Origin of the sequence: Pseudomonas sp. DR 5-09, assembly GCF_001655595.1 — a bacterium.
Classification (GTDB): domain Bacteria; phylum Pseudomonadota; class Gammaproteobacteria; order Pseudomonadales; family Pseudomonadaceae; genus Aquipseudomonas; species Aquipseudomonas pharyngis.
Genome location: NZ_CP011566.1, coordinates 57,156 through 172,498 on the forward strand (window position 1 = coordinate 57,156; position 115,343 = coordinate 172,498).

Consider the following 115,343-nt stretch of genomic DNA (forward strand, 5'->3'; position numbering starts at 1 on the left):
AAGATCGGCTGATAAAGCACCTGCAACTCGCCACGGCGGATGGCGCCGTGCAGCTCGGCGTCGAGCGACTGGCGCTGGCGCACGACCCAGAACACCAGAACGCCCACCAGCGCACCGAGCACCAGACAGAAAGGCACCATCCACCACCAGAGCTCCGGAATGTGCATGCCCGTGCGCGGGCTGATCAGCACCAGTTGGTATTCCGGATTGTCAGTGGGCATGCGGTAGATCAGGTGTGACTGGGTGACTTGCAGCGCGTTCGGGGTTTTCGGCGGCCAGGGTTCGGTGGGTGGCCAAACCTGTGGAACGCCGAGCACCGGAATCGCCCGGGTCCCGTGATCCAGCACTACCAACAGGCTGCTGCCGGGCAACAGGTCGACCATGTCGGTGAGATGTCCGCGCGAGGTGGCTACGCGAAAGTTGCCGCGCCCGAGCATCAGCGCTGCGCGGTTTTCATCGGGTTCGGTGGTGGTGTTCAGCCAGTAGCTGTAGGTCGGGCCCTTGATGTCCGGAGGACGGATCACCGACAGGCCTTCCTGGCGCGGACGGTTGGAGCAAATCCGCGTGGCGTCCATGTAGGCGGCTTCATAGACGAAGCGGTAGTTGAACGTCACTTGCTGCAACGTGGCGATCATTTCGTCGTCGCAGCTGCGCAAGGGCTGGGCTTCGAGGTCGTCGAGGCTTTCGCGCAACTGGCCGAAGAGTTGCTCCAGACGTGCCAGGAACCGCTCCCCCTGGGCGTTCATTTCCTGGCTTTCGCTTTGCTCGACCTGCCGCACGGCCACGAACAGCCCGCCAGTGATCAGCAGGCTCGCACTGAGGACAGCCGCGATCATCGCCAGAAACCAGGGGCGATAAAACCAGCTACGCAGCGTCTCTCGGGTAGCAACCATCATGGATATCCGAAGAATTACCAATGAGTTATAGCTGCTGATTGCGATTTCGCCCTGACCGTCGGGCGGGCGTCATTATTTTGTCTGATTCAGCACCAGCAGCAACGCTGCCGTTTGCGCATCCGGCGTGCCGTCAAAGCGCGCAGGGCGGTAGTGCATCTGGAAGGCCGCGAGCACATGGCGGGTCGCTACATCCAGCTCACCGGTTTGCGGCGTCGAGTAGCCCAGGCGTGCCAGTTGGCTCTGGAACCAGGTGATGCTCGGCAGCTCGGCGTCGAACTGCGCTTGCTGGCGTGCCACGGCTTGCTCGTCGGGCCAGAGCCCCAGCCCCTCGGCCGCCAGCCGCTTCCAGGGGAACAGCGGCCCCGGGTCGAGCTTGCGCAACGGGGCGATGTCACTGTGGCCGATGATGTGGCGCGGGCTGATGCCCTGGCGTTTGCTGATGTCCTTGAGCAGGACGATCAACGATTGCACCTGGGCTTCGCTGTAGGGATACCAGAGGCGACCGGTCGGTGTGTCCTTGAAGCCCGGATTGACGATTTCAATGCCGATCGAACTGGAGTTGAGCCAGGTACGGCCTTGCCATTCGCTTTCGCCGGCGTGCCATGCGCGCAGGTTTTCGTCCATCAGCTTATAGATGGTGGCGTTCTTGTCATCGCCGATCAGGTAATGGCTGCTGACTTCGCCGTGGGTCAGCAATTGCAGTGAGCGTTCGAGCGAGGCGGAGGTGTAGTGCACGATCACGAACTGCACACGGCTGTCGTGATTGACCGAAGGATGGCTGGTGTCAAAACGCGGGCCGCTGGCACAACCGGCCAGTAGGAGGAGCGACGCGAGGAGGGTGAAAAATTTCATGGCAGAGGGCAGTACACGCAAGACGATAATGCAACAGTGTAACGTATCGCCTTGCGCTTCGACGCTTAAAGGGCTGATTTAAACAATATGGAACAATTGCCTCAGCCCAGCTCTACCCGGTTACGCCCTGCGTTTTTTGCCCGGTAAAGCGCCTGATCGGCTCTTTTGAGCACCAGATCGCTGTGTTCTCCCGGCCGGAACGCCGCCAGCCCCATGGAAACCGTGATCGTGACGCGCTCGCCCTTGAAGTGAAACGGGCAGGCTTCGATGGCGGCGCGCAGGGTTTCCAGGAGTTTGGCGCCGACCGCCGGCGGGGTGGCCGGGAGCAGAAGAACAAACTCTTCCCCGCCGAAACGGGCGATGAAATCACTGCCGCGCAGACGCTTGCGCAGCACCGTGGCGATGATTTTCAAGACCTTGTCGCCGGCCAGATGCCCGTAGTTGTCGTTGATTCGTTTGAAGTGATCGAGGTCGAGCATGGCCAGGCTCAAGGTATTGCCGTGCTGCTGCCATTGGGCGATTTCATATTCGAGCCGTTCGGTCCAGGCGGCGCGGTTGGGCAGGCCGGTGAGCGGATCGATCAGGGCTTTCTGGCGTTGCTCTTCAAGGTGTTCGCGATATCCCTGCGCTTCCTGCTCCATGTGTGCGACGCGTTCAGCGAGGCTTTTCAGGCGTCCAGCCACTTCCTGTTCCCGGGCGTCACGTTGCTTCTGGTGCTGATCCATGGTGCCGAGCAGGCCTTCGAGGTGGTTTTCCAGCACTTGCTTCAGATCATCCAGATCGGCCGCTTCCTGCACGCTGTTCTGCAGGCCGTCGACCTGTTCGCGGATCTGCGTGTCCATCGCTCGCGCCGCAGAACTGTTGTCGGCGTGGCCTTCGCTGGCGGCCTGCAAGTTGCTCTGGAACGCTTCGAGGCGCTCGTTGAGTTGCTGCAGGTAGGCTTCGAATTCGTGTTGGCCGCTGTCGGTAATGGCCAGCATCAAGGTCGCGAGATCGTCGAGGATCGGCAGCAATTCGTACCAGTTCAGGCCGTTTTTCAATCGATCGCGCATGGCCTCGGCTTGCGGGCGATGGCGCTCCGGCAAGGTCAGGTCATCCAGCAGCCCGATCAGCGTGTCTTCGATGTGTTTGGCGACCGAACTGTAGGACGGCTCCGGCGAGTCCGGCAGGGCGTAGAGGATGTCGTGCTCGGATTGTTCCGGATCGATGGCGGCCAATGCCTGGGCGATGGGCTCGGGCAGGGGCAGGCTGTCGAGGATCACGGGCGGCGGGGTATCGCCGGGGTGGATCAGTTCGTCGGGGTTGATGGCTGTTGGCACTGCCGGCGCGAAAACCGGAGGAGGTGTGAAGGTCTGCGGCTCCGGTTCTGGCTCGGCGGTTTCTGGTTCGCTGGGGGCGGAGGGGGATTCGGTGAGAATTCTGGCAGGCTCAAAGGCCGCCACCTCCGGTTCCGCAAGATATTCGGGGATTGGCTCTGGAGCTTTGAAGGGCTCGGCCACGGGGGCGGCGATCGCCGCTTGGCTGACGCTCGCAGTGGCGACCGGTTCGGCGCTTGTAACAGGCGCTTCCGCCGCTGGCGCAGCTTCATGTGTGACGGGCGCTTGCTGTGGCTGCACTGGTGGTGCGACCGCAGCGGCTTGAGCCACTGGAGCAGGCGTTTCCTCGCTGTCGCGGCTGCCGAACAGGCGCTGCAACAAGCCCGGGCGTCCCGGTTCCGCCGGCGTTGCCAGCTGGCTCAAGGCCTTGCCCTGCAGGCCGCTGAGTTCGCTGAGCAGCAGCGGCATCTCTCTGGCCTGACTCACCCGGCCATCCAGCTGCTTGGCGAATTTCTTCAGCGGCTGGGCCACATCGCGAGGCAGCGGGAGAGATTGCAACTGAGTGACCAGCGCAGTCAGTGCGGTGCTGACCTGTTCGATCCGGGTTTCCCGGCGCTGCTCGGAATCGAGCACGGCTTTTTCCAGTCGCGGCAGCAGGGCGGCGAGGCCGGCGTCCATGTCGTCGGTGCGCACTACGTCGCGCATTTCTTTCATGCACTGGTCGACCACGCGGTCGGTGCCTTCCGCTGCCAGAGTGCTGCGCACCAGGCCGCGGCGCAGCAGGTCGAGCCGGGCGTCCCATCGACGTTCGAGCTTTTCCTGTTGTTCGATGCTTTTGAGGTATTTCTCTTTCCAGCGCTGGGCTTCGTCGCTCATTCAGGGGTTCCGCGAAGGGCAGTGCTCAACGCGGGCAATGCATCGGCCGTGAGCGAACCCGGCAGACGAATCTCTACCGCGACCGGCAGGTGATCGGAAATCGGTTGTGCCAGCACTTCGACTTTTTCCAGGGTCAGGGTCGGGCTGAGCAGAATATGGTCCAGGCAGCGCTGCGGGCGCCAGCTGGGGAATGTCGCTTCGAGTTGCGGGGCCAGCAGGCCGAGGTCGCGCAAAGGCGAGTGTTGCAACAGATCGCTGGCGTGGGTGTTCATGTCGCCCATCAGCACCTGATGCTTGTAGCCGCCGATCAATTCGCGGATGTAGGCCAGTTGCATGCTGCGCACCCGGGCGCCGAGCGCCAGGTGCATCATCACCACCACCAGCGCTTCCGGGCCTTCGCCGAAGCGCACTAGAATCGCCCCGCGTCCCTTTGGACCCGGCAGCGGGTGGTCTTCAATCGCCCACGGACGCAGGCGACTGAGCACGCCATTGCTGTGCTGGGCCAGTCGGCCAAGGTTGCGATTGAGTTGTTGATACCAGTAGGGGAAGGCGCCGAGCTGGGCCAGGTGTTCGACCTGATTGACGTAGCCTGAACGCAGGCTGCCGCCATCGGCTTCCTGCAGGGCGACCAGATCGAAGTCGCCGAGCAGATTGCCGATCTTTTGCAGATTGCTGGAGCGCCCGGGGTGCGGCAGCAGATGCTGCCAGCTGCGGGTCAGGTAGTGCCGATAGCGCTCGGTGCTGATGCCGACCTGAATATTAAAGCTGAGCAAGCGCAGACGGCTGTCTGCGGGCAGGCCCGTCGATTCCAGGTGATGCTCGTTGACCTGCGGATCATGCAGGCCAACGACGCGTTCGGTTCCCCAGCGGCGCATGGCGATTGCCGCGCTTAGTTGGCGGCTGCCTTGGTGGTCGCTCGCTCTTTGGCTACCAGTTGGTCAGCCAGTTTCAGTGCCTGTTCGGCGCCGCCGGCGGAGCCGATGTCGAAGCGGTACTTACCGTTGACGATCATGGTTGGAACACCGGAGATTTCATACTTCTTGGCCAGTTCGCGGGCTTTCACGATCTGCCCCTTGATGGCGAACGAATCGAAGGTCGCCAGGAACTTGTCCTTGTCCACGCCTTGAGTGGCGAGGAAGTCGGCCATGTCGTTCTTGTCGGTCAGCTTCTTGTGTTCTTTCTGGATGGCGTTGAATACGGCAGCATGCACATTGTGCTCGACGCCCATGGCTTCCAGGGTCAGGAACATCTGGCCGTGAGCGTCCCACGGACCACCGAACATCGCAGGAATGCGTACGAAGTTGACGTCGGACGGCAGTTTTTCAACCCATGGATTGATCACCGGCTCGAACGCGTAGCAATGCGGGCAGCCATACCAGAACAGCTCGACCACTTCGATCTTGCCAGGCACGGCGACCGGCACCGGGTTGCTCAGTTCGACGTAAGGGGCAGCAGGGGCTTCGGCGGCCTGGGCGGTCACGCCGAACAGGCTGGCAGCGACGAGGGCGGCGCTGATGATCAGATTACGCATGCTTTACTCCTGGACAATTTTGGTCGCCTCGCGCGACCTGTTTTCAGACAGATCCTGGCGGGCATGAGTTCTGTAGTGTAACGGCAGCGGCCACAAAAAAGGGCGGCCAAAGCCACCCTTTTTATACTTGCTGCGACGGATTAATCGAGCGTTAACGTGGCAGGCGTTGGCCATCGCACGTAACGCTCGAATCGCGCGTCTTAGTGCAGGCCCTGAATGTAGCTGGAGACTGCCGCGATGTCTTCGTCACTCAGCTTCCGGGCGATGGTGCGCATGGTCATCGCGTCGCCGTCGTTGCTGCGGCCGGCTTCTTCCTTGCGGAAATCGGTCAGTTGCTTGGCGATGTACTGAGCGTGTTGGCCACCCAGGTGCGGGAAGCCGGCGGCTGCGTTGCCGGCGCCGTTCGGCGAGTGGCAACCGGTGCAGGCTGGCAGGCCTTTCTCGATATTGCCGCCACGGAACAGGGCTTCACCGCGAGCGACGATCTTCGGATCGGCGGCGCCGACGCTGCCTTTCTGGCTGGCGAAGTAGGCGGCGATATCGGCCAGGTCCTGATCGCTCAGGTTGGTCAGCAGGCCCGTCATTTCCAGAACGGTGCGCTTGCCCGACTTGATGTCGTGCAATTGCTTGGTCAGGTAGCGTTCACCCTGTCCGGCCAGCTTTGGAAAGTTTGGCGCCATGCTGTTGCCATCCGGGCCATGGCAGGCGCCGCATACGGCGGCTTTTGCCTGGCCTGCGGCTGCATCACCGGCAGCATGGGCGAAGCCTGAGATTCCCACGGTCAACAGCAGACTCACGATCAGTTTGTTCATCAGCTAATCCAACTACGGCTAAGGGTTAAGAGTTATGGACCGGGCTTACTCTCGCTCATCCAGAGGATGAGGGCCTGGTAATCCTCGGCACTGCAGTCCATGCACAAACCACGCGGCGGCATCGCCTTGAAACCCTGGGTCACGTGTTGCACCAGCGTCTCCATACCTTTCGCCAACCTCGGCGTCCAAGCTGCCTGATCGCCTCTTTTGGGCGCCATGGGTAGTTGGCCGGAATGACAGGCTCCACAAACACGGTTGTACACGGCTTCCGGATCCTGTGTAGCCTGTGCGCTGTAAAGCGGCATCAAGACTCCGGCAGCCAGCAGCCATTTCGTCATAAAACGACCTTTTCAGGGTTGAGAGCGTTCTGCGTTCTAATGCGCAATCAAGGTCTGTCGCTCTCGTGAACTTCATCCTTCGCTGGGACAAAGCACACACAAAATCTGCGGCATTATATACTGGCGTCACTGAAACGGAAGCGACACCGCGTTCCGCGCCTAATCCCGGCGCCGCCCACATCGGAAATCCCATGCAACTCAAGAATCCCATCCTCGGCCTGTGCCAACAGTCCACGTTCATGCTCAGTGCCGCCAAAGTCGATCAGTGCCCCGACGACGAAGGCTTCGAAGTGGCGTTTGCCGGTCGTTCCAACGCCGGTAAGTCCAGCGCACTGAACACTCTGACTCACGCCAGCCTGGCGCGCACCTCGAAAACCCCGGGTCGCACACAGCTGTTGAACTTCTTCAAGCTAGACGATGAACGGCGTCTGGTCGACCTCCCGGGCTACGGTTATGCAAAAGTACCGATCCCGCTCAAGCAGCACTGGCAGCGTCACCTCGAGGCCTACCTCGGTGGCCGCGAGAGTTTGAAGGGTTTGATTCTGATGATGGACATCCGTCATCCAATGACCGACTTCGACCTGCTGATGCTCGACTGGGCCGTTGCGGCCGGCATGCCGATGCACATCCTGCTGACCAAGGCCGACAAACTGACCTACGGCGCAGCGAAGAACACGCTGCTCAAGGTGCAGTCGGAAATCCGTAAGGGTTGGGGCGATCAAGTGACGATCCAGCTGTTCTCCGCCCCAAAACGCATGGGTCTGGAAGAGGCCTACACTGTGTTGGCAGGCTGGATGGAACTGGCCGATAAAGGCGCGGAAGCAGCGGCTGAATAATAAGGATATGGAAAATTGGCTGTAGTGCGGTCAGGCAAGGCAAAAGTGTTAGTAAAAAGCGGAGTTTAGGGGACCTAAATGAGCATTTTTACTAACGCTTTTAACGCAGCATGACCGCGCTACAGCCAATTTTGAGGCAAAAAAAAGCCCCGGACTTCGTATGGGGAGGGAGAAGTTCCGGGGTTTAAGTTCCGAACCGCTAGGGCGGGGTTCAGATATCTGCCAACACTTAACACAACATATAGGAGCATCGAAGGGCTTCACCAGCCATTCAGTATCTCTGAGTGCCCTGTCGCAAGATTAGTTCAGAATCTTTTCAAAAAACTTTGGAATAAACTCAAGAACGATCAGGCCTAAGCGGTTTCCGGTGCTTTTGCCGCGACGCTCGGTCGCAGCAAAGCTCCGTCCCAGAGGCCTCAGTGCGCCTCGTCCCAGTTGTTGCCAACTCCCACTTCCACCAGCAACGGCACGTCCAGTTTTGCCGCTTCGCTCATGTGCACGCGAATTTCTTCGCGAACCTGATCGACCAGATCCTCGCGAACCTCCAGCACCAGTTCGTCGTGCACCTGCAGGATGACTCTGGCGTCCAGCCCGGAAGCGCTCAGCCAGCTGTCCACCGCCACCATGGCTTTCTTGATGATGTCTGCTGCGGTGCCTTGCATCGGCGCGTTGATCGCCGTGCGTTCGGCGGCCGCGCGATCCTGCGGCTTGTTCGAGTTGATTTCCGGCAGATACAGACGACGACCGAAGATCGTTTCCACGAAGCCTTGGTCTGCTGCCTGGGCGCGGGTGCGATCCATGTACTCGCGAACGCCCGGGTAACGCGCGAAGTAGGTGTCGATGTAGGCCTTGGCGGTCTTGGTGTCGACGCCGATGTCCTTGCCCAGCTTCTGCGCGCCCATGCCGTAGATCAGGCCGAAGTTGATCGCCTTGGCGCTGCGGCGCTGGTCGGACGTCACTTCGTTGAGCTCGACCTTGAATACTTCGGCTGCGGTGGCGGTGTGCACGTCCAGGTTGTTGCGGAACGCATTCATCAGCCCTTCGTCGCGGGACAGGTGGGCCATGATTCGCAGTTCAATTTGCGAGTAGTCCGCCGCCAGCAGTTTATAGCCTTTCGGCGCGACAAAGGCCTGACGGATGCGTCGGCCTTCGGCGGTGCGCACCGGGATGTTCTGCAGGTTCGGATCGCTCGACGACAGGCGTCCGGTCGACGCGACGGCCTGATGGTACGAGGTGTGGATACGCCCGGTACGCGGGTTGATCTGCTCCGGCAGGCGATCGGTATAGGTGCTTTTCAGCTTGCTCATGGAACGGTGTTCCATGAGCACTTTCGGCAAGCGGTGATCGTCTTCGGCCAGTTTCGCCAACACTTCTTCGGCGGTGGACGGCTGGCCCTTGGCGGTTTTTTTCAGCACCGGCAGGCCGAGCTTTTCGTAGAGGATTACGCCCAGTTGCTTCGGCGAGCCGAGGTTGAACTCTTCACCGGCAATCTCGAAGGCTTCACGCTCCAGCGCGACCATCTTGTTGCCCAGCTCAATGCTCTGGATGCCGAGCAGGTCAGCATCGACGAACGCGCCCTGGCGCTCGATGCGAGCGAGCACCGGCACCAGCGGGATCTCGATGTCGGTCAGCACGCTGGCCAGGCTCGGGATGGCGCTCAGCTTCTCGAACAGGGTCTGGTGCAGGCGCAGGGTCACGTCGGCATCTTCGGCGGCATACGGCCCGGCCTGTTCCAGAGCGATCTGATCGAAGGTCAGCTGCTTGGCGCCTTTGCCGGCGATGTCCTGGAAGCTCACGGTAGTGTGGTCCAGGTATTTCTGCGCCAGGCTGTCCATGTCGTGACGGGTGGCGGTGGAGTTGAGCACGTAGGACTCAAGCATCGTGTCGAAGGCAATCCCGCGCACAGTGATGCCTTCATTCTGATCGCCGCCGATGGCGCAGTTGGCCAGGATGTTCATGTCGAACTTGGCGTGCTGGCCGACCTTGAGCTTGTTCGGGTCTTCGAGGATCGGCTTGAGTGCGCGCAGCACAGTGTCGCGATCCAGCTGCTCCGGCACGCCGATGTAGGAATGGGTCAGCGGGATGTACGCCGCTTCGTTGGCCTGTACCGCGAAGGAAAGCCCGACCAGTTGCGCCTGCTGCGCGTCGATGCCGGTGGTTTCGGTGTCGAAGGCGAACAGCTTGGCGTTCTTCAGTTTTTCCAGCCAGACGTCGAATCGCGCCTGGTCGAGGATGGTTTCGTAAGCGGCTTCAGCGGATGTTGCAGGCGGTTCGGCTTCTGGCGCGCTGAACAGATCGCCGGCCGGCGCAGGCTCGGCAGCAGCGCTCAGTTCCTGGCGCTTGGCATCGCGATCCAGGTCATTCAGCCAGCTCTTGAATTCCAGCAGGGTGTATAGCTCGTAAAGTTTGGCCGGGTCTTCCGGACCCATTTGCAGGTCGTCGAGGCCGATGTCCAGCGGCACGTCGACCTTGATGGTCGCCAGTTGATAGGAGAGGAAGGCCATCTCCTTGTGCTCTTCGAGCTTGGCCGGCAGGGTCTTGGCGCCACGGATCGGCAGGGTCGGCACGATGTCGAGTTGCGCGTACAGCTCGGTCAGGCCGCCGTTGACGCCCACCAGCAGGCCGGACGCGGTCTTCGGACCGATGCCCGGAACGCCGGGGATGTTGTCGGAAGAATCGCCCATCAGGGCCAGATAATCGATGATCTGCTCCGGAGCGACGCCGAATTTCTCCTTCACGCCCTCCACATCCATCGAACTACCGGACATGGTGTTGACCAAGGTAATGTGGCCGTCGACCAGTTGCGCCATGTCCTTGTCGCCGGTGGAGATGATCACCGGGCGATCGGCGGCCGCGCTGCTGCGGGCCAGGGTGCCGATCACGTCATCGGCCTCGACACCTTCGACGCACAGCAGCGGGAAACCGAGGGCGATCACGCTCTGGTGCAGCGGCTCGATCTGCACGCGCATGTCGTCAGGCATGCTCGGGCGGTTGGCCTTGTATTCGGCGTACATCTCATCGCGAAATGTCCCACCCTTGGCGTCGAACACCACGGCGAACGGGCTGTCCGGATACTGCTTGCGCAGGCTCTTGAGCATGTTCAGCACGCCTTTGACCGCGCCGGTCGGCAGGCCTTTGGAGGTGGTCAGCGGTGGCAGCGCGTGGAAGGCGCGGTACAGGTAAGACGAACCGTCCACCAGGACGAGGGGGGCTTGGCTCATGAGCAGAATCAACCTTTTCGGCGGGCCCGGCGCTAGAATAGCGGGACCGTTGACGACAAAGGGACAAGGTTATCATGCGTACGTTAAATCGCTTGCTGCTGGTCAGTCTGATTGCTGTCTCACCGCTGGCCGCGATCGCGGCGGATGATGCGCCATCATCGGAGCCGGAAGTTACCATCAGCACGCATACGGAAGGCGACAAGGTCATTCAGGAATACAGCCGAAGTGGATTCGTGTACGCGATCAAGGTCACACCGAAGGGCGGCAAACCCTATTTCCTGGTGCGCGCCGATGGTACGGACGCGAACTACATCCGATCCGACCAGCCGGATATGCTGATTCCGTCGTGGGAAATTTTTACCTGGAAGTAAATTTCCTGATTTTTAATCGGCGCCGCGCAAAAGCGGCGCCAGAACTGAGCAGTTTTTAACCATGTCTGTGTTCACCCCCCTGGCTCGGCCCGAGCTGGAAACCTTTCTCGCCCCTTACGGGCTCGGCCGTCTGCTCGATTTCCAGGGGATCGCCGCCGGCAGCGAAAACACCAACTTCTTCATCAGCATGGAAAAGGGCGAGTTCGTCCTGACCCTGGTCGAGCGCGGCCCGGTGCAGGAAATGCCGTTCTTCATCGACCTGCTCGACGTGCTGCACGAAGCCGATCTGCCGGTGCCTTACGCGCTGCGCACCACTGACGGCGTGGCCCTGCGCGAGCTGAAAGGCAAACCGGCGCTGCTGCAACCGCGCCTGGCCGGCAAGCACATCAAGCAGGCCAATGCCCAGCATTGCGCGCAGGTCGGTGACTTGCAGGCGCATCTGCACCTGGCGACTCAGGGCGACAACATGATCAAGCGCAAGACCGATCGTGGCCTGGACTGGATGCTGGAAGAGGGCACGCAGTTCCTTTCGCACCTGAACGAGCAGCCGCGCGCATTGCTGCAAAAGTCTCTGGATGAAATCACCCAACAGAAAGAGAAAATTCTCGCGCTGCCTCGGGCAAACATCCACGCCGACCTGTTTCGCGACAACGCGATGTTCGAAGGCACGCACCTGACCGGGCTGATCGACTTCTACAACGCCTGCTCCGGGCCGATGCTCTATGACGTGGCGATTGCCCTGAACGACTGGTGTTCCGATGACGAAGGCCTGATCGACGGCCCGCGTGCACGGGCCTTCCTCGGTGCCTACGCGGCATTGCGACCTTTCACGGCGGCCGAGGCAGAACTGTGGTCGACCATGCTGCGAGTGGCGTGTGTGCGGTTCTGGCTGTCGCGGTTGATCGCGGCGGAATCGTTCGCCGGGCAGGACGTGCTGATTCACGATCCGAAAGAGTTCGAGCAGCGGCTGGCGCAGCGTCAGCAGGTCAGTACACCGCTACCTTTCGCCCTGTAAAAAAACCGCAGCCTGTACAGGCTGCGGTTTTTTTGTATCAGAGCGATTCCAGGCAACCCGCCAGATCATTCCCCAGCTTCTCCAGCACTTGCTCATAACCCTGAGCCGTCGCTGGCGTGTATCCGCCCAGCGCATCCAACTCCGCCAGCTTCACCGGCAGGCCCGCCACCAAGGTCTCGGCCAGACGTGGACGCAGCGGCGGCTCACTGAACACGCACGTCTTGCCGACTTCCTGCAAACGCGTACGCATCGCCGCCACATGCTGGGCCCCCGGCTGCACTTCCGCCGCAACGCTGAACACGCCGGCGTGTTTCAAACCGTAGGCCTCTTCGAAGTAGTCGAAGGCTTCGTGGAAGACGAAGTAGGGTTTGCCTTCAACACTGGCCAGGCGTTTCTTCAAACGCTGATCCAGTGCATCCAGACGCTCATCGAACGCCTTGGCGTTGCTCTGATAGCGCTCGGCATTGGCCGGGTCGGCGGCACTCAGGTCAGCGGCCATTTTGTCGGCAATAACCCGCGCGTTCACCGGCGATAGCCACAAATGCGCATCGAGACTGCCCGGGCGATGGTCGTGGTCATGTTCGTCGGCTTCTTCAGCGTGGGAATGGTTGTCCGCAGCGAAGCGGCGCAGCTTCATGCCCGGCAAGTCCTGCACGGCGACGCTCGGCAGCGTACGACCATTCAGCACGCGTGGCAGGAAACCTTCCATGTCCGGGCCGATCCAGTACAGCAGGTCCACCGATTGCACCTTGCGCACGTCGGACGGTCGCAATGCGTAGTTATGCGGCGAAGCGCCCGGTGGCAGCAGCACTTCCGGAATCGCCACGCCGTCCTGCACTGCAGCGGCAATCAGTTGCAGGGGCTTGATGCTGGTGAGAACTCTGACCTCGGCCTGAGCCGGACCGATCAGCAGAAAACCGGTGATGAATACGACAAAAACAGAAAAAAGTCGGGACACGATGACCACTCAATGAGGCGAGAACGGGTAACATAATAACGTCTCTAACCAAACTCGTCGCCGCTCATGCCTATTACACCGATTGCCAGCCGTCCCCACGACCACTCGCACTGCGTTCACAGCGCGCTGTCCGAGGCCGATGCCCTGTGTGCACAGAAAGGCCTGCGCCTGACCGCGTTGCGCCGGCGGGTACTGGAACTGGTCTGGCAGAGCCACAAACCGCTGGGCGCCTACGACATTCTGGCCGTGCTCAGCGAGCAGGACGGCCGCCGCGCCGCGCCGCCGACCGTATACCGGGCGCTGGATTTCCTGCTGGAAAACGGTCTGGTGCACCGCATTTCCTCGCTCAACGCCTTCGTTGGCTGTGTTCACCCGAAACATTCGCACCAGGGCCAGTTCCTGATTTGCCGCGAATGCCATGCCGCCATCGAACTTGAGCAAAAAACCATCAGCGATGCGATTGTCCACAGCGCCAAGGACGTCGGCTTCATCGTCGAGGCCCAGACCGTCGAAGTGGTCGGCCTCTGCTCCGGCTGCCGGGGGGCTTGATGAGCGATGCGCTGATCCGTCTGGAGCAGGTGGCGGTCCGGTTTGCCGGGCAGAACGTGCTGGACAACATTCACCTGAGCGTCGAGCCGGGGCAGATCGTCACCCTGATCGGCCCCAACGGCGCCGGCAAGACCACGTTGGTCCGCGCCGTGCTCGGGCTGCTGAAACCCGACAGCGGCAGCGTCTGGCGCAAGCCGAAACTGCGCGTCGGCTACATGCCGCAAAAACTTCACGTCGATCCGACCTTGCCGCTGTCAGTGCTGCGCTTCCTGCGGCTGGTGCCGGGCGTCGATCGCCCGCGTGCGCTGGCGGCACTCAAGGAAGTCGGCGCCGAGCACGTCATCGACAGCCCGGTGCAAAGTGTTTCCGGCGGTGAAATGCAGCGCGTGCTGCTGGCCCGTGCCTTGTTGCGCGAGCCGGAGCTGCTGGTGCTCGACGAGCCGGTGCAAGGCGTCGATGTCGCCGGGCAAGCCGAGCTGTACAGCCTGATCACCCGTCTGCGCGACCGTCACGGCTGCGGCGTGCTGATGGTGTCCCACGATCTGCATCTGGTCATGAGCACCACCGATCAGGTGGTGTGCCTCAACCGTCACGTCTGCTGCTCCGGGCATCCCGAGCAAGTCAGTGGCGATCCGGCCTTCGTCGAGCTGTTCGGCAACAATGCGCCGAGCCTGGCGATCTATCACCACCATCATGACCACGCCCACGACTTGCACGGTTCGGTGGTCAAAGGGCCTTTGACGGGCCAACCTCACGTTCACGGAGATAGCTGCAAGCATGGCTGATTTTCTGTTCTACGCCCTGCTTGCAGGTCTGGCGCTGGCGGTGGTCGCGGGGCCGCTGGGCTCGTTCGTGGTCTGGCGGCGCATGGCCTATTTTGGCGACACGCTGTCCCACGCCGCGCTGCTCGGCGTGGCGCTGGGCTTTCTGCTGGATGTCAGCCCGACCGTCGCGGTGACTGTGGGCTGTCTGCTGCTGGCAGTGCTGCTGGTGACCTTGCAACAGCGCCAGCCGCTGGCGTCCGACACACTGTTGGGCATTCTTGCGCCGAGCACACTCTCTCTCGGGCTGGTGGTACTAAGCTTCATGCATGAAGTGCGGATCGACCTGATGGCCTATCTGTTCGGCGACCTGCTGGCGATCAGCCCGACCGATCTGGCGTGGATCCTCGGCGGCAGCGCGGCGGTGCTGGTGTTGCTGGTGACGCTGTGGCGCCCGCTGCTGGCGATCACCGTGCACGAAGAGCTGGCCAAAGTCGAAGGTCTGCCGGTGGCCGGTTTGCGCATGGCGCTGATGCTGTTGATCGCAGTCGTGATCGCAGTGGCGATGAAAATCGTCGGTGTGTTGCTGATCACGTCGCTGTTGATCATCCCGGCGGCTGCGGCACAACGTCACGCCCGTTCGCCGGAGCAGATGGCACTGGGCGCGAGTGTGCTGGGCATGCTCGCCGTGTGTGGCGGGCTGGCGTTGTCGTGGTTCAAGGACACCCCGGCCGGCCCGTCGATCGTTGTGACGGCGGCCGCACTGTTTCTGCTGAGTTTTGTTCTGCCCCGTCGAGGGGTGTAGACTTGCTCGTTTTTTGCGCAAATAGAGAGTCGCAGGAATGAAGCCGTTCGCCTCCCGTTATCTGCTCCTTGTGGCCTTTTCAGTGCTGCTGGGCGCCTGCCAAAGCACGCCGCCGGTGGCCGAAGTCCCCGATGCGCGGGCCACGGCCATCGCACAGCTGGAGCAAAGCCTGGCCAGCAGCGAACTGGCCACTGCCGAAGACCAATTGGCAGCCTTGCAGGCCGAAACACCCAACGATCAATCCCTTGAGCAATACCAGCGTCAGTTGGCCGAAGCCTATCTGCGTCGCAGCCAGATCGTCCTGCAGAAGGGCGATGTGAATGCGGCCGCAACCGCTTTGGCCCGTGCCCGTGTGCTGATGCCCAAGGCCCCGGCGCTGACCGGTGGCGTCAATGGCGCGATCACCGAAGCGCGCAAGGCCGAGCTGGAGAAAGCCGAAGCAGCGCTGCAGGCCGCTGAAGCCAAGCCTAAAGCCAAGGTGATCGATCCAACCGCCGAGAGCACTACGGTCGCATTGAACATCACCGATAGCCGCAAACTTCGCCGCCAACTGGATGCGATCGCCGCCGATGTGGTGAATTATGACTGTGCGGTGAGCATTCAGGCTCCGCGCACCAATGATTACCCGTGGCTGGCGACGTTGATCACCAAGCGCGTTAAGAAGCTCGATCCGGATTTCGATCTGCAAATCAAAAAGCAGATCCTGCGCAGCGTTCCCGCTCAAGTGGTTTTGAGTCCTCGTAAACCATAAAAAATCGCGAGCAGGCTCGCTCCCACAGGTACAACATGATTCCTGTGGGAGCGGGCTTGCTCGCGAAGGCGTCCTTTCAGTCAACCAGCAACCTTAAGCTGGAATGGCCTTGGCCTTAGGCTCCCGATCCCAGACCCGATGCTGCCCGATCGCCGCAAAGAACGGCTGGGTCAACGCCTTCACATCCTTGCCTTCGATCAACCCCGCATCCGCCTCCAGCTTCAACACGTCCAGCAACTGTTTGGCCTCGCCATGCAGCGCAATCGCCTTCAGGTGCTTGTACGCCTCCAGCAGGTAATGCAACGCCACGCCGTCACCGCTCAACGCTTTGACCGACGCCGCGCCACCCGGCACGAATACCGCATCGAACGCAATCGAAGGCAAACCTTCCATCGACGCATCCACCGCCAAGGTTTTGCCATCGGCGGTCTTCACTGGCGCCGAAGTCGGGCCAAGCAGCTTGGCGTGCGCACCCTCTGCCGCCAGCGCCTGCTTCATCGCATCAATTGCCGCACCATCGACGCCGTTGGCCGCAAGGATCGCAACTTTTCGTGTCTTGATGTTCTCCGGCAGCAGGTTGGCCTGACTCAGCGCCGGCGAGCGATCCAGTGATGTTTTGGGCACGTCCACGGTACCTTTGCCTGGCGCTGGCAGTCCCAGGTTGGCCGCCACGCGTTTGGCCAGCTCCAGATCGATGTTGGCGAGAATCTCGTTTACTTCTCGGGCCCGGATGAACTCACGCTCGACCTTGCCCAGTTCGAAACTGTAGGCGGCGATGATGTGCTCTTTCTCGTGCGGGCTCATGCTGTTGAAGAACAGCCGCGCCTGAGAGAAGTGGTCGCTGAACGACTCGCTGCGCTGACGGATCTTGTTGGCGTCGATACGCTCCGGGTAGCTCTCGAAGCCGCCGTCCTGCGCGGCCGGTGGCGTCTCTTTCGGCCAACCGCCATCGATGGAATTGGGTTCATACGAGGCACGGCCCTTGTCGATCACTGTACGGTGCTGGGCATCGCGCTGGCCATTGTGGAACGGTGCGACCGGGCGGTTGATCGGCAGCTCATGAAAGTTCGGCCCGCCGAGTCGGCTGATCTGCGTGTCGGTGTAAGAAAACAGCCGACCTTGCAGCAGCGGGTCATTCGAGAAGTCGATGCCCGGCACGATATGGCCTGGGCAGAACGCGACCTGCTCGGTCTCGGCGAAGAAGTTGTCCGGGTTGCGGTTGAGGGTCATCTTGCCCAGCGGCGTGATCGGAACGATTTCCTCGGGAATCAGCTTGGTCGGGTCGAGGATGTCGAAATCGAAGTCGTGCTCGTTTTCCTCTTCGATGACCTGAACGCCGAGTTCCCATTCCGGGTAGTCACCCATCTCGATGGCTTCCCACAGGTCGCGCCGATGGTAGTCGGTGTCTTTGCCCGCAAGTTTTTGTGCCTCGTCCCATACCAGCGAACAAGTGCCGGCAGTAGGGCGCCAGTGGAATTTGACGAAGCGCGATTTGCCCTCGGCATTGATCAGCCTGAAGGTGTGCACGCCGAAGCCCTGCATGCTGCGCAGGCTTTTCGGGATGGCCCGGTCGGACATGGCCCAGATGACCATGTGCGCCGATTCCGGCACCAAGGACACGAAGTCCCAGAAGGTGTCGTGTGCCGAGCCACCGGTGGGTATTTCGTTGTGCGGCTCGGGTTTTACCGCGTGGACGAAGTCGGGAAACTTGATCGCGTCCTGTATGAAAAATACCGGCATGTTGTTGCCGACCAGATCGAAGTTGCCTTCGTCGGTGAAGAACTTAACAGCAAAACCGCGCACGTCACGGACGGTGTCGCCGGAGCCGCGCGGCCCCTGGACCGTGGAAAAGCGCACGAACACCGGAGTTTTCTTCCCCGGATCCTGCAGGAAACCGGCCTTGGTCAGCGCCGCATGGTTCTCGTAGCTTTGAAAGAATCCATGGGCGCCGGTGCCGCGGGCGTGAACGATGCGCTCGGGAATCCGTTCATGGTCAAAGTGCGTGATCTTTTCACGCATGATGAAGTCTTCCAAAAGCGACGGCCCGCGAGCCCCGGCCTTGAGAGTGTTTTGGTTATCAGCAATTTTCACGCCCTGGTTGGTGCGCAGGGCCTGACCGGTAGCGTCGGAGCGAAACTTCTCCAGGCTGTCGAGTTTGGCGTTGGTGTTGGCGCGATCCGGGGTATCGGTGCCGGCCAGTTGGCTTTTGTCATTGGCAGGTTTCTTGGTACTCATCAGTCATGAACTCCTGTTTGTCCCGGGATTGCTCCGGGACGCTTGAGTGTTTCCCAGGCACGGCACCCAGGGTTTTCAAGTCGCTTAAGTAGTGACTGACGAGGGTTTCGGGCGTTCCTTTTTTATGACCTTTGATCCTGTTATTGCCAAATCGAAGGTTATTTGCGAAATAAATGCTAAGAACCTCTATACGGACAGGCTAAAATGCGCGCCCGGCTAACCGCTGATCCTTTTCCAACGCGCCCCACAAGGTTCGCTACGTGATCGAGTTTCAAAACGTCCATAAGACTTACCGCGTCGCCGGTAAGGACATCACCGCGCTGCACCCGACCAGCTTCTCCATCGAGAACGGTCAGGTGTTCGGCCTGATTGGCCATTCCGGCGCGGGAAAAAGTACCCTGCTGCGTCTGATCAATCGCCTGGAGCAATCCAGTGGCGGCAAGATCATCGTCGACGGCGAAGAAGTCACCGCGCTGGACGCCAACGGCCTGCGCCGTTTCCGTCAGCAGGTCGGGATGATCTTCCAGCACTTCAACCTGCTGGCATCCAAGACCGTGGCCGACAACGTCGCGCTGCCACTGACCCTGGCCGGTGAGCTGTCCCGCGCCGAGATCGACCAGCGTGTGGCCGAGTTGCTGGCGCGGGTCGGCTTGTCCGATCATGCCAAGAAGTACCCGGCGCAGTTGTCCGGCGGTCAGAAGCAGCGCGTCGGCATCGCCCGCGCCCTGGCGACCAAGCCGAAAATCCTGCTGTGCGACGAAGCCACCAGCGCTCTCGACCCGCAGACCACGGCGTCGGTCCTGCAACTGCTGGCCGAGATCAACCGCGAGCTGAAGCTGACCATCGTCCTGATCACCCACGAGATGGATGTGATCCGCCGCGTGTGCGATCAGGTCGGCGTGATGGACGCCGGTGTGATCGTCGAGCAAGGTTCGGTGGCCGATGTGTTCCTGCATCCGAAGCACCCGACCACCAAGCGCTTTGTTCAGGAAAGCGAGCAGATCGACGAAAGCGAGCAGCGCGATGACTTCGCTCACGTGCCGGGCCGCATCGTGCGTCTGACCTTCCAGGGCGAAGCGACCTACGCGCCGTTGCTCGGTACCGTCGCCCGGGAAACCGGTGTGGACTACAGCATCCTGGCCGGTCGCATCGACCGCATCAAAGACATTCCTTACGGGCAATTGACCCTCGCCGTCACCGGTGGCGACATGGAAGCGGCGTTCGCCCGCTTCACCGCCGCTGACGTTCACATGGAGGTGTTGCGCTAATGGAAGACCTGATGAGTTTCTTCACCAATATCGACTGGTACGAAATCTGGCTCGCCACCGGCGACACCATGATGATGCTCGGCGGTTCGCTGCTGTTCACCGTGCTGCTCGGCCTGCCGCTGGGCGTGTTGCTGTTCCTGTGCAGCCCACGCCAGTTGCTCGAAGCCAAAGGCGTGTACGCCTTGCTGTCGCTGGTGGTGAACATCCTGCGTTCGCTGCCGTTCATCATTCTGTTGATCGTGATGATCCCGTTCACCGTGCTGATCACCGGCACCTCACTGGGCGTGGCCGGTGCGATTCCGCCGCTGGTAGTGGGCGCGACACCGTTCTTTGCGCGGCTGGTGGAAACCGCCCTGCGTGAAGTCGATCGCGGCATCATCGAAGCGACCCAGTCGATGGGCGCGACCACTCGCCAGATCATCATGAACGCCCTGCTGCCGGAGGCCCGTCCGGGCATCTTCGCAGCAATTACGGTGACGGCGATTACACTGGTTTCCTACACGGCGATGGCCGGTGTGGTCGGTGCCGGTGGCCTGGGTGACCTGGCGATCCGTTTCGGCTATCAGCGTTTCCAGACCGACGTGATGATTGTCACCGTGGTGTTGCTGCTGATTCTGGTGCAAGTGCTGCAAATGGTCGGCGACCGACTGGTCGTGCACTTCTCGCGCAAATAACCGGTTTTGTAATGACATGAGCCGGCCATTCGCTGGCAGGCGCCAGACGGGCGCCGTAAAAAGGAGTTAGCTGAATGAAAAAACTGATCGTTGCCCTGGCTGCCGTTGCAGCGTTCTCGGCCCACGCCGACGAAACCCTGACCGTTGCTGCCACCCCGGTGCCGCACGCGGAAATCCTCGAATTCGTGAAGCCGGCTCTGGCCAAAGAAGGCGTGGATCTGAAGGTCAAGGTCTTCACCGACTACGTACAGCCGAACGTCCAGGTGGCCGAGAAGCGTCTGGACGCCAACTTCTTCCAGCACCAGCCGTACCTCGATGAGTTCAACAAGGCCAAGGGCACCAGCCTGGTGTCCGTGACCGGCGTGCACCTGGAACCGCTGGGCGCCTACTCCAGCAAGTTCAAGAAAATCGAAGAGCTGCCAAGCGGCGCCAACGTGGTGATCCCGAACGACGCCACCAACGGCGGTCGTGCGCTGTTGCTGCTGGCCAAGGCCGGCGTGATCACCCTGAAGGATCCGAGCAACATCCTGTCGACCGTCAAGGACATCGCCCAGAACCCGAAAGACCTGAAGATCCGTGAACTGGAAGCCGCGACCATCCCGCGCGTGCTGACCCAGGTCGACCTGGCGCTGATCAACACCAACTACGCGCTGGAAGCCAAGCTCGATCCATCCAAGGACGCGCTGGTCATCGAAGGCAGCGACTCGCCTTACGTGAACATCCTGGTGTCCCGCGCGGACAACAAGGACAGCGACGCGATGAAGAAACTGGCCGCTGCGCTGCACAGCCCGGAAGTGAAGAAATTCATCACCGAGAAGTACAAAGGCGCGGTGCTGCCGGCGTTCTGATTCAGATAGCTGTAACGAAAAAGGGGACGCCAGTGGCGTCCCCTTTTTTGTGGCCGGGTGTTCAGCTTTGGACCCACTGTGTATTCGTCCCTCACCCCAGCCCTCCCGAAACGTCGGACCGCCCGTAGGGAGAGGGGGCCGACCGAGGTGTCCTGCGTCCTGCATCGACCTGAAAGATCTTGGCGATTATGGATTCGAAGCAGTACGTTCAATTCGGTGTAGCTCGCCAATATTCCCCATTCAGTCCCCTCTCCCTCCGGGCGGTCCGACGTTTCGGGAGGGTTAGGGTGAGGGCTAGCTTTTGATCTTCTTACTTGCGGTTCAACATCACCGGCAACTGCGCCACCAGCTTGGCGTTGTTCATCGGCGCCCGAATAAACCCGCGCTGCGTCCCATCAGGCCCGATCACCGCCAGGTTGCCGCTGTGATCCACCGTGTAATTCGGCTTGCTGGTGTCGGCCGGAATGAACGGTATGCTCACCGCGTTCGCCACCTTCTGCAGCTCGTCGATGGACTTTGGTGTCAGGCCGATGAACTGTGGATCGAAGTAGCCCAGGTACTGTTTCAACTGCGCAGAGTTGTCGCGGTTCGGGTCGACGCTGACCAGCACGATCTGCAACTTGTCCACGGCATCCTTCGGCAATTCGCTCTTGATCTGCCGCAACTGGGCGAGGGTGGTCGGGCAGATGTCCGGGCAGAAGGTATAGCCGAAGAACAGCAGACTCCACTTGCCCTTGAGCTCGTTGATCGTGACCGGTTGGCCGTCCTGATTGGTCATCGTCACGTCCGGCAGGTTGCGGCTCTGCGGCAGCAGGATGATGCCGGCGTCGATCAGTGCGGTCGGGTCGCCCTGGCCCTTGCCGCTCAGCACTTTGTTGACGGTCAGGCCGAGGATCAGCGCGATCACGGCGACGAGGATGAAGACGGTTTTCTGGGTTCGAGTCATAGGTTCAACAGTAAGTAGTGGTCTACGAGCAGGGCGATGAACAGCAGAAACAGGTACCAGATAGAGTACTTGAAGGTGTTGATCGCCGCGTGCGGCCGAGTGCCACGGTACAGCACCACGGCCCATTGCAGAAACCTGGCGCCCAGACCGAGCGCGCAGATCAGGTACAGCAGGCCGCTCATGTGGATCACGTACGGCAACAGGCTGACCGCCAGCAGGGCGAAGGTGTACAGCAGAATGTGCACCTTGGTGTAGTGCTCGCCATGGGTGACCGGCAGCATCGGAATGTCGGCCTTGGCGTATTCCTCTTTGCGATGGATGGCCAGCGCCCAGAAGTGCGGTGGGGTCCAGGCGAAGATGATCAGCACCAGCAGCAACGGTTCGGCGCTGACGTGGCCGGTGGCGGCGGTCCAGCCGAGCAGCGGCGGGGCGGCGCCGGCGAGGCCACCGATGACGATGTTCTGCGGCGTCGCGCGTTTGAGAAAACCGGTGTAGATCACCGCGTAGCCAAGCAGCGAGGCCAGGGTCAGCCACGCGGTCAGCGGATTGGTGAAGGTCAGCAGCAGGGCCTGGCCGAGCAGTGCCAGCACCAGCGCAAAGGTCAGTGCGCCCGTGGGCGAAACCCGGCCCTCGGCCAGCGGCCGTTTATGGGTGCGGGCCATGACCGCATCGATGCGCCGGTCCACCACGTGATTGACCGCCGCCGCGCCACCGGCACACAACGCGATCCCCAGGTTGCCGAACACCAGCACCGTCCACGGCACCCCGGCGCGGGTCGCGAGGAACATGCCCACCAGCGAGGTGATCAGCATCAGCACCACGACTTTCGGTTTGGTCAGCTCCAGGTAATCACGCCACAGCGCCTGCGCCGGACGTTCGCCGATCAGAATCGCCATGGCGTCTCTCCTTTAATCGTGATGGGCGCCGCCGAGTGTTTGCGCGGGCTCAGGCGCCAGCGCGCGATCATCGGCTGCCTGACCCGAACCAGGCTGGTTCGCGCGTGATAGTTGACCAGCACCATCGTCAGCAGCAGCGCCGCACCGCCGGCGTTGTGCGCTACGGCCACCGGCAGCGGCAGATGGAACAGCACGTTGCTGATGCCGAGGGTGATCTGCGCGCCGAGGGCGATCAGCACCAGCCCGGCCAGTCGCGTCATGCCCACCACTTTCAGTTGCCAGGCCAGGCCGAGCAGGACGACCGTCACCAGTAACGCACCGATGCGGTGGGTCAGGTGAATCGCCGTGCGTGCATCGCTGTCGAGTTGCCCGCCCAGGTAATTGGGGCCGATGTGTTGGGTCAGGTGAAAGCCGTTGGCGAAATCCGCCGGCGGCAGCCACTGGCCGTGGCAGGTCGGGAAGTCGATGCAGGCCACCGCCGCGTAGTTGGAACTGACCCAGCCGCCGAGGGCGATCTGGCCGATCACCAACAGCAATCCGGCAGTCGCCCAATATTGCAGACGCTTGGGCACGGTCAGCGCCGGCAGCACGCCGGACAGTCGCAAGGTCAGCAGAAACAGCAGGCTCAGGGTCGCGAAGCCACCGAGCAAATGCCCGGTCACCACTTGCGGCCAGAGCTTGAGCGTCACCGTCCACATGCCGAACGCCGCCTGGGCGAACACCACCGCCAGCAGAAACAGCGGCAGCTTCAGCGGTTGCCCGGGATGACGACGGTTGACCCACGCGCGACCGGCCAACACCGAGATCAGCAGGCCGAGGGTGCCGGCGAAGTAACGGTGGATCATCTCGTTCCAGCCTTTGTGCGCCTCCACTGGCGAGTCGGGGTAATGCAGTTCGGCATGGGCCAGCTGGGCTTCGCTTTTCGGCACGCTGATGAACCCGTAGCAGCCCGGCCAGTCCGGGCAGCCGAGGCCGGCGTGGGTCAGGCGGGTGTAGGCGCCGAGCAGCACCACGATCAGTGCCAGCAGGGTGGCAAACAGCGCGAGGCGAAATCCAGGTTTGGCCATGACGATGCCCTTATCCGATGTTCGACAGTTTCAGCAGGTGGCGCAGGTCGTTGAGCAGATCCTTGCCCTTGACGCTCGGGTCGTAACGCAGCACGAGGTTGCCGTGGGGATCGATGATCCACAGTTGCGGCGTGGCCTTGTCGCCCGTGGTCTTGCTGAAGGTCGCCGGGTCCAGCGGGTAGCGTTGCAGCTGCGGGTATTCGCGGGTCAGCTTGGCTTCGTAGTCGGCAGCCAACGGTTGTGCAGCGGCCAGGGCGTGGCTGGCGCGCCCGGCTTCGCGGCCCAGGCCGATCTGGATCTGCCGCGCCAGGTACACCAGTTGCTGGCAGTCCACCGCGCAATCCTTCGGTGCGGTCACCAGCATCTGCCAGCGCGTTTCGTCAGCCTGGATGCCGAGGTCGGCGCGGGTCTGACCGTTGCCGATCAATTCGCCGTGATAGCTGCGACCTTCCGGCACCCAGAACTGCAACTTGTACATGCCGGTGGCGAGGATCATCGGACCGACCACGCCGAGCACGATCAGCAGCAGCTGGATGCGTCCGCGACGGCGACTGGCCGGGACTTTCGTTTCAGACATGCTGGGTGGATTCATGGCCGCTCCCATGGTGTTTCTCCTTTGCGTTGTGCCAGCCGAGATAGAGGTAGAGCCCGAGCAGGGCGGTGGCCATGGCGAACCACTGCACGGCGTAACCGAGGTGTTTTTCCGGGCCCATCGCGACTACCGGCCAGTCGGCCTGATAGCTGGCGGGGCCGGGTTCGGCGCGTAATTCGTAGGCGAACCCGTCGCGTTCGAGGGTTTTCCACAGCTTCGCGGGTTCGATGGCGGTGACGGTTTGCGGCCAGGTGCTGCTGACCGGATCGGCATGCAGCTGGAAGGTGGCACCGGGGGCGACGTACACCCAGGCATCGACATTCACGGCGTCGGTCGGTGTGTTGAATTGCGGGGCCGTGCGCCGATCCGGCCACGGCAGCCAGCCGCGATTGACCAGCAGCCACTGGCCGCTGCGTTGATCCTGAAACGGTTGCAGCAATTCGACGCCGACCTTGCCGTTGCGCTGGCGGTTGTCCAGCAACAGGCTGTGGGCAGCATCGAACTGGCCGTGCAGATGCACCCGGCGAAAGGCCGGATCGGCGCTGTGCAGCAACTCGGTGCTGGCCATCGGTTCGGCGGCGCGGCGTTCGGCGTAGCTGGCGAGCAGGGCGGTTTTCTCCGCACCCCGGCCCAGTTGCCAGAAGCCCAGCGAAATCAGCAACGGCAGCAGCAGGCCGACGACCAGGGTCGGCACCACGCCCGGCCGGAAGCGCTTCATGGTCGCGCCAGAAAATCAGTGAACGCGATCGCTATACTCAACTGCATCGCTTGTTCCCCCGGAGTTCTTCCCATGCTCAAAGCAGCCATCGTCCTGATGCTGATTGCCACGGTGGTCAGCCTGTTCAGCGGCCTGTTTTTCCTGGTCAAGGACGACAGCAGCTCGAATCGGCTGGTGATCGCCTTGAGTGTTCGGGTGACGTTGGCCGCTGTCACCGTCGGCCTGATCGCCTGGGGTTTCTACAGCGGCCAACTGGTGTCGCACGCGCCTTGGTAGCTCTGTTCCTCAGAGCACGTAAACGAAGATGAACAAGCCGATCCACACCACATCGACGAAGTGCCAATACCAGCTCGCCGCTTCAAAACCGAACTGATGTTCGTTGTCGAAGTGGCCCTTCATGATGCGCATCAGCATCACGAACAGAATGATCGTGCCGATGGTCACGTGGGCGCCGTGGAAACCGGTGAGCATGAAGAACGTCGCGCCGTAGATGCCCGAGCCGAGGGTCAGCCCCAGTTCGTGGTAGGCGTGGATATATTCTTCGGCCTGGAAACCGAGGAACGCGCAGCCCAGCAGCACGGTGATCGCCAGCCACAGTTTTAGCGCGCCGCGATGACCTTTCTTCAGCGCGTGGTGGGCGATGGTGATGGTCACGCTGGAACTCACCAGCAGGATGGTGTTGATCAGCGGCAGGCCCCAGGGGCTGATGACTTCTTTTGGAGGCGGGAACAGTTTCGGATCCGGCGTGTGCAGCAGCGGCCAGGTGAACTGGAAGTTCGGCCAGAGCATATGAGCGATGCCTTTGGTGCCTTCGCCGCCCAGTGCCGGGCCGGAGATGTGCCGCACGTAGAACAGCGCGCCGAAGAAGGCGATGAAGAACATCACCTCGGAGAAGATGAACCAGCTCATGCCCCAGCGGAACGAGCGGTCCAGTTGCGGGCTGTACAACCCCGCGCGGCTCTCCTTGATCACCGTACCGAACCAGCCGAACAGCATGTACGCCAGCAACAGACCGCCGACGAAAAAGATCAGCGGGCCGTGGGATTCCGGACGCGCTGCCTTCAGATCGTTGAACCAGGTCGCCAGGCCGTACACGGTGACGAACATCCCCACCGTGGCCACGATCGGCCACTTGCTCTGGGCCGGGACGTAATAGTGCTCATGAGTTGCCATTTATTGTTCTCCTTATCGGGCACGCTTAACCGCCAGTGTTTGCAGCCACCGGAGGATGTCGGGCGGTGATATCGAACAGCGTGTAGGACAGCGTCAGGTGCTTCACGTCCTTGGGCATGTCGCGGTCAACGATGAAACGCACCGGCATCTCGATCTGCTGACCGGGCTGCAGCACCTGCTGGGTAAAGCAAAAGCATTCGGTCTTGTGGAAATACGCCGCCGCATTGCTCGGCGCGATGCTCGGTACGGCTTGAGCGCTCATTGGTTTGTCGGTGGGGTTGCGGGCGATGAAGATCATCTCGTTCACCGCGCCGGGGTTGGCCGTCAGCTCGTCATGCTTGGGATAGAAATCCCATGGCATGTCGGCGGTGTTGGTCGACAGAAACTGCACCCGCACTTGCCGCGAGGCATCGACGGTCTGCTCGCCCTCGTACTGCCCGGCGGTCTTGCCGTTGATACCGAACGCCTTGCACATCACGTCGTAGATCGGCACCAGGGCAAAACCGAAGACGAACATCGCCACCACCACGCCGAGCAGTCGGGTGACCAGCTTCTTCATCGAAATCGAGTCAGCCATGATTAATGTCTCTACCGAGAGCCCTTGTGGGAGCGAGCCTGCTCGCGATGCAGGCGCTACGGTCTGGCAGACAGACCGCGTCATCGTTCATCGCGAGCAGGCTCGCTCCCACATAGGGTTGGATTTTCATTTCACTTCCGGCGGCGTGGTGAAGGTGTGATACGGCGCCGGTGACGGCACGCTCCATTCCAGACCTTCGGCGCCATCCCACGGTTTGGCGGGAGCCGGCTCGCCGCCACGGATGGTCTTGATCACGATGAACAGGAAGAAGATCTGCGTGGCGCCGAACATGAACGCGCCGATCGACGAGACCATGTTGAAGTCGGCGAACTGCAGGTTGTAGTCCGGAATCCGCCGGGGCATGCCCGCCAGGCCCACGAAGTGCATCGGGAAGAACGTCAGGTTCATGCCGACGAAGGACAGCCAGAAGTGCAGCTTGCCCAGGGTTTCGTCGTACATGTGGCCGGTCCATTTCGGCAGCCAGTAATAGGCCGACGCGAAAATCCCGAAGATCGCCCCCGGCACCAGCACGTAGTGGAAGTGCGCGACCACGAAGTAGGTGTCCTGGTACTGGAAGTCCGCCGGGGCGATGGCCAGCATCAGCCCGGAGAAACCGCCGATGGAGAACAGAATCACGAACGCCACGGCAAACAGCATCGGCGTCTCGAAGGTCATCGAGCCTTGCCACATGGTGCTGGCCCAGTTGAACACCTTCACCCCGGTCGGCACCGCGATCAGCATCGTCGCGTACATGAAGAACAACTCGCCCACCAGCGGGATGCCCACCACGAACATGTGGTGCGCCCAGACGATGAACGACAGGAACGCGATGCTCGCCGTGGCGTAGACCATCGAGGTGTAGCCGAACAGCGGCTTGCGCGAGAAGGTCGGGATGATCTGGCTGACGGCACCGAAGGCCGGCAGGATCATGATGTACACCTCGGGGTGGCCGAAGAACCAGAACACATGCTGGAACAGCACCGGGTCACCGCCACCGGCGGCACTGAAGAAACTGGTGCCGAAGTGGATGTCCATCAGCATCATCGTCACGCACCCGGCCAGCACCGGCATCACCGCGATCAGCAGGAACGCGGTGATCAGCCAGGTCCAGACGAACAGCGGCATTTTCATCAGGGTCATGCCGGGGGCGCGCAGGTTGAGGATGGTGGCGATCACGTTGATCGCGCCCATGATCGAGCTGATCCCCATCAAGTGAATGGCGAAGATGAAGAACGTCACGCTTTCCGGGGCATAGGTGGTGGACAGCGGCGCGTAGAACGTCCAGCCGAAGTTCGGCCCGCCACCGGGGGTGAAAAGAGTCGAGACCAGCAGCAGGAACGCCGCCGGCAGTAGCCAGAAGCTGAAGTTGTTCATCCGCGGCAGGGCCATGTCCGGCGCGCCGACCATCAACGGGATCATCCAGTTGGCGAGGCCGACGAACGCCGGCATCACCGCACCGAACACCATCACCAGACCATGCATGGTGGTCATCTGGTTGAAGAACGCAGGCTCCACGATCTGCAGGCCGGGCTGGAACAGCTCGGCGCGGATCACCATGGCGAACGAGCCGCCGAGCAGGAACATGCAGAACGCAAACCACAGGTACAGCGTGCCGATGTCCTTGTGGTTGGTGGTCAGCACCCAGCGCATCAGGCCTTTGGCGGGGCCGTGGGCGTGGTCGTGGTCGGCATGACCGTGGTCATCGATGACAGCGCTCATGGCCGGTCTCCTTCAAGTGAGTGGACTGGGCAGGCCGGGACGCAGGGACCCGACCGGTTCACGAAGTACGCAATAGACCGGCTCATTTGCTTTCCGCCTGTTTCAGCTCCAGCACTTCTTTTGGCGTGACCATGTCGCCCTTGTTGTTGCCCCAGGCGTTACGTTCGTAGGTCACGACCGCTGCGATATCGACTTCCGACAGCTGCTTGCCGAACGCCGCCATGGCGGTGCCGGGCTTGCCGTGGAAGACAATGCTCAAGTGGCCTTCTTTCGGGCCGGTGGCGATTTTCGAGCCCTTGAGGGCCGGGAACATCGGCGGCAGGCCCTGGCCTTCGGCCTGGTGACAGGCGACGCAGGTGGTGTGGTAGATCTTGTCGCCACGTTCCTTGAGTTCGTCGAGGGTCCATTCCTTGCTGGTCAGCTCCTTGAGCTGCAACGCTTCGGCCTTGCGCTCGGCAAGCCATTTTTCGTAGTCGGCCTTCTCTTTGACGTCGACCACGATCGGCATGAAGCCGTGGTCCTTGCCGCACAATTCGGCGCACTGGCCACGGTAGAGGCCGGGCTTGTCGATGCGGGTCCAGGCTTCGTTGACGAACCCGGGGATCGCATCGCGCTTGACCGCGAAGGCCGGCACCCACCAGGAGTGGATCACGTCGGCGGAGGTCACGAGGAAGCGCACCTTGGCCCCGGTCGGCAGTACCAGCGGCTTGTCGACTTCGAGCAGGTAGTGCTCGCCCTTGGCCTCCTTGTTGTGGATCTGCTCGGCGGGCGTGGCCAGGTTGCTGAAGAACTCCACGTCCTGGCCCAGGTATTTGTAGTGCCACTTCCACTGATAACCGGTGATCTGGATATCGATATCCGGCTCACTGGTGTCGTACATCTTGATCAGGGTCGCGGTCGCCGGAACGGCCATCGCCACCAGGATCAGCAGCGGGACGACGGTCCAGAGAATTTCGACGGTGGTGCTTTCGTGGAATTTTGCGGCGACCTGCCCGGTAGAACGGCGGTGCACCATCATCGACCAGAACATGGCGCCGAAGACGATGATCCCGATCACCACACAGATCCAGAAAATGGTCATGTGCAGGTCGAATACTGCGTGACTGATTTCAGTCGCTCCAGGCGCCATATTCACAGTCCAGGCAGCTTGCACCGGGCTGAAAATCGACCACAACAGGAGGCCCATCCAGACGTGTGGATGTCGCATCATTGCGGGTTCCCCTTATCGTTCTTGTTATCCCGCCGGCTTTCACCAGAGGCAAGGGAGCGGCTGCATCAGACTACGAACTTGAATCGCCGGGCCTTGCTGCGTGGGCAGTCGGGCGTCATCAGCTAACTCCATTCAATGGCGAGTATAGACAGCCACCGAGAAATGCAATGTGAGGACGTAAATCGAATGAAACAGCTGACACTTGCGTTCCAGGGCACGAATGGAGAAGGATGCAGACGAGTGGTGGCAAACCGATATAACGCCGGTGCATCAAGGATGAAATAATTATGACAAATGCGTCTTAGCATTTTTCGTAAGCCAGCTAAGTTATGTCTTCCCTATTTCATTGCCTTGTTTCCTGGAGTTTTCATGAACACCGCCGCATTGCGCGAGCAAATACACATAGCCCGACAACACGAGATTGAAACCGGAAAGCTGACCCGTCAGCTCGAAGCTCAAATGCAACACCTGCACCCGGCGATCCAGTTGCCGGAAACCGACGCCAACGGCGTGCTGACGCGTTTTGTCGCCGCCTACATCGACGAAGTGCCAGACCTGCTGGATGCAGCCAATGAAGTCGCCAGGGAAGCGGGAATCGAATCGCAGATCAAACCGGTGCTGAAAATCGCCGAGCAGTACTTCCTCCAGCCGCCCGTGGGCCTGGACAGTCTGCTGGACGAAGCCTATCTGGCGCACCGTTTTGTCGAAGAGGTCAACGACCTGTACATCAAGCATTTCGGCCAGCCACTGATCCCCTTGGACATGACGGTCGCCAATCTGATTGCTCACCAGTTGATCGGTGAGGAATTTGCCAACCAACTCGACGAAGTGGTGCATCACGCGGTGGACAGCATGCTCGACGACGACAGCTTTGCGCTGGAGTCGGTGGAAGCCTACCGCGAGAAACTCAGCAGCCCGGACACTGGTGCGGCATGGAAACGCTGGCCGTGCATGAGCCGGCGTCTGGGCGTGGGCCTGGAGCTGGATCAGCCTGCTGCATAAACCGGAGTTGCACGCGATTCAAATGTGGGAGCGGGCTTGCTCGCGAAAGCGCTGTGTCAGTCAAAATTAATGTCGACTGATCCACCGATTTCGCGAGCAAGCCCGCTCCCACAGGGGTATTTCCACGTCAGGTTTTTAGCCAGCAGCACCTATTCCGGTGGTGGTGCGGATCCGTCCCTCGAGCCGTCGCTTCAATCCACGCGACTCGATCAACAGTTTCGCCCCCTTGGCCGCATTCGCCCGGCCCCACTCTTCGAGCAGTTCCAGACACGAATGGTCGATGTAGCTCAGGTTATTGAGCGGCACGTGCACCGTCGTGCCCGGCGGAATGCTGCCCAGTACCTGAGTCAGCGCCGGCACCTTGAGGAACGTCGCGGCGCCCACCAGACGCAACTCCATTTCCCCTTCCTGCGGCAGATCGATCAGGCTGATTTTCAGGCGCGAGGCCTTGAACGCCAGTTTCAACAAAGTCAGGCCGAAACCGATCAATACGCCCGTCAACAGGTCGGTGAAGATGATCGCCAGCGCCGTGGCGGCGTAGGTGAACATCGGCATCCGACCATAACGCCCCAGACCACGGAACGCCTTCAGGTCCACCAGTTTGAAACCGGTGTAAACCAGAACGCCGGCCAGACTCGCCACCGGAATACTCTGCAACACGCTCGACAGCAACAGCACGAACGCCAGCAGCCACAGGCCATGGAAAATCGTCGAGTAACGTGTGGTGGCACCAGCCTGGACGTTTGCTGAACTGCGCACGATCACCCCGGTCATCGGCAGCGCGCCGACCAGACCACAGAGCATGTTGCCGACGCCTTGCGCCGACAGCTCACGGTCGAAGTCCGAACGCGCGCCACTGTGCATGCGATCCACCGCGGCGGCGGACAGCAGGGTTTCGGCGCTGGCGATGAAGGCGACAGCGAACGCGGCGATCAGCAGCGTCGGGTCGGCCAGGCTGAGCAGGTCCGCCGGTTTCAGCCAGTCGATGGCTTCGGCCAGATTCGCCGGCACTTCAACCCGCTTCACTTGCAGCGCCAGCAAAAGGCTGGCACCTGTCGCCAGCCCGACCCCGAGCAGCGCGCCGGGAATGAAACGCAGCGAATGCGGGCGGAATTTTTCCCACAGCCACATCACCGCGATGGTCGACAGCCCGAGCAGCCCGGCCTGCCAGCCAAAGGACGGCAAGGCCTGCGCCACTGCGCCGGGGAATGCCGTCAGATTGTCCAGACCAGAGGGTTTCGGTGACGCGTCAAGCATCACATGCACCTGTGACAGCACGATCAGCACACCGATACCGGCAAGCATGCCGTACACCACCGCTGGCGCCGTGACCCGGAACCAGCATCCGAGCTTCAGGCGTCCCGCTACCAGTTGCAGGAAACCGGCGAGCAGCAGGATCGGCCCGAGCATTTCGATGCCATGCTGGCGTACCAGCTCGAACACCAGCACCGCCAGACCCGCCGCCGGACCGCTGACCTGCAACGGCGACCCCGCCAGCCAGCCCACCACCAGCCCTCCGATGATCCCGGTGATCAGGCCTTTGGCCGGTGGCAGCCCTGAAGCAATCGCAATGCCCATGCACAGCGGCAACGCGACCAGAAACACAACCACTGAAGCGAGCAGCTCCCGTGGCAACACAGCTTTCAATTGAGCCGCACGCATGGCGATACTCCCGAAGTTTTCTTCAGGCGTGGCAAGGCCTGGCCGCTGAAACAGCGGCCGGCGTCAAACCACACGGATTTTTAGGAGGATTTAGAAGCGCGCTTTGGGCGTCGCCACCGGAATCGGATGGCTGCCGTCGAGCGGCAGGAAGCATCCCTGATCCGCGTCGTAAGCTTTGATTTCGCTGGTTTCGATGTTGTAGACCCAGCCATGGATGAACAGATGACCGTTCGCCATGCGCGAGGCTACCGAAGGATGGGTACGCAAGTGCTGCAGTTGGGCGATGACGTTTTCCTCGGTGAGGATCGGCATGCTTTCTTTTTCGTCGGCGCAGTTGCAGTTGTCATGCACCATGGTTTTCGCGACTTCGGCGTGGCGCAGCCAGGCTTTGACCGTCGGCATCTTTTCCAGGCTGTCCGGATTGAGTACCGCGCGCATGGCGCCGCAATCGGAGTGGCCGCAAATGATGATGTGCTGCACGCCAAGGGCCAGTACCGCGTATTCGATGGCGGTGGAAACGCCGCCGTTCATTTGGCCGTAGGGTGGCACGACGTTGCCGACGTTACGGGTCACGAACAGATCGCCGGGGGAACTCTGGGTGATCAGTTCAGGAACGATGCGCGAGTCGGCGCAGGTGATGAACATGGCCCGTGGCGATTGGGCCGTGGCGAGTTTCTTGAAGAGTTCTTCCTGCTGCGGAAAGACCTCATGATGAAAATGCAAAAAGCCGTCAACGATACGCTTCAACGCTGCATCGGCGGATTCCGCCACAGGGGCGGCTTGCGCCGACGCAGCCAACGGCTGTTTATCCTTGTCACTCATGATTCATCCTCATTGGCGGATTCGGGGAGTCGTTCCCGTGTATTCCGGTGTGAAGCCAGTGGCTGTTTAGAACATCCGGGTCATCCCGACCCGTCAGTCACTCGATGAGCAAGGTAACTGCCGAAACTTAACTCAAACTGAATCAAGCGCTCTAGAACGTGTGTTCCAGGTCACAAAATGTGTGACCGGCGTAAACCGGGTCAAGCATTCCTTCCTCTCAACCATGGGCCAATTGTCGCTAAATCAGCGCCATCTGACGACCCGGCGGACAGAAGGCCGTGCAGTCGAGGTTGTAGCCTTCGCGGTGATTGAGTCCCAAGCGCTTGATCGCTTTGGCGAAGCGCTGGGCGAGCAGGTCGGCAAACGGCCCCTCGCCGCGCATCCGGGCACCGAAACGGCTGTCGTACAGCTCGCCGCCACGGCTCTGGCGGATCAGGCTCAGCACATGCGCCGCACGCTGCGGGTAGTGCGCCTCAAGCCATTCCTCGAACAGCGGCGCCACCTCCAGCGGCAGGCGCAGCATCATGTAGGCCGCGCTCTGGGCGCCGGCCGCGTGGGCCTCGGTCAGCAGGCTTTCGATTTCGCTGTCGTTGATCATCGGAATCATCGGCGAACACAACACGCCCACCGGAATCCCCGCCTCGCGCATCACCCGGATCGCCCGTAACCGGGCCTTGGGTGCGGCGGCGCGGGGTTCGAGGATGCGTTTGAGTTCGTCGTCCAGGGTGGTCAGGCTGATCATCACCGCCACCAGCCGCTGTTGTGCCAGTTCGGTGAGCAGGTCGAGGTCGCGCAGGATCAGCGAGCCCTCGGTGACGATCGTCACCGGATGCCGGTAGCGGAGCAGTACTTCGAGGGTCTGGCGGGTGATCCGGTGTTCGCGTTCGATCGGCTGATAGGGATCGGTGTTGGATCCGAGGTTGATCGGCGCACATTGATAGCCTTTTTTCCCCAGCTGTTCTTCCAGTAGCTGTGCCGCGTTGGTTTTGGCGATCAGTTTGGTTTCGAAATCCAGCCCCGGCGACATGTCCCAATAAGCGTGGCTGGGCCGTGCATAGCAATAAATGCAGCCATGCTCGCAGCCGCGATAGGGGTTGATCGAACGGTCGAAGGGCAGGTCCGGCGAGGTGTTGCGGGTGATGATGGTCTTCGCGGTTTCGAAGCTGACTTCGGTGCCCTGAGTCAGTGGCACTTCCTGATACCAGCCGTCATCCTCGGCCACCGAACGACTCGGCGCGAAGCGGTTGTGCGGGTTGGTGGCGGTGCCGCGACCGCGCGGAGGAAGAGGGGTGGACATGGCAATGCCTCGGTACTGTGTGCATATACAGTATCGAGGCGTTGTCGGTCTGACTAGTGCCGTTGGGCGAACAGTCAGTTGTGCTGTGTCACCTGGCCGAGGTCATCGTTCGAGGTTTGCTTCATATCGTCCTTGCGCAACTGGGTCACGTCAGCGGCCTTGACCGGCGCGCCCTTGTTGCCCCAACTGCCACGGATGAAGCTCACCACATCGGCCACTTCCTGATCCGACAGACGCCAGGCGAAGCCAGGCATGGTGAAGGTCGATGGCGCGGCGTGCGTCGCAGGTAGAGTGCCGCCCTTGAGCACGATGTGAATCAGCGAGGTCGGGTCGTCCGATTGCAACACCGGATTACCTGCCAACGCCGGGAACACCCGGGTGTAGCCATGGCCGTCGGTGCGGTGGCAGGCGGCGCAGTTGTCGATGTACACCGACGCGCCACGCTGACTGTCATCACCGTTCCACAAGGCCTTGGCGGCTTTCTCGTCGTACTGGTGCGGCTGGTCGGCAGGATCATTGGCCGGCAGCGATTTCAGGTAACGGGCAATCGCGGTCAGGTCGGCGTCGGTCATGTACTGCATGCTGTGGGTGACCACGTCGCTCATGCCGCCGAACACTGCGCTGCGGTCGCTGCGCCCGGTCTTGAGAAACTGCACCAGTTGTTCTTCGCTCCAGCTGCCGAGACCGTCCTTGTGGTCACCGCGCAAACTTTTGGCGATCCAGCCTTCCAGCGGCGCACTGCCTGACAGAAAACTGCTGCCTTCGGCCGCGCTCAGGGATTTTTCCTGCATGGTCAGGGCCCGTGGCGTATGGCAGGCGCCGCAATGTCCGAGGCCTTCCACCAGATACGCCCCACGGCTGACGACGGCATCGTCCGACTCGGGTTTGTAGTCCTCGACCTTTGGCGCGAACAGCCAGCGCCAGCCCATCAGCGGCCAGCGCATGCTCAATGGCCACGGGATGTCACTGGCCTTGTTCTCTTGCGCCACCGGTGCAACGCCATGCATGAAGTAGGCGTAGAGCGCCCACATGTCGGTTTCGCTGACACGGGCGTAGGACGGGTACGGCATCGCCGGGTACAGGGTCGTGCCGTTTTTGGCCACGCCATGGCGCACGGCCTGGTCGAAGTCCTCGAAACTGTAGTCACCGACACCGGTTTTATCCGGGGTGATGTTGGTCGAGTAGATCGTGCCGATCGGGGTTTCCATCGGCAGGCCACCGGCGAACGGCTTGCCATCCTTGGCCGTGTGGCAGGCCACGCAGTCGCCGGCACGGGCGAGGTATTCGCCTTGTTTGATCAGGGATTGATCAATTTCGGCGCCGTGAGCGGCCGTGCTGCCGAGCAGCGCGAGGGTCGCGATAACGAGAGTCTTCATGGTCATCGCTCCTTAAGCCTGAACCAGCGGGCCGGGGTTTTTCAGGTACTGCTCGCGAATCGCTTTCGCCGACCAGTAGGTCAACGCGGCGACCAGCCCGGTCGGGTTGTAACCCAGGCCTTGCGGGAATGCCGAGGCACCCGGAACGAACACGTTGTGCACGTCCCAGCTCTGCAGGTAGCGGTTCAGCGCGCTGGTCTTCGGATCGGTGCCCATGATCGCGCCACCGTTGAGGTGGGTGGTCTGGTACGACGCGCTGTTGAAGTGGTCGCCGACTTTCTTGCCGATCACGGCAATGGCTTTCGGGCCCATGGCCTCGGCGATCTTGCCCATTTTCTCGACCATGAAGCGGTTCATCTTGATGTCGTTTTCCTGCCAGTCGAACGTCATCCGCAGCAGCGGCATGCCGTAGGCATCGCGGTACACCGGGTCCAGATCGAGGTAGTTGCCACGGTAGGACTGATGCGCGCCGTGGGCGTCCATCGACACCTGGTGGGTGTAGTAATCGGCGGTGGCGCGTTTCCACGCACTGCCCCAGGCCGGGGTGCCCGGCGGGTTGGAGGTGCCGGCGATCGGTCGGCTGCCGGCCTGGTTGACCCACATCGGCGAGCCACCGACGAAACCGTGAGGCCCGTGGTCGAAGTTGTCGGCGTTGAAGTCATCCACCGCCACACCGTTGCCGCCGGCGCCGATGAAGTTGTTGGTGTGGGTGTCCTTGTCGAAGAACGCCTTGATGGTGGCCATGTTCTGGTAGGCGAAGTTGCGCCCGACCACGCCTTCACCGCTGACCGGGTCGTAGGGTTTGCCGATGCCGGAGAGCAGCATCAGACGCACGTTGTGCAACTGGAATGCGCCGAGGATCACCAGGTCCGCCGGTTGTTCGATCTCGCGGCCCTGGCCGTCGACGTAGGTGACGCCGGTGGCTTTGGTTTTCGTACTGTCGAGGTTGACCCGCAGCACGTGGGCGTTGGGCCGCAGTTCGAAATTCGGCAGCGGCTTCAGCGCCGGCAGAATGTTCACGTTCGGCGACGCCTTGGAATACATGTAGCAGACATAACCGCTGCAGAAACCGCAGAAGTTGCACGGGCCCATCTGTGCGCCGTAGGGGTTGGTGTACGGCCCTGAAGTATTGGCGGAAGGCAGGTTGTAGGGTTTGTAACCGACTTCGGTAGCCGCTTTGCCGAACAGCTGTGCGGAAACCGTGTTTTTCTGCGCTTCCAGCGGGAACGGGTTCGAGCGATCCGGTGCGTACGGGTTGCCGCCCTTGCCCTGGCCGACCAGTTGGCCTTTCACGGTCCAGGCCTGGCCGGAGGTGCCGAAGACTTTTTCGGCGAAATCGAAGAACGGTTCCAGCTCTTCATAGCTGACGCCGAAGTCCTGGATGGTCATGTCCTTGGGGATGAAGCTTTTGCCGTAGCGCTCTTCGTAGTGGCTGCGAATGCGCAACTCGATCGGGTCGACCCGAAAGTGCACGCCCGACCAGTGCAGCCCGGCGCCGCCCACGCCATTGCCGGGCAGGAACGCGCCCAACTGGCGATTCGGCAGGGCGATGTCGTTGATGCTGTGGCGGATGGTGACGGTTTCCTTGGAAACGTCCTGGAAGAGTTTTTTCCGCACGCTGTAGGTGAGTTCGTCGATCACCTGTGGATAGTTGCCGTCCGGGTAGGTGTCCTGCATCGGCCCGCGTTCCAGTGCCAGCACGTTCAGCCCCGCTTCGGTGAGCTCCTTGGCCATGATCGCGCCCGTCCAGCCGAAACCGACGATCACTGCGTCGACCTTTTTCATTACCGTTGCCATGCTCACGCCCTCTCGCCGCGAATCGAAACTGCCGGGAAGGGGTACTGCTCGTTGCGTTCCACCCAATCCATGAAATCGGCGCGGGCGCCGGGGAAGCCGATCATGGTCCAGCCGACCATGCCTTTATTGCCGCCATGGATCGGGTCGCAGAAGAACCCTTCCTTGGTGTTTTGCAGCAGCAGGCTGAAGAAAATCTTCGCCGGAACGCTGTCGAATTGCGGTTTCCCGGCTTCGAGCTGCTTGAGCAGATCGTCTCGGGTAGCGCTGTCTTGCTCGGCAAATGTTTTACCGTTGAGGGATTTTGCCCACTGATCCGTGGCGGCGATGCCGAGACGATAGATTTCTTTCGGGACCAGTTTGCTCTGCCAGCCCATCTCCGGCGCGGCGTCGGCATTGAACGGGCCCTGCATGTACCAAAGGGCACCGGCGGCGTAGGGGGTGTTCATCTGACGGTCGATGTATTCCGGCACGCCGGCCTCGAGTGCCCCAGGGCCTTGCGCATCGTTGGGGATCAATTGCGCGACGGCGGCATTGATGAACGCCCACTCTTCGGCAGTGAAATAGCTTGGCTGATAGGTACTGGCTTCAACGGCGGCCGGTTTCGCCGGGGGCGTGGCAGGCGCACTTTCCGGCGCGGCTTGCAGCACGGTGCTGCCGAGTCCGCTGCCGGCGAGGGTAACCACTGGAATCAGGGTCAGGGATTTGCGCAAAAACTCACGCCGCGTGTTGTCTCGATCTTCATCAGACATGGGGATACACCTCATCAGGCATTGATGGTTGTCAGCCGTTTCTGCGAACGGCTCAAGAATTTTCTGGCTGCGACGTGGCCGGAATGGCCGGTAGAAGGGGGACGCGTCTGCAACATGATGTGACAAATGGTAGCAGGCTAAGCAACCGGATGAACCGATTCAGCCGAAAAAACAGCGCTTTTCGACCAAGGGAACCGGCCTATTCACGATTCTTTTACAAGCGCCTCACGCGGATTTGACCGCGAAGCTCGCAAGCTGCGGCCTTCACTGACGAAACCCACACGGTCGCCGTAAAGCATGTTCCTGACGCGTTTTTCCTCCGCTTTCTGTTTATCGCTGCTGGCCCTGTTCAGCTGGATTCCAGCTCAGGCTGCGCAAACCCCGGCTTCCCGTCCCGTCGAGTGGGCGCAACCGGTAGAGGTGCAATACAACCTGTTCCAGATGTCGCCCACGCTGTATCGCAGCGCGCTCCCTGATGACGGTGCGGTGCCGTTGCTGAACAACCTGAAGGTGGCCACCGTCATCAATTTTCTGCCGGAAGCGGATTCCAGCTGGCTGAAGGCCCCCGGTATCCATCAGGTGCAATTGCCCTATCGCACCAATCACGTGGACGACAGTGATGTGCTCAAGACCCTGCGTGCGATTCAAGCCGCCGAAGCCGACGGCCCGGTGTTGATGCACTGCAAGCATGGCTCCGATCGCACCGGCCTGATGGCGGCGATGTACCGGATCGTCGTGCAGGGCTGGAGCAAGGAGGATGCCCTGAACGAAATGACCCAGGGCGGCTTTGGTGAAAGTGGTCACTTCCGCGACAGCGTGCGTTACGTGATGCAGGTCGATGTCGACAAGTTGCGCACCGCGCTGGCCAATGGCGATTGCAGTACCAGCGCGTTTGCTACGTGCTCGATGAAGAGCTGGTTTCAGACGGTCAATCTGAAGTAACCCTTCCGGCCTCCTCATTAACGAGGCCGACGACTGGCCGGCCGATGAACGCTTCAACCGCATCCAGGAGCGGACGCCCCGCACCCGGTGTAAAGAACGTTGCGCGAAACTCACGACCGGTCTGCGCGTTGAACACCCAGTCGCGGCTGAAGCGCTTGAATGCTTCCTGGGCCAGCATGTTCGACCAGACATAGGCGTAAACCGAAGCGTCGTACTGGGTCACCATATAATCGAAACCATTGGCGAACCGGTGATCGTCCGGTAATTGCAGATGAGTCAGAGTGCGCTGCACATCGTTGCAAACCTCTTCGACCGAGCGTCCATCGCCGTGGGTCAAGTGCAGTTCGAAGTCAATCATCGCCCCCATCAGCAATAAGGCCTGTTGCCGGCTGGAATGGGCCTGACTGGCTGACAGAGCCGCGTCGACCCGTGCGGCGCTCAAGCGCTCGCCGGTCTGAAAATGGGCACCGAGCCACAGCACAAACTCGCGCGACTGACACCATTGCTCAAACAATTGCCCGGAAAACTCTGCCGCTTCATGCCCCAATTGCAGGATGCCGGACAGCGTGTAATGGGGCGAACGCGTCAACACGTGCTGGAGGCAGTGGCCAAACTCATGGAAAAGCACCCGAAGATCGTCGACTTCGAGGCGGCACGGATGGGTATCGGTGGGCGGTGTGAAATTGCTGTGGAGCAGGGCAATCGGCAGCGCCGGGCGACCTTCGGCGTTGATCCGGCGATTGCGCAGTGTGGTGGTGCCGGGGAAGTCCACCGCCTTGTCGCGGTGAAACGGGTCAAGGTAGATGTAGCCGATGACCTGTTCATGCTCGCTGATTTCCAGCAGGCGCACATCGTCATGCCAATGCCCGCCGCCGGACTGCTCGACGATGCGGATCCCGAACATCCGTTCGCAGAACAGAAAGAGCCTGCGCAAGGTGCCCTCGAGCGGGAAGTAATCACGCAGGTTTTCCAGTGCGCCGGGAAACTGCTGCTGGCGCCATTGTTCGGCGAGGAAGTCTTCATCCCACGGCTGGACCCGGTCGATCCCGCGTTGCCGTGCGAAGGCCGCCAGTTGTTTCGCATCCTGCGCGAGGGCAGGTGCCAGCTGCGCCGCCTGACGCTGGAGAAAACCACTGACCCACGCCGTCGTCCGGGCGCTGTGTTTGGCCAGACTCAGTTGCGCGGCGTTTTCGTGGCCAAGCAAACGGGCTTTCTGCTGGCGCAAGGCAAGCAGCTTGGTCAGCACCAGGCCGTTATCGAAGCGACCGGCCAGTGGGCCCCGATCAGAGGCACGGGTCAGGTAGGCCACATAGCATTCCTCCCGCAAGGCGCGGTTTTCGGCGTATTTGAGGATGTGCTGGCAGGTGTTCTGCTCCAGCCGGATCAGCCAGCCGTCATGCCCGGCCTCGCGTGCGGCGCGCGCCAGACGATCCTTCATCGCCGGCGACAAGCCTGCGAGCAGCGCAATGTCGTCGACACGCTTGCTCCACGCCTCGGTCCAGCGCTCGAGGTTGTCCAGAAATACGTGCTCCAACCCGCCGATCTCGAGGTTCAACCGCGCCAGCTCCTGCTGCTGTTCAGTGGGAAGCTCAATGCCCGACTGCTTGAATCGGCGCAGAATCCGCGCCAGTGCGATGTTGCGCGACTCATCGAAACTGCCGGCGATCGAACTCTGCGCCAAACGCTGGTAAGCCTCGTACAACGGGCGATTGCGGGCTTTTTCAGAGCGATACTGATTGATCGCCAGATGCGCCTTGGCGCTTTCCACGAGCCAGATCGCATCGTCGGACCTGACCATCGACAACGTTTCGAGAATCGAGCGGACTTCACCGAGGCGGGCATCGGCTTCGTCGATGCTCAGCACCAGATCGTCCCAGCCGGGATGTTCGGACTGACTGGCGATCACCTGGGCGATGATGCGTCGATTGTCGGCAATGATGCGGTTGACTGCCGGCACGAGATGCTCGGCGCGAATCGCTGGCCAGGGTGGCAGCGTCCAATGTTGCAGGAGGGGATTGGTGTCGGGCATGGCAGCTTCCTTCGAGGCGTGGCGCAAAGGGGCCAGCCTACGAAGCAAGTGCGGGGGACAGGTGTTAAGCCAATACCACCTTCCACCGACGAATCGGGGAAGGTGGTTGAGGATCAGTGCTGCTCGTCAGGCTTTTTCTTCAGCTTCGGATTCGGGAAGAACTGCACCGCCTGAACCGTCTTGTCCGGGGCAGGCTTGAGCGCGCTGGTGTTGACCCGCGTGCCCAGCTCTTTCGGCACCGACAGCCCTTGGGCATTGAGTGTGTCGCTGTAACCGCACGCCACGCATTCACGGTGCGGGACATCGTCCTCGCTCCACATCATCAATTTGTCCGGCTCGCTGCACGCCGGGCAGACCGCCCCGGCGATAAAGCGTTTTTTGGTCTTCACGGGTGCCTCACTCATGCTGCCGCGTCCTCACTCAGGCCGCTGTGGCGCAAGAGTGCGTCAATCGACGGCTCACGGCCACGGAAGTCGACGAACAGCACCATCGGCGCCTGCGAACCACCGCGAGCCAGGATCGCTTCGCGGAAGGCGCGACCGGTGTCGGCATTCAGCACGCCGTCTTCTTCGAATTTGGAGAAGGCATCCGCCGACAGCACTTCCGCCCACTTGTAGCTGTAGTAACCCGCCGCGTAACCGCCGGCGAAGATGTGGGCAAAGCTGTTCGGGAAGCGGTTGTAGGCCGGAGGACGCATCACCGAGACTTCGTTGCGCACGCCTTCGAGCACCTGCGCGACGCTGCGGCCGTCACCGTGGGTGGCGTGCAGTTCGAAGTCGAACAGCGAGAACTCCAGTTGGCGCACCATCATCAGGCCGGACTGGAAGTTCTTCGCCGCGAGCATTTTTTCCAGCAGATCCTGCGGTAGCGGCTCGCCGGTTTCGTAGTGGCCGGAAATCAGCGCGAGGCCTTCCGGCTCCCAGCACCAGTTTTCCATGAACTGGCTCGGCAGCTCGACCGCATCCCACGCCACGCCGTTGATGCCGGACACGCCGGCATGCTCGACGCGGGTCAGCAGGTGATGCAGGCCATGGCCGAATTCGTGGAACAGGGTAGTCACTTCATCGTGGGTCAGCAGTGCAGGTTTGCCGCTGTCGGCCGGGGTGAAGTTGCACACCAGGTTGGCTACCGGGCTTTGCAGCACGCCGTCGACGGTGCGGCGACGGTCGCGGGCGCCGTCCATCCACGCGCCGCCACGCTTGTTGGCGCGGGCATAGAGGTCGAAGAAGAAGCGGCCAACGTGCTGGCCGTTTTCCTTGATTTCGAACAGGCGTACATCCGGGTGCCAGGTGTCGAAGCCTTTCAGTTCGGCGATCTCGATGCCGTATAGACGCTGAACAATAGCGAACAGGCCGCCCAGCACTTTATCGATCGGGAAGTAGGCGCGCAGGGTTTCCTGAGCCACGCTGTAACGTTGTTCACGGAGTTTTTCACCGTAGAAACCGCTGTCCCAGCTTTGCAGATCGGCGCAGCCCTGCTCGGCGGCGTAAGCCTTGAGCTGTTGCAGATCCTGGGCGGCGAACGGTTTACTGCGTTTGGCCAGATCGCGCAGGAAGCTCAGCACCTGATCGCTGGACTCGGCCATTTTGGTGGCCAGGCTCAGCTCGGAGAAGCTGGAGAAACCGAGCAGTTTGGCCAGCTCCTGACGCAGGTCGAGGATTTCGCCCATCACCGGGCCGTTGTCGTTCTGGCCGGCATTCGGGCCTTGATCCGACGCACGGGTGCAGTAGGCGGCGTAGACTTCTTCACGCAGCGCACGGTCCTGGGCGTAGGTCATCACCGCGTAGTAGCTCGGGAATTCCAGGGTGATCAGCCAGCCGTCGAGGCCTTTGGCGTGGGCGGCAGCAGCCATTTGCGCCTTGGCCGAATCGGTCAGGCCGGCGAGGGCGGCTTCGTCGGTCAGGTGCTTGGTCCAGGCCTGAGTGGCGTCGAGCAACTGGTTGGAAAAGCGGCTGCCCAGTTCGGACAGTTTGCTCTGCACTTCGGCGTAACGCTTCTGTTCGGCTTCCGGCAGGTCGATGCCCGACAGGCGGAAATCGCGCAGGGCGTGTTCCAGAATGGTTTTCTGCGCCACGTCGAAACCGGCGGCTTCCGGGCTGTTGGCCAGGGCTTCATAGGCCTGGAACAGCTCGCGATTCTGGCCCATTTCGGTGGAATAGGCGCTCAATGCCGGCAGACACGACTCGTAGGCTTCGCGCAGTTCGGCGCTGTTGCACACGGCATTGAGGTGGCTGACCGGGCTCCAGGCGGCGCCCAGGCGATCATTGAGTTCGTCCATCGCCAGCACCAGCCCGGCCCAGGTCGGGTTCTGGCCTTGGGTCTTGAGGATTTCAGCGATGGCGGCGCGGTTGTCGGCCAGGATGGTTTCGATGGCCGGCTGCACGTGTTCGGCACGGATCGCGGAGAACGGCGGCAGGTCGTAGGACTGCAGAAGAGGGTTGTTCACGCTCACGGTTGGCACCTTGGCTGGAAGAAACATGCGCCCATCTTAATTACAATCGACACCCACCGCAGCTATCGGCGACAGAGAGAGAACTAATCGTGTCCCTTCGCAAGTACCAGAATCAAACCCCACGCTTGAGCAAAGGCGCTTTTGTCGACGGCTCGGCGGTGGTGATCGGCGACGTCGAAATCGGCGAAGACAGCTCCGTGTGGCCGCTGACGGTGATCCGCGGCGACATGCACCGCATCCGCATCGGTGCGCGCACCAGCGTGCAGGACGGCTGCGTGTTGCACATCACCCACGCCGGCCCGTTCAACCCGGACGGCTTCCCGCTGCTGATCGGCGATGACGTGACCATCGCCCACAAGGTCATGCTGCACGGCTGCACCGTCGGCAGCCGCGTATTGATCGGCATGGGCAGCATCGTCATGGACGGCGCGGTGGTCGAGGACGACGTGATCATCGGCGCCGGCAGCCTGGTGCCGCCGGGCAAGCGCCTGGAAAGCGGATTTCTGTACGTGGGCAGTCCGGTGAAACAGGTTCGTCCGCTGACCGACAAGGAAAACGCCTTTTTCACCTACAGCGCGGCGAACTACGTGAAGCTCAAGGACCTGCATCTGGCTGAAGGCTACGACCAGCTCTGACTTTTCTCTCTACCGCCCGGGATTTTTCATGCATTACCAGACCGTACTGTTCGACCTCGACGGCACTCTCACCGATCCGCGTGAGGGCATCACCCGTTCCATCCAGTTCGCCTTGAGCAAACTCGGCATCGATGAGCCGGACCTGACCAAGCTGGAACACTTCATCGGCCCGCCGCTGTTGCAGGCGTTCATGCAGTTTTATGGTTTTGATGAAGCGAAGGCGTGGGAGGCGGTGAATTTCTACCGCGAGCGCTTCAAGGTCACCGGCCTGTACGAGAACCGGGTGTTCGAAGGCGTCACGCCGTTGCTGGAAACCCTGAGCAGCCAGGGCCGTCAGCTGTATATCGCGACGTCGAAGCCGTGGGTGTTCGCCCGGGAAATCGCGCGGCATTTTGATTTTGCCAGACACTTCAAGGTGATCTACGGCAGCGAACTGGACGGCACTCGCACCAACAAGGTCGAGCTGATTGCCCACCTGATCGCCGAGGAAGGGCTGGACCCGGCCAGCACGCTGATGATCGGTGACCGCAAGCATGACCTGATCGGTGCTCGCAGCAACGGTCTGGATGCAGCGGCTGTTGGTTATGGGTTTGGCAGTTTTGAAGAGTTGAATGCCGAGGCGCCGGCTTATCACTTCGAGACTTTGGATCAGTTGCATCAGGCATTTTTGCAGCGCTGATCAGATAGCCTTCGCGAGCAAGCCCGCTTGTATGTTTAGACTTGAAGGGGTGGGCGGGACTAAAAGCTCGATTCCGACTCTAGCCAGTACGGACCGTGGGAGACTTCTCGTCCCGCCCTTTCTACCTAAAGCGCCGATAAGGAATTCATCGGTAAAACCGACGATAGAGGCAAGCCAGCGCTACGGTAGACCCCGACAAGCTCTTAAACCCTAGCTCCGAGGATTCGTCATGACAATCCTTACCTCGCCAACGGTGATTGGTGTCGATGTGGCCAAAGCCGAAATCGTCGCTTATCGCGAAGATCTGAAAAACATTCAGGTCATCAACAACGACCGTACGTCTATAGGTCGTTGGCTGAAGACCCTGCCCGCACAAAGCTCGATTTCCCTGGAAGCCACTAATCTCTACCACCTGGATACGGCCGAACTGGCCCATGGTATGGGGCATCGGGTTTACGTCGTGGACCCTTACCGGGTGAGCCATTACCGCGAAAGCATCGGTCAGCGTGCAAAAACCGACCCTTGTGATGCACGTCTTCTGGCGCGTTATCTAACCAGTGAACAGCACCGGCTGCGGGTCTGGAGCCCACCACCACGGCACTACACGGTGTTGAAAAGTCTGCTTAACAAGCGTGCGCAGCTGATGAAGGCCCGAGTCAGTATCATGCTGAGCTGGTCAAACGAACCTCTCCTTGAAGATCTTTTGGCCCATGGGTTGGAGCATTTCAAACAGCTTGATCAGGCCATTCAGGAATTACTTCGCAAAGTCAGCCAAGAGGCCGGCATTAGCGAAAACATCAGACGCTGCAAAGCGATTGAAGGGATTGGTGAACTCACGGCAACGGGACTGGCAACTACGTACATGCGAGGTGAGTTCGCCAGCGCCGATGCGTTCATCGCCTTTCTGGGAATGGATTTGAAGGCAAAGGACTCAGGCAAGAAACACAGTCCTCGCCACTTGAGCAAAAAAGGTGACGGGGAATTACGGCGTCTTGCACACAATGCAGCTATGGCAGCTTGTCGGTCCCCTGTTTGGAAACCGTTCTATGAATCCTATTTGGCAAGAGGTCTAGCCAGAACCCAGGCCTTGGTCATCCTCGCCCGTAAGCTTTGCCGGGTGGCATTCGCCCTCATGAAAAATCAGAGCGAATACCAACCCAATTTAAGGTTGCAGGGTTCCCCTGCAACATAGAATCTCCCACAGTGACCGCGTTTCAGTACCGGAACTCGGTTTCCTGTGGGAGCGAGCCTGCTCGCGATGGGGCCAAAAAGCCGCAGTAGATTTATGAGCCTGCCAGCACTTTCAGAGCCGACTTACGCTCAACGACTGGCAAGCCACCCAACTTCTCGACTTCTGTGTAAAACCTGACCCAATCCCCATCGACCTGCCTGAACAACGCCGCAAACGCCGGCACCCACTGGTCATACAGCCCGAACGGCAACAGCCGCGCGTTGTTCAACGGCGCATTGACCCAGGCGTCATAGCGTTTGTCGCCGGCCCACTGGCTATCGCGCATTGTTCGGTAGTCGTGTCGAAACCGTTCGAACTCCGCCGCCTTGCGCTCGCGCATCTGCGCTGTCGCCAATGGTTGTGCATAGAGTTTTTCGAGGCGTGAACGGGTGTCGAGGATCAGCTGAATGAACTGATCCCGCTGCTTGAGCTTCGAGTCGTTTTCCGGGGGCAAGCCGCGAAACGCTCGCCACTGCCGCGTACCTTCCTGCTCGACGAAGGTCGCGAAGGACTCGTTGAATTCGGTGTCGTCCTTCACATAGAAACGCTGGTGGGCCAGCTCATGGAAGATCAGCGTCGCCAGACGCTCGTCGCCCCAGCCCATCATCGAATTGAGGATCGGGTCGTTAAACCAGCCCAGGGTCGAGTAAGCCTCGACGCCGCCGATCGACACGTCCATGCCTTGCAGGCGCTGAATCGCGGCTTCGCCCCGCGCCGCGCTCTGGCTGTAATAGCCGCGATAGGCCACGCAACCGGCAATCGGGAAGCAATGGTTCTGCGGGCTCAGAGAAAACTCGGGGGTGGCGAACACATTCCACACGACAAACGGCCGACCGATGTCGGCGTAGAGGCGATAGCTTTGGTTGTCCGGCAGGTGCAAATGTTCGCTGGCAAAAGCCCGGGCTTTCTGGGACTGGGCCAGGTGCGTGCGCAGTCTGGCGTCGCGGGTCGGGTCGGCGATCACCTTGGCCACCGGCTCCCGCGCCCGCAAAAGCTGCAGCTGACCGCTGGCCAGCTGGCCGTAATAGCTCAGGCTTGAGCAACCGTTGAGCAACAAAATCATCACACCCGGAAACAAAATCCGCAAAACGCGATCAAGTAACCCATGGCTTGGAAGCGGCCTGATCAAAATAAGAAATCCCCCCGGAAAGTCTGCCCAAGACTATCCCGCCCATTGGAGCTCCGCTATGCGCATGTTGATTCTGACAGGAAGCGTGCTGACGCTGGCCGGTTGTGCCGGATTCGGAATGCCGACCCCTGACCCCTCGCAAGCCTGGATCGATCTGGATGCCCGGCAACAGGACACGGCGCTGCAGGCGCTGGAAGTCGACGACAAGGCTGCCGTCGATCATCGTTACTTCGAAGTGCAGCCCGGCAGCCATGAGCTGAGGGTGCGTTATCAATTTCCGGTCGAGGCGACCAACATCGGCCCGGATGCCGAGCCGCTTTGGCGTGATTGTCAGTTGAACGTGAAATTCAAGGATTTCAACGCCGGCCAGCGTTATCAGTTGCAGGCGGGAAGCATCGGTTTCCGCCCGTGGGCCAAACTCTACGATCAACAACGCAACGTGGTGGGCCAGGGCACGCCGGCGGGCTGTCAGCGAACCTGATCGGCGTTATGCTGGATGTCCGAACTCACGGACATCCATCATGCGCACGTTGATGCTGTTGCTGGTCGCAGGCTTGCTCGCCGGTTGCCAGACACCGTTGCCCCCCGTCGATCCGAACATGGCCTGGGTCGAGTTCTCGACGCCGTCCCCGGGCGGTAAGTTGCTGATGGCCGAGCGTCTCGACAACCAGCGACTGACTGATGGGCGTTTCTTTCAGGTTACGCCCGGCAGCCATGAGTTGCGGGTGCGTTTCGACTTTGAAGTGTTCGGCGGAGGCGGCAGCCTGATGACCGGCCCTGTGGAGCGCCTGTGCTACCTGACCATCCGCTACGATCATTTCGAGGCAGGGCAGCGTTACAGGCTGGAAGGCCGCTCTCTGGCATTCACCCCGAGTGCCCGCCTTTACAACGAAAGGCGGGAAATCGTCGCCGAGGATCGCGAAGTCAACTGCATCATCTGAGGCGTATCAGCGGTCGTTCTTCTGATAGATGATGGCTTTGGTGCCGTTGTCGCAGGTGCCGACGATCATGGCGATGTCGTGTTTTTCCGCCTCCTCTTTGGAAACTATCTCCAGGGTGTAGGAGGGCACGGCGTTCGCCTGAATCTTGATTTCGATCTCTTGCTTGAGTTCTTCGCAGTCTTTGGGCGCTGCGAAGGCCGACGTTGCCAGCACGCCACAGATAACCGCCAAGGCAAAACGTTTCATGGTTGAAGCTCCATCGAAGCAGCGCGCACGAAGATGCGCGAAAGCTGCTGTCATTTATTCGACCACACTTTTGCCTGGCGGGTTCTGATCCGGCTCAAGGCAGTCAGCTGTCCAGCGATGCGTCGAGACTGATCTTCGCATTCAGCACCTTGGACACCGGGCAACCTTCCTTGGCCTTGTTGCTCAGCTCTTCGAACTGCGCTTGGGTCGCTCCCGGAATTTTTGCCTTGAGGATCAGTTTCACTGCGGTGATTGCAAAGCCGCCGTCCACCTGATCCAGCGTGACCTCAGCCTGGGTGTCGATGCTGTCGGCCTTGAGCCCGGCGTCGCCGAGAATCATCGAAAACGCCATGGAGAAACAACCCGCATGGGCGGCGCCGATCAGTTCTTCCGGATTGGTGCCCTTGCCGCCTTCGAAGCGGGCCTTGAAGCCGTAGGGCGCTTCACGCAGGACGCCGGTTTCGGTGGAAATCGAGCCGATGCCGGTTTTCAGGTCACCTTCCCAATGCGCGGATGCCTTCTTCACGATAGCCATGTGTGCCTCCTTCAATTCGGGCGCGAAACGCCGCGCCGTCGTGGTTTTTGCCTGCAAGGCTTCTGAGGATAGACGCCGGAACAAAGTTCAGCCCAAGTGAATCGTTGACTTTTTTAGTAGGAAATTTCAGATCGGCTATTGAAACTCGGGTATATGCCCTCATTGCACAGAACACGCTTATGAATTGGGCAGGTTTGCGTTCGCCAAGAACACACCTGCGCCCTCAATCGGAGATGCAGGTTTATGAAGCAACTGTCCGACGTAAAATTTTCCACCCTCGATCTGGTGCCGGTGCGCGAGAACGGCAGCCCGGCCCAGTCGCTGCGCAACTCGCTGGACCTGGCGCAGCATGTCGAGAAATTTGGCTACACGCGGTTCTGGGTCGCCGAGCACCACAACATGGATGGCATCGCCAGTTCCGCCACCTCGGTGTTGCTGGGTTATCTGGCCGGCGGCACGTCGACCATCCGGGTCGGCTCTGGCGGCGTGATGTTGCCCAACCACGCACCACTGGTGATCGCCGAGCAGTTCGGCACCCTCGAAAGCCTGTATCCGGGGCGGATCGACCTCGGCCTGGGCCGTGCGCCGGGTTCCGATCAGATGACCGCCCGCGCCCTGCGTCGTGAGCGTTCCGGCAGTGCTGATGATTTCCCCGAAGACGTGGCTGAGCTAGCGCGCTTTCTAGGTCCGCGCACGCCGGATCAGCGGGTGATCGCGATGCCGGGAACCGGCACCAACGTGCCGATCTGGCTGCTCGGCTCGAGTCTGTTCAGTGCGCAACTGGCCGGTGAGCGCGGTTTGCCCTACGCTTTCGCCTCGCATTTCGCACCGCGTTTCATGCACGAGGCGATTCGCGTCTACCGCAATCACTTCAAGCCATCGGCGGTGCTCGACAAGCCGTACGTAATGCTCGGTGTGCCGTTGGTGGCAGCCGACACCGATGAACAGGCCGACTACCTGGCGACCTCGGTGTACCAACGAATCCTCGCGCTGATGCGTGGGCAAAGTCTGGTGCAGCGCCCACCGGTGAAAACCATGGACGGCCTGTGGCTGCCCCACGAGCGTGAGGCCGTGGGTGATTTCCTTGGTCTGGCGATGGTCGGCAGTCCGCAGAAAATCCGCGCGAAACTCGAAGTGCTGATCGAACAGACCCAGGCTGATGAGCTGATCTTCACCTGCGACCTTTACGAACATGCCGATCGCCTGCATTCCTACGAGTTGCTGGCGCAGGTCATGAGGGGCTGAGCCCGATAGCCGCGCACAAAAAAGCCGACGCATAGCGTCGGCTTTTGTTTCTCCGGCGTGATCAGCCGCGGGTGTAGACGATCTCTTTGGCGCCGCCTTCACAGGTGCCGACGACTTTGCCGCCACTGGCCGCACCCTTGTCGACAATCTCCAGCGAATACCCGGAAACGCCCTTGGCATCCAGCTTGGCCGCAATCTCGGCCTTCAGTTCTTCACAGGGCTTGCCGGCAGCAAACGCACCACCCGCAAGGCTCAACAAACCTACTGCCAATATCAACTTCTTCATCGGTCGCACTCCCTGGTCGGATTAATTAAGGCGGGCATCGAGCCGTTCGCTCGATGCACTCACCTCGTAGCGCATTGCCATTCCTATGGCACTCGGCCAGCGCGCAAGTTCAGAAGCGTAGACCAAACTCAGCTGCTGGCAATCCGGAACCCGACTTTCAGGGTCACTTGAAAGTGCGCAGCCTTGCCGTCCTTGATGTGGCCGCGGGTTTCGGTCACTTCAAACCATTCCAGATGCTTGATGCTCTTGTTGGCCTCGGCCAACGCATTGTTGATGGCGTCTTCGATGCTGCTGGTGGACGAACCGACCAGCTCGACTTTCTTGTAGGTGTGATGGTCACTCATGGTGTTCTCCTTGAAGTGTGCAATTGAGCCTAGCAGCGATTTGCCGTGTTGATTTCGGCGACTTGGGGGAATGGAAGTTCAGATTTTCTGCACTTTCCAGAAACGCTGAAGTCCCAACCAACACACGCCACTCATCACCAATGCAGGAGAGCCACCATGGCCAACACCTCGTTACGCAAAGCCTCGTTGCAAAGCATGGAAGCGGAGATCGAGAGTCTGCTCAAGTCGTTGGAAAGCCTGAAGGACGACGCTTCTGACGAGTCGCGCAAGACCCTCAAGGCGCTCAAGAGCAACGCTGAAAGCGCGCTGAAACACTCGCGCAGCCTGCTCAGCGATGCCTACGAAGAAGTCAAAGTCAAAACCCGCGAGACCGGGATTGCCACCCGCGATTATGCGCAGGAACACCCGTGGACGACTGCCGGTGTGGCGGTGGGTGCGCTGGGTCTGCTGGCCGCTTACTTGCTGTTCAAGCGCGGCGAGTGATCCGCCTGGCGCAGTTCGTTCCTGAGCCACTGCGCCAATTGCCGGGCGCGCCCGTCCGCGGCGCGCTTGGGTAGCCACAACGCCAGTTGCGCCGGGGTTTCGCTGAAACCCCACGGCGCGACCAGGCGTCCGGCCTTCAAGTCTTCGGTCACCAGCGGTTCCGGCGCGATCGCCACTCCCAGCCCGGCGACGGCCGCTTCCAGCAAGTAATACAAATGCTCGAAACCTTGCCCCAGCTTCAACGCCTTGGCGTTGAGGCCGCTTTGCTGCGCCCAGCTCGGCCAGGCTTGCGGGCGTGAAGTCGTGTGCAGCAAGGGTTCATCGAGCAGGGCAATGGGCGGTGCCGATTGCAGGCGCTGGTAGCCACTGAACAGCGGGCTCATGACCGGGCCGATGCGCTCGCTGGCCAGCTCATAGACTTGCATGTCTGCGGGCCATGGCGGTTCGGCGAACAGCAGCAATGCATCCAGCCCCGGGCGACGCGGGTCGAGATCGCCTTCACCGGCGGACAGATGCAGGCGCAAATCCGGCAGATCGGCATCCAGTCGTCCCAGTCGCGGAATGAACCAGCGCGCCAGCAAGCTACCGGAGCAACCGAGTACGAACGGCGCATCGGCGGTGCTTTGGGTCAGTTCGGCGCAGACGCTGCGCAAGCGGTCGAACGCCTCGCCGCTGGCATCGCGCAGACGGATGCCGGCATCTGTGAGTTTCAGGCCACGACCGTCCTTGACGAAAAGACTGACGCCGAGATGCTCTTCCAACACCTTGAGCTGGCGGCTGACCGCACCGTGAGTCACGTGCAGTTGCTCCGCAGCCTGGCTGACACTGTTCAGGCGGGCGGTGGCTTCGAAGGCGCGCAGGGCGTTCAGCGGGGGAAGGTCATGGCTCATGATATCTGTGAGTTTTCCTGACAGGTTGTGGCGATCTTATCGGTTTTCAGCCCGGAAGGTCAGGGGTAGAGTGAACGCCATTGTCTTCTCGTGAAATCCGCTGGAGCGAACCATGACCCAGACTTCGAACACTTCCGATCTGCGTAACGGCCCTGACGCCAACGGCCTGTTTGGCTCGTTCGGCGGCCGTTACGTCGCCGAAACCCTGATGCCGTTGATCCTCGATCTGGCCCGCGAATACGAGGCGGCCAAGGAAGATCCGGCGTTCAAAGAGGAATTGGCCTACTTCCAGCGTGACTACGTCGGACGTCCGAGCCCGCTGTATTTCGCCGAGCGCCTGACCGAGTTCTGCGGTGGCGCCAAGATCTACCTCAAGCGCGAAGAGCTGAACCACACCGGCGCGCACAAGATCAACAACTGTATCGGCCAGATCCTGCTGGCGCGGCGCATGGGCAAGAAACGCATCATCGCCGAGACCGGAGCCGGCATGCACGGCGTAGCCACCGCCACCGTGGCTGCGCGTTTCGGTCTGGATTGCGTGATCTACATGGGTACCACCGACATCGAGCGCCAGCAGGCCAACGTGTTCCGCATGAAGCTGCTGGGCGCCGAGGTGATCCCGGTGGTCGCCGGCACCGGCACCCTGAAAGACGCAATGAACGAAGCGCTGCGTGACTGGGTGACCAACGTCGACAGCACCTTCTACCTGATCGGCACTGTGGCCGGTCCGCACCCTTATCCAGCCATGGTTCGCGACTTCCAGGCGGTGATCGGCAAGGAAACCCGCGATCAGCTGCAAGCTCAGGAAGGTCGCCTGCCGGACAGCCTGGTGGCGTGCATCGGTGGCGGCTCCAACGCCATGGGCCTGTTCCACCCGTTCCTCGACGACAAGAGCGTCGAGATCATCGGCGTCGAAGCCGCCGGTTACGGCATTGAGACCGGCAAACACGCGGCCAGCCTCAACGGTGGCGTACCGGGTGTGTTGCACGGCAACCGCACCTTCCTGCTGCAGGACGACGATGGCCAGATCATCGACGCCCACTCGATTTCCGCCGGCCTCGACTATCCGGGCATCGGCCCTGAGCACGCGTGGTTGCATGACATCGGCCGCGTCCAGTACACCTCGGTGACCGACGACGAAGCCCTCGCTGCGTTCCACCAATGCTGCCGTCTGGAAGGGATCATCCCGGCACTGGAAAGCGCCCACGCCCTGGCCGAAGTCTTCAAACGCGCACCGAAACTGCCGAAGGATCACCTGATGGTGGTCAACCTGTCCGGCCGCGGCGACAAAGACATGCAGACCGTCATGCACCACATGGAACACTCTCAACAAGAGCAATCGAAGCAGGAGAAACACTGATGAGCCGCCTGCAAACCCGCTTTGCCGAACTCAAGGAACAGAACCGCGCCGCCCTCGTGACCTTCGTCACCGCTGGCGACCCGGACTACGACACTTCGCTGGCGATCCTCAAAGGCCTGCCGAAAGCCGGTGCCGATGTGATCGAACTGGGCATGCCGTTCACCGACCCGATGGCCGATGGCCCGGCGATTCAGCTGGCGAACATCCGTGCCCTGGGCGCCAAGCAGAACCTGGTCAAAACCCTGCAAATGGTCCGCGAGTTCCGCCAGGACAACAGCGACACGCCGCTGGTGCTGATGGGGTACTTCAACCCGATCCACAAGTTCGGCGTCGAGCGCTTCATCGCCGAGGCCAAGGAGGCCGGCGTTGATGGCCTGATCGTGGTCGACATGCCGCCGGAGCATAACTCGGAGCTGTGCGACCCGGCCCAGGCGGCGGGCATCGACTTCATCCGTCTGACCACCCCGACCACCGATGATGCGCGTCTGCCGAAAGTGTTGAACGGCAGCTCCGGCTTTGTTTACTACGTGTCGGTTGCCGGTGTGACCGGCGCCGGTGCGGCGACTCTGGAACACGTCGAGGAAGCGGTGGCGCGTCTGCGTCGTCATACCGATCTGCCGATCAGCATCGGTTTTGGTATCCGCACGCCGGAGCAGGCCGCGTCCATCGCGCGTCTGGCCGACGGTGTGGTGGTGGGCTCGGCGCTGATCGATCACATCGCCAATGCGACCACACCGGACCAGGCCATCGACGGCGTGCTGAGCCTGTGTTCGGCGCTGTCCGAAGGCGTGCGTAAGGCTCGCGTCAGCTGAAGGTAAAGTTCCTGATACAGAGGAATTAGAGCCTCACGACACAGACTAATTGAGCAAGACCGAGGGATTCAGAACCACGTTCTGAATCCCTTTTTGCTGTCAGTGCAGTGAGGAAAGACCCGATGAAAATGCCGAAACGTCTGATTGCCAGTCTGGGCGTGCTGATGATCAGCGCGACGCCGCTGCTGGCCAGCGCCGATCCGCGCGACGATCACGACCACGGCGGCCCGCAACAGGGCCACTACGACAATCGCGGTGGTGATCACCCTGATTGGCAAAGCAACCATCGCGGCGGCCCGCCGCCTCGGGACTTCGGCCCGGTGCGTCAGGTGATCCGCGACAATCATGGCTACTTCGTTCGCGGTGCGCCGCCACCTCCAGGCATCCACCTGGTACGTGGCCGGCCGCTGCCCCATGGCTATTACGGCGAGCGCCTGGATAACCGGGCGTTGAGTCGTCTGCCTTATTACCCGGGTTATGAATGGCGTCGTGCCGGCGGTGACATCGTGCTGATCGCGGTGGGTAGCGGGGTTGTTTACGAAGTGTTGGATGGCGTTCTGTACTGATCGTCAGGTAATAAAAAAGACCGCAGCCTTTACGGGCTGTGGTCTTTTGTTTTCAGGGCTGTTGTTCAGGGCAACTCCAATCCGCCCGAGGCTTTGTGCAGTTTGCGCAGATGTTCGCCGATCTGCTTTACGTTGGCCTCGCTGGCCGCAATCTCGGCTGCTCGTTTGGGCTCCAGCAGCGCGCGCACTTCCTTATCCAGATCGCCGGTCAGCGCCAGCAATTGTTTCTGGCGCTGGCTGCTTTCTGCTTCCAGTCGGCTGAATTCGCTAGGTTGCGGCAGGCCATAACCTCGGGAGTCGAGCAATTCTGCCGGTCGGCTGAGGAAGCCGCTGTTGGCGAGAATCTGCTGCAAGGTGGCGTTGGCCTTGTCCATGCCTCCGTTCTCCAGCTCACGGGCGCCGAGGTAGCGTTGCTTGACCTCATCCTGAGCGAGCAACAGTTGGCGGCGGAAACTGGCTTGCTCCAGCAACAACAGCGCGGCGCTGGTGCGCAGGTCAGCCCGTTCGAACCAGGGGCGACGCTCCTCGGCAGACAGCGAAAGCCATTCTTCAACGGTTGTCTGCTTGATCGGCAATTGCTTCTTCAACACATCGAACATCGCCTGATAACGGTCACGGAACGAGTCAAAGCGATAACCCAGGCGCAGCGCCTCTTTCGGATCATCGAGCACGCTGGTGTCGGCCAGGCCTCGCCCCTTCAGCACTTCCAGCAAACCGTTGGGCATGATGCTGTCGAGGCCGGTGAGCCGGGCGTTGTTGCTGCCGCTGCGCAACAGCTTCAGGCCTTCCACCGCGCAATTGTTGGAGAGGAAGAAGTAATTGCCGTCGTAGCTCCAGTGCATTTCGGCAGCGTGTTCGACTACGCCCTCGATTTCGCTGCGCGAGAGGTTCAGCGGCACTGAAGCCAGGCTGCGCAGTTCGGTCTTGGTGTATTCGTCGATCACCTGCGCCAGCGGCAGCACGAACAGGCGCGAAGGGTACTTGCCGACCAGCCCGTCCCAGCTCGACAGCTGCACGTCGCCGACGAAAGCGCGGTACGACAACACCAGATGCTGATCCAGATCCAGTCGGCAGTCCGGCCCGCGTGGCCGGCCCGGTGCGCAGATCACCAGACGCAACATGCTGTGGCCCCAACGGCTGACCCAGTTCTGGTTGGCTTCGGCCAACAGGTAATCCACCGCGTACACCCGCTCCGGATCGACCTGGCCCAGAGGCTGTTTGGCAAAGTCGTTGCCGGCATTGAGGAAAGCGAAGGTTTTGGCGCATTCATCCTTTGCTGGCGGTGCCCAGCCGAAGTGTTCCTGGTAATAGCGATACAGCGCCGGGCGCCGGCAGGCGTAGCTCGGGTCGAGGAGAAAGTACTCCATGTTGACCGCGACAAACTCCTTCGGGCTGGAGATTTCGTAGAGGTCGGGGCTGCGGGCAATCTGCCGGTTGTGCTGTTCACGTTCGCCACGACGGCCAACGTATTGTTGCCAGCCGGCGAGGTCGAGCAGGCGTGGATCATCGCTGAGGGTGAAGCGCCGACCGTTCTGGCCGCGGCACTCATCGGGAATGCCGATCAGCCCGGCGCTGTTGTTGCGCCGGGTGCAGCGCTGGATCAGCGTGCGTTCGGCCGCCGGCCACAAGCGCGCGCGATCGTAAATGTGGGTGATTTCGTGCAGCACCGTGGCCAGCAGTTCTCGGCGAACGGTGCCGTGGGGGCGATTGGTTTTTTCCTTCGCCGCACTGCCGTCGGTGAGGCTGGCGAGCAGTTTGCGGTTCAGGTCCAGTTCGGAGACGAGCGTCGCCTGACCATAGGCGTTGCCGGGCATGTCGTCGGTCCAGCCGACATCGATGCGCCGATCCAGGCGTTCGATGAAGCTCGGCGGCAATGCCTGCATGGCTTCATCGAGCAGCGCCTGGCTGGCCTGTTGTTGGGCGGGGCTCAAGCCATCGGTCTTGAGCCGCAATTGCAGGCCGGCGTGGGCGCTGTTGCCAAGCAGCAACAACGCCCCGGCCAGCAGCCAGGCGCCGAGTGACCTCACAGTGCGAGGATGGCTTCGGCGAGTACCTGATCACTGGCGTCGCGGGCTTCCGGCACGCGGGTGCGCAAGGTCTTGAAGGCCGCTTCCAGGTTTGCACCACGGATATCACCGTCGCTGGCCACGAAACTGGCAGCGTCGTCATGGGCTTCGCGGATGATTTTCGAATCGCGAATCGACGTAGTGGTGTCGGAGGTGAAATCGATGGTGCGCTGGGAGGCGCGGACGATGATGTTACTGGTGGCTACCAGGGTGTGCGCCTGGGCCATATCGGCCAACAACAGCAGGCCAAGGGCGGCAGCAATCAGCGGGCTACGCATGGAACGACTCCGAAAGGACAGGGATGACTATTGGACGAGAATTGCCTGTGCCAGTTCAAGGTCACTGACATGAAGTTTTGGCCGGCTCTTGCGCAGGTAATGCAGCGCAGATTCGAGCTGTGCGCCGCGCATCTGGCCGTCACTGGCAACGAACGCTGCGGCATCGTCGTGCGCGGCGATGATCAGTTTACGGTCGAACGGTGCGGAAGAAACCATGCCCGTGGCCCAGACGCTGACGACGGTGTTCTGTGTGGACACATCGAAGGCGTCTGCCAGAGGAATCCAGCAGGCGGTGAGCAGTAAAGAAGGGATAAGCAGATTTGAAAGAAAACGCATGGGACTCGGCAACTGTTGGCGAGTCCCAAGGCTAGCGCAATGCCCCGACTAGAGCCAGCGCCGAAACATCGGGACACGACCGGCGTGTCCCGCGATGCCCCTGTCGCTTAGATCGTCAGAATGGCCTGGGCCAGCTGTGCGTCGGTCGCGTTCAGTTGCGGAGCCTGATGACGGATGTGATCCAGTGCGCTCTCCAGTTTCACGCCACGGATTTCACCTTCGCTGGCCACGAAGCTGGCAGCGTCGTCACGGGCAGCGAGCACGATCTTGTCGTCACGGAAGGACGACGTAACGTCGGAGGTGGCATCTGAAGAAGACTTGAGCGCGCCAACCACGGCGTCGGTGGTCACGATGAAGCTGCTGGCGCTGGCGTTTGCAGCGACGGCCAGCAGGGCGGCGGCGCTAAGAAGACGAAGACGGGACATGGGGGAACTCCTGTGGATAAACCGTATTGAGAGGTGGCTCGGTGTCTGGAGGTCAGACGCCAGTTACACAGCATTCGCCACGTTCTGAATGGAGCTTAGGCTTCCGTTGCAACTTCGCACAGTGGTCAGGATGCTGGCCTGAACCGATTTCTCGTAACTGTACCTGTCTTGAATTTAAGTATGAGAACTGTACCTGTCCGATGATCGAGGGTGGCTACTCGGTTTTCTCAGGCCACAAACGACAAGACCCGTCGCGGTTTCCCGCGACGGGTCTTGTTTATTCAATTCGGGTTGCTGGCGGTGGGTCTAGCGACCAGAGCCAGCGACGCTGATTAGCGCCAGAACGGCTTGCTCAGCTCTTCGTAGCGTTGTGCTTCGCTGATACCGGCATCAGCCAGCAGACGCGAATCCAGACGAGCCAGTTGGTGGCGGCTGGAGATGCGGCGCTGCCACAACATCAGGTTGGCGATAACGCGCAGAGGCAGGGAAGCCTGGGTTTTTGCAGCTTTGTCTTCGAAGAACAGTTCGGAACTGAGTGTACGTTCCATGGTTGACATCCTTCCGCTTGTGGCGGGATTAGGTAGTGGTTTAACTGGTGCCCATGATCCTCTCGTTTGGCCAGACTCTCTAGATACAGTTCACCTGTATTGTGAGTGACCAGTTAACTGTTTATAGGGGGTGTACGGGTCAAAATTGCGCAAACTGTACCTGTCTGCGCTTATTTGGTGCATTTTGACCCATTTCGATGATGTGAGTAGGTAAAAGCTGTAGGAAATGACCGGTACAGCAGTACAGTTTTTGACGATTGCAGTGGTTTTCAAAATCCCGCTGGCGAAATGTGTTTGCGCCAGCGGAAAATCTGTGCGGATTACACTGCCAGCATGCGTCCGGTTTCTTCCAGATTGATGTGCCAGCTCAGGGCGTCACGCAGAATGTGCGGGGTGTGGCCGCCGATCGCGCAGGCTTTGTCGAAGTAGTCGTTCAGCGCCTGGCGGAAGTCCGGATGCACACAGTTGTCGATGATCACCCGGGCGCGTTCCCGTGGCGCCAGGCCGCGCAGGTCGGCCAGGCCCACCTCGGTCACCAGGATGTCGACGTCATGCTCGGTATGGTCGACGTGGCTGACCATCGGCACCACGCTGGAAATCGCGCCGCCCTTGGCGATCGACTTGGTCACGAACACCGCCAGGTGTGCGTTGCGAGCGAAGTCGCCCGAGCCACCGATGCCGTTCATCATCCGCGTGCCGCAGACGTGGGTCGAGTTGACGTTGCCATAGATGTCGAACTCAAGGGCCGTGTTGATGCCGATGATGCCCAGACGCCGCACCACTTCCGGGTGGTTGGAGATTTCCTGCGGGCGCAACACCAGCTTGTCTTTGTACTTCTCCAGATTGCCGAACACGTCGCTGTTGCGCCGCTCCGACAGGGTGATCGAGCTGCCCGAGGCAAAGCTCAGCTTGCCGGCGTCGATCAGGTCGAAGGTCGAGTCCTGCAGCACTTCGGAATACATGGTCAGGTCTTCGAACGGCGAATCGATCAGCCCGCACATCACCGCGTTGGCAATGTTGCCGATCCCGGCCTGCAACGGGCCGAGCTTGTTGGTCATGCGCCCGGCGTCGACTTCCTGCTTGAGGAAAGTGATCAGGTGATCGGCGATGGCTTTGGTATCGACATCCGGCGACGACACGGTGGACGGCGAGTCCGACTGCTGGGTGATGACGATGGCGACAATCTTCTCCGGCGGGATCGGGATCGCGGTGCTGCCGATGCGGTCGTCGACCTTTACCAGCGGGATCGGCGTGCGGGTCGGGCGGTAGGTCGGAATATAGATGTCGTGCAGACCTTCGAGGTTGGCGTTGTGCGCCAGGTTGATCTCGACGATCACGTGTTTGGCGAAGATCGCGAAGCTCGCCGAGTTGCCCACCGAAGTGGTCGGCACGATGTGGCCCTGTTCGGTGATGGCCACGGCTTCGATGACGGCGATGTCCGGCAGCTTCAGTTGCTGGTTGCGCAATTGCTCGACAGTTTCCGACAGGTGCTGGTCGATGAACATCACTTCGCCGGCGTTGATTGCCTTGCGCAAGGTGCTGTCGACCTGAAACGGCATGCGCCGGGACAGCACGCCAGCCTCGGTCAGTTGCTTGTCGAGGTCGTTGCCCAGACTGGCGCCGGTCATCAGGCTGATCTTCAGCGGCGTGACCTTGGCTCGCTCGGCCAGCGCATGGGGCACGGCCTTGGCTTCGCCGGCGCGGGTGAAGCCGCTCATGCCGACGGTCATGCCGTCCTCAATCAGCGCAGCGGCGTCGGCGGCGCTCATCACTTTATCCAACAACGAAGGCAGGCGAATACGGTCACGGTACATGGATTATTTTCTCGGGCAGCGAGTAGCAGGATGCGCAGTCTAGTGAATTTCGCGAGCGCCTGTCCCGCTACCAAGGTCGCAAACGAGGCGTCTATTTAGCGGGTTTCAAGTAAAACACCGTTACCGGATCTGCAACAACGCGGCAAATTGTCCGACGTTTTGCGCAAACAAAAACGCCCCGACAAGTCGGGGCGTTCGGTGTTGCCGGCGAGGGTTACTCGACCGCTTTGACCATGTCTTCGATGACTTTTTTCGCGTCACCGAACACCATCATGGTCTTGTCCAGGTAGAACAGTTCGTTGTCCAGACCGGCATAGCCGCTGGCCATCGAGCGCTTGTTGACGATGATGGTCTTGGCCTTGAACGCTTCGAGGATCGGCATGCCGGCAATCGGCGATTTCGGATCGTTCTTGGCGGCCGGGTTCACCACGTCGTTGGCGCCGAGCACCAGCACCACGTCGGCCTGACCGAACTCGGAGTTGATGTCTTCCATCTCGAACACCTGGTCGTACGGCACTTCGGCCTCGGCCAGCAGTACGTTCATGTGGCCAGGCATCCGACCGGCCACCGGGTGGATCGCGTATTTCACGGTCACGCCATGGTGGGTCAGCTTCTCGGTCAGCTCTTTCAATGCGTGCTGTGCACGGGCCACCGCCAGGCCGTAACCCGGAACGATGATCACGGTGTCGGCGTTGGTCAGCAGGAACGTCGCGTCGTCAGCCGAACCGGATTTCACCGGACGGGCTTCCTTCTCACCGGCAGGACCGGCGTCTGCTGTATTGCCAAAACCGCCGAGCAGGACATTAAAGAAGGAACGGTTCATCGCCTTGCACATGATGTACGAGAGGATCGCACCGCTCGAACCCACCAGGGAACCGGCAATGATCAGCATCGAGTTGTTCAGCGAGAAGCCGATACCCGCCGCCGCCCAGCCGGAATAGCTGTTGAGCATCGACACCACCACCGGCATGTCGGCGCCGCCGATCGGGATGATGATCAGCACGCCCATGACGAACGCCAGGGCCAGCATCAGCGCGAACGCGGCGAGGTTGCCGGTCAGCATGAAGGTGACACCGAGGATCAGCGTAGCCAGACCCAGTACCGCGTTCAGCTTGTGCTGACCGCTGAACTGTACCGGTGCACCCTGGAACAGACGGAACTTGTACTTGCCCGACAGCTTGCCGAAGGCGATCACCGAACCGGAGAAGGTAATTGCACCGATGGCCGCGCCGAGGAACAGCTCCAGGCGGTTACCCGCCGGGATCGAGTCGCCCAGTTGCTTGACGATGCCCAGCGACTGCGGCTCGACCACCGCCGCAATGGCGATGAACACCGCTGCCAGGCCGATCATGCTGTGCATGAACGCAACCAGCTCCGGCATCTTGGTCATTTCAACGCGCTTGGCCATGATCGAACCGGCGGTGCCGCCGATCAGCAGGCCGATGATCACGTAACCGATGCCAGCAGTTGCCAGCTCAGCGCCCAGCTTATAGATGAGGCCGACCGTGGTGATGATTGCCAGTGCCATGCCGAGCATTCCGAACAGGTTGCCGCGGCGCGATGTGGTCGGGTGCGACAGGCCTTTGAGGGCCTGGATAAAGCAGATCGACGCGATCAGGTAGAGCGTCGTGACGAGGTTCATGCTCATTACTTAGGCGCCTCTTCTTTTGCTTTCGGGGCTTTCTTCTTGAACATCTCAAGCATGCGGCGGGTGACCAGGAAGCCACCGAACACGTTGACCGCGGCAAGTGCCACGGCGAGGGTTCCCATGGTCTTGCCCAGCGGGGTGACAGTCAGGGCGGCGGCGAGCATGGCGCCGACGATCACGATCGCCGAAATGGCGTTGGTCACTGCCATCAAAGGCGTGTGCAGCGCGGGTGTAACGTTCCAGACCACGTGATAACCGACATAAATCGCCAGCACGAAGATGATCAGGTTGTAGATACCGGGGGAGATAAGCTCTTCCATCGTCTGAATCCCTGCTTAGGCGTTTTTGCGAATGACTTGGCCGTCGCGGCACATCAGGCACGCGGCGACGATGTCGTCTTCGAGGTTCACTTCGAACTGGCCTTCTTTGGTGAAGACCAGCTTCAGGAAGTCCAGCAGGTTGCGTGCGTACAGCGCCGAGGCGTCTGCGGCGACTTCACCGGCCAGATTGGTCGGGCCGACGATGGTCACGCCGTTCTCGATTACGACCTGATCGGCCACGGTCAGCGGGCAGTTGCCACCCTGGGCTGCCGCGAGGTCGATGACCACCGAGCCGGGTTTCATCTGCGCGACGGTGTCCGCACTCAGCAGCGTCGGTGCTTTGCGGCCCGGGATCAGTGCGGTGGTGATGACGATGTCAGCCTGCTTGGCGCGCTCGTGCACGGCCTGGGCCTGACGCTGCATCCAGCTCGCCGGCATCGGGCGTGCGTAACCGCCGACGCCGACCGCGCATTCGCGTTCTTCATCGGTCTCGTAAGGCACGTCGACGAACTTGGCGCCGAGGGATTCGATCTGTTCCTTCACGGCCGGACGTACGTCGGACGCTTCGATGACGGCACCCAGACGTTTCGCCGTGGCAATCGCCTGCAACCCGGCCACACCAGCCCCCAGAATCAGCACGCGCGCCGCTTTCACGGTGCCCGCAGCCGTCATCAGCATCGGCATGAAGCGCGGATAGTAGTGAGCAGCCAGCAGCACGGCTTTATAGCCGGCAATGTTCGCCTGGGACGACAACACGTCGAGACTCTGGGCCCGGGAGGTGCGTGGCGCCGCTTCCAGGGCGAACGCGGTAATCCCGCACTCGGCCATCTTCGCGATGGTGTCGTTGTTGAACGGGTTGAGCATGCCCACCAGCACCGTTCCGCGCTTGATCAGCGTCAGTTCGGCATCGCTTGGCGCGACCACTTTGAGAATCAGCTCGGCGCCAAACGCGTCATTGGCACTGCCAATGGTTGCGCCTGCCGCTTCATAGGCACTGTCGACAACGCTGGCTTTAACGCCGGCGCCGGTTTGCACAGTGACCTTATGACCTTGGCTGATCAGCTTTTTAATGGTTTCCGGGGTTGCAGCAACCCGTGTTTCACCGGTCTGGGTTTCGAGAGGAACACCAATGTGCACGTCAAATCTCCTGCGTGATCTTATTGAGTAAACCCATGCACTACGGATGGTGCGACTGGGGCGGCCGATCAGCACGATCCCGCCAAATCAGGGCGGGGCGCGGCATTTTGCAGGCGAAGTTTATGCCCTTCAAGGGATTATGACGGGTGACGGAAAATTAACTACAAGTCATCCCGTGACCGAATGTCGCAGATGGCCAGTTGAATCCCTTGCAGGCCGTGCCTTTCAAGGAGTCTGGATGAATTTGAAGAATTTTCTCATCGGTGACGTGAATAGGCCGCAATGCGTCGCGAATGAGGGCGCAAAGCCACGTCGGCAGGCGCTTGTGGGACGTCTGTACGACTTTCGGATACAGTCTGTCTATTTGCGACAAATAGTTATATCTGTAGGGCTTTGATTTTCCTGACTACGAGGTTAGTAATTGCTGGAGCCCTTTATCCTTCTGGGTTGTAGCTGTGTGCCTGGTTCACCAGCCAATCGCGAAAAGCCTTGAGTGACGCCGATTCGACCTTTCGCTCCGGAATCATCAGGTAATACGCCTTGATGCTGGAGAGTGCGTTCGGGTTGGCAATCACCAGGCGATTTTCGGCCAGTTCGCGCTGAATCAGGAACGGTGGGATTAGCGCGATGCCCATGTCGTGCATGGCCGCCTGAGCCAGCATGGAGAATAGTTCGTAGCGCGGACCTGTCATGTCGCGTGGGATGTTCAGGTGTTGCGAGTTGAACCACTGTCGCCAGGCGTAGGGACGGGTGGTTTGCTGGAGCAGCGGCAGATCGGCGATCTCATCGGGTGTCAGATGCGTCTTGTTGCCGAGCAGGGCGGGACTGCATACCGGCATCGGATTTTCGCCCATCAGCCTGTGGGATTCGGTACCGGACCAATCGGCATCTCCAAAGTAGATGGCGGCATCGAAGTCAGTGTCGGCAAACAGGAACGGGCGCGTGCGGTTGGTCAGGTTGACCGTCACCTCCGGGTGCTTGAGCTGGAAGTCCTTCAGTCTTGGCAACAGCCATTGCGTGCCGAACGTGGGCACCACGGCGAGCTCAATCACATTGGTGCCTTGCTGACCCATCACCGACAGGGTGTCGCGTTCTACGGCATCGAGCTGGGTCGCTACCCGACGGCTGTATGAAAGCCCCGCTTCCGTCAGCTTCACTCCGCGACGCGAGCGCCGGAAAAGTTCGACGCTGAGGAAATCTTCAAGGCTGGCGATCTGTCGACAAATGGCGCCCTGGGTGAGGGAAAGTTCTTCGGCGGCCCTGGTAAAGCTCTCGTGACGGGCAGCGGCCTCGAAGCTGATCAGGGCGGTGGTGCTGGGGATCTTGCGACGCATGTACGTCAACCTCACTAATACATCGCTTAATCGGCATTTCGCGACGTTTCGGAGTGAGAAATTAGCACAACAGGATGCGAAATCCTCGTTTGCCGGGACAGCGAAGCGAGCCTAGGATCAATGCCACGTTAATTCACCCGATTTGCGAGGACTCACTCATGGGCGGTAAAGCTAGCTTCAACTGGATCGATCCCCTGCTGCTGGATCAACAGCTGACTGAAGAAGAACGCATGATCCGCGACACTGCCGAGCAATTCGCCCAGCAGAGCCTCGCTCCACGTGTTCTTGAAGCCTTCCGCCATGAGAAGACCGATCCGGCGATCTTCCGTGAAATGGGTGAGGTCGGCCTGTTGGGCGCGACCATCCCCGAGCAGTACGGTGGCAGCGGCCTCAACTACGTCAGCTATGGCCTGATTGCCCGTGAAGTCGAGCGTGTCGACTCCGGCTACCGTTCGATGATGAGTGTGCAGTCTTCGCTGGTGATGGTGCCGATCAACGAGTTCGGCACCGAAGCACAGAAGCAGAAGTACTTGCCGAAACTGGCTTCCGGCGAGTGGATCGGTTGCTTCGGTCTGACCGAGCCAAATCACGGTTCCGACCCGGGCGCGATGATTACGCGTGCACGCAAAGTCGACGGCGGCTACAGCCTGACCGGCGCCAAGATGTGGATCACCAACAGCCCGATCGCCGATGTGTTCGTGGTGTGGGCCAAAGATGATGCTGGCGATATTCGCGGCTTCGTTCTTGAGAAGGGCTGGAAAGGCCTGAGTGCTCCGGCGATTCACGGCAAGGTTGGCCTGCGGGCTTCGATCACCGGCGAAATCGTCATGGACAACGTGTTCGTGCCGGAAGAGAACATCTTCCCGGATGTACGTGGTCTGAAAGGTCCGTTCACCTGCCTCAACTCCGCACGTTATGGCATTTCCTGGGGTGCGCTGGGCGCGGCCGAGTTCTGCTGGCACACCGCTCGCCAGTACACCCTGGATCGTCAGCAGTTCGGCCGTCCGTTGGCTGCCACTCAGTTGATCCAGAAAAAGCTGGCTGACATGCAGACCGAGATCACTTTGGCACTGCAAGGCTGTCTGCGTCTGGGTCGCATGAAGGACGAAGGCACTGCTGCGGTTGAAATCACTTCGATCATGAAGCGCAACTCTTGCGGCAAGTCTCTCGAGATCGCCCGCATGGCGCGTGACATGTTGGGCGGCAACGGGATCTCTGATGAGTTCGGTGTGGCCCGTCACCTGGTCAACCTGGAAGTGGTGAATACCTATGAAGGTACGCACGACGTTCACGCGTTGATCCTCGGTCGTGCGCAGACCGGCCTGCAGGCGTTCTATTAATAGGAGAACGACCATGGGCGCGCTGTCGCATCTGCGGGTACTGGATTTATCGCGAGTGCTGGCCGGCCCATGGGCCGGGCAAATTCTTGCCGATCTTGGGGCGGAAGTGATCAAGGTCGAGCGCCCGGGTAATGGTGACGATACTCGGGCCTGGGGGCCGCCATTCCTGAAGGACGCTTATGGCGAGAACACCAGCGAGGCGGCGTATTACCTGTCGGCCAATCGTAACAAGCAATCGGTGACGATCGACTTCACGCGTCCCGAAGGTCAGAAGCTGGTTCGCGATCTGGCAGCCAAGTCCGACATCCTGATCGAGAACTTCAAGGTGGGTGGTCTGGCGGCTTATGGCCTGGATTACGAGTCGCTGAAGGCAATCAATCCGGATCTGATCTATTGCTCGATCACCGGCTTCGGTCAAACCGGACCGTATGCCAAGCGTGCGGGTTATGACTTCATGATCCAGGGCCTCGGCGGACTGATGAGCCTGACCGGGCGGCCTGAGGGTGATGAGGGTGCGGGGCCGGTGAAGGTGGGCGTGGCGCTCACGGATATCCTGACGGGGCTGTATTCGACCGTAGCGATTCTGGCGGCGCTGGCTCATCGTGATCACGATGGCGGCGGGCAGCATATCGATATGGCGCTGCTGGATGTTCAGGTCGCATGCCTGGCCAACCAGGCGATGAACTATCTGACGACGGGCACTGCGCCAAAGCGGCTGGGGAATGCGCATCCGAACATCGTGCCGTATCAGGATTTTCCTACGGCTGACGGTGACTTCATTCTCACGGTGGGTAATGACGGGCAGTTCCGAAAATTTGCCGAAGTGGCGGGGCAACCTCAGTGGGCAGACGATCCGCGTTTCGCGACTAATAAGCTGCGGGTGGCGAATCGGACTGTGCTGATTCCGCTGATCCGTCAGGCGACAGTCTTCAAGACGACTGCAGAGTGGGTGGCTCAGCTGGAGCAGGCGGGTGTGCCGTGTGGGCCGATCAATGATCTGTCGCAGGTGTTCGAGGATCCGCAGGTGAAATCGCGCGGGTTGGCGATTGAGCTGCCTCACGCGCTGGCGGGGATGGTGCCGCAGGTGGCTAGCCCGATTCGGTTGTCGCGGACTCCTGTCGAGTATCGCCGTGCGCCTCCTTTGTTGGGGGAGCATACCTTGGAGGTTTTGCAGCGGGTGCTGGGGCTGGGAGCGGGTGCAGTGGCTGCGATGAAAGAGGATGGAGTGCTCTGAGAGTTCTCTCTATATAGAAGGGATATTGAATCCTTCTTCTATATAGAGGGAGTTGGATGTTTTTTGGCCTATCTGCAAGTTATTGAAAGAAAGCCGAAATTAAGGGTTGACGGCAGATTCTGAGTCTCTATAATTCGCCCCACTTCCGGCGCAGTCGAAACGGAAAACTCCTTGAGATTCAATGAGTTAAGTAGGTTTCGATAGTGGATCGCTTCAGTTCATCGAAGCTTGGAAAGAGTTGGAAATGCCGGTTTTTCTGGCGCTTTCAACGGTTCGATCTTCTCGGTCGAAAGCGGAGAAAAAGAGGTGTTGACAGCAGCGTGTAACGCTGTAAAATTCGCCTCCCGCTAACGAGAGATCGGAAGCGCAAGTGGTTGAAGTTGTTGAGGAAATCTTCGAAAACTTCTGAAAATAATCACTTGACAGCAAATGAGGCTGCTGTAGAATGCGCGCCTCGGTTGAGACGAAAGATCTTAACCAACCGCTCTTTAACAACTGAATCAAGCAATTCGTGTGGGTGCTTGTGGAGTCAGACTGATAGTCAACAAGATTATCAGCATCACAAGTTACTCCGCGAGAAATCAAAGATGTAACCAACGATTGCTGAGCCAAGTTTAGGGTTTCTTAAAAACCCAAAGATGTTTGAACTGAAGAGTTTGATCATGGCTCAGATTGAACGCTGGCGGCAGGCCTAACACATGCAAGTCGAGCGGATGAAGGGAGCTTGCTCCTGAATTCAGCGGCGGACGGGTGAGTAATGCCTAGGAATCTGCCTGGTAGTGGGGGACAACGTTTCGAAAGGAACGCTAATACCGCATACGTCCTACGGGAGAAAGCAGGGGACCTTCGGGCCTTGCGCTATCAGATGAGCCTAGGTCGGATTAGCTAGTTGGTGAGGTAATGGCTCACCAAGGCGACGATCCGTAACTGGTCTGAGAGGATGATCAGTCACACTGGAACTGAGACACGGTCCAGACTCCTACGGGAGGCAGCAGTGGGGAATATTGGACAATGGGCGAAAGCCTGATCCAGCCATGCCGCGTGTGTGAAGAAGGTCTTCGGATTGTAAAGCACTTTAAGTTGGGAGGAAGGGTTGTAGATTAATACTCTGCAATTTTGACGTTACCGACAGAATAAGCACCGGCTAACTCTGTGCCAGCAGCCGCGGTAATACAGAGGGTGCAAGCGTTAATCGGAATTACTGGGCGTAAAGCGCGCGTAGGTGGTTCGTTAAGTTGGATGTGAAATCCCCGGGCTCAACCTGGGAACTGCATCCAAAACTGGCGAGCTAGAGTATGGTAGAGGGTGGTGGAATTTCCTGTGTAGCGGTGAAATGCGTAGATATAGGAAGGAACACCAGTGGCGAAGGCGACCACCTGGACTGATACTGACACTGAGGTGCGAAAGCGTGGGGAGCAAACAGGATTAGATACCCTGGTAGTCCACGCCGTAAACGATGTCAACTAGCCGTTGGGAGCCTTGAGCTCTTAGTGGCGCAGCTAACGCATTAAGTTGACCGCCTGGGGAGTACGGCCGCAAGGTTAAAACTCAAATGAATTGACGGGGGCCCGCACAAGCGGTGGAGCATGTGGTTTAATTCGAAGCAACGCGAAGAACCTTACCAGGCCTTGACATCCAATGAACTTTCCAGAGATGGATTGGTGCCTTCGGGAACATTGAGACAGGTGCTGCATGGCTGTCGTCAGCTCGTGTCGTGAGATGTTGGGTTAAGTCCCGTAACGAGCGCAACCCTTGTCCTTAGTTACCAGCACGTTATGGTGGGCACTCTAAGGAGACTGCCGGTGACAAACCGGAGGAAGGTGGGGATGACGTCAAGTCATCATGGCCCTTACGGCCTGGGCTACACACGTGCTACAATGGTCGGTACAAAGGGTTGCCAAGCCGCGAGGTGGAGCTAATCCCATAAAACCGATCGTAGTCCGGATCGCAGTCTGCAACTCGACTGCGTGAAGTCGGAATCGCTAGTAATCGCGAATCAGAATGTCGCGGTGAATACGTTCCCGGGCCTTGTACACACCGCCCGTCACACCATGGGAGTGGGTTGCACCAGAAGTAGCTAGTCTAACCTTCGGGAGGACGGTTACCACGGTGTGATTCATGACTGGGGTGAAGTCGTAACAAGGTAGCCGTAGGGGAACCTGCGGCTGGATCACCTCCTTAATCGACGACATCAGTTGCTCCATAAGTTCCCACACGAATTGCTTGATTCATTGAAGAAGACGATAGAAGCAGCTTTAAGCTCCAAGCTGATAGCTCACAGCTAGCAGTTACAAGCTCGAAATTGGGTCTGTAGCTCAGTTGGTTAGAGCGCACCCCTGATAAGGGTGAGGTCGGCAGTTCGAATCTGCCCAGACCCACCAATTTTGTTATGGGGCCATAGCTCAGCTGGGAGAGCGCCTGCCTTGCACGCAGGAGGTCAGCGGTTCGATCCCGCTTGGCTCCACCATAAACTGCTTCGAAAGTTTGAGAGTTTAGAAATGAATATTCGAGTTGAATATTGATTTCTAGTCTTTTGATTAGATCGTTCTTTAAAAATTTGGGTATGTGATAGAAAGATAGACTGATGGCCACTTTCACTGGTGGTGATCAGGCTAAGGTAAAATTTGTGAGTTCTCTTAGTTGAGAAATTCGAATTTTCGGCGAATGTCGTCTTCACAGTATAACCAGATTGCTTGGGGTTATATGGTCAAGTGAAGAAGCGCATACGGTGGATGCCTTGGCAGTCAGAGGCGATGAAAGACGTGGTAGCCTGCGAAAAGCTTCGGGGAGTCGGCAAACAGACTTTGATCCGGAGATGTCTGAATGGGGGAACCCAGCCATCACAAGATGGTTATCTTGTACTGAATACATAGGTGCAAGAGGCGAACCAGGGGAACTGAAACATCTAAGTACCCTGAGGAAAAGAAATCAACCGAGATTCCCTTAGTAGTGGCGAGCGAACGGGGACTAGCCCTTAAGTGGCTTTGAGATTAGCGGAACGCTCTGGAAAGTGCGGCCATAGTGGGTGATAGCCCTGTACGCGAAAGTCTCTTAGTCATGAAATCGAGTAGGACGGAGCACGAGAAACTTTGTCTGAATATGGGGGGACCATCCTCCAAGGCTAAATACTACTGACTGACCGATAGTGAACTAGTACCGTGAGGGAAAGGCGAAAAGAACCCCGGAGAGGGGAGTGAAATAGATCCTGAAACCGTATGCGTACAAGCAGTGGGAGCAGACTTTGTTCTGTGACTGCGTACCTTTTGTATAATGGGTCAGCGACTTATTTTCAGTGGCGAGCTTAACCGAATAGGGGAGGCGTAGCGAAAGCGAGTCTTAATAGGGCGTCTAGTCGCTGGGAATAGACCCGAAACCGGGCGATCTATCCATGGGCAGGTTGAAGGTTAGGTAACACTGACTGGAGGACCGAACCGACTACCGTTGAAAAGTTAGCGGATGACCTGTGGATCGGAGTGAAAGGCTAATCAAGCTCGGAGATAGCTGGTTCTCCTCGAAAGCTATTTAGGTAGCGCCTCATGTATCACTGTAGGGGGTAGAGCACTGTTTCGGCTAGGGGGTCATCCCGACTTACCAAACCGATGCAAACTCCGAATACCTACAAGTGCCGAGCATGGGAGACACACGGCGGGTGCTAACGTCCGTCGTGAAAAGGGAAACAACCCAGACCGTCAGCTAAGGTCCCAAAGTTATGGTTAAGTGGGAAACGATGTGGGAAGGCTTAGACAGCTAGGAGGTTGGCTTAGAAGCAGCCACCCTTTAAAGAAAGCGTAATAGCTCACTAGTCGAGTCGGCCTGCGCGGAAGATGTAACGGGGCTCAAACCATACACCGAAGCTACGGGTATCACGCAAGTGATGCGGTAGAGGAGCGTTCTGTAAGCCTGTGAAGGTGAGTTGAGAAGCTTGCTGGAGGTATCAGAAGTGCGAATGCTGACATGAGTAACGACAATGGGTGTGAAAAACACCCACGCCGAAAGACCAAGGTTTCCTGCGCAACGTTAATCGACGCAGGGTTAGTCGGTCCCTAAGGCGAGGCTGAAAAGCGTAGTCGATGGAAAACAGGTTAATATTCCTGTACTTCTGGTTATTGCGATGGAGGGACGGAGAAGGCTAGGCCAGCTTGGCGTTGGTTGTCCAAGTTTAAGGTGGTAGGCTGAAATCTTAGGTAAATCCGGGGTTTCAAGGCCGAGAGCTGATGACGAGTTGCCTTTAGGCGACGAAGTGGTTGATGCCATGCTTCCAAGAAAAGCTTCTAAGCTTCAGATAACCAGGAACCGTACCCCAAACCGACACAGGTGGTTGGGTAGAGAATACCAAGGCGCTTGAGAGAACTCGGGTGAAGGAACTAGGCAAAATGGCACCGTAACTTCGGGAGAAGGTGCGCCGGTGAGGGTGAAGCACTTGCTGCGTAAGCCCACGCCGGTCGAAGATACCAGGCCGCTGCGACTGTTTATTAAAAACACAGCACTCTGCAAACACGAAAGTGGACGTATAGGGTGTGACGCCTGCCCGGTGCCGGAAGGTTAATTGATGGGGTTAGCTAACGCGAAGCTCTTGATCGAAGCCCCGGTAAACGGCGGCCGTAACTATAACGGTCCTAAGGTAGCGAAATTCCTTGTCGGGTAAGTTCCGACCTGCACGAATGGCGTAACGATGGCGGCGCTGTCTCCACCCGAGACTCAGTGAAATTGAAATCGCTGTGAAGATGCAGTGTATCCGCGGCTAGACGGAAAGACCCCGTGAACCTTTACTATAGCTTTGCACTGGACTTTGAATTTGCTTGTGTAGGATAGGTGGGAGGCTTTGAAGCGTGGACGCCAGTTCGCGTGGAGCCATCCTTGAAATACCACCCTGGCAACTTTGAGGTTCTAACTCAGGTCCGTTATCCGGATCGAGGACAGTGTATGGTGGGTAGTTTGACTGGGGCGGTCTCCTCCTAAAGAGTAACGGAGGAGTACGAAGGTGCGCTCAGACCGGTCGGAAATCGGTCGTAGAGTATAAAGGCAAAAGCGCGCTTGACTGCGAGACAGACACGTCGAGCAGGTACGAAAGTAGGTCTTAGTGATCCGGTGGTTCTGTATGGAAGGGCCATCGCTCAACGGATAAAAGGTACTCCGGGGATAACAGGCTGATACCGCCCAAGAGTTCATATCGACGGCGGTGTTTGGCACCTCGATGTCGGCTCATCACATCCTGGGGCTGAAGCCGGTCCCAAGGGTATGGCTGTTCGCCATTTAAAGTGGTACGCGAGCTGGGTTTAGAACGTCGTGAGACAGTTCGGTCCCTATCTGCCGTGGACGTTTGAGATTTGAGAGGGGCTGCTCCTAGTACGAGAGGACCGGAGTGGACGAACCTCTGGTGTTCCGGTTGTCACGCCAGTGGCATTGCCGGGTAGCTATGTTCGGGAAAGATAACCGCTGAAAGCATCTAAGCGGGAAACTTGCCTCAAGATGAGATCTCACTGGAACCTTGAGTTCCCTGAAGGGCCGTCGAAGACTACGACGTTGATAGGTTGGGTGTGTAAGCGCTGTGAGGCGTTGAGCTAACCAATACTAATTGCCCGTGAGGCTTGACCATATAACACCCAAGCAATCTGTAGACTCGAAAGAGCATCAGATTGCGGTGTGTGAAGACGCAATGAACCGAAAGTTCGACGCTCACAAAACACCTAGCTGTCACATACCCAATTTGCTGAAGCGAGGCCATCTGGTCACGAGTCAGTACCCGAATTTCTTGACGACCATAGAGCGTTGGAACCACCTGATCCCATCCCGAACTCAGAAGTGAAACGATGCATCGCCGATGGTAGTGTGGGGTTTCCCCATGTGAGAGTAGGTCATCGTCAAGATTAAATTCCGAAACCCCAATTGCGAAAGCAGTTGGGGTTTTGTTTTAGTAGAAGTCACCGATTTTTGCCGGAACGTTACTGCGGTAACGGGCTGGTCACAGAATTTCTTGACGACCATAGAGCGTTGGAACCACCTGATCCCATCCCGAACTCAGAAGTGAAACGATGCATCGCCGATGGTAGTGTGGGGTTTCCCCATGTGAGAGTAGGTCATCGTCAAGATTGAATTCCGAAACCCCTGTCTGCTAAAGCAGACAGGGGTTTTGTCGTTTCAGGGGACACCAAAAACCTGTCTTCAAACCGCTCTGCGTGCCTTGCTGCTCCGACGAGCCTGCCATTTGCGCCACCAGATGTAGACGCCAGTCCCCGACAACCCCGCAATCAGAACACCCAATACTGCGATCATCACTTGCCCGGTGAAACCTATGATCCGCCCCCCATGTATCGGCAACTGCAACCGATAAAACCGCTCTCCCAACGTCCCTTCTCCTGCGATCTCCTGCCCTAATAATCGTCCGTCAGTACCGTGGAAGAACAACCAGGATTTGCCGTGGGCCTCGGTGTCATGCTGTCCAAACCCCGCACCGTAGAAGTTGTACTCAAAGCTGTAATACAACTCGCCGATCGCCGCTGTCAGCCCCAACCTTTTCCCCTCCTGCTGTGCCCTTTCGTATGCCTGTTGATAACTCAATCGGGTGATCCCCAGCTCTTCGGCAGGCATCCGCCCTCGCGCCTCATACACGCTCGGTTCAATCGGAGAAAACAACGACACCGCAGGTTTGAAGACCTGACTCGGCAGGTTCATCGCCACGCTGCTGACGGCTATCGGTAGCAACAACAACCACAGCCACAAGCCCCCTGCCCGATGCAGATCGAAGTTGAGCCGATAGGCATGCCCGCCCTTGATCTTCCAGGCGTTCGACCACTTCTTCCAGAACGGTTTACCCCGCGGCAACGTCAGCCAGAGGGCGATGAAGCAATCGATTACCCAGGCGATGGCCACCAACCCCATCAACAGCAAACCCCAGTTACCGGGGAGTGTCAGGTTGTAGTGAAACTCGAGAATGAACGGAACGAAGTTCTCACGCTGGAAACAGCACTCGCCCCAATAGCGCTGACCTTTCTGCTCGCCACTGACCGGGTCGAGGTAGAACACTTCATTGCGTTCTTTGAACGGTTCGCCCGTCGCCGGATCATTTCGCGGAACCGTCGCCAGTAATGCCGTGTGGCCTGCCTCGTTCGGGTACTCCATGTACCAGACCTGCAACTTCGGATGTAACGATTGCACCGCATCCACCAGCTCACCTGGCGGTAGTCTCGCCCCCTCGGCTGAAGCTGCGTAAAACTCCGGATTCAACCACTCATCCAGCTCATGGTTGAACGCCAGAATGCTCCCCGTGATCCCGGCCAGCAGCAGAAAAACCGCCGTGGCCAACCCGATATACCGGTGCAATAAAACCAGAAACGAACGCATGAAAATTTCCCCCACAGATACGACAAAGCCAGCCCCTGAAATCAGGGGCTGGCTTTTTTATGCACAAGACAAAGGCTTAGAACTGGTAACTGACCGTGGCGGCGACGTTGCGCTCTTCGCCCATGTAGCAGAAGTCCAGACTGGCGCAGGAGGCTACGTAGGATTCGTTGGTCAGATTGTTCGCATTCAGGCGTACGTCGACACCCTTCAGACCGACCTTGCCGAGGTCGTAGCCAATCGATGCGTCGAACAATGTGTAGGACGGCACCTTCATGGTGTTCTCTGCATCCGCCCAGCTATAGCCGACATAACGCACACCACCGCCCAGTCGCAGACCATCGAGTGCCGCGCTGTCGAACTTGTAGTCGGCCCACAGCGATGCCATGTGCCGCGGTGCCTGGGTTGGCGAATTGCCTTTGTTCTCGATCACATTGGTCGGTGTGCTCAAGGTGCTGGTCATCGACTTCGAGTATTCAATGTCGGTGAAGGTGTAGCTGCCGAGGACTTTCAGGTTGTCAGTCAACTGCATGTGCGCTTCCAGTTCCAGACCCTGAGAGCGGACAGCGCCTACAGCGCGATAGAAGTTTTCCTGCGGCAGCTTGGTCGCCAGATTCTCCTGATCGATGTGGAACAAGGAGGCGGTGAACAGGTTGTCGGTACCCGGCGGCTGGTACTTCAGGCCCACTTCCCACTGCGTTCCATCGGTCGGTGCGAGAGGATTGCCGGCACTGTCCGCGTAGGAATTCGGGTTGAACGACTCGGAATAGCTGACGTACGGCGCGAGGCCGTTATCGAACAGATATAGAGCGCCGGCACGGCCGGTGAGCTTGGTGCGTCGATCATTGATCTCGGTGCCGACCGGACGGCCCGCTTCGGCGATGCGGTTTTCGTCGGAGGTTTCCACCCAGTCCTGACGCAGGCCCAGCGAGAAGCGCCACTTGTCCATTTCGATCAGGTCTTGCAGGTAAACGCCGGTCTGCTCCAGGCGCCGCAGATAGCTGGTCTCGCCGTATGGCGTGATAGCGGAATTGCCATACACCGGGTTGAACGCATTGATAGGCGCCAGGCCGCCGCTGGTCCAGTCGACCACGGTTTTGCGCCGCTGGTAATCCGCACCCATCAGCACTGTGTGCTTGGTCGCGCCGGTGAAGAATTCGGCCTGGAGCATGTTGTCGACGATGAACGCATGGAGGCGCTCGTTACCGCCGGTGTAGTAGCGATTCAGTTCGTTGCTGGTCGGCGACGTCCAGCCATAGGCGTACACCTGATCCATGTTCACTTTGGAGTCGAGGTAGCGGAAATTCTGCCGCGCGGTGAAGACGTCGTTGAAGCGGTGTTCGAACTGGTAACCGAACGACTGCTGATCACGGGAGTAGCCATCGATGCCCGGCTCGCCTTCAAAGAAGTGCGGCGAGATACGATTACCGTTGCGTTGATGAATCGTGCCGTCGGCCGGCACGCCACCGTGATAGCCGCCGTCCGGGTCATGCTGCAGATACGCTTGCAGGGTCAGTGAGGTGTCTTCGCTGAAGTCGATGCTGACGGTCGGTGCGAGGGCGAAGCGCTTTTCCTTGTTGTGGTCGAATTGCGTGTCGGACTGATCCGTCAAACCGATCAGACGATAGGCGATGCGCTTGTCGTCATCGACCGGTCCGCTGAAGTCAAAACCGACACCACGTTGGCCCTGAGTACCCACCGTGGCTTGTACCTGGTGATAGGCCTCGTACAGCGGCTTCTTGCTGGTCAGCGCCACCAGACCGCCCGGTGAGCTACGGCCGTAGAGTACCGACGACGGGCCCTTCAGAATATCGACGCGCTCGAGGAAATACGGATCGACCTGCATGGTGCTGTAGGTGCCGCTGTCGCCCATCGACTTGAGGCCGTCGAGGTAGATGTTATCCACCGAACCGTCGTTGAAGCCGCGCATCGCCACATAGTCGTAACGGTGCGTGGCGCCGTAAGGATTGGTCAGCACGCCGGGGGTGTAACGCATGGCCTGGGACACGGTTTGCGAGCCCTGATCGTCCATTTGCTCGCGAGTGACCACGGACACGCTTTGCGAAGTTTCCAGCAGCGCGGTACTGGTTTTGGTGGCGATCTGGCTGTGCGTCGCGTTGTAGCCGTCCATGCTGCCCAGTGCGTTGCCGAGGGCGAAGCCTTTGATGTCGGTGGTCGGCAGGGCTAGCGCTTCGGTTTCTGCGACCGAGCGCAACACATAGCTGCTGCCGTCCTGGCTGATCGCCTCCAGGCCCGAGCCGCCGAGCAAGTGGCTCAGGGCCTGATCGGCCGAATACTCGCCCTGCACACCCGGAGACTGCCGGCCCTGGGTTTGCTGCGGCGTCATCGACAACGTGATGCCCGCCTCACGCGCGAACTGGTTGAGCGCATCGCCCAGCGGTCCGGGGGCGATGTTGTAGCGGTGGCTGCTGACCTCGCTGGCATTGGCCGCCATGCTCAGGCTCGGCAGCACGCCAACGCCCAGTGCAGTAGAAAACAGCGCCGCCCGAACGGCGTGGCGCAACAGGCCGGATTCGGCAGAGAAATTCAGAGGGTTCTTACAGGTAACGCGCGCAGTCATTGTAGGTTTCCGTAGGCAGTCGCGAAGGCTGAGTTGAAGTGCTTACTGACTAAGCCGGACTTGCCGCGAAAACCCGCCAAAATACTTTCAGGCCACAGACTCCAGCGTCACCCACCAACGGGTGCGGTAGCGCAATTGCACCGGCAGGGTCTGCGGCAGGATCGCCAACAGCTTGTCGGTGTCCTCAAGACGGAACACGCCGGACAGGCGCAAATCCGCAATATCCGACGCACAGCTCAGAAATCCCTGACGATACCGGCCGACTTCGCCGAGGAAGTCGCCCAGCCGCATGTTGCGCGTCACGATCAGCCCGTCGACCCAGGCGCCGGCGTCCATGTCCAACGGCGGCGCGGGACGTATCTGATGGTGATCGATCAGATAGCTCTGGCCGGCGATGGCCTCCGTCGAGTTGCCAGCGGAATGAATCGCGACCCGGCCACTGGTAACGCTCAGGCGGGTGCAACCCTCTTCCTGGCGCAGGATGAATCGAGCGTTGAACGGTTCGTAACTGGCATGACGATTCTGCACCCGCAGCGGTCGATCAAACGGCGCACCTTCATCGGCACCGCCGCAGGTGACGACGATTTCGCCACGGGTCAGTTTGATCAGCCGTTGTTGCGCGGTGTAATCAAGATCCACGCTGCTGGCGGTGTTGAGCTCGATCCGCGTGCCGTCCGGCAACTGGAAGCCACGGCGTTCGCCCGTGGCGGTGGCATAGTCGGCACGCCACTGTTGCCAGACGGAAGTGTCGCTGGCCAGCCATCCCGCCGAGCCCATCAGCAGCGCGCCGGACAATAGCTTCAAGGCCTGACGTCGACCCAACCCCTGCGCACTGTTTTCCAGCGTGTTGAACGCCACCTGCGCACCGGGCACGGCGCGCAGATTGTGGGTCAGTTCGGCTTGCAGAGACTGCACCCGCTGCCAGGCCAGTTCGTGATCATGGTGTTCAGCGCGCCATTGTTCGCACTGGCGATTCAGGCGCGGGTTGCCATGGTTATTGCGCAGACGCAGGAGCCAGTGAATGGCCTGTCGTACGACCTGCTGCGGTGGCTCGGCGCGTCGGCCAAGCGAGAGGTTATCCACCGGCATCAGCTTTCATACCGCAACATGTAGCAGTGGAACAGGGCGTCGGCGACGTAGCGTTCTACCGAGCGCAGGGACAGCCCCATCCGCTCGGCAATCTGTTTGTGGGTCAAACCTTCGCACTGAGCCAGCAGAAACGCCTGACGCACTTTCGGTTTCAAGCCTTCAAGCATGCGGGCGATGCCTTCGAGCAGTTCGATCACCAATGCGCGGGATTCGGCACTCGGGGTTTCGGCTTCAGGCAAATGGGCGATGGTTTCCAGATAGGCGCGTTCAATTTCCTCACGGCGCCAATGGTCGATCACCAAGCCCCGGGCAATCGTGCGCAGAAACGCGCGGGGTGCCTTGAGTTCCAGACGTTCGGTGCGCTGCAGCAGGCGAACGAAGGTGTCCTGGGCCAGATCCGCCGCATCGGCAGCATTGCCCAGCCGAGCGCGCAACCAGCCGTTGAGCCAGCCGTGATGACTCGTATAAAGCGCCTGTACAGCCAACTCAGGTGAGGACATGAACGCGACAGCCCGAACGTCACAAATGATAATTAGTCGCATTGTCATCAAGGGTTACAGAATTTGCAACCGGCGCTGCAAAACGCTCATCAAAAAAGCAGAGGCGACCGCTCTAATACGCCGTCCGGCGGGAATCTGGCAGAAATGCCATCCATTTCCTGCAAAACCCTAAGTTTTCTCCAAAGCGTGCCGACAGACTGGTGAGACATGCGTGCACCAAAGTAGAGCAGCCGTCAGAACGCTGCCTGCGCTGTACATGGAATGTTGCATCCGGAACGCATCCCCACTTTTCGCATAAGAAGTCCCATGAAATGAATCTCAAGTTCAGCCATAAAATCCTGCTGGCCGCCTCGGGCGTCGTGGTTCTGGCGTTCGCGCTGTTCACGTTGTACAACGACTATCTGCAGCGAAACACCATTCGCCAGAACCTCCAGTCCTCCGTCCAGCAGGCCGGTGACCTGACCGCCAGCAGTGTGCAGAACTGGATGAGCGGGCGGATTCTGGTACTGGAAAACCTCGCGCAGAACGTTGCCCATCAAGGCAAAAACGCCGACTTCCCGGGCCTGGTCGATCAACCGGCCTTCACCTCGAACTTCCAGTTCACCTACGTCGGTCAGGCCAACGGCGTGTTCACCCAGCGCCCTGACGCGAAGATGCCGGACGGTTACGACCCGCGTCAGCGTCCCTGGTACAAGCAGGCCGTGGCCGCTGACCAGACCATGTTGACCCCGCCGTACATGGCCGCCGTTGGCGGTCTGGTGGTGACCATCGCCATGCCGGTGAAAAAGAACGGCGAGCTGCTCGGCGTAGTCGGCGGTGACCTGAGTCTGGAAACCCTGGTGAAGATCATCAACTCGGTGGACTTCGGCGGCCTGGGCCACGCGTTCCTGGTCAGCGGTGACGGTCAGGTGATCGTCAGCCCGGACAAAGACCAGGTGATGAAGAACCTCAAGGACATCTACCCGAACGCCGGTGTGCGTATCGAGAAGGGCAACCAGAACGTGGTGCTCAACGGCCAGGAACGCATCCTGTCGTTCACTCCGGTCGCCGGTCTGCCGAATGCCGAGTGGTACATCGGTCTGTCGATCGACCGCGACAAGGCCTACGCCGCACTCAGCCAGTTCCGCACCTCGGCACTGATCGCAATGTTCGTCGCCGTCGGCGCGATTGCGGTGTTCCTGAGCCTGCTGATCACCGTGCTGATGCGTCCGCTGATCACCATGGGCCGCGCTATGCAGGACATCGCCCAGGGTGAAGGCGACCTGACACGCCGCCTGGTGGTGGAAAGCAAGGACGAGTTCGGCGAACTGGGCAGTTCGTTCAACCAGTTCGTCGAGCGGATTCACGCCTCGATTTCCGAAGTGTCGTCGGCGACTCGCCACGTACACGACCTGTCGCAACGGGTGATGGCATCGTCCAACGCCTCGATCATCGGCTCCGACGAGCAAAGCGCGCGCACCAACAGCGTGGCTGCGGCGATCAATCAGCTGGGTGCCGCCACCCAGGAAATCGCCCGTAACGCCGCCGATGCTTCGCAACACGCCAGCGGCGCGAGCGAGCAGGCCGATGACGGTCGTCAGGTGGTCGAGCAGACGATTCAGGCGATGACCGAGCTGTCGCAGAAGATCAGCCTGTCGTGCACCCAGATCGAAACCCTGAATGCCAGCACCGACAACATCGGCCATATTCTCGATGTGATCAAAGGCATCTCTCAGCAGACCAACTTGCTGGCGCTCAACGCGGCCATCGAAGCGGCCCGGGCCGGTGAAGCCGGACGCGGTTTTGCGGTGGTGGCGGACGAAGTGCGCAACCTCGCTCACCGCACCCAGGAATCGGCGGAAGAGATCCACAAGATGATCACTTCGCTGCAGGTCGGCTCCCGCGAAGCGGTGACCACCATGAACGCCAGTCAGGCGTCCAGCGAGGAGACCGTTGAAGTGGCAAACCAGGCCGGTCTGCGTCTGGTCAGCGTGACCCAGCGCATCGGCGAAATCGACGGCATGAACCAGTCGGTGGCTGCCGCTACCGAGGAACAGACTGCCGTGGTGGAAACCCTCAACGTCGACGTCAACCAGATCAACCTGCTGAACCAGCAGAGCGTGGCCAACCTCAATGAAACGTTGAAGGATTGCGATGCGTTGTCGCAGCAGGCCAACCGTTTGAAACAACTGGTCGACAGCTTCAAGATCTGACACCAAGTCAGACCGCGTTATCGTTCATCGCGGGCAAGCCCGCTCCCACAGGATTTCAGGCGCACACAACATTTGTGACCGACCGGGAACCTGTGGGAGCTGGCTTGCCAGCGATAGCGGTGGCTCAATCACCGCAGAACTGAAACCTTACACAAACAGCTTCAGCACATTGCCCATCGCATCATCGGCAAAGCCCTGCACGAAGTCCTTGAACCCCGGCAGTGCCTCGGGCCCACCGCTGGCCGGTTCGGCAATGATCGTCCAGGTCGCCCGCGACTTGCCCGCGCCCAGCGATTCCACATTCATCGCCGCCCACAGATTGGCCACGCCCAGCGTGTTGTAGATCGTGGTCCAGGTCATGCTCAGCGCCTGGTCGTCCCGGGAATTGAGTTGCTCGACCACCACGTTGCCATCCTTGAAGAACTTCTTGCGCAGCGAAGACACGCCTTCGCCGGTCATTTCGATGTGCGACAGCGCCGGAATGAAACGGTCGAAACCGTCGAATTTGCCCACTACCGACCACACCTCATTGGCGTCCACCGGCACTTCCACCGAAGACACGACGTGGCAGCCGTGAGGGTTTTTGATCAGGGTGTCGGGTTGCAGATTGCTCATGGTGTTGCTCCTTGGTTGATGAGTCAGATGAAGTTGATTTCTTTCAGGTAGTCGCAGCCGCGACGCAGCAGCGCCGGGGATTTTTCCGGGTAGTGCGCGCCCATCTGCTGCACGCCGGCCTGGGCGTTGGCGTGGCCGATCAGGGAGATGTCGCCGATGTCTTCCTCGAAGCCGTTGAGGTAAAAACCGAGCACGCCGAACAGCGCGTTGTCGGCATCGACCCGGCCCAGTTGCTGCTGCCAGTCGGCGACGCTGACCAGCGAAAACTCGCTGCCGGTTTCGCGGAACGACGCGACGTAGGCATCCCAGCTCAGGGGCTCCGGGTTATGCAGGTTGAACACCGCTCGTTCCGGCGAATAACGACTGGCGTGGAAGGCGATGAAGCGGGCGAGGAAGTCCACCGGCATCAGGTCGAAATTCAGCGCGAAGGCCGGTACCTGGCCGAGCTGGATCGAGCCCTTGAGCATCAGCATCAAACGGTTCTTGTGCGGTTGGCAGACGCCGCTGAGGCTGTTGAAACTGATGTTGCCGGGCCGATACAGATTGACCCGCACCCCACGCTCCCGGGCCCGTTCGAGGATGCGCTCACCGACCCATTTCGACAGGTTGTAGCCGTTGCGGATGTAGATCGGCGGCGTCGGTGCGGCGGGCAGTTCCAGCACCCGGCCTGCGTCGTCGACGGTGCTGGAGGCCGACAGCGTCGAGACGAAATTGAACACCTTCTTGCTGCGTCCTTCACACAGCCGCAGCAGTTCGAAAATCGGCTCGACGTTGTCCGCCGCCAGCGACTCGTAGTCGAGGACGTGATTGACGTTGGCCGCGTTGTGCACCAGCGCGCCGAACTCACGATCCAGTCGTTCGAAATCCTCATTGGCCAGGCCCAGTTGCGGCCGGGTGATGTCCGCCGAATAGACCCGCACCCGACTCAGGTCCAGATGCTCCAGCCGGTTCTCTCGCAGCGCTTGGGCAAAGCGCTGCGCCGCGGTTTGCCCGCCGCCGTCGCGCACCAGACACGCCACCTCGCTGGCGCCCCATCCCAGCAGCGCCTCGACGATGTGCACGCCGACAAAACTGTTGGCGCCGGTGACGATCACCTTGTGCACATCACCCATGCGGCTGATCGGCAATGGTTCGATATCCAGCGCTCGCTCGGCGTCGGCCATCGCCTGGGCGCTGAGCACCGCGCTGTTGTCGGTGCCGCGCACCAGCGTGGCGAGCTTGGTGATGGTCGGCAGTTCGATGAAGCGGTTGATCGAGATGCTGCGACCGAATTCCTCCCGCAGACGCAGGAGCATGCGTGACAGCAGAATCGAGTGACCGCCGAGATTGAAGAAGCTTTCGTCGGTGGAAATATCGCTGGTCGGCAGCTCCAGCAACTCGCCCCAGATCTCCAGCAGCAGCGCTTCGTCGGCGTTGGCCGGCAGGCATTTCGGGCCGCTGTCCTGCACGCTGACCGGCAATTCCAGCAAGGCTTTTCGGTCGACTTTGCCGTTGGCGGCGAACGGCATGTTCGGCAGTTCCGTCCACGCCACCGGTTGCATGTAGTCGGGCAAAAACTGCTGGGCGTGTGCCTTCAGCGCATCGCGGGCGGCATCTGATTGCGGCTGGGCGAGGAACGCGAGAATCCGCCGCTGGCTGTCGATCACCACGGCGATCTGCCGATACAGCTGACTCTCGCGCAGGCAGCGTTCGATCTCTTCCGGCTCGACCCGGAAGCCACGGATCTTCACCTGATTGTCGCGACGTCCGCACAGCTCGATGCCGTCCTCGCCCCACTTGGCCATGTCGCCGCTGCGGTAGGCGCGCAGACGCTGACCATCCGGCAACTCCAGGTCCAGATAGCGCTCGGCGGTCTGCTGTGGATTGTTCAAGTAGCCCAGGCACACGCCGGGGCCGACGATGAACAGTTCGCCCACCGTTTGCTCCGGCACCGGTTGCAGGTCGTCATCGAGGATCAGCACCTGACTGTTGGCAATCGGCCCGCCGAGGGTGCGATTGCTGTCGCCCGGTCGCAATTGCCGCGCGGTGATCAGCACCGTGGCTTCGGTAGGGCCGTAGAGGTTGTGCAGCTTGCCCTGGCGCGTCAGTTGCTCGATCACGAACGGCTCGCAGACGTCGCCGCCAGTCATGATCCGCCCGACACTTTGCAGTTGCTCCAGCGGCAGGATGCTCAACAGCGCCGGCGGCAGGAACGCATGGGTCAGTTGTCGGCGTCGGATCAGCGCCACCAGTTGCAGCGGATCGCGGCGCTGGTTGTCGTCGGGCACCACCAGTTCCGCGCCTTCGAGCAGGGTTGGGAAAATGTCGATCAGCGATGAGTCGAAACTCAGCGACGAGAACTGCAACACCCGACTCTCAGCCCGCAACTGCACGTAATCGGCGTACCACGCGGTGAAGTGCGCGAGGTTCGTCTGACTCAGCAGCACACCTTTCGGATGGCCGGTGGTGCCCGAGGTATAGAGCGCCATGCACGGCAAGTCGAGCGACGGTCGTTGGCGCATCAACGGCAACGAAAGATCGGCGTCGGTACTGTCAATGCGGCAGACATCCAGTCCCGGCATCGAACCGCTCAGCGGGTGTTCGCCGTCGTGCAGCAACAGCACCGCCCCGGCGTTTTCCAGAATGTATTGCTGGCGCTGAAGTGGATGGCTCGGCTCCAGCGGCAGGTACACCGCACCGCTGCCGAGAATCGCCAGGATCGAAGCAAACAGCGCATCGCATTTCGGCAGGCAAATCCCCACGACCCAGGGTTGCGGTTGTGTCTCCAGCATGGCCAGCAAGCGTTGCTGGATCGCTCGGCTGTGAGCATGCAACTGGCGGTAGCTGATCGACTGCTCGGCGAGGTGCAGCGCCGGGCGCTCCGCGTGCTCGATCAGACTCTGTTGCAGCCGCTCGATCACCGGGATCTGCGCCTGTTGCAGCAAGGCCGGATTGGCCGTGACATTCAGGCGATGGACGTAGGCCAGGCCGTCGAGAAACAGCAGGTTTTCCACCTGTTCGAAGTCCGGCGCACGGGCCGCTGTCGCGTGCTGGAAATACTCGGCGTCGCGGGAGAAACGGCTGACCAGCAGCGCCACTTCGTCCACCACCTGCGCCAGTGTTCGCTGGCGCAAGGCCTGACCGTTGCCGGACGGTTCGTCGGCGATGGGCACGCGGCTCAGCAGTGTCGTGTTGCAGAGGCATAGCAGATCGAGCACCGGCAGTCCGCCGATCCCCGTTGCACCAATGCCCAGGCGCAAGTTCAGCTGCGCTGTCGTGCCGTAATCCTGCGGCGCAAGACTGCCGTCATCGATCACCAGATCCACCGACGGTGCAATCTCCGTCAGCAATGAATGACCGTGTTGTTCGAGCTCCTGCGCCAGGTCGGTCAAGGCCTGGCTGCGGCCCCTCAGCAAAATGTCGAGACGTCTCATGTCAGCCTCCTTGTCAAACCAGGTAATCGCGCAGGGCGTGCTGCACGCACGGTGTGTCGAGCAGCGAGCTGTTGTGGAAAAACCGCACGATGTTGCCCACCAGCGGGTGGTGGCGATTGATCGGGAAGGCCAGCCCGGCCATCTCGTCTTTCAGTGCGCGGCGAGTGGCATCGTTGACCGGCAGGGCGCCGATCAGGCGCAGGTCGAAGGCCTTCTGGATGTCGTTGGTCAGGTAATGGCCGATGAACACCGGCAGGATTTGCGCGATGCATGCGCGATCCGCGTCACTCGCGGTGTGCCAGTAGATGCGCACCATCCGCGCCCAGAAACTCGAATGCCGGCCCTCGTCGAGCAAGTGGTCGGCCATCAGGCCCTTGATGGATGGCTTGACCGTGTCGTCCCGGGCGAACGCCGCGACGTCGCCGGTCACGGTGTTTTCGGCGATGGCCACGCAGATCAGCTCCACGGCGCTGCGCAGGTGTTGCGGGGCCAGTTCGACGGCGGCCGGAATCGCCCGGCTCAGTTCGATTTCATTCGGCAGCTCGATCGGCTCAATGCCAGTCATGGCTACGGTCTGCTGCATGAAATCCATCGCCACCAGCGCGTGGTAATCCTCGTCCACCACCACGGTCATGGCGTCGTAGCGACAGGCGAACGGGAAGGGCACGGCGAAGCGGTTCTTGGCGATGCTTCGCGCGGTTTTGTCGACGATCTCGGTTTCGAAGATCACCACGTCGTTGATGAATTTGTACAACGTCTGCACCAGGGCGAAATCACGCTGCTGCGGGCATTCGCGCAGGAAGGTTTCGCTGAGCACCAACGGCTGGCGGCTGAGCGGATAGATCAGCCGCGCATCGTCCTCCAGCACGCGGCGCGGCCGGGTGCGGATGGTCGCGCGGCTTTCCCAGGCGTCGGCGAAAGACTGGTAGTCGGCGGCGTTCATTGGGCCACCTCCGCCAGCGGTTCGCGCATGCTCAGGCGCAGGCCGTCCCACAGGGCGATGCGGCTTTCCACGGCGGCGATGGCGCTGGCGTAGACCTCGGCTTCGCGCTGCGGATCGCCGTCCACCAGTCGGTCCAGCAGTTGCTCCGCCGCCGGGCCGTGGTCTTCGGAGTCGACTTCGATGTGTCGCTCGAGGTAGTAACGGAAGGTCGGCGCCTGTTCGACGCCGATGCCCCAGGCATCGAGCATGCGCTGGAACATGGTCGGGATCACGCTCTCGCGACCGTGCAGGAAGGCGGCGGCAACGCTGTGACCGGGTGCATGCAGTGCGGTGTGCAAAGTGTCGCGGACGAATCGCGCCGCCGCCGGATCGACCTCGACGCTTTGCAGGGCGACGTCGTAACTCACGCCCTCCTGCTGCAGCGTGACGAAGCGTTCCACGGCTGTCGTGTCCGCACCGACTTCGCGCATGGCATCGAGGTACAGTTCGAAGTGACTGTAATGCCCGTGTGACAGCCGATCGTCCGATTCTTCCCCGAGCACGATTTCGTTGATCAGTCTTGCTGCGTGCGGATCTCGTGGCGGTAACCACGGCAGGCGAGTGCAAGTCAGTTCCTGCTGCAGGCGTTTGGTCAGCGACATGAAGTCCCAGACAGCAAATACATGGGACTCCATAAACCGGCGCAATGTCGCCAAAGAATCGATCTCGGAGAAGATCGGATGAATGCTGAGTTCAGCTTTCTTCAGTGTAAGTTGCTCTTTAGTTGGCATGGTTGCGAGACTCTGGTTAATAGGGAATAAGGATTGCTCAATTAATCGCTAACAACGTTGAGCAAGTTTCTCCAGGCGAACGACAGCCTCATTCGGTTTCGATGAAAACAGGCAATGTCTGAAGGGCCCGGGACAGCAGCAGACGGATAAACCGCTGCGAACCCGGCCGTAGCGCAAGGTTTTGCCGGGTTGGTGATTTCGGATCCAAACTCGGCGAAGAAAAACTAATACATCGCAAAACAACTTAACAAGTTTATTTTTAATTATTTTTAGTTGGCTGTTTTTGAAGTATGAGTGGGGCTGATAAAACTTATAAGTTAAGTTTTATTTGGGCGTAGTTGCTCCTTTCGGCGTTTAATGGCCAAAATTGAACGACAAGAGTGAATGCCTCACTCGAAGCAACTTTCAAATTAAGTAATCGAATTGATATGAGGGGATGAAGTCGGGCTGTAAGAGCGCCGTTTCTTCCTGTTCCCGTGACAAGGCTCCTTCCGTAGGTTCCTGGTGCGGGGACTGCTGCCGGGGCGGCGCGTCCCCGTTCTATATTGGGTTGGCGATTCAAGGGTGCGCGTAAATCGGCGCCGCGGCTATCGTCGAAAATGACTTCCTTGCGGTGCAAATTCCGGGCTGTTCAAAGCAGAAGGGAGGTTAGAGCGCAGGCGTCGATGTGCCACGGCAAATGACCGTGACGGGTGGGGGGATTTGTAAGCGGGTTATTCGCCGGGTGAGTGGAGGCTCACCCGGGAGGGAGGATTCAGTGCGCCGCTTTGCGGCTTTGGCCGGCGGAGCTGGCGAGGTAACGGGTGATGACCTCGACACCGCGGTTGAGGTGCTGCTCCAGCAGTGTCACGGCGTGCGCGGTGTCACGCTCTTTCACCGCCTGCAACAGCGCGCGGTGATCGTCCTGGGAGATTTTGCCCAGGCCCATGGCCTCGAGGTTGAAGCGCAGGAAGCGCTCTTCTTCGTTCAAGCCGTCTTCCACCAGCCGCAACAGTCGGCCATTGGGCGCCTTGCCGTAAAGCGCCATGTGAAACAGACGGTTGAGCCGACCGATTTCGGTGTAGTCGTGTTCGTTTTCCAGTTCTTCGATGAAACCGGCCGCGCGTTCGTGGTCGACCGGGGTCAGCAGCGGGATCGACTGGCGCAGTGCTTCGGACTCCAGCAGGATCCGCAGCTCATAGGTTTCCGTTGCGTCACCCTGGATCAGCGGCGCCACCACGGCGCCCTTGTGGGCAGTGACGTTCAGCAGGCCCTGGGCCTCGAGCTGGCGCAAGGCTTCGCGCACCGGCATGCGGCTGACACCGAACAGGTCGGCCAGATCCTGCTGGCGCACGGCGGTGCCGCAGGGCAGGCGCCCGTCGAGAATGGCGGCGCGCAGGGTTTCTTCGATGACCGAGCGCGCCAGATGCGCGGGAATCGGGCCGTCGACTTTGATGCTGTGGAGTGGCTTGGGCTTTTGGGTCACAACTGCACACCCTATGACTGCGGATTTGGATCCAAAGGACACTAGTGATTGCTCTACAGGTTGTCAAACCGTGTAGAAGAACCCTGTCACATCTGAAGTTTAGCGCGCCAGCGATGATCTCATGGTGCCATTGTTTTTTGCTGGGCTAACCTTCACCATCAAGCGCTTTTCTCTCTGCCCTGGATGCCTTGCATTGGCGGTACGTTACGTGATCCCACGGATTGCGCGCTGGCTTGCCGGCGCGCTGCTGCTGGCCGGCATCATGCTGGGCGGCCTGCATGCCGATTGGGATTTTTCCGCGATCAGCCGCAAGGCCACGGCACTGTACGGGCCATTGGGCGCCGGGCAACAGCGGATCGATGCCTGGCAGAATCTGCTGGCCACGCAGAAGCAGGTCAGCGAGATGGAAAAGCTCAAAGTGGTGAACCTGTTTTTCAACAAACAGATGCGCTACGTCGAAGACATCGATCTGTGGCACGAGGTCGATTATTGGGAAACCCCCATCGAAGCCTTGTGGAAAGGCGCCGGCGACTGCGAAGACTATGCGATCGCCAAGTATTTCAGCCTGCGCCATCTCGGTGTGGCCAGTGACAAGTTGCGCATCACCTACGTCAAGGCCCTGCGCCAGAACCGCGCGCACATGGTCCTGACTTACTATTCCAGCCCTGACGCCATGCCGCTGGTGCTCGACAGCCTGATCGACCCGATCAAGCCGGCCGCCGAGCGAACCGATTTGCTGCCGGTCTACTCTTTCAATGCCGAAGGGCTGTACCTGCCGGGCGCCAAGGGCAACAAGAAGGTCGGTGACACCAAACGCCTGTCACGCTGGCAGGATGTGTTGAAGAAAATGCAGGCCGAAGGATTTCCGGTCGAGACGACTAACTAGGAGCACGCGCTCAGATGTCTTTGTTCAAACAGCTGTTGATCGCTATCTGTCTGTTCCTGGTGGTCGCCTTCACCGGCAGCTTCATGGTCAGTCTGGAGAGCTCGCGCACCCAGTACGTCAACCAGTTGCGCTCCCACGCCCAGGATGCGGCCACGGCGCTGGCGCTGTCGTTGACGCCGAACATCGATGACCCGGCGATGGTCGAGCTGCTGGTCAGCTCGATCTTCGACAGCGGTTATTACTCGAGCATCCGCGTGGTCGATCTGAAGACCGACCAGACCATCGTCGAGCGCAACGGCATTCCGGCGGTTACCAACGTGCCGGACTGGTTCGTCAGACTGATCGGCCTGGAACCGGCCGGTGGCGATGCGCTGGTCAGCCGTGGCTGGGAGCAGGCGGCGCGGGTCGAGGTGGTCAGCCACCCGATGTTCGCCCTGGCCAAGCTCTGGCAGAGCGCGCTCGGCAGCCTTGGCTGGTTGCTGGTCTGCGGGGCGGTGAGTGCGGTGCTGGGCGCGCTGTTGCTGCGTCGGCAATTGAAGCCGCTGGATTACATGGTCAAACAATCCCACGCCATCGCCCGCCGCGAATTCCTCAGCCTGCCGGATCTGCCGCGCACGCCTGAATTGCGCCGCGTGGTGCTGGCGATGAACCAGATGGTCGAGAAGCTCAAGGCGCTGTTCCAGGAGCAGGCCGAGCGCAGTGAAAAACTGCGCACCGAGTCCTATCAGGACAACCTCACGGGGCTGGCCAACCGGCGTTATTTCGAGATGCAGCTGAATGCGCGGGTGAGCAACCCGGAGCAGGCCAGTTCCGGTTATCTGCTGCTGTTGCGGGTCAAGGATCTGGCCGGTCTCAACCAGCGCCTCGGCGGTCAGCGCACCGATGAATTGTTGAAAGCGGTCGGCGAGCAACTGTCCCGCGAGTGCGCCAAATACCCGGAAACCCAGAACCTCGTCACCCGCATTCGCGGCGGCGAATTCGCCGTGCTGGCGCCGGGGTTGACCCGTGAAGAAGCGCTGCAATTGGCGCAGAGCCTCGACAGTGCGTTGAGCAGCTTGCACGCGACAGGCGCCACCGACGTGCCCGCCGTGGCTTCTATCGGCCTGGCGCCGTTCGCTCACGGCGATTCGCCGCAAGCGGTCCTCAGCCTCGGCGATCAGGCGCTGGCCCAGGCCGAAGGGCAGGGCGAGCAGAACTGGGCGTGCCTCGATCAGAGCCTGGTGGCGGAGGTCGGCGACGATCACCACGCCTGGCACCGCTTGCTCGATCAGGCCCTGAATCAGCGGCGTTTCGAGCTGTTCTTCCAGCCGGTAGTGGCGGCGCAGGACACGCAACTGGTGTTGCATTACAAGGTGCTGTCGCGTTTGCTCGACGAGCAGGGCCAGACCATTCCAGCCGGACGCTTCCTGCCGTGGCTGGAGCGCTTCGGCTGGACCGCGCGGCTGGACCGGTTGATGCTCGAACGGGTGCTGGAGCAGATGGCCGGACATGAAGAATCTCTGGCGCTGAACCTGTCCTCGGCGACCCTCGCCGATCCGCAGGCGTTGAACAAAGTGTTCGAGATTCTACGGGCGCATTCCAACCTCGGTGCGCGCCTGACCCTGGAAATCGGCGAGGAACAATTGCCGGAACAAGCGGTGCTGGAACAGTTGACCCGGCGCCTGCGTGAACTCGGTTTCTCCTTGAGCCTGCAGCGTTTCGGCGGACGCTTCAGCATGATCGGCAACCTGGCGCGGCTGGGGCTGGCTTACCTGAAGATCGATGGCAGCTACATCCGGGCGATCGATCAGGAAAGCGACAAGCGCCTGTTCATCGAAGCGATCCAGCGTGCGGCGCACAGCATCGATCTGCCGTTGATTGCCGAGCGGGTCGAGACGCAAGGGGAATTGTCGGTGATTCGCGAGATGGGGTTGTATGGGGTTCAGGGGCAGTTGTTCGGTGAGCCTGCGCCTTGGCGATGAGTCATTGAGATCGCTGCCCTCACCCTAGCCCTCTCCCGGAGGGAGAGGGGACCGACCGAGGTGTCTGGCGCTATACATCGACCTGAAAAATCGAGTCGATTATGGATTCAGCGAAGCTCTTTCACGTCGGCGTACTACCCCAATATTCCACGGTCTGCTCCCTCTCCCTCCGGGAGAGGGCTGGGGTGAGGGCTGGCTTTTGATCTGTACTTACAGGCAAATCAGATCAACCCACCCTCATCCTCATCGATCAACTGACTCAATCCGCCCAGCGCTTCCCGAGCCTGGGTCCGGTCCATCAACTTGGCCTGGGCCGCCGGCGGCAGGTCGGTGACGCGGATCACGCCTTTCTGGGTCAGCACCTGAATCAGGTCGTCGAGTACCCGGATCATTTCCAGGTCGCTCTGCTTGAGCTGTTTGAGGCTGTTTTCCACCGCCTCGTTGGCGTACCAGGCCTGGATTTCGTGGTGGTCGGCCGGCAGCGTTTCCGTGGCCTCGGCGTAGGCCGCAGCTTCCACGCGAATCAACTGACCCTGCGCATCGCGTTGCACGTAAAACATTGAGCATCCCTCGGAAATGGACCAGCGTCATGCTGTCAGCAGCATAGCCAACTGCGCGCGAGTATGCGGTGCGCCGACGAAATCGTCACCGGTTCAAGCGCTGCAAACGTGACGGCCGCCCCAGTGGGGCGGCCGTTGTTCACGCATCAGCTGTTGTTGTGGTCGACCTTGATGGTCGGATCGCTGCCGGCAATCAGGTTGTGAATGTTGGCCGTGGACCAGTTGTTGCCTTCCAGTTTGATCGTCACGTCCGGTGTGGCGGCTGCGGCATCGCCCGAGTTGAACTTGCCGCCCGAGCTGACTTGCAGCGACGACACGCCGTCGACCGTGGTGATCTTCAGGAAGTTGTCGATGGTGCTGCCGGTCTCGCCCTGCAACAGGTCACGCAGGTCGATGCGGTCGCCTTCGCTGGCCTTGAAGTCCTTGATCACGTCGTTGCCGGTGTCGCCTGCCTTCCAGACGAAGGTGTCGGCACCGGAACCACCGATCAGGATGTCGTTGCCCTGACCGCCGATCAGCGTGTCGTTGCCGGTGCCGCCGAGCAGGATGTCATTGCCCTTGCCACCATCGAGCAGGTCGTTGCCGCCCGAGCCGAACAGGATGTCATTGCCCGCGCCGCCCAGCAGCGTGTCGTTGCCGTCGTGGGCACCGGACACATCGAACGCCTGATAGTGCTCGGTGATGTACTGGTGCACGTTGCTGGTGGTGACTTTGCTGACGTCGACCCCGGTTTCCTTGGCCACGAACGCCTGCATTGCCTGATAACCCTCGCCGGCAATGCCGTTGAAGCTCACCAGGTCGCCGAACAGGATGTCGTTGCCGTCGCCACCGCTGACGGTGTCGTTGCCCGGCATCGTCGCTTCGGTGTGGCCGATGATCGAGTTGGCCAGGTCCTTCGGATCGATGTTGGTCTGCGGCGTCTTGTCCGAATCGTACGGTTTCAGGTCGTTGAGGCTGACACCACTGTTGATGCCGATGGCCTCCACATTCGACAAACCGTTGAGCAAGGCGAAACCGCTGCTGGCGTTATCGGTGGTCGTCGTCGTGGTGCTGCTGCCGTTGCCCGCCAGACTCGAGATCTCGTAGGTACCGTCACCCTGAGCGTGGATGGTACCCAGGCTGTTCCAGCTCCAGCTGCCGTTCTTGTACGTCTGCAATACCACGGCGCCGGCAGTGTTGATACTCAGGTAGTGGGTGTTGTCGATGTAGGTGCTGAAGCTGTCGCCCAGTTTGTAGTTGCTGGTCTTGACCACGTCATCGAGCTTCACATTGCCGTACAGCGTCGGGTTGGTCTGCTCGTTGCTCTGGTAGTAAGTCGGCTGGCCGTCGGTAATGAAGTACGTGAGGTTCTTCGCCCCGGTGTTGGCCAGCGCTTCGGCGCTCTGGAAGAAGTTCGCCGTGGCCTTGAACACGTCTTCGTAGTTGGTGCCGCCGCCGGACGACATCGAGTCCAGCACGGCCTTGAGCAAGGTCAGCGCGTTCGGGTCGTTGAGGTTCACCGACACCGACTTGTTGACCTGGGTATCGAAGTCCACCAGGAAGATGTTCACCGTGCCGGAGTTGCTGCCCAGGCTCTGCTTGAGGGTGTTGAACACCGACGTCAGCGAGTCCTTGGCCGCATTGATCGACGAGGCACTCATACTGCCCGAGCTGTCGACCATGAACGCGATGTTGTAGTTGGTGCCTGGCACCACGGTCAGGCCGCCGATGTCGGCGACGATGATGTCGTTGCCGTCGGTGCCAGTGACGGTGTCGTCCGCCGAGGTGGCGACCACCGCGTTATACACCGCCGGCACCACGGTGACCGGGATGGTCGCAGTGGTGCTGGCCGAGCCGCCGACCTGTTCGGTTGAGGTCGAGGTCACGGTCAGGTTGAACTGGCCGTTGTAGTAGGTCGGCGGGGTCACGGTCAGGGTGCCGAGGTTCCAGCCGGTGACGTTGGCGTCGCCGCTGGTGGCGGTCACGGTGAAGCTGTGGCCTGCGCCATCGCTGAGCACCGAACCGACCGGTGCGCCGCTGATCTTGATGCTCAGGGTTTCCGAGCCGTCGGTGTCGGTCAGCGCGGTGCTGATCGACGACAGTTTCACCGTGGTGCCTTCGGCGCCGGTGTTGAGCTTGTAGCCGTCGTAATAGCCTTCGCCGTTGCTGCCGTGCAGATCGGAGACGGTTACGCCGGCATTCACCAGATCCTGCACGCCGGTGTAGATCGGCACGCCGGCACTGCTCAGGTCGATCGGTGTGCTGCCGTTGACCGACAGGTTGACGTCGTAGCTGCCTGGGCCGCTCTGGTTGTGGTGGTAGATGTCCAGGGTGTAGTAGCCGCTGGTGGTCGGGGTGAACGAACCGTTGAGGTTGCCGCCCGCGCCCCACGTCGTGGACGCCACGCTCTTGCCGCCGATGGTCACCAGCAGGCTGTCGTCACCGGTGCCGCTGAAGGTGTAGGTCTTGCCGGCTTCCAGATAAATCAGGCCCGAGGTTTTCGACGCAGTGCCGGCGGTTACGCTGCCGTCGGACTGCACGTTGTTCACGGTACCGCTGGTGTTCGGCTTGCCGGCACCGTCGATCACGTTTTTCAGGGTGGTCGAGTTCGCGCCGCTGCCGTCGGTGCCCAGGCCCGACAGACCGGTCCAGACTTCCTTGATCAGCCCGGTGGATTTCACGCTGTTGTCGGCCACCGACAGGGTCGGTGCATCCGCCACCGGGGTGATGTCGATCTTGATGGTGCCAGTGTTGCCCAGCAACTGGCCGTCGGTTGGCTGGAATTTGATCTGCGCGTAGTCGGCCTGATTGTTACCAACGCCAGTACCACCGTAACCATTCACACCCGACTCGTTGGCATCCGGCAGGAAGCGCAACTTGCCGGCGTCGATATCGGCCTTGCTGAAAGTCTGGTTGTTGGCGACATCTTTCCAGGTCGAGCCGTCCAGGTACTGCAGTTTGCCTTCGCCCGGCAACTGGGTGATTTTCACGCCCAGGCTGCTGGCCGGGCTGTCGACGTCGCTGACGCCGAAGGTCGACCAGCCGAGGATCAGCGGGGTGTCTTCGGTGCCGGTGACGTTGACCGGTGCAGCGACCGGCGCATCGTTGACCGCCACCACGTTGACCGTGGTGGTCGCGGTGTTGGAGTAGTTGCCGCCATCGGTCACGGTCACGGTGATGATCCGTGGCACGGTGCTCGGGTCTTCACTGCTGTTGGTGAAGCTGATGTTCTTGATGGCCTGCATGTAGTCGGCGAGCGTCGCGTTACCCGACAGGGTCAGGGTGACGGTGCCGTTGGTGCTGTTGGCGTTGATGGTAATGCCGTTGACGCTGTTGCCCAGGTTCAGCGCATCGCCGTCCTGACGGTTGGTCAGCACGACGGTGGCGCCGGTCAGCATGGTGCTGTCCGGGTCGGTGATCTTGATGTCGGTGTCGGCAATCGACACGCCTGCGCCCGGGGTGTTCTCGGTGAAGGTCACCTTGTAGTCGGCACCCGTTGCACCGCTGGAGTTGTTGGCGTCCAGGTCGATGACCGGCGGTGCATCGTTGTCGATGATCGAGGTGCTGACGCTGCCATTGGTGCTGCTGACCGCCAGGTTCTCGAAGTTGCCACCGGTGGCCGAATCGATCTTGACCACGAAGTTTTCGGTGCCTTCGGTGATCTTGTCGTCGATGGTCGCAACGTTGAACTGCGCGCTGCTGGCACCCGCCGGGATCTTCACGGTGTACACGCCGGTGAAGTCCGAACCGTCGGCGGCGGTGCCGCTGTAGACGATTTTCAGGGTCACTTCGGTTTGCGCCGGGTGGTTCAGGCTGACGGTGTAGCTGGCAGTCTGGCCTTCGGTCACCGAGGTGCTGCCGGTGATGCTGACGGTGGTGGTGTCGATGGTGTCGGTGACGCTGGTCACGGCCGGTGTGTTGCTGGTCACCAGGTTTTCGAAATTGCCGCCCGTGGCGTTGGTGATCGTGGCCTGTACGTTGCCGGCGTCTTTGTAGACGTCATCGGCTGGCGCAGGAACGGTGACGGTGCCGGTGGTTTTGCCGGCTTCGATGGTGATCACCGATCCGTTGGACAAGGTCACGGTCACTGGCGAGCCAGCGGCGTTGGTCAGGGTTGCGGTGTAAGTGATCGAACCACCCTCGGCGACCGAATTGGTAGCGCTGAGCGACAGATTGGTCGTGTCGACGGTATCGGTCACGGTGGTGCTGACCGGGGTCTTGTCGGCCACCAGATTCTCGTAGTTGCCGCCGCTTACGCCGGTGATCGCGTTGGTCAGTGGCGCATGACCATTCAACACGTCGTTCGGCGCGGTGGTGGTCACACTGCCGGTGGTTTTGCCGACTTCGATGGTGATCGACTGACCGTTGGCCAGGGTCACGGTCACAGGCGAGCCTGTCACTGGCGCGCCGACGGTCGCGGTGTAGACCACGTTGCCACCTTCGGCCGCCGTCGTGGTCGCGGTCAGCTTCACGGTGGTGGTGTCGATAGTGTCGGTGACGCTGGTCACGGCTGGTGTGGTGCTGGTGACCAGGTTCTCGAAGTTGCCGCCGGTGGCGGACTTGATCGTCGCCTGCACGTTGCCGGCGTCTTTGTAGACGTCGTCAGCTGGCGCAGGAACGGTCACGGTGCCCGTGGTTTTACCGGCTTCGATGGTGATCACCGAACCGTTGCTCAGGGTGACGGTCACTGGCGAGCCAGCGGCGTTGGTCAGGGTCGCGGTGTAGGTGATCGAGCCACCTTCAGCCACGGTGCCGGTCGCGCTGAGCGTCAGGTTGGTGGTGTCGACGGTGTCGGTCACGGTGGTGCTGACCGGGGTCTTGTCGGCCACCAGATTCTCGTAGTTACCGCCGCTCACGCCGGTGATCGCGTTGGTCAGCGGCGCATGGCCGTTGAGCGCATCGTTCGGCGCGGTGGTGGTCACGGTGCCCGTGGTCTTGCCGACTTCGATAGTGATCGACTGTCCGTTGGACAGGGTCACGGTCACAGGCGAGCCAGTCACTGGCGCACCTACGGTAGCGGTGTAGGTGACGGTGCCGCCCTCGGCCGCTGTTGCGGTTGCGGTCAGCTTCACGGTGGTGGTGTCGATGGTGTCAGTAACGCTGGTCACTGCTGGCGTGGTGCTGGTCACCAGGTTTTCGAAGTTGCCGCCCGTGGCGTTGGTGATCGTGGCTTGCACGTTGCCGGCGTCTTTGTAGACATCGTCCGCTGGCGCAGGAACGGTTACGGTGCCGGTGGTTTTGCCCGCTTCGATGGTGATCACGGCGCCGTTGCTCAAGGTCACGGTCACCGGAGTGCCCGCAGCATTGGTCAGGGTTGCGGTGTAAGTGATCGAACCACCCTCGGCGACCGAGTTGGTGGCGCTCAGGGACAGGTTGGTAGTGTCGACCGTGTCGGTCACGGTGGTGCTGACCGGGGTCTTGTCGGCCACCAGATTCTCGTAGTTACCGCCGCTCACGCCGGTGATCGCGTTGGTCAGTGGTGCATGACCATTCAATACGTCGTTAGGCGCGGTGGTGGTCACGGTGCCGCTGGTCTTGCCGACTTCGATGGTGACCGATTGACCATTCGACAGGGTTACCGTCACTGGCGAGCCAGTCACCGGAGCGCCAACAGTGGCGGTGTAGACAACGTTGCCACCCTCGGCCGCCGTCGCAGTTGCGGTCAGCTTCACGGTAGTGGTGTCGATGGTATCGGTAACGCTGGTCACGGCTGGCGTGGTGCTGGTGACCAGGTTCTCGAAGTTGCCACCGCTGGCATTGGTGATGGTGGCCTGCACGTTGCCGGCGTCCTTGTAGACGTCATCGGCTGGCGCAGGAACGGTCACGGTGCCGGTGGTTTTTCCTGCCTCGATGGTGATCACGGCGCCGTTCGACAAGGTCACGGTCACTGGCGAACCAGCAGCGTTGGTCAGGGTCGCGGTGTAGGTGATCGAGCCGCCTTCGGCCACGGTGCCGGTCGCGCTGAGCGACAGGTTGGTGGTATCGACGGTGTCGGTGACGGTAGTCGAAACCGGGGTTTTATCAGCAACCAGATTTTCGTAGTTACCACCGCTCACACCAGTGATCGCGTTGGTCAACGGTGCATGACCGGTCAGCACGTCGTTCGGCGCGGTGGTGGTCACGGTGCCGGTGGTCTTGCCGACTTCGATGGTAATGCTCTGGCCGTTCGACAGATTCACGGTCACAGGCGAGCCAGTCACTGGCGCACCTACGGTAGCGGTGTAGGTGACGGTGCCGCCCTCGGCCGCTGTTGCGGTTGCGGTCAGCTTCACGGTGGTGGTGTCGATGGTGTCGGTAACGCTGGTCACCGCTGGTGTGGTGCTGGTGACCAGGTTTTCGAAGTTGCCGCCCGTGGCGTTGGTGATCGTGGCTTGCACGTTGCCGGCGTCTTTGTAGACGTCATCGGCTGGCGCGGCGACGGTCACGGTGCCCGTGGTTTTACCGGCCTCGATGGTGATCACGGCGCCATTGCTCAAGGTCACGGTCACCGGGGTGCCCGCAGCGTTGGTCAGGGTCGCGGTGTAGGTGATTGAACCACCTTCGGCCACGGTGCCGGTCGCGCTGAGCGACAGGTTGGTGGTGTCGACGGTGTCGGTCACGGTAGTGCTGACTGGCGTCTTGTCGGCCACCAGATTCTCGTAGTTACCGCCGCTCACGCCGGTGATCGCGTTGGTCAGCGGCGTGTGGCCGTTGAGCGCATCGTTAGGCGCCGTGGTCGTCACGGTGCCGGTGGTTTTACCCACTTCGATGGTGATGCTCTGGCCATTCGACAGGTTCACAGTCACTGGCGAGCCAGTCACAGGAGCGCCCACGGTGGCGGTGTAAGTGACAGTGCCGCCTTCAGCCGCCGACTCGGTGGCGGTGAGTTTCACCGTGGTGGTGTCGATGGTGTCGGTGACCTGGGTCACGGCCGGAACAGTGCTCGGAACAAGGTTCTCGAAGTTGCCACCGGTGGCGGTCGAAATGGTCGCCTCGACTTTGCCGGCGTCTTTGTAGACGTCGTCCTTCGGCGCGTCGACGGTCACGGTGCCAGTGGTTTTGCCGGCTTCGATGGTGATCACCGCGCCGTTCGACAAGGTCACCGTCACTGGCGAGCCAGCGGCGTTGGTCAGGGTCGCGGTGTAGATGATCGAACCGCCCTCGGCAACCGAATTGGTGGCGCTGAGGGTCAGGTTGGTGGTGTCGACCGTGTCGGTGACGGTGGTCGAGACCGGCGTTTTGTCGGCCACGAGGTTTTCGTAGTTCCCGCCAGTCACGCCAGTGATCGCGTTGGTCAGCGGTGTGTGACCGTTCAACGCATCGTTCGGCGCGGTGGTGGTGACGGTGCCGGTGGTTTTGCCGACCTCGATGGTGATCGACTGACCATTGGCCAGGGTCACGGTCACAGGCGAACCGGTCACCGGTGCGCCAACAGTCGCGGTGTAAGTAACGGTGCCGCCCTCAGCCGCCGACTCGGTCGCAGTCAGTTTGACCGTGGTGGTGTCGATGGTGTCGGTGACCTGGGTCACGGCCGGAACAGTGCTCGGAACAAGGTTCTCGAAGTTGCCACCGGTGGCGGTCGAAATGGTTGCTTCGACTTTGCCGGCGTCTTTGTAGACGTCGTCTTTCGGTGCGTCGACGGTCACGGTGCCGGTGGTTTTGCCGGCCTCGATAGTGATGACCGCGCCGTTGCTCAAGGTCACGGTCACCGGGGTGCCCGCAGCGTTGGTCAGTGTGGCGGTGTAAGTGATCGAACCACCCTCGGCTACCGAATTGGTGGCGCTCAGGGTCAGGTTGGTGGTGTCGACGGTGTCGGTCACGGTGGTGCTGACCGGCGTTTTGTCGGCCACGAGGTTTTCGTAGTTACCGCCGCTCACACCGGTGATCGAGTTGGTCAGCGGCGCATGGCCGTTGAGCGCATCGTTCGGCGCGGTGGTGGTGACAGTGCCGGTGGTTTTGCCCACCTCGATGGTGATCGACTGACCATTGGCCAGGGTTACGGTCACAGGCGAGCCAGTCACTGGCGCGCCAACAGTCGCGGTGTAAGTGACGGTGCCACCTTCAGCGGCCGTTTCGGAAGCGGTCAGCTTCACGGTCGTCGTGTCGACGGTATCGGTGACTTCCGTTACGGCTGGAACGGTGCTCGGAACCAGGTTCTCGAAGTTGCCACCGGTTGCGTCCTTGATGGTCACTTCGACCTTGCCGGCGTCTTTGTAGACGTCATCGGCTGGCGCGGCAACGGTCACGGTGCCGGTGGTCTTACCGGCTTCGATGGTGATGACAGCGCCATTGCTCAAGGTCACGGTCAGCGGGGTGCCGGCCGGATTGGTCAGGGTCGCGGTGTAAACGATCGAGCCGCCTTCGGCCACGCTGTCGGTCGCGGTCAGCGACAGATTGGTGGTGTCGACGGTGTCGGTGACGGTGGTCGAAACCGGGGTTTTGTCAGCTACGAGGTTTTCGTAGTTACCGCCGCTCACGCCAGTGATCGCGTTGGTCAACGGCGTGTGGCCGTTCAACGCATCGTTTGGCGCAGTGGTGGTCACGGTGCCAGTGGTCTTGCCCACTTCGATGGTGATCGACTGACCGTTGGACAGCGTCACGGTGACGGGCGAACCGGTCACAGGTGCGCCCACGGTCGCGGTGTAAGTGACGGTGCCACCTTCAGCCGCCGACTCGGTGGCGGTGAGTTTCACCGTAGTGGTGTCGATGGTGTCGGTGACTTCGGTCACGGCCGGAACGGTGCTCGGCACCAGATTCTCGAAGTTGCCACCGGTGGCGGTCGAAATGGTTGCTTCAACTTTGCCCGCATCTTTGTAGACGTCATCTTTCGGCGCATCGACGGTCACGGTGCCGGAGGTTTTGCCGGCCTCGATGGTGATGACAGCGCCGTTCGACAGGGTCACGGTCACCGGAGTGCCGGCCGGATTGGTCAGGGTCGCGGTGTAAACGATCGAACCACCCTCGGCTACCGAGCCAGTTGCGCTCAGGGTCAGGTTGGTGGTGTCGACGGTGTCAGTCACGGTAGTGCTGACCGGGGTTTTGTCAGCCACGAGGTTTTCGTAGTTACCGCCAGTCACGCCAGTGATCGCGTTGGTCAGCGGCGCATGGCCGTTGAGCGCATCGTTCGGCGCGGTCGTGGTCACGGTACCGGTGGTTTTACCCACTTCAATGGTGATCGACTGTCCATTGGACAGGGTCACGGTGACTGGCGAGCCGGTGACAGGCGCGCCGACGGTAGCGGTGTAAGTAACGGTGCCGCCTTCAGCCGCCGACTCGGTCGCGGTGAGTTTCACCGTGGTGGTATCGATGGTGTCGGTGACGTTGGTCACGGCCGGAACGGTGCTTGGCACCAGGTTCTCGAAACCACCGCCAGTAGCGGTCGAAATGGTTGCCTCGACTTTGCCGGCGTCTTTGTAGACGTCGTCTTTCGGTGCATCGACGGTCACGGTGCCGGTGGTTTTACCGGCCTCGATAGTAATGACGGCACCGTTCGACAGGGTCACGGTCACCGGCGTGCCGGCCGGGTTGGTCAGGGTCGCGGTGTAAGTGATCGAACCGCCCTCGGCCACCGAGTCGGTGGCCGTCAGGTTCAGGTTGGTCGTGTCGACGGTGTCCGAAACCGAGGTATTTGCCGGTTTGCTGTCGACCGCCAGGTTTTCGTAGTTGCCACCGGTGGCCTTGTCGATGGTCACGCTCAGCGAGCTGCCGCCCGCCAACGGGCTGTTCGGCGCGACGAAATTCACGGTGCCGGTGGTTTCGCCGACGGCGATGGTGATGGTCTGGCCGTTGGACAGGGTCACGACGAGCGGCGAACCGGTCACTGGCGCCGTCACGGTCGCGGTGTAGACCACGGTTTCGCCTTCGGCGACGTTGGCGGTGGCGGTCAGCGACACGGTGGACGTGTCGATGGTGTCATTGACGGTGGTGACCGCCGGGGCGGTGCTGGTGACCAGGTTCTCGAAGTTGCCACCGGTGGTGGTCGAAATGGTCGTCTCGACTTTGCCGGCGTCCTTGTAGACGTCGTCCTTCGGTGCATCGACGGTCACGGTGCCGGAGGTTTTACCGGCCTCGATGGTGATCACTGCGCCGTTGCTCAAGGTCACGGTCACCGGAGTCCCGGCGGCGTTGGTTAGGGTCGCGGTGTAGGTAATCTGGCCACCTTCGTTGACTTCCGGCGTGGCGCTCAGGGTCAGGTTGGTGGTGTCGACGGTGTCGGTCACGGTGGTGCTGACCGGCGTTTTGTCGGCGACGAGATTTTCGTAGTTGCCGCCAGACACGCCAGTAATCGAGTTGGTCAGCGGGGTGTGACCGTTCAGCGCGTCGTTCGGCGCGGTGGTGGTGACGGTACCGGTGGTCTTGCCGACTTCGATGGTGATCGACTGACCATTGGCCAGGGTCACGGTCACAGGCGAGCCGGTTACCGGGGCGCCAACGGTGGCGGTGTAGGTAACAGTGCCGCCTTCAGCAGCCGACTCGGTCGCGCTCAGTTTGACGGTCGAGGTGTCGATGGTGTCGGTGACTTCGGTGACGGCTGGAGCGGTGCTTGGCACCAGGTTCTCGAAGTTGCCGCCAGTTGCATCCTTGATGGTCACCTCGACCTTGCCGGCGTCTTTGTAGACGTCGTCTTTCGGTGCATCGACGGTCACGGTGCCGGTGGTTTTACCGGCCTCGATGGTGATGACGGCACCGTTGCTCAACGTCACGGTCACTGGGGTGCCGGCCGGGTTGGTCAGGGTCGCGGTGTAAACGATCGAACCGCCCTCGGCCACCGAGTCAGTGGCGCTGAGGGTCAGATTGGTGGTGTCGACGGTATCGGTGACGGTGGTCGAAACCGGGGTCTTGTCGGCTACGAGGTTTTCGTAGTTGCCGCCAGACACGCCAGTGATCGAGTTAGTCAGCGGCGCATGGCCGTTGAGCGCATCGTTCGGCGCGGTGGTGGTGACGGTGCCAGTGGTCTTGCCGACCTCGATGGTAATCGACTGACCATTGGCCAGGGTCACGGTCACAGGCGAGCCGGTGACAGGGGCGCCAACGGTGGCGGTGTAAGTAACTGTGCCGCCCTCAGCCGCCGACTCGGTCGCAGTCAGTTTCACCGTGGTAGTGTCGATGGTGTCAGTGACTTCGGTAACGGCCGGAACAGTGCTTGGCACCAGGTTCTCGAAGTTGCCGCCAGTTGCATCCTTGATGGTCACTTCGACCTTGCCGGCGTCTTTGTAGACGTCATCTTTCGGCGCGTCTACGGTCACGGTGCCGGTGGTTTTGCCCGCTTCGATGGTGATGACGGAGCCGTTGCTCAACGTCACGGTCACCGGAGTGCCGGCCGGGTTGGTCAGGGTGGCGGTGTAGGTGATCGAGCCACCTTCGGCCACGGTGCCGGTCGCAGTCAGCGTCAGGTCGGTGGTGTCGACGGTGTCAGTTACGGTAGTGCTGACCGGCGTTTTGTCGGCTACGAGATTTTCGTAGTTACCGCCGCTCACGCCAGTGATCGCGTTGGTCAGCGGTGTGTGACCGTTCAACGCATCGTTCGGCGCAGTGGTGGTGATGGTGCCGGTGGTCTTGCCGACCTCGATGGTGATCGACTGACCATTGGCCAGGGTCACGGTCACAGGCGAGCCGGTCACTGGCGCGCCAACGGTGGCGGTGTAAGTGACGGTGCCGCCCTCAGCCGCCGACTCGGTCGCAGTCAGTTTCACCGTGGTAGTGTCGATGGTGTCAGTGACTTCGGTAACGGCCGGAACAGTGCTCGGCACCAGGTTCTCGAAGTTGCCGCCAGTTGCATCCTTGATGGTGACTTCGACTTTGCCGGCGTCTTTGTAGACGTCGTCTTTCGGCGCATCGACGGTCACGGTGCCGGTGGTTTTACCGGCCTCGATGGTGATAACAGCGCCGTTGCTCAGTGTCACGGTGACTGGGGTGCCGGCCGGGTTGGTCAGCGTTGCGGTGTAAACGATCGAGCCGCCTTCGGCCACGGAACCTGTCGCGCTGAGGGTCAGGTTGGTCGTGTCGACGGTGTCGGTGACGGTGGTCGAAACCGGGGTCTTGTCGGCCACCAGATTTTCGTAGTTACCTCCAGACACGCCAGTAATCGAGTTGCTCAGCGGGGTGTGACCGTTCAACGCATCATTCGGCGCGGTGGTGGTGATGGTGCCGGTGGTTTTGCCCACTTCGATGGTGATGGTCTGACCGTTGGCCAGAGTCACGGTGACCGGCGAGCCAGTCACCGGAGCGCCAACAGTTGCGGTGTAGGTGACAGTGCCGCCCTCAGCCACCGACGTATCGGCGCTCAGCTTCACGGTCGACGTATCGATGGTGTCAGTCACTTCAGTGACGGCCGGAACAGTGCTCGGCACCAGATTCTCGAAGTTGCCGCCGGACGCATCCTTGATGGTCACTTCGACTTTGCCGGCGTCTTTGTAGACGTCATCGGCCGGAGCCGGAACGGTCACGGTGCCGGTGGTTTTACCCGCTTCAATGGTGATCACCGAGCCGTTGCTCAGGGTCACGGTCACTGGCGTGCCAGCCGGATTGGTCAGCGTGGCGGTGTAAACGATCGAACCGCCTTCGGCCACGGAACCTGTAGCGCTCAAGGTCAGATTGGTGGTGTCGACGGTGTCGGTGACTGAGGTCACGGCCGGCGTCTTGTCGGCTACCAGGTTTTCGTAATTGCCGCCGCTGGTGCCGTCGATCTTCACGCTCAGCGTGTTGCCGCCGGCCAGTGCATCGTTCGGTGCGGTGTAGTTGACGCTGGCGCTGCTGGCGCCGACCGGGATGGTGATGGTCTGGCCGTTGGACAGGGTCACGACCACCGGCGAGCCGGTCACCGGTGCGGTGACGGAGGCGGTGTAAACCACCACGCCGCCTTCAACGGTGCTGGCCGTGGCGCTCAGGGAAACGGTGCTGGTATCGATGGTGTCGGTGACGTCGGTCACCGCCGGGGTCTTGTCGACCACCAGGTTTTCAAAGTTGCCGCCGGTGGTCTTGGTGATGCTGGCATCGACTTTGCCGGCGTCCTTGTACACGTCGTCGCCCGGTGCGGCGACGGTGATGGTGCCGGTGCTCGCGCCTTTGGCGATGTTGATCACCGCGCCGTTGCTCAGGGTCACGGTCATGGCCGTGCCGGCCGGGTTGGTCAGGGTCGCGGTGTAGACGATCGAACCGCCCTCGGCGACCGAACCGGTGGCGCTCAGGCTGATATTGGTGGTGTCGACGGTGTCGGTAACCTTGGTCACCACAGCCGTACGGTTGGCATCGACCTGTTCGAAGTTGCCGCCGCTGTGGCTGGCAATCGCGGTCTGCACCTTGCCGCCATCGATGTAAGGCGTGTTGGCCGGCGCAGGGAAATTCACCGAACCGCTGGTGGCACCGGCGGCGATGTTGATGACCGCGCCGTTGGCCAGGGTCACGGTCATGGCGGTGCCGGCCGGGTTGCTCAGGGTCGCGGTGTAGGTGATCTGGCCACCTTCGCTGACGGTGTCGCTGGCGCTCAGGGTCAGCGTGGTCTTGTCGATGGTGTCGTTGACCGTGGTGCTGACCGGCGTCTTGCTGACGTCGAGCTTCTCGAAGTTGCCGCCGCTGGCATCGGTCATGGTCACGGTGAGCTTGCTGACATCCTTGTAGACGTCATCGCTCGGCGCCGGGATGGTCACCGAACCGCTGGTCTTGCCGGCCTCGATAACGATGGTCTGGCCGTTGCTCAGGTTGACGGTCACCGGCGTCTGCGCGGCGTTGGTCAGGGTCGCGGTGTAAGTGATCGACGTGCCTTCGAGCACATAGCTTTCGGCGCTGAGGGTCAGGTGCGTGGTGTTGATGGTGTCGGCGACGTTGGTCACCGCTGGCGTCGGGTTGGCCACCAGGTTTTCGAAATTGCCGCCGGAAGTGTCCTTGATGGTCACTTCGACTTTGCCGGCGTCTTTATAGACGTCATCGGCCGGGGCTGGAACGGTCACGGTGCCGGTGGTTTTACCGGCTTCGATGGTGATGACGGAGCCGTTGCTCAACGTCACGGTCACCGGGGTGCCGGCCGGATTGGTCAGGGTCGCGGTGTAGACGATCTGCCCGCCCTCGTTGACGTTGCCGGTGGCGGTCAGCGATACGGTGGTGGTGTCGACGGTGTCGGTGATGGTGGTGCTGACCGGCGTTTTGTCGGCCACGAGGTTTTCGTAGTTACCGCCGCTCACACCGGTGATCGAGTTGGTCAGCGGTGCATGGCCGGCCAGTACGTCGTTCGGCGCCGTGGTAGTCACGGTGCCGGTGGTTTTGCCGACTTCGATGGTGATCGCCTGACCGTTGGCCAGGGTCACAACCACAGGCGAGCCGGTTACCGGGGCGCCCACCGTCGCGGTGTAAGTAACGGTACCGCCTTCCGCCGCCGACTCGGTCGCGGTCAGTTTGACGGTCGAGGTGTCGATGGTATCGGTGACCTGGGTCACGGCCGGCACAGTGCTTGGCACCAGGTTTTCGAAGTTGCCACCGGTTGCGCCGGTGATGGTCGCTTCGACTTTGCCGGCATCCTTGTAGACGTCATCGGCAGGCGCTGGAACGGTCACGGTGCCGGTGGTCTTGCCGGCTTCGATGGTGATGACCGCGCCGTTGCTCAAGGTCACGGTCACCGGCGTGCCGGCCGGATTTGTCAGCGTCGCGGTGTAGATGATCGAGCCGCCCTCGGCCACGGAATCGGTGGCGCTCAGGGTCAGGTTGGTGGTTTCGACGGTGTCAGTGACGGTGGTCGAAACCGGAGTCTTGTCGGCGACCAGATTCTCGTAGTTGCCGCCGCTCACGCCGGTGATCGCGTTGGTCAGCGGTGCGTTGCCGGCCAATGCGTCGTTCGGTGCGGTGGTGGTCACGGTGCCGGTGGTCTTGCCCACTTCAATCGTGATGCTTTGGCCGTTGGCCAGGGTCACGGTGACCGGCGAGCCAGTTACGGGCGCTCCAACTGTCGCGGTGTAAGTGACGGTGCCGCCCTCGGCCGCCGACTCGGTCGCGGTCAGTTTGACGGTGGTGGTGTCGACGGTATCGGTCACGTCGGTGACGGCCGGAACGGTGCTTGGCACCAGGTTCTCGAAGTTGCCGCCGGTGGCGTCCTTGATGGTCACTTCGACTTTGCCGGCGTCTTTATAGACGTCATCGGCAGGCGCCGGAACGGTCACGGTGCCGGTGGTTTTACCCGCTTCGATGGTGATGACGGAGCCGTTGCTCAACGTCACGGTCACCGGGGTGCCCGCAGGATTGGTCAGCGTCGCGGTGTAAACAATCGAACCGCCCTCGGCGACAGTACCGGTGGCGCTCAGGGTCAGGTTGGTGGTGTCGGCAACGTCGGTAACCGTGGTCGAAACCGGGGTCTTGTCGGCCACCAGATTTTCGTAATTACCGCCGGAAACGCCGGTGATCGAGTTGGTCAGCGGTGCGTTGCCAGCCAATGCGTCGTTCGGCGCGGTGGTGGTCACGGTGCCGGTGGTTTTGCCCACTTCGATGGTGATGGTCTGACCGTTGGCCAAAGTGACAGTCACCGGCGAACCGGTGACTGGTGCGCCAACCGTAGCGGTATAAGTAACGGTGCCGCCTTCTGCAACCGAAGTATCAGCCGTCAGTTTGACGGTCGAGGTGTCGATGGTGTCAGTCACTTCGGTGACAGCGGGAACAGTGCTTGGCACCAGATTCTCGAAGTTGCCGCCGGTGGCGTCCTTGATGGTGACTTCGACCTTGCCCGCGTCTTTGTAGACGTCATCGGCCGGCGCCGGAACGGTCACGGTGCCAGTGGTTTTACCCGCTTCGATGGTGATGACGGAGCCGTTGCTCAACGTCACGGTCACCGGGGTGCCGGCCGGATTGGTCAGGGTTGCGGTGTAGACGATCGAACCGCCTTCCGCCACGGAACCGGTGGCGCTCAGCGACAGGTTGGTGGTGTCGATGGAGTCGGTGACGGTAGTGGTCGCTGGCGTCGTGTTCGGCACCAGATTCTCGAAATTGCCGCCGGTAGCGCCGGTAATCGTGGTGCTGACGGTGCCGCCGTTGTTGTAGACGTCATTCGGTGCGGTCGGCACGTTGACGCTGCCGGTGGTCTGGCCGGCGCCGATAGTGATGGTCGAACCGTTCGACAGGGTGACGGTCACCGGCGTCTGCGCCGGGTTGGTCAGGGTTGCGGTGTAGGTGATCTGGCCACCTTCGACCACGGTGCCGGTGGCGGTCAGAGTCAGATTGGTGGTGTCGACCGAATCGACGATCGTGGTAACGGCCGGTGTCGGGTTCGGCACCAGGTTTTCGAAGTTGCCGCCCGTGGCACCGGTGATGGTGGTGGTGACGGTGCTGCCGTTGTTATAGACGTCATTCGGCGCGGTCGGCACGTTGACGGTGCCGGTGGTCTGGCCGGCGCCGATGGTGATGGTCGAACCGTTCGACAGGGTGACGGTCACCGGCGTCTGCGCCGGGTTGGTCAGGGTCGCGGTGTAGGTGATCTGACCGCCTTCGGTCACGCTCGGGCCCGCCGTCAGGGTCACGGTGGTGGTGTCGATGGTGTCGGTGACCTGGGTCGTGGCCGGGGTGGTCGGCGGGGTCACGGTGATGCCGTTGCCGCCGGTGGTGCCGGTGACGGTCACGTCGATCTGGGTCGGGTCGTTATAAACAGTGTCGTTCGGCGCCAGGGGCACGTTGACGGTGCCGGTGGTGGAACCGGCCGGAATCACGATCACCGCACCGTTGGACAGGGTGATGGTCAGGTCGGTCAGCGGCGCCTGGGTCAGCGTTGCGGTGTACACCAGCACGCCGCCGGCTTCGGTGATGCTCGGCGTGGCGCTGAGGCTCAGGGTCGATTCGCGCAGGGCATTGACGTTGGTGTCGGTGGTCTGGCCGCCGGTGATGTTCTGCGCGGCCTGGCCTGCAGCGTTGATGCCCGCAGTCGGGAAACCGATGGTTGGGTCGACGCGGCCGGCGGTCGCATCGAGCATCACGAAGCTGTGACCGCCGCCGGCGGCACCGCCAGTCCCTGCGGCGCTCGGGCCGGCAGCGGTGGCGTCAAGGGCGGTAGTCGGGTCGACACCGGCGGCGATGGCTTGTTGCAGCTCTTCTACCGACGGCGCGGCTTGCGCGGTGGCTTCGGCCAGGTCGGTGCTGGAGTCCGGGGTATCGGCGCTCCACTGAGTGTCACGGCCCAGATCGATCGTGCGGCCATCGGCCAGTTCCAGGGACACGGCGCCGGAAACGCCGGTGTCGACCTGATCGCCGGCAAACAGCCGGTCGCCTTCAACGAGTACGCGACGGACGCCCTCTGGGGACACCACGAAAACCTGACCGACAATGCTTTTGACGATGGCAACAACACTGCTCATTGAAGACTCTCCGGGTGTCACGTTCAGTTGACTTCCATAGACCTGATGGCTGTCTGCGCCGATTCAGTCTGGACGTACTTTTAAAAAAAGATGAAGCAAAGTTGACGCTGCTGCTCGTCAATATTTTGGCTAGATTCTTTCGCTATTAACTTTATGCCAAACTATTGACCTTCTGGGTGCCATCCTAAACAATCGTCCCAGTAATGTCACATTGATATTTATGCGGCGACCTGCCCTTCAGCGTGTGATCCAGTTCCGGTTTTAAACTTTCCGACATACGGTCATTCCGGTTGCCATCTTCCGACGCAGCTCACCAATTTGCTGTGATTCAAGACAAGAAGTTCTGGGAAATCTTTACCATGCGTTCGCACCTGTTCAAGGCTCTACCCTTCGCTCTCGCCGCCTCTTTCGTACAAGCACAATCCTTACCAGAAGCCATGCAGCAGGCGCTGGATGTCCATCCGGAAATCCAGGCAGGGGTCAACAGTCGGCTGGCCGCGGATTATCAATTAAAGGCTGCAAAAGGTGGATACCTGCCCAAGGTCGATCTGCTGGGCGGTTATGGTCGTGAAGGCACCGACAGCGTGACCACCCGAGCCAATGGTGGCGGCAATCACTGGGAAACCCTGAACCGCAGCGAGTCAAGTTTACGTCTGTCGCAAATGGTTTTTGACGGTTTTGCGACGTCCAGCGAAGTCGGGCGTCAACAAGCCACCGTCAACTCCCGCGCGTATTCCCTGCTCGGCACTTCCGAACGCACCGCGCTGACCGTGGCCCAGGTTTACCTGGATGTGCTGACCCGTCGCGAATTCGTGCGTCTGGCCGAAGAAAACCTCAAAAGCCACCAACGCATCTACGACCAGATCCAGCTGCGCACCCAGCGCGGCGTCGGCAGCGGTGCCGACCTCGATCAGGCCGAAGCGCGTATGGCTCAGGCCCGCAACAACCTGATCACCGAGCAGACCAACCTCGCCGACTCGGAAACCAACTTCCTCAGCGCCGTCGGCCAGATGCCCGATCAGCTGGAGCGTCCGGCGCCGTTCATGGCGATGATGCCGGCCAACCTGAATGAAGCGCGCCAGCAGATGCTGGAAAACAGCCCGATCCTGCGTTCGGCCGAGTCCGACATCGCCGCGGCCGAGAAGCAATACGAGACTGCCAAGTCGACCTTCTACCCGCGCTTCGACGCCGAGCTGGGCCGCACTGCCGACAACGACCTCGACGGCCAGAACGGTCACAACAACGAATGGCAGGCCATGTTGCGCATGCGCTTCAACCTGTATTCGGGCGGCAGCAACAAGGCGGATCTGGAATCCAAGTCCTACCTGTCGAACCAGGCGCTGGACATCCGCAACAACGCCTTGCGCCAATTGAATGAAGAACTGGGCCTGGCCTGGAACGCCCTGAACAACGCCAACGCCCAGGTGCCGATCGCTCAGCAGTACGTTGATCACAGCACTTCGGTGCGCACTGCTTACCAGCGCCAGTTCAGCCTCGGCGAACGGACCCTGCTGGATTTGCTCGACAGCGAAAACGAGCTGTTCACCGCTTCGCGGCGTCTGGCTGAAATCAAAAACATTCAGTTATTTACTCAGTATCGAATCAAGGCGACCATGGGCGAATTGCTCAAGAGCCAGGGAGTGGTCGCACCCTTGGCATCCGTTGTGCAGAACGACGTGAAGCCCAAGGTCCAGCTGCCTGGGATGAATTGAGTTGTCCCTTTTCAACTGCTAAAGAGTGTCGAGCGTGGAATCAGAAGTCAGTCGAGTTCATCTCAGTCATGATCCACGCGCGTTGCACGACGATCCGTTACTGGATGGTCTGCTCGCTCTTTGCATGCTGCACCAGAAACCCGCCAGCGCGGCGATGCTGACCACCGGCCTGCCGTTGCCCAAACAACGCCTGAGTGTCGAGCTGCTGCCCCGTGCAGCGGCGCGCGCCGGCCTGCAAGGGCGGGTGCTGCAACGCAAGCTCGAAGAAATTCCGGCGATTGCCATGCCGGCGCTGTTGCTGCTCAAGGATGGCCGCAGTGCCGTCCTGCTCGGCTGGCAGGGCGAGAACGAAGCACGGGTGCTGCTCAGCGAAAGCGACGGCGGCGAATCCCTGGTCAGCCGCGAGCTGCTGGCCGACGACTACACCGGCAAAGTGTTCTTCGCCCAGCCCCAGCACAAATTCGATGTCAACCACGGCACGCTGATCCCGCGTGCACGCTCGTGGTTTCGCGACACCCTCAAGCGTTCGCGCTGGCTGTATGCCGACGCCATCGCCGCCAGTTTCCTGATCAACATCATCGCCATGGCCGCGCCGCTGTTCGTGATGAATGTCTACGACCGCGTGGTGCCGAACCAGGCCGAAGCGACCCTGTGGGTGCTCGCGCTGGGCATCACCGGCGCCTATCTGTTCGACCTGATCCTCAAGAGTCTGCGCAGCCTGTGCCTGGATCTGGCCGGCAAGAAAACCGACCTGATCATCTCCGCCACGCTGTTCGAACGCATCGTCGGCATGGCCATGAAATACCGCCCGGCGCGGGTCGGCAGCTTTGCCCAGAACATTCATGAGTTCCAGAGTCTGCGCGACTTCCTCGCCTCGCTGACCCTGACCAGCCTGATCGACCTGCCGTTCACCATCCTGATCTTCATTGTCATCGCGATTCTCGGCGGGCATCTGGTGTGGATTCCGGTGCTGGCCTTCCCGATTGCGCTGCTGATCGGCTATGCCTTGCAGAAACCGCTGGTGGCAACCATGGAACGCACCATGGCCCTCGGCGCCGAGCGTCAGTCGAGCCTGATCGAAACCCTCGCCGGCCTCGACGCGGTGAAGGTCAACAACGCCGAAAGCGAACGCCAATATCAGTGGGAGCAAACCATCGGCACCCTCAGCCGCCTCGAGCTGCGGGTAAAAATGCTCTCCGGTCTGGCGATGAACATCACCCTGCTGATCCAGCAACTGGCCGGGGTGATCATGATCGTCTTCGGCGTGTACCAGATCATCGCCGGCAACCTGAGCATGGGCGGCCTGATCGCCTGCTACATGCTCAGTGGCCGCGCCCTCAGCCCGCTGGCGTCGCTGTCCGGTCTGCTGACCCGTTACCAGCAGGCGCGGGTGACCATGACTTCGGTCGACCAGATGATGGAGCTGCCGCAAGAGCGCAATTTCGAAGAGCGCCCGCTGAGCCGCAAGGTGCTGCAAGGCGCGATCGAATGCCGCCAGCTCAGCTTCACCTACCCGGAACAACAGAACCCGGCGCTGAAGAACATCAATCTGGTGATCCGTCCCGGTGAGAAGATCGGCATCATCGGCCGCAGCGGTTCCGGCAAGAGCTCACTGGCGAAACTGCTGGTCGGCCTCTATCAGCCGGACGACGGTGCGTTGCTGGTGGACGGCGTCGACATCCGCCAGATCGACGTCAGCGAGCTGCGCTACAACATCGGCTACGTGCCGCAGGACATCCAGCTGCTGGCCGGCACCCTGCGCGACAACCTGGTTTCCGGCGCTCGTTACGTCGAAGACGAACTTGTCCTGCAGGCCGCTGAACTGGCCGGCGTACACGAATTCGCCCGACTGCACCCGCAGGGTTATGAACTGCAAGTCGGCGAGCGCGGGCAGAACCTGTCCGGCGGTCAGCGCCAGAACGTCGCCCTGGCCCGGGCGCTGTTGCTCAATCCGCCGATTCTGTTGCTCGACGAACCGACCAGCGCCATGGACAACACCGGCGAAGAACGCCTCAAACAACGTCTCGCGGCGGTGGTGGAAAACAAGACCGTGGTGCTGGTGACGCACCGGGCATCGCTGCTGTCGCTGGTCGATCGCCTGCTGGTGGTCGACCGTGGGCAGATTCTCGCCGACGGCCCGAAAGCGGCCGTCATGGAAGCGTTGAAGAAGGGGCAGATCAGTGTTGCTTAAGTCGGGTTTCAAGGATTCGATCCGCCGCTACTTCAAGGGCTCGGCATCGCTGCAGGGCCAGCCGCTGCCAGAGGTCAACAAGGCCTTGATCGAGGACGCGCCGCGCGTGGTGCGGCTGACGATCTGGGCGATCATCGGTTTCTTCGTGTTCCTGATGCTATGGGCCAACTTCGCCGTCATCGACGAAGTGACCAAGGGCGACGGCAAGGCGATTCCTTCGTCGAAGATTCAGAAAATCCAGAACCTCGAGGGCGGGATCGTCTCCGAGCTGTTCGTCAAGGAAGGCCAGATCGTCGAGGCCGGCGCGCCGCTGGTGCGCCTGGATGACACGCGTTTCGCCTCCAACGTCGGTGAAACCGAAGCGGATCGCCTGTCGATGCTGCTGCGGGTCGAGCGCCTGAGCGCCGAGGTCGATGACCGGCCACTGAATTTCCCCGAGGACGTGCTCAAAGCCGTGCCGGGTCAGGCCAAGAGCGAAGAGTCGTTGTACATCAGCCGTCGCCAGCAACTGCACGACGAGGTCGGTGGCCTGCAGGAACAGTTGATTCAGCGCCAGCAAGAGCTGCGCGAGTTCACCTCGAAGCAGGCGCAATATCGCCAGCAACTGGGCCTGCAACGCCAGGAAATCAACATGTCCGAGCCGCTGGTGGCCCAGGGCGCGGTATCGCCGGTGGAAGTGCTGCGACTCAAGCGTGCCGAAGTGGAAACCCGTGGTCAGCTCGACGCCACTACGCTGGCAATCCCGCGCGCCGAATCGGCGATCAAGGAAGTGCAGCGCAAGATCGACGAGACCCGCGGCAAATTCCGCAGCGAAGCCCTGACCCAGCTCAACGAAGCGCGCACCGACCTGAACAAGGCCCAGGCCACCGGCAAGGCACTGGAAGACCGGGTCAGCCGGACGCTCGTCACCTCGCCGGTGCGGGGTATCGTCAACAAGATGCTGGTCAACACCATCGGCGGCGTGATCCAGCCGGGCAGCGACCTGCTGGAAATCGTGCCGCTGGACGACACCCTGCTGGTCGAAGCGAAGATCCGCCCGCAGGACATCGCGTTCCTGCATCCGGGCCAGGAGGCCACGGTGAAATTCACCGCGTATGACTACACCATCTACGGCGGTTTGAAGGCCAAGCTGGAGCAGATCGGCGCCGACACCATCACCGACGAAGACAAGAAAACCACCTACTACGTCATCAAGCTGCGCACCGAGCGCAGCCATCTCGGCACTGACGAGAAGCCGTTGCTGATCATCCCGGGAATGGTGGCGTCGGTGGACATCATCACCGGCAAGAAGACCGTGCTGAGCTATCTGCTCAAGCCGATCATCCGGGCGCGGGCCGAGGCGTTGCACGAACGTTGATTCTATTCGAGGCTGATGGCCTCATCGCGAGCAGGCTCGCTCCCACATTCGATATGAGTCGAACACAGATTTTGCGTTTACTGGAGATCAAGTGTGGGAGCGAGCCTGCTCGCGAGGCGTCTGTCAAAACAACACATTCCGTCCAGAAGTGACGCAAATGGTCACTCACCATCCAGTCCATTCCTAAGCATTCGCCATATCGTTATTCGTTAACAGTATTTAAATTCCGCTTCTTATAGCTATAAAGTCAGCCTCCTGCGTACCTGCCGACCAATCGGCGCGCCGCACGACACGAACCAACACGCAATCCAGCGTGAGTTTCTGATCGACGCGCGCGCCATCGAGCGCGCCGTGCGTGGGAGATTGATTGATGTCCGCAGCTACTGCTACCCCAAGCGCCGCGACTGCCGCGCCGCAAACCTTCGAAGTCCGCCCGTTCAGCGGTGCCGTCGGCGCCGAGATCATCGGCCTCGACCTGACCCGTCCGGTCAACGACGAAGACTTCGCCCGCATCCACCGCGCGCACCTCGATCACCACGTCGTGGTGTTCCGCGACCAGCGCATCACCCCGCAACAGCAGATCGACTTCAGCCGCCGCTTCGGCGTGTTGCAGATCCACGTGCTCAAGCAGTTCCTGCTGGCCAATCACCCGGAAATCCTCATCGTTTCCAACATCGTCGAAAACGGCCA

Annotated in this window: 87 protein-coding genes, 2 tRNA genes and 4 rRNA genes (2 of these 93 cut by a window edge); 38 read left to right on the plus strand and 55 right to left on the minus strand. The window is 60.7% G+C overall.

The genetic code is table 11. The features are described from left to right. From PDR5_RS00260 to PDR5_RS00290, 7 genes are all read right to left on the minus strand, one after another. Positions 1 to 893: the 5' portion of an EAL domain-containing protein gene (locus PDR5_RS00260; RefSeq protein WP_170928281.1), read on the minus strand. It extends 721 nt beyond the left edge of the window; only the first 893 of its 1,614 coding nucleotides appear in the window; its start codon is at positions 891 to 893; its stop codon lies beyond the left edge, outside the window. 75 nt (positions 894 to 968) lie between these two features. Then, complete coding sequence (locus PDR5_RS00265; RefSeq protein ID WP_039764871.1) at positions 969 to 1,748, minus strand: N-acetylmuramoyl-L-alanine amidase; 780 nt, start codon at positions 1,746 to 1,748, stop codon at positions 969 to 971. 101 nt (positions 1,749 to 1,849) lie between these two features. Continuing rightward, positions 1,850 to 3,940 carry a GGDEF domain-containing protein gene (locus PDR5_RS00270; protein WP_064592475.1) on the minus strand — a complete coding sequence of 697 codons (2,091 nt, stop codon included), beginning with the start codon at positions 3,938 to 3,940 and terminating at the stop codon, positions 1,850 to 1,852. After that, positions 3,937 to 4,815, minus strand: a complete 879-nt coding sequence (locus PDR5_RS00275; protein WP_039764867.1) for an endonuclease/exonuclease/phosphatase family protein — start codon at positions 4,813 to 4,815, stop codon at positions 3,937 to 3,939. Before PDR5_RS00275 ends, PDR5_RS00270 begins: the two co-directional genes overlap by 4 nt. Before the next feature lie 14 nt (positions 4,816 to 4,829). Further along, the gene (locus PDR5_RS00280; RefSeq protein ID WP_064592477.1) at positions 4,830 to 5,471 is read right to left on the minus strand and encodes a thiol:disulfide interchange protein DsbA/DsbL; all 642 of its coding nucleotides are present in this window, start codon (positions 5,469 to 5,471) and stop codon (positions 4,830 to 4,832) included. Positions 5,472 to 5,671: 200 nt separating this feature from the next. After that, the gene (locus tag PDR5_RS00285) at positions 5,672 to 6,283 is read right to left on the minus strand and encodes a c-type cytochrome (protein ID WP_064592479.1); all 612 of its coding nucleotides are present in this window, start codon (positions 6,281 to 6,283) and stop codon (positions 5,672 to 5,674) included. Between the two features lie 32 nt (positions 6,284 to 6,315). Continuing rightward, positions 6,316 to 6,621: a c-type cytochrome gene (locus PDR5_RS00290; protein WP_041475093.1), complete on the minus strand. Its 306-nt coding sequence runs from the start codon at positions 6,619 to 6,621 to the stop codon at positions 6,316 to 6,318. 191 nt (positions 6,622 to 6,812) lie between these two features. Here PDR5_RS00290 and yihA point away from each other — a divergent pair, with 191 nt between their 5' ends. Beyond that, positions 6,813 to 7,457: a ribosome biogenesis GTP-binding protein YihA/YsxC gene (gene yihA, locus PDR5_RS00295; protein WP_039764859.1), complete on the plus strand. Its 645-nt coding sequence runs from the start codon at positions 6,813 to 6,815 to the stop codon at positions 7,455 to 7,457. Between the two features lie 416 nt (positions 7,458 to 7,873). Here the strand turns inward: yihA and polA are convergent, their stop codons facing one another. Next, on the minus strand, positions 7,874 to 10,678 hold the full coding sequence (gene polA, locus PDR5_RS00300) for a DNA polymerase I (RefSeq protein WP_064592481.1): 2,805 nt from the start codon (positions 10,676 to 10,678) through the stop codon (positions 7,874 to 7,876). Between the two features lie 74 nt (positions 10,679 to 10,752). Here polA and PDR5_RS00305 point away from each other — a divergent pair, with 74 nt between their 5' ends. Together PDR5_RS00305 and PDR5_RS00310 are read left to right on the plus strand one after the other, a co-directional pair. Further along, positions 10,753 to 11,049: a DUF2782 domain-containing protein gene (locus PDR5_RS00305; protein WP_011331780.1), complete on the plus strand. Its 297-nt coding sequence runs from the start codon at positions 10,753 to 10,755 to the stop codon at positions 11,047 to 11,049. A gap of 61 nt (positions 11,050 to 11,110) precedes the next feature. Beyond that, on the plus strand, positions 11,111 to 12,064 hold the full coding sequence (locus PDR5_RS00310) for a homoserine kinase (protein ID WP_064592483.1): 954 nt from the start codon (positions 11,111 to 11,113) through the stop codon (positions 12,062 to 12,064). 37 nt (positions 12,065 to 12,101) lie between these two features. Here the strand turns inward: PDR5_RS00310 and PDR5_RS00315 are convergent, their stop codons facing one another. Continuing rightward, positions 12,102 to 13,031, minus strand: a complete 930-nt coding sequence (locus PDR5_RS00315; RefSeq protein WP_064592485.1) for a zinc ABC transporter substrate-binding protein ZnuA — start codon at positions 13,029 to 13,031, stop codon at positions 12,102 to 12,104. A 57-nt stretch (positions 13,032 to 13,088) separates the two neighbouring features. Here PDR5_RS00315 and zur point away from each other — a divergent pair, with 57 nt between their 5' ends. Genes zur through PDR5_RS00335 form a run of 4 tightly spaced genes read left to right on the plus strand, consistent with a single transcriptional unit; the run spans position 13,089 to position 15,888 of the window. Then, positions 13,089 to 13,571, plus strand: a complete 483-nt coding sequence (gene zur, locus PDR5_RS00320) for a zinc uptake transcriptional repressor Zur (protein WP_011331783.1) — start codon at positions 13,089 to 13,091, stop codon at positions 13,569 to 13,571. After that, positions 13,571 to 14,356 carry a zinc ABC transporter ATP-binding protein ZnuC gene (znuC, locus tag PDR5_RS00325; RefSeq protein WP_039764852.1) on the plus strand — a complete coding sequence of 262 codons (786 nt, stop codon included), beginning with the start codon at positions 13,571 to 13,573 and terminating at the stop codon, positions 14,354 to 14,356. The genes zur and znuC overlap by 1 nt, the downstream gene beginning before the upstream one ends. After that, positions 14,349 to 15,137 (plus strand): zinc ABC transporter permease subunit ZnuB, encoded by a 789-nt coding sequence (znuB, locus tag PDR5_RS00330; protein ID WP_007954005.1) that lies wholly within the window; start codon positions 14,349 to 14,351, stop codon positions 15,135 to 15,137. The genes znuC and znuB overlap by 8 nt, the downstream gene beginning before the upstream one ends. Positions 15,138 to 15,174: 37 nt before the next feature. Continuing rightward, positions 15,175 to 15,888, plus strand: coding sequence for a PA5502 family lipoprotein (locus tag PDR5_RS00335; RefSeq protein ID WP_064592487.1), 714 nt, complete (start codon positions 15,175 to 15,177; stop codon positions 15,886 to 15,888). Between the two features lie 93 nt (positions 15,889 to 15,981). Here the strand turns inward: PDR5_RS00335 and katE are convergent, their stop codons facing one another. Next, a complete protein-coding gene (gene katE / locus PDR5_RS00340; RefSeq protein ID WP_064592490.1) occupies positions 15,982 to 18,123 on the minus strand; it encodes a catalase HPII in 2,142 nt (713 codons plus the stop codon). Positions 18,124 to 18,383: 260 nt separating this feature from the next. Here katE and PDR5_RS00345 point away from each other — a divergent pair, with 260 nt between their 5' ends. The 3 genes from PDR5_RS00345 to PDR5_RS00355 all read left to right on the plus strand — a co-directional run bounded on the left by PDR5_RS00345 (position 18,384) and on the right by PDR5_RS00355 (position 20,913). Further along, on the plus strand, positions 18,384 to 19,391 hold the full coding sequence (locus PDR5_RS00345; protein ID WP_007953999.1) for a methionine ABC transporter ATP-binding protein: 1,008 nt from the start codon (positions 18,384 to 18,386) through the stop codon (positions 19,389 to 19,391). After that, positions 19,391 to 20,065 carry a methionine ABC transporter permease gene (locus PDR5_RS00350; RefSeq protein ID WP_007953997.1) on the plus strand — a complete coding sequence of 225 codons (675 nt, stop codon included), beginning with the start codon at positions 19,391 to 19,393 and terminating at the stop codon, positions 20,063 to 20,065. The genes PDR5_RS00345 and PDR5_RS00350 overlap by 1 nt, the downstream gene beginning before the upstream one ends. Positions 20,066 to 20,139: 74 nt before the next feature. Further along, positions 20,140 to 20,913 (plus strand): MetQ/NlpA family ABC transporter substrate-binding protein, encoded by a 774-nt coding sequence (locus tag PDR5_RS00355; RefSeq protein WP_064592492.1) that lies wholly within the window; start codon positions 20,140 to 20,142, stop codon positions 20,911 to 20,913. A 310-nt stretch (positions 20,914 to 21,223) separates the two neighbouring features. Here the strand turns inward: PDR5_RS00355 and PDR5_RS00360 are convergent, their stop codons facing one another. The 5 genes from PDR5_RS00360 to PDR5_RS00380 are packed head-to-tail and all read right to left on the minus strand — an operon-like array spanning position 21,224 to position 25,132. Beyond that, a complete protein-coding gene (locus tag PDR5_RS00360; protein ID WP_064592494.1) occupies positions 21,224 to 21,859 on the minus strand; it encodes an SCO family protein in 636 nt (211 codons plus the stop codon). Further along, positions 21,856 to 22,755 carry a heme o synthase gene (gene cyoE / locus PDR5_RS00365; protein ID WP_007953992.1) on the minus strand — a complete coding sequence of 300 codons (900 nt, stop codon included), beginning with the start codon at positions 22,753 to 22,755 and terminating at the stop codon, positions 21,856 to 21,858. Before cyoE ends, PDR5_RS00360 begins: the two co-directional genes overlap by 4 nt. Next, on the minus strand, positions 22,743 to 23,822 hold the full coding sequence (locus PDR5_RS00370) for a COX15/CtaA family protein (RefSeq protein WP_064592496.1): 1,080 nt from the start codon (positions 23,820 to 23,822) through the stop codon (positions 22,743 to 22,745). Before PDR5_RS00370 ends, cyoE begins: the two co-directional genes overlap by 13 nt. Positions 23,823 to 23,832: 10 nt before the next feature. Next, positions 23,833 to 24,426 carry a hypothetical protein gene (locus PDR5_RS00375; RefSeq protein ID WP_064592499.1) on the minus strand — a complete coding sequence of 198 codons (594 nt, stop codon included), beginning with the start codon at positions 24,424 to 24,426 and terminating at the stop codon, positions 23,833 to 23,835. Beyond that, positions 24,392 to 25,132, minus strand: coding sequence for an SURF1 family protein (locus PDR5_RS00380; RefSeq protein ID WP_064592501.1), 741 nt, complete (start codon positions 25,130 to 25,132; stop codon positions 24,392 to 24,394). The genes PDR5_RS00375 and PDR5_RS00380 overlap by 35 nt, the downstream gene beginning before the upstream one ends. A 72-nt stretch (positions 25,133 to 25,204) precedes the next feature. Here PDR5_RS00380 and PDR5_RS00385 point away from each other — a divergent pair, with 72 nt between their 5' ends. Beyond that, positions 25,205 to 25,408: a twin transmembrane helix small protein gene (locus PDR5_RS00385; protein WP_064592503.1), complete on the plus strand. Its 204-nt coding sequence runs from the start codon at positions 25,205 to 25,207 to the stop codon at positions 25,406 to 25,408. A 9-nt stretch (positions 25,409 to 25,417) separates the two neighbouring features. Here PDR5_RS00385 and PDR5_RS00390 read toward each other — a convergent pair whose 3' ends face one another. The 4 genes from PDR5_RS00390 to coxB all read right to left on the minus strand — a co-directional run bounded on the left by PDR5_RS00390 (position 25,418) and on the right by coxB (position 29,811). Continuing rightward, positions 25,418 to 26,305, minus strand: coding sequence for a cytochrome c oxidase subunit 3 (locus PDR5_RS00390; protein WP_011331798.1), 888 nt, complete (start codon positions 26,303 to 26,305; stop codon positions 25,418 to 25,420). A gap of 25 nt (positions 26,306 to 26,330) precedes the next feature. Next, positions 26,331 to 26,882: a cytochrome c oxidase assembly protein gene (locus tag PDR5_RS00395; RefSeq protein WP_011331799.1), complete on the minus strand. Its 552-nt coding sequence runs from the start codon at positions 26,880 to 26,882 to the stop codon at positions 26,331 to 26,333. A 126-nt stretch (positions 26,883 to 27,008) separates the two neighbouring features. Beyond that, positions 27,009 to 28,601: a cytochrome c oxidase subunit I gene (gene ctaD, locus PDR5_RS00400; RefSeq protein WP_007953983.1), complete on the minus strand. Its 1,593-nt coding sequence runs from the start codon at positions 28,599 to 28,601 to the stop codon at positions 27,009 to 27,011. A gap of 82 nt (positions 28,602 to 28,683) precedes the next feature. Further along, complete coding sequence (coxB, locus tag PDR5_RS00405) at positions 28,684 to 29,811, minus strand: cytochrome c oxidase subunit II (protein WP_064592505.1); 1,128 nt, start codon at positions 29,809 to 29,811, stop codon at positions 28,684 to 28,686. A 369-nt stretch (positions 29,812 to 30,180) separates the two neighbouring features. Between coxB and PDR5_RS00410 the strand changes: the two genes are divergently transcribed. Next, positions 30,181 to 30,813 carry a hypothetical protein gene (locus PDR5_RS00410; protein ID WP_039764833.1) on the plus strand — a complete coding sequence of 211 codons (633 nt, stop codon included), beginning with the start codon at positions 30,181 to 30,183 and terminating at the stop codon, positions 30,811 to 30,813. A gap of 135 nt (positions 30,814 to 30,948) precedes the next feature. On the opposite strand, the gene PDR5_RS00415 is transcribed toward PDR5_RS00410, so the two are convergent. The 6 genes from PDR5_RS00415 to PDR5_RS00440 all read right to left on the minus strand — a co-directional run bounded on the left by PDR5_RS00415 (position 30,949) and on the right by PDR5_RS00440 (position 38,516). Continuing rightward, positions 30,949 to 32,475 carry a SulP family inorganic anion transporter gene (locus PDR5_RS00415; RefSeq protein ID WP_064592507.1) on the minus strand — a complete coding sequence of 509 codons (1,527 nt, stop codon included), beginning with the start codon at positions 32,473 to 32,475 and terminating at the stop codon, positions 30,949 to 30,951. A gap of 90 nt (positions 32,476 to 32,565) precedes the next feature. Continuing rightward, positions 32,566 to 33,297, minus strand: coding sequence for a carbonic anhydrase (locus tag PDR5_RS00420; RefSeq protein ID WP_064592510.1), 732 nt, complete (start codon positions 33,295 to 33,297; stop codon positions 32,566 to 32,568). Positions 33,298 to 33,535: 238 nt separating this feature from the next. After that, positions 33,536 to 34,594, minus strand: coding sequence for a PA0069 family radical SAM protein (locus tag PDR5_RS00425; protein WP_064592512.1), 1,059 nt, complete (start codon positions 34,592 to 34,594; stop codon positions 33,536 to 33,538). A gap of 74 nt (positions 34,595 to 34,668) precedes the next feature. Next, positions 34,669 to 35,970, minus strand: a complete 1,302-nt coding sequence (locus tag PDR5_RS00430; RefSeq protein WP_064592514.1) for a c-type cytochrome — start codon at positions 35,968 to 35,970, stop codon at positions 34,669 to 34,671. 12 nt (positions 35,971 to 35,982) lie between these two features. Beyond that, the gene (locus PDR5_RS00435) at positions 35,983 to 37,767 is read right to left on the minus strand and encodes a GMC family oxidoreductase (RefSeq protein ID WP_064592516.1); all 1,785 of its coding nucleotides are present in this window, start codon (positions 37,765 to 37,767) and stop codon (positions 35,983 to 35,985) included. A gap of 2 nt (positions 37,768 to 37,769) precedes the next feature. Further along, positions 37,770 to 38,516, minus strand: a complete 747-nt coding sequence (locus PDR5_RS00440) for a gluconate 2-dehydrogenase subunit 3 family protein (RefSeq protein WP_064592518.1) — start codon at positions 38,514 to 38,516, stop codon at positions 37,770 to 37,772. A gap of 297 nt (positions 38,517 to 38,813) precedes the next feature. Here PDR5_RS00440 and PDR5_RS00445 point away from each other — a divergent pair, with 297 nt between their 5' ends. Further along, positions 38,814 to 39,458 (plus strand): phosphatase domain-containing protein, encoded by a 645-nt coding sequence (locus PDR5_RS00445; RefSeq protein ID WP_064592520.1) that lies wholly within the window; start codon positions 38,814 to 38,816, stop codon positions 39,456 to 39,458. Here PDR5_RS00445 and PDR5_RS00450 read toward each other — a convergent pair. From PDR5_RS00450 to prlC, 3 genes are all read right to left on the minus strand, one after another. Beyond that, complete coding sequence (locus tag PDR5_RS00450; protein ID WP_064592522.1) at positions 39,445 to 41,487, minus strand: M3 family metallopeptidase; 2,043 nt, start codon at positions 41,485 to 41,487, stop codon at positions 39,445 to 39,447. The two genes, PDR5_RS00445 and PDR5_RS00450, sit on opposite strands and share 14 nt — an antisense overlap. A 113-nt stretch (positions 41,488 to 41,600) precedes the next feature. Then, complete coding sequence (locus tag PDR5_RS00455) at positions 41,601 to 41,891, minus strand: YheV family putative zinc ribbon protein (protein ID WP_007953955.1); 291 nt, start codon at positions 41,889 to 41,891, stop codon at positions 41,601 to 41,603. Continuing rightward, entirely contained in the window at positions 41,888 to 43,939 is a 2,052-nt protein-coding gene (gene prlC / locus PDR5_RS00460; RefSeq protein WP_064600647.1) for an oligopeptidase A, read from the minus strand. The genes PDR5_RS00455 and prlC overlap by 4 nt, the downstream gene beginning before the upstream one ends. An 89-nt stretch (positions 43,940 to 44,028) precedes the next feature. Between prlC and PDR5_RS00465 the strand changes: the two genes are divergently transcribed. The 3 genes from PDR5_RS00465 to PDR5_RS00475 all read left to right on the plus strand — a co-directional run bounded on the left by PDR5_RS00465 (position 44,029) and on the right by PDR5_RS00475 (position 46,445). After that, positions 44,029 to 44,574, plus strand: coding sequence for a gamma carbonic anhydrase family protein (locus PDR5_RS00465; RefSeq protein ID WP_064592524.1), 546 nt, complete (start codon positions 44,029 to 44,031; stop codon positions 44,572 to 44,574). 28 nt (positions 44,575 to 44,602) lie between these two features. Beyond that, entirely contained in the window at positions 44,603 to 45,253 is a 651-nt protein-coding gene (locus PDR5_RS00470) for an HAD family hydrolase (RefSeq protein ID WP_064592527.1), read from the plus strand. A gap of 229 nt (positions 45,254 to 45,482) precedes the next feature. Beyond that, the gene (locus PDR5_RS00475) at positions 45,483 to 46,445 is read left to right on the plus strand and encodes an IS110 family transposase (RefSeq protein WP_064592530.1); all 963 of its coding nucleotides are present in this window, start codon (positions 45,483 to 45,485) and stop codon (positions 46,443 to 46,445) included. Positions 46,446 to 46,536: 91 nt separating this feature from the next. On the opposite strand, the gene PDR5_RS00480 is transcribed toward PDR5_RS00475, so the two are convergent. Beyond that, complete coding sequence (locus PDR5_RS00480) at positions 46,537 to 47,613, minus strand: aminopeptidase (RefSeq protein WP_064592532.1); 1,077 nt, start codon at positions 47,611 to 47,613, stop codon at positions 46,537 to 46,539. A gap of 58 nt (positions 47,614 to 47,671) precedes the next feature. On the opposite strand from PDR5_RS00480, the gene PDR5_RS00485 reads away from it, so the two are divergent. Both PDR5_RS00485 and PDR5_RS00490 read left to right on the plus strand, forming a co-directional pair. Then, positions 47,672 to 48,094 carry a PA0061/PA0062 family lipoprotein gene (locus PDR5_RS00485; RefSeq protein ID WP_064592534.1) on the plus strand — a complete coding sequence of 141 codons (423 nt, stop codon included), beginning with the start codon at positions 47,672 to 47,674 and terminating at the stop codon, positions 48,092 to 48,094. A 40-nt stretch (positions 48,095 to 48,134) separates the two neighbouring features. Beyond that, positions 48,135 to 48,554 carry a PA0061/PA0062 family lipoprotein gene (locus PDR5_RS00490; protein WP_064592536.1) on the plus strand — a complete coding sequence of 140 codons (420 nt, stop codon included), beginning with the start codon at positions 48,135 to 48,137 and terminating at the stop codon, positions 48,552 to 48,554. A gap of 6 nt (positions 48,555 to 48,560) precedes the next feature. On the opposite strand, the gene PDR5_RS00495 is transcribed toward PDR5_RS00490, so the two are convergent. Both PDR5_RS00495 and PDR5_RS00500 read right to left on the minus strand, forming a co-directional pair. Continuing rightward, complete coding sequence (locus PDR5_RS00495; RefSeq protein ID WP_007953935.1) at positions 48,561 to 48,800, minus strand: DUF1161 domain-containing protein; 240 nt, start codon at positions 48,798 to 48,800, stop codon at positions 48,561 to 48,563. A 103-nt stretch (positions 48,801 to 48,903) separates the two neighbouring features. Then, on the minus strand, positions 48,904 to 49,335 hold the full coding sequence (locus tag PDR5_RS00500; protein WP_064592538.1) for an OsmC family protein: 432 nt from the start codon (positions 49,333 to 49,335) through the stop codon (positions 48,904 to 48,906). Between the two features lie 243 nt (positions 49,336 to 49,578). Here PDR5_RS00500 and PDR5_RS00505 point away from each other — a divergent pair, with 243 nt between their 5' ends. After that, positions 49,579 to 50,580: an LLM class flavin-dependent oxidoreductase gene (locus PDR5_RS00505; protein WP_064592540.1), complete on the plus strand. Its 1,002-nt coding sequence runs from the start codon at positions 49,579 to 49,581 to the stop codon at positions 50,578 to 50,580. A 61-nt stretch (positions 50,581 to 50,641) separates the two neighbouring features. On the opposite strand, the gene PDR5_RS00510 is transcribed toward PDR5_RS00505, so the two are convergent. After that, positions 50,642 to 50,866: a DUF1161 domain-containing protein gene (locus PDR5_RS00510; RefSeq protein WP_039764805.1), complete on the minus strand. Its 225-nt coding sequence runs from the start codon at positions 50,864 to 50,866 to the stop codon at positions 50,642 to 50,644. A 128-nt stretch (positions 50,867 to 50,994) separates the two neighbouring features. Next, the gene (locus PDR5_RS00515; protein WP_007953919.1) at positions 50,995 to 51,210 is read right to left on the minus strand and encodes a dodecin; all 216 of its coding nucleotides are present in this window, start codon (positions 51,208 to 51,210) and stop codon (positions 50,995 to 50,997) included. Positions 51,211 to 51,366: 156 nt separating this feature from the next. Between PDR5_RS00515 and PDR5_RS00520 the strand changes: the two genes are divergently transcribed. After that, on the plus strand, positions 51,367 to 51,693 hold the full coding sequence (locus PDR5_RS00520; RefSeq protein WP_011331820.1) for a DUF883 family protein: 327 nt from the start codon (positions 51,367 to 51,369) through the stop codon (positions 51,691 to 51,693). On the opposite strand, the gene PDR5_RS00525 is transcribed toward PDR5_RS00520, so the two are convergent. After that, a complete protein-coding gene (locus PDR5_RS00525; RefSeq protein ID WP_064592542.1) occupies positions 51,666 to 52,583 on the minus strand; it encodes a LysR family transcriptional regulator in 918 nt (305 codons plus the stop codon). The two genes, PDR5_RS00520 and PDR5_RS00525, sit on opposite strands and share 28 nt — an antisense overlap. 112 nt (positions 52,584 to 52,695) lie before the next feature. Here PDR5_RS00525 and trpB point away from each other — a divergent pair, with 112 nt between their 5' ends. The 3 genes from trpB (at position 52,696) to PDR5_RS00540 (ending at position 55,321) form a co-directional block, all read left to right on the plus strand. Then, entirely contained in the window at positions 52,696 to 53,943 is a 1,248-nt protein-coding gene (gene trpB / locus PDR5_RS00530) for a tryptophan synthase subunit beta (protein ID WP_064379337.1), read from the plus strand. Next, positions 53,943 to 54,755 (plus strand): tryptophan synthase subunit alpha, encoded by an 813-nt coding sequence (trpA, locus tag PDR5_RS00535; RefSeq protein ID WP_039764800.1) that lies wholly within the window; start codon positions 53,943 to 53,945, stop codon positions 54,753 to 54,755. The genes trpB and trpA overlap by 1 nt, the downstream gene beginning before the upstream one ends. Positions 54,756 to 54,877: 122 nt before the next feature. Beyond that, positions 54,878 to 55,321: an anti-virulence regulator CigR family protein gene (locus tag PDR5_RS00540; RefSeq protein ID WP_064592544.1), complete on the plus strand. Its 444-nt coding sequence runs from the start codon at positions 54,878 to 54,880 to the stop codon at positions 55,319 to 55,321. 65 nt (positions 55,322 to 55,386) lie between these two features. Here PDR5_RS00540 and PDR5_RS00545 read toward each other — a convergent pair whose 3' ends face one another. From PDR5_RS00545 to PDR5_RS00590, 10 genes are all read right to left on the minus strand, one after another. Then, positions 55,387 to 57,348 carry a DUF7844 domain-containing protein gene (locus tag PDR5_RS00545; protein WP_064592546.1) on the minus strand — a complete coding sequence of 654 codons (1,962 nt, stop codon included), beginning with the start codon at positions 57,346 to 57,348 and terminating at the stop codon, positions 55,387 to 55,389. Beyond that, entirely contained in the window at positions 57,345 to 57,665 is a 321-nt protein-coding gene (locus PDR5_RS00550) for a DUF2388 domain-containing protein (protein ID WP_039764795.1), read from the minus strand. Before PDR5_RS00550 ends, PDR5_RS00545 begins: the two co-directional genes overlap by 4 nt. Positions 57,666 to 57,692: 27 nt before the next feature. Then, a complete protein-coding gene (locus PDR5_RS00555; RefSeq protein WP_064592548.1) occupies positions 57,693 to 58,001 on the minus strand; it encodes a DUF2388 domain-containing protein in 309 nt (102 codons plus the stop codon). A gap of 107 nt (positions 58,002 to 58,108) precedes the next feature. After that, positions 58,109 to 58,426 carry a DUF2388 domain-containing protein gene (locus PDR5_RS00560; protein ID WP_064592550.1) on the minus strand — a complete coding sequence of 106 codons (318 nt, stop codon included), beginning with the start codon at positions 58,424 to 58,426 and terminating at the stop codon, positions 58,109 to 58,111. 332 nt (positions 58,427 to 58,758) lie between these two features. After that, on the minus strand, positions 58,759 to 58,974 hold the full coding sequence (locus PDR5_RS00565; protein ID WP_003220409.1) for a DUF1127 domain-containing protein: 216 nt from the start codon (positions 58,972 to 58,974) through the stop codon (positions 58,759 to 58,761). 320 nt (positions 58,975 to 59,294) lie between these two features. Beyond that, entirely contained in the window at positions 59,295 to 60,788 is a 1,494-nt protein-coding gene (locus PDR5_RS00570; protein ID WP_064592552.1) for an acetyl-CoA hydrolase/transferase family protein, read from the minus strand. 214 nt (positions 60,789 to 61,002) lie between these two features. Beyond that, complete coding sequence (locus PDR5_RS00575) at positions 61,003 to 62,436, minus strand: NAD(P)(+) transhydrogenase (Re/Si-specific) subunit beta (protein ID WP_064592554.1); 1,434 nt, start codon at positions 62,434 to 62,436, stop codon at positions 61,003 to 61,005. Then, positions 62,436 to 62,756, minus strand: coding sequence for an NAD(P) transhydrogenase subunit alpha (locus tag PDR5_RS00580; protein ID WP_003220416.1), 321 nt, complete (start codon positions 62,754 to 62,756; stop codon positions 62,436 to 62,438). The genes PDR5_RS00575 and PDR5_RS00580 overlap by 1 nt, the downstream gene beginning before the upstream one ends. Before the next feature lie 15 nt (positions 62,757 to 62,771). Continuing rightward, complete coding sequence (locus PDR5_RS00585) at positions 62,772 to 63,893, minus strand: Re/Si-specific NAD(P)(+) transhydrogenase subunit alpha (protein WP_011331831.1); 1,122 nt, start codon at positions 63,891 to 63,893, stop codon at positions 62,772 to 62,774. 434 nt (positions 63,894 to 64,327) lie between these two features. Continuing rightward, positions 64,328 to 65,227: a LysR family transcriptional regulator gene (locus PDR5_RS00590; RefSeq protein WP_064592556.1), complete on the minus strand. Its 900-nt coding sequence runs from the start codon at positions 65,225 to 65,227 to the stop codon at positions 64,328 to 64,330. 158 nt (positions 65,228 to 65,385) lie between these two features. On the opposite strand from PDR5_RS00590, the gene PDR5_RS00595 reads away from it, so the two are divergent. The 8 genes from PDR5_RS00595 (at position 65,386) to rrf (PDR5_RS00630) (ending at position 73,890) form a co-directional block, all read left to right on the plus strand. Then, on the plus strand, positions 65,386 to 66,567 hold the full coding sequence (locus PDR5_RS00595) for an acyl-CoA dehydrogenase (protein ID WP_011331834.1): 1,182 nt from the start codon (positions 65,386 to 65,388) through the stop codon (positions 66,565 to 66,567). A 13-nt stretch (positions 66,568 to 66,580) separates the two neighbouring features. Further along, positions 66,581 to 67,801, plus strand: a complete 1,221-nt coding sequence (locus tag PDR5_RS00600) for a CaiB/BaiF CoA transferase family protein (protein WP_064592558.1) — start codon at positions 66,581 to 66,583, stop codon at positions 67,799 to 67,801. A 644-nt stretch (positions 67,802 to 68,445) separates the two neighbouring features. Continuing rightward, positions 68,446 to 69,982 (plus strand): 16S ribosomal RNA (locus PDR5_RS00605). Between the two features lie 123 nt (positions 69,983 to 70,105). Further along, positions 70,106 to 70,182, plus strand: a tRNA-Ile gene (locus PDR5_RS00610). Positions 70,183 to 70,192: 10 nt separating this feature from the next. Then, positions 70,193 to 70,268 (plus strand) — tRNA-Ala (locus PDR5_RS00615). A 238-nt stretch (positions 70,269 to 70,506) separates the two neighbouring features. Continuing rightward, a 23S ribosomal RNA gene (locus tag PDR5_RS00620) occupies positions 70,507 to 73,397 on the plus strand. 155 nt (positions 73,398 to 73,552) lie between these two features. Next, a 5S ribosomal RNA gene (gene rrf / locus PDR5_RS00625) occupies positions 73,553 to 73,668 on the plus strand. A gap of 106 nt (positions 73,669 to 73,774) precedes the next feature. After that, positions 73,775 to 73,890: ribosomal RNA gene (rrf, locus tag PDR5_RS00630) — 5S ribosomal RNA — on the plus strand. Together the 16S, 23S and 5S rRNA genes with 2 tRNA genes alongside form the textbook arrangement of a ribosomal RNA operon. 73 nt (positions 73,891 to 73,963) lie before the next feature. Here the strand turns inward: rrf (PDR5_RS00630) and PDR5_RS00635 are convergent. The 4 genes from PDR5_RS00635 to PDR5_RS00650 all read right to left on the minus strand — a co-directional run bounded on the left by PDR5_RS00635 (position 73,964) and on the right by PDR5_RS00650 (position 79,309). After that, on the minus strand, positions 73,964 to 75,142 hold the full coding sequence (locus PDR5_RS00635) for a PepSY-associated TM helix domain-containing protein (RefSeq protein ID WP_064592560.1): 1,179 nt from the start codon (positions 75,140 to 75,142) through the stop codon (positions 73,964 to 73,966). A 76-nt stretch (positions 75,143 to 75,218) separates the two neighbouring features. Further along, positions 75,219 to 77,720 (minus strand): TonB-dependent siderophore receptor, encoded by a 2,502-nt coding sequence (locus PDR5_RS00640; RefSeq protein WP_064592562.1) that lies wholly within the window; start codon positions 77,718 to 77,720, stop codon positions 75,219 to 75,221. Positions 77,721 to 77,807: 87 nt separating this feature from the next. Beyond that, positions 77,808 to 78,809, minus strand: a complete 1,002-nt coding sequence (locus PDR5_RS00645; protein WP_064592564.1) for a FecR domain-containing protein — start codon at positions 78,807 to 78,809, stop codon at positions 77,808 to 77,810. Next, the gene (locus PDR5_RS00650) at positions 78,809 to 79,309 is read right to left on the minus strand and encodes a sigma-70 family RNA polymerase sigma factor (protein WP_064592566.1); all 501 of its coding nucleotides are present in this window, start codon (positions 79,307 to 79,309) and stop codon (positions 78,809 to 78,811) included. The genes PDR5_RS00645 and PDR5_RS00650 overlap by 1 nt, the downstream gene beginning before the upstream one ends. Before the next feature lie 311 nt (positions 79,310 to 79,620). Here PDR5_RS00650 and PDR5_RS00655 point away from each other — a divergent pair, with 311 nt between their 5' ends. Beyond that, positions 79,621 to 81,501: a methyl-accepting chemotaxis protein gene (locus PDR5_RS00655; RefSeq protein ID WP_064592567.1), complete on the plus strand. Its 1,881-nt coding sequence runs from the start codon at positions 79,621 to 79,623 to the stop codon at positions 81,499 to 81,501. Between the two features lie 147 nt (positions 81,502 to 81,648). Here the strand turns inward: PDR5_RS00655 and PDR5_RS00660 are convergent, their stop codons facing one another. The 5 genes from PDR5_RS00660 to PDR5_RS00680 form a co-directional block, all read right to left on the minus strand. Next, positions 81,649 to 82,116 carry an SRPBCC family protein gene (locus PDR5_RS00660; protein ID WP_064382642.1) on the minus strand — a complete coding sequence of 156 codons (468 nt, stop codon included), beginning with the start codon at positions 82,114 to 82,116 and terminating at the stop codon, positions 81,649 to 81,651. A gap of 23 nt (positions 82,117 to 82,139) precedes the next feature. After that, positions 82,140 to 85,529: a non-ribosomal peptide synthetase gene (locus PDR5_RS00665; protein WP_064592569.1), complete on the minus strand. Its 3,390-nt coding sequence runs from the start codon at positions 85,527 to 85,529 to the stop codon at positions 82,140 to 82,142. A gap of 13 nt (positions 85,530 to 85,542) precedes the next feature. Beyond that, positions 85,543 to 86,472 carry a diiron oxygenase gene (locus tag PDR5_RS00670; RefSeq protein WP_064592571.1) on the minus strand — a complete coding sequence of 310 codons (930 nt, stop codon included), beginning with the start codon at positions 86,470 to 86,472 and terminating at the stop codon, positions 85,543 to 85,545. Further along, positions 86,469 to 87,242 carry a DUF3050 domain-containing protein gene (locus tag PDR5_RS00675; protein WP_039773044.1) on the minus strand — a complete coding sequence of 258 codons (774 nt, stop codon included), beginning with the start codon at positions 87,240 to 87,242 and terminating at the stop codon, positions 86,469 to 86,471. The genes PDR5_RS00670 and PDR5_RS00675 overlap by 4 nt, the downstream gene beginning before the upstream one ends. A gap of 754 nt (positions 87,243 to 87,996) precedes the next feature. Beyond that, entirely contained in the window at positions 87,997 to 88,707 is a 711-nt protein-coding gene (locus tag PDR5_RS00680; RefSeq protein WP_039773042.1) for a GntR family transcriptional regulator, read from the minus strand. Positions 88,708 to 88,900: 193 nt separating this feature from the next. Here PDR5_RS00680 and lapG point away from each other — a divergent pair, with 193 nt between their 5' ends. Then, on the plus strand, positions 88,901 to 89,593 hold the full coding sequence (gene lapG / locus PDR5_RS00685) for a cysteine protease LapG (protein ID WP_039773040.1): 693 nt from the start codon (positions 88,901 to 88,903) through the stop codon (positions 89,591 to 89,593). Positions 89,594 to 89,607: 14 nt separating this feature from the next. Beyond that, a complete protein-coding gene (lapD, locus tag PDR5_RS00690; RefSeq protein ID WP_064592573.1) occupies positions 89,608 to 91,554 on the plus strand; it encodes a cyclic di-GMP receptor LapD in 1,947 nt (648 codons plus the stop codon). Between the two features lie 221 nt (positions 91,555 to 91,775). Here the strand turns inward: lapD and PDR5_RS00695 are convergent, their stop codons facing one another. Both PDR5_RS00695 and PDR5_RS00700 read right to left on the minus strand, forming a co-directional pair. Then, a complete protein-coding gene (locus PDR5_RS00695; RefSeq protein ID WP_039773037.1) occupies positions 91,776 to 92,114 on the minus strand; it encodes a hypothetical protein in 339 nt (112 codons plus the stop codon). Between the two features lie 146 nt (positions 92,115 to 92,260). Next, positions 92,261 to 109,393, minus strand: coding sequence for a LapA family giant adhesin (locus PDR5_RS00700; protein ID WP_064592575.1), 17,133 nt, complete (start codon positions 109,391 to 109,393; stop codon positions 92,261 to 92,263). Positions 109,394 to 109,752: 359 nt separating this feature from the next. Between PDR5_RS00700 and PDR5_RS00705 the strand changes: the two genes are divergently transcribed. The 4 genes from PDR5_RS00705 to PDR5_RS00720 all read left to right on the plus strand — a co-directional run. Then, complete coding sequence (locus tag PDR5_RS00705; protein WP_011331849.1) at positions 109,753 to 111,105, plus strand: TolC family outer membrane protein; 1,353 nt, start codon at positions 109,753 to 109,755, stop codon at positions 111,103 to 111,105. A gap of 34 nt (positions 111,106 to 111,139) precedes the next feature. Beyond that, on the plus strand, positions 111,140 to 113,296 hold the full coding sequence (locus PDR5_RS00710; protein WP_064592577.1) for a type I secretion system permease/ATPase: 2,157 nt from the start codon (positions 111,140 to 111,142) through the stop codon (positions 113,294 to 113,296). Next, positions 113,286 to 114,653 (plus strand): HlyD family type I secretion periplasmic adaptor subunit, encoded by a 1,368-nt coding sequence (locus PDR5_RS00715; RefSeq protein WP_011331851.1) that lies wholly within the window; start codon positions 113,286 to 113,288, stop codon positions 114,651 to 114,653. Before PDR5_RS00710 ends, PDR5_RS00715 begins: the two co-directional genes overlap by 11 nt. 370 nt (positions 114,654 to 115,023) lie before the next feature. Beyond that, positions 115,024 to 115,343 carry the start of a TauD/TfdA dioxygenase family protein gene (locus PDR5_RS00720; protein ID WP_064592579.1) on the plus strand. It continues 577 nt past the right edge of the window, so the window shows 320 of its 897 coding nt (coding positions 1–320); its start codon is at positions 115,024 to 115,026; the stop codon falls past the right edge of the window.

Bases quoted from the DNA above. Each gene is read 5' to 3' on its own strand.
- PDR5_RS00265 (WP_039764871.1), bottom strand. From the start codon at position 1,748: ATGAAATTTTTCACCCTCCTCGCGTCGCTCCTCCTACTGGCCGGTTGT.
- PDR5_RS00270 (WP_064592475.1), bottom strand. From the start codon at position 3,940: ATGAGCGACGAAGCCCAGCGCTGGAAAGAGAAATACCTCAAAAGCATC.
- PDR5_RS00275 (WP_039764867.1), bottom strand. From the start codon at position 4,815: ATGCGCCGCTGGGGAACCGAACGCGTCGTTGGCCTGCATGATCCGCAG.
- PDR5_RS00280 (WP_064592477.1), bottom strand. From the start codon at position 5,471: ATGCGTAATCTGATCATCAGCGCCGCCCTCGTCGCTGCCAGCCTGTTC.
- PDR5_RS00285 (WP_064592479.1), bottom strand. From the start codon at position 6,283: ATGAACAAACTGATCGTGAGTCTGCTGTTGACCGTGGGAATCTCAGGC.
- PDR5_RS00290 (WP_041475093.1), bottom strand. From the start codon at position 6,621: ATGACGAAATGGCTGCTGGCTGCCGGAGTCTTGATGCCGCTTTACAGC.
- yihA (WP_039764859.1), top strand. From the start codon at position 6,813: ATGCAACTCAAGAATCCCATCCTCGGCCTGTGCCAACAGTCCACGTTC.
- polA (WP_064592481.1), bottom strand. From the start codon at position 10,678: ATGAGCCAAGCCCCCCTCGTCCTGGTGGACGGTTCGTCTTACCTGTAC.
- PDR5_RS00305 (WP_011331780.1), top strand. From the start codon at position 10,753: ATGCGTACGTTAAATCGCTTGCTGCTGGTCAGTCTGATTGCTGTCTCA.
- PDR5_RS00310 (WP_064592483.1), top strand. From the start codon at position 11,111: ATGTCTGTGTTCACCCCCCTGGCTCGGCCCGAGCTGGAAACCTTTCTC.
- zur (WP_011331783.1), top strand. From the start codon at position 13,089: ATGCCTATTACACCGATTGCCAGCCGTCCCCACGACCACTCGCACTGC.
- znuC (WP_039764852.1), top strand. From the start codon at position 13,571: ATGAGCGATGCGCTGATCCGTCTGGAGCAGGTGGCGGTCCGGTTTGCC.
- znuB (WP_007954005.1), top strand. From the start codon at position 14,349: ATGGCTGATTTTCTGTTCTACGCCCTGCTTGCAGGTCTGGCGCTGGCG.
- PDR5_RS00335 (WP_064592487.1), top strand. From the start codon at position 15,175: ATGAAGCCGTTCGCCTCCCGTTATCTGCTCCTTGTGGCCTTTTCAGTG.
- katE (WP_064592490.1), bottom strand. From the start codon at position 18,123: ATGAGTACCAAGAAACCTGCCAATGACAAAAGCCAACTGGCCGGCACC.
- PDR5_RS00350 (WP_007953997.1), top strand. From the start codon at position 19,391: ATGGAAGACCTGATGAGTTTCTTCACCAATATCGACTGGTACGAAATC.
- PDR5_RS00355 (WP_064592492.1), top strand. From the start codon at position 20,140: ATGAAAAAACTGATCGTTGCCCTGGCTGCCGTTGCAGCGTTCTCGGCC.
- PDR5_RS00360 (WP_064592494.1), bottom strand. From the start codon at position 21,859: ATGACTCGAACCCAGAAAACCGTCTTCATCCTCGTCGCCGTGATCGCG.
- cyoE (WP_007953992.1), bottom strand. From the start codon at position 22,755: ATGGCGATTCTGATCGGCGAACGTCCGGCGCAGGCGCTGTGGCGTGAT.
- PDR5_RS00370 (WP_064592496.1), bottom strand. From the start codon at position 23,822: ATGGCCAAACCTGGATTTCGCCTCGCGCTGTTTGCCACCCTGCTGGCA.
- PDR5_RS00375 (WP_064592499.1), bottom strand. From the start codon at position 24,426: ATGGGAGCGGCCATGAATCCACCCAGCATGTCTGAAACGAAAGTCCCG.
- PDR5_RS00380 (WP_064592501.1), bottom strand. From the start codon at position 25,132: ATGAAGCGCTTCCGGCCGGGCGTGGTGCCGACCCTGGTCGTCGGCCTG.
- PDR5_RS00385 (WP_064592503.1), top strand. From the start codon at position 25,205: ATGCTCAAAGCAGCCATCGTCCTGATGCTGATTGCCACGGTGGTCAGC.
- PDR5_RS00390 (WP_011331798.1), bottom strand. From the start codon at position 26,305: ATGGCAACTCATGAGCACTATTACGTCCCGGCCCAGAGCAAGTGGCCG.
- PDR5_RS00395 (WP_011331799.1), bottom strand. From the start codon at position 26,882: ATGGCTGACTCGATTTCGATGAAGAAGCTGGTCACCCGACTGCTCGGC.
- ctaD (WP_007953983.1), bottom strand. From the start codon at position 28,601: ATGAGCGCTGTCATCGATGACCACGGTCATGCCGACCACGACCACGCC.
- coxB (WP_064592505.1), bottom strand. From the start codon at position 29,811: ATGATGCGACATCCACACGTCTGGATGGGCCTCCTGTTGTGGTCGATT.
- PDR5_RS00410 (WP_039764833.1), top strand. From the start codon at position 30,181: ATGAACACCGCCGCATTGCGCGAGCAAATACACATAGCCCGACAACAC.
- PDR5_RS00415 (WP_064592507.1), bottom strand. From the start codon at position 32,475: ATGCGTGCGGCTCAATTGAAAGCTGTGTTGCCACGGGAGCTGCTCGCT.
- PDR5_RS00420 (WP_064592510.1), bottom strand. From the start codon at position 33,297: ATGAGTGACAAGGATAAACAGCCGTTGGCTGCGTCGGCGCAAGCCGCC.
- PDR5_RS00425 (WP_064592512.1), bottom strand. From the start codon at position 34,594: ATGTCCACCCCTCTTCCTCCGCGCGGTCGCGGCACCGCCACCAACCCG.
- PDR5_RS00430 (WP_064592514.1), bottom strand. From the start codon at position 35,970: ATGAAGACTCTCGTTATCGCGACCCTCGCGCTGCTCGGCAGCACGGCC.
- PDR5_RS00435 (WP_064592516.1), bottom strand. From the start codon at position 37,767: ATGGCAACGGTAATGAAAAAGGTCGACGCAGTGATCGTCGGTTTCGGC.
- PDR5_RS00440 (WP_064592518.1), bottom strand. From the start codon at position 38,516: ATGTCTGATGAAGATCGAGACAACACGCGGCGTGAGTTTTTGCGCAAA.
- PDR5_RS00445 (WP_064592520.1), top strand. From the start codon at position 38,814: ATGTTCCTGACGCGTTTTTCCTCCGCTTTCTGTTTATCGCTGCTGGCC.
- PDR5_RS00450 (WP_064592522.1), bottom strand. From the start codon at position 41,487: ATGCCCGACACCAATCCCCTCCTGCAACATTGGACGCTGCCACCCTGG.
- PDR5_RS00455 (WP_007953955.1), bottom strand. From the start codon at position 41,891: ATGAGTGAGGCACCCGTGAAGACCAAAAAACGCTTTATCGCCGGGGCG.
- PDR5_RS00470 (WP_064592527.1), top strand. From the start codon at position 44,603: ATGCATTACCAGACCGTACTGTTCGACCTCGACGGCACTCTCACCGAT.
- PDR5_RS00475 (WP_064592530.1), top strand. From the start codon at position 45,483: ATGACAATCCTTACCTCGCCAACGGTGATTGGTGTCGATGTGGCCAAA.
- PDR5_RS00485 (WP_064592534.1), top strand. From the start codon at position 47,672: ATGCGCATGTTGATTCTGACAGGAAGCGTGCTGACGCTGGCCGGTTGT.
- PDR5_RS00490 (WP_064592536.1), top strand. From the start codon at position 48,135: ATGCGCACGTTGATGCTGTTGCTGGTCGCAGGCTTGCTCGCCGGTTGC.
- PDR5_RS00495 (WP_007953935.1), bottom strand. From the start codon at position 48,800: ATGAAACGTTTTGCCTTGGCGGTTATCTGTGGCGTGCTGGCAACGTCG.
- PDR5_RS00500 (WP_064592538.1), bottom strand. From the start codon at position 49,335: ATGGCTATCGTGAAGAAGGCATCCGCGCATTGGGAAGGTGACCTGAAA.
- PDR5_RS00505 (WP_064592540.1), top strand. From the start codon at position 49,579: ATGAAGCAACTGTCCGACGTAAAATTTTCCACCCTCGATCTGGTGCCG.
- PDR5_RS00510 (WP_039764805.1), bottom strand. From the start codon at position 50,866: ATGAAGAAGTTGATATTGGCAGTAGGTTTGTTGAGCCTTGCGGGTGGT.
- PDR5_RS00515 (WP_007953919.1), bottom strand. From the start codon at position 51,210: ATGAGTGACCATCACACCTACAAGAAAGTCGAGCTGGTCGGTTCGTCC.
- PDR5_RS00520 (WP_011331820.1), top strand. From the start codon at position 51,367: ATGGCCAACACCTCGTTACGCAAAGCCTCGTTGCAAAGCATGGAAGCG.
- PDR5_RS00525 (WP_064592542.1), bottom strand. From the start codon at position 52,583: ATGAGCCATGACCTTCCCCCGCTGAACGCCCTGCGCGCCTTCGAAGCC.
- trpB (WP_064379337.1), top strand. From the start codon at position 52,696: ATGACCCAGACTTCGAACACTTCCGATCTGCGTAACGGCCCTGACGCC.
- trpA (WP_039764800.1), top strand. From the start codon at position 53,943: ATGAGCCGCCTGCAAACCCGCTTTGCCGAACTCAAGGAACAGAACCGC.
- PDR5_RS00540 (WP_064592544.1), top strand. From the start codon at position 54,878: ATGAAAATGCCGAAACGTCTGATTGCCAGTCTGGGCGTGCTGATGATC.
- PDR5_RS00550 (WP_039764795.1), bottom strand. From the start codon at position 57,665: ATGCGTAGCCCGCTGATTGCTGCCGCCCTTGGCCTGCTGTTGTTGGCC.
- PDR5_RS00555 (WP_064592548.1), bottom strand. From the start codon at position 58,001: ATGCGTTTTCTTTCAAATCTGCTTATCCCTTCTTTACTGCTCACCGCC.
- PDR5_RS00560 (WP_064592550.1), bottom strand. From the start codon at position 58,426: ATGTCCCGTCTTCGTCTTCTTAGCGCCGCCGCCCTGCTGGCCGTCGCT.
- PDR5_RS00565 (WP_003220409.1), bottom strand. From the start codon at position 58,974: ATGGAACGTACACTCAGTTCCGAACTGTTCTTCGAAGACAAAGCTGCA.
- PDR5_RS00570 (WP_064592552.1), bottom strand. From the start codon at position 60,788: ATGTACCGTGACCGTATTCGCCTGCCTTCGTTGTTGGATAAAGTGATG.
- PDR5_RS00575 (WP_064592554.1), bottom strand. From the start codon at position 62,436: ATGAGCATGAACCTCGTCACGACGCTCTACCTGATCGCGTCGATCTGC.
- PDR5_RS00580 (WP_003220416.1), bottom strand. From the start codon at position 62,756: ATGGAAGAGCTTATCTCCCCCGGTATCTACAACCTGATCATCTTCGTG.
- PDR5_RS00590 (WP_064592556.1), bottom strand. From the start codon at position 65,227: ATGCGTCGCAAGATCCCCAGCACCACCGCCCTGATCAGCTTCGAGGCC.
- PDR5_RS00595 (WP_011331834.1), top strand. From the start codon at position 65,386: ATGGGCGGTAAAGCTAGCTTCAACTGGATCGATCCCCTGCTGCTGGAT.
- PDR5_RS00600 (WP_064592558.1), top strand. From the start codon at position 66,581: ATGGGCGCGCTGTCGCATCTGCGGGTACTGGATTTATCGCGAGTGCTG.
- PDR5_RS00635 (WP_064592560.1), bottom strand. From the start codon at position 75,142: ATGCGTTCGTTTCTGGTTTTATTGCACCGGTATATCGGGTTGGCCACG.
- PDR5_RS00640 (WP_064592562.1), bottom strand. From the start codon at position 77,720: ATGACTGCGCGCGTTACCTGTAAGAACCCTCTGAATTTCTCTGCCGAA.
- PDR5_RS00645 (WP_064592564.1), bottom strand. From the start codon at position 78,809: ATGCCGGTGGATAACCTCTCGCTTGGCCGACGCGCCGAGCCACCGCAG.
- PDR5_RS00650 (WP_064592566.1), bottom strand. From the start codon at position 79,309: ATGTCCTCACCTGAGTTGGCTGTACAGGCGCTTTATACGAGTCATCAC.
- PDR5_RS00655 (WP_064592567.1), top strand. From the start codon at position 79,621: ATGAATCTCAAGTTCAGCCATAAAATCCTGCTGGCCGCCTCGGGCGTC.
- PDR5_RS00660 (WP_064382642.1), bottom strand. From the start codon at position 82,116: ATGAGCAATCTGCAACCCGACACCCTGATCAAAAACCCTCACGGCTGC.
- PDR5_RS00665 (WP_064592569.1), bottom strand. From the start codon at position 85,529: ATGAGACGTCTCGACATTTTGCTGAGGGGCCGCAGCCAGGCCTTGACC.
- PDR5_RS00670 (WP_064592571.1), bottom strand. From the start codon at position 86,472: ATGAACGCCGCCGACTACCAGTCTTTCGCCGACGCCTGGGAAAGCCGC.
- PDR5_RS00675 (WP_039773044.1), bottom strand. From the start codon at position 87,242: ATGCCAACTAAAGAGCAACTTACACTGAAGAAAGCTGAACTCAGCATT.
- lapD (WP_064592573.1), top strand. From the start codon at position 89,608: ATGTCTTTGTTCAAACAGCTGTTGATCGCTATCTGTCTGTTCCTGGTG.
- PDR5_RS00695 (WP_039773037.1), bottom strand. From the start codon at position 92,114: ATGTTTTACGTGCAACGCGATGCGCAGGGTCAGTTGATTCGCGTGGAA.
- PDR5_RS00700 (WP_064592575.1), bottom strand. From the start codon at position 109,393: ATGAGCAGTGTTGTTGCCATCGTCAAAAGCATTGTCGGTCAGGTTTTC.
- PDR5_RS00705 (WP_011331849.1), top strand. From the start codon at position 109,753: ATGCGTTCGCACCTGTTCAAGGCTCTACCCTTCGCTCTCGCCGCCTCT.